The sequence below is a fragment of the Acinetobacter sp. C26M genome (genome assembly GCF_023702675.1).
GTDB lineage: Bacteria > Pseudomonadota > Gammaproteobacteria > Pseudomonadales > Moraxellaceae > Acinetobacter.
On sequence record NZ_CP098478.1, the window covers coordinates 516,893 to 632,235 of the forward strand.

The following is a 115,343-nucleotide window of genomic DNA, read 5'->3' on the forward strand; positions in this document are numbered from 1 at the left end:
AGCCAGATCAGACAAGGTCAAACTCAAATGGAGATGTTGGTCAATCCATTCCAGTAACTGCTTAAGCACATAAGGGGAGAGTCCCCCTTTGACTTCAGGTGCTTGCCATTGTGCATGACTGTAATTTTTGATCAGATGATTGAGTAATAATGTTGTTGCGGTACTCATCTGCAAATGGTTTTCACGATCTTGCCATGCACCATTGAGTAAAAAGTGCCGATAAATCATCGAAATTTGTGGGTCAGCCACAAAAATTTGTGGATTTAAGATGATTTGGCTGGGTTCGCGATCCCAGACTTGTTCTGCCACACGTTGTAAGTGCTGTTCAGTATAGTAAAGATGTACAAAGGTGAGTGGATCACGTAGGTCCCAAGTCGACTCGAAATCTTGTGGCATCAGACACATGCGGTCAGGTCCACCGCCATTGTGCCAACCTTGCTGGGTCTTTTGATAGCTTTCATAACCACCCTGAATATACATACTCAAGGTATGGTGATTGCTACAGACACTGACACGGTCTTGGTTATTTTGCCACATGGCCAACTGCATACCCGACCCCAGTTCTACCGAGTCGAGCAATTGCGCTTTATATTGCTGTAATTGATCTAGAATCTGATATTTCATCTTCTATACGCAGTGCCAAATATGATCCAGTTTAGTGTAGAACTTTCAGCCAGTTTTGTCATCTGGTCAAAAATTTCCTAGAAAAACGCAAGTCCATGATAATCACCGCAAGATGATGCAAGTAATGATTGCGATAAAACCAGCAAAATAGCTGTCGAGGTAATTGAGTTTGGTTTAAATGATATGAATGCGCTGTTATATGCTTTGGTTGTAGTGATCTGGGGCACAACATGGATTGCGATTAGTCTGCAGCAACAAAGTGGAATATCAGCCAGTGTCGCAGTGTTCTGGCGTTTTTTTATTTCTGCCATAGTGTTATTTGCTTTTGTCACTTTGAGTCGGAAGCTACAGAAATTGGCTGGCAAAGATCATCTGTTTTGTATGCTGCAAGCCTGTTGTATTTTTGGTTTTAACTTCGTCTGTTTTTATTATGCGGTGCAATATATTAGCAGCGGTTTAGAGGCTGTTATTTTCTCCATGGCCGTGATTTTCAATACTATCAACGCCAAATTATTCTTTGCACAGCAGGTATCGGCACGCTTTTATCCTGCGGCGTTATTAGGTGTACTCGGGATTATTGCCTTATTTTGGCATGACGTGGTGGGTACCACTTTAAATCGCAATACATTGATCGGTATTGGACTGTGTATTCTGGGGACGTATGGTTTCTCTTTGGGCAATATGATCAGTACGCGCCATCAAAAACATGGGTTGGATATTTTTACCACCAATGCCTACGGTATGTTGTATGGCTCATTGCTGATGGCGTTGATTTCATGGTTTAGACAGGATGAGTTTTTTCCAACTATGCAATTCAGCGCAGTCAGTGCTTTACTGTATTTAGCCATCTTTGGTTCAGTGATCGGTTTTACCGCCTATTTCTATTTGGTCGGACGGATTGGTGCGGGTAAGGCAGCCTATAGCACTTTGTTATTTCCTTTGGTCGCACTGGTGATTTCGACGGTATGGGAAGGCTATCACTGGCAAATGAATGCGGTGATTGGGGTGATTTTGATCCTATGTGGTAATGCGATTTTCTTTGTGAAAGGGCCGCAGTTGAAAAGTATAGGTATTTCAAAACGCGCTTAAGAAAAAGCATAAATACAAAAAAGCCATCTCCTTGATAAAAAACAGATGGCTTTCATTCAGTACAACGAGGTGAATTTAATCCTGTTGCTTAGCCTGAATCGCTGTCAGGGCAATGGTAAACACAATATCATCGACCAAAGCACCGCGAGACAAATCATTTACGGGCTTGTTTAAGCCTTGTAGCATTGGACCGACACTCACCACATTGGCCGCACGTTGTACTGCTTTATAGGTGGTATTACCTGTGTTTAGATCAGGGAAGATAAACACATTGGCTCGACCTGCAACTTGTGAGTCTGGCGCTTTTTGGCGACCTACGCTTTCAACAGAAGCAGCATCATATTGTAATGGTCCATCAATCAATAAGTCGGGGCGGCGCTGTTGTGCGATTTTGGTTGCCTCAGCAACTTTCTCAACATCTGCACCTGTACCTGAAGTGCCTGTTGAATAGCTGATCATGGCAATACGCGGATCAAGACCAAAGGCTTTGGCTGAATCCGCAGACTGAATCGCAATCTCGGCAAGTTGTTCTGCATTTGGATCTGGATTGATCGCACAGTCACCATAGACATAGACTTCATCAGGCAGCAACATAAAGAAGATTGATGATACCAGTGAGTAGTTTGGTGCAGTTTTAATGAGTTGGAATGCAGGACGTACGGTGTTGGCAGTGGTATGAATCGCACCTGACACCAAACCATCCACTTGATCGAGTGCCAACATCATGGTGCCAAGTACCACTGTATCTTGCAGCTGTGCTTTGGCTTGTAGCGCATCAAGTTTACCTTTACGCAGTTCCACCATAGGTTCGATGTATTGGTCACGAATCGTATCTGGATCAATGATTTGTAAATCTTCGGGTAACTGAATACCGCGTGCTTTAGCCACTTCTGCAACCGATTCAGGTTTTGCCAACAAAATACATTGCGCAATGCCACGGGTTTGACAGATGACAGCCGCTTGTACCGTACGTGGCTCATCACCCTCAGGCAGGACAATACGTTTTTTCGCAGCAATTGATTTTTGTACTAACTCGTAACGGAATGCTGAAGGTGATAGGCGAGGATGCAAGTTGTTCTGGGTATGTTGATCGAGCCAATTGTTATCTAAATGACTTGAGACAAAACGCGTGACTTGCTCGGCACGTTCAGTATCATCAATTGGAATTTCATTGCCAAAGCGATGCAGCAGTTGTGCCGTTTCTAAAGTATCAAGTGGGGTGTGTAAAATCGGTAAACCCTGTTTGATCGCACTTTGGCAAAATTCGAGTACATTGCTTGCAGGCGCAGCTTGCTCGGTTAAAACCAAACCTGCTAGTGGTGTACCATTGCTGCTGGCAAGACTTGCAGCCAAGATCGCATCCGTTCGTTGTGATGCGCTAATAATCAATTCACCCGCAACAAATTTATGTAACTCAGACTCAATGTTTGATGCAATTAAACTGGTATGCAGAATACGACGTTGTTTGGCTTCACCTTGATACAACCATGTCCCATTGATGATTGGGGCGATATCTAAACTACGTGGCACGCTGAGGGTATTACTGAATGGTACCAGTCCAATAATCGGGAGTTCATCGGTGCCCATAAAGCGGTTGTAGCGTTGTAATTCTAAGGCAAAAGCATCGATCTGTTGATCGAGACGCAAACTTGGATCAAGTGTTAGTGGAATTGCAGCAGTACCTTCTGGTAGTCCTTTGGTTCGCATAAACAACACGCCTGTAGTGCGTGCCGAGGCTGCTCCACCGAATTGACGTAAATGCGCATCGACTCTTTCTGCTGTTTTACGTGGATCAGCTAAATCTGCTGTGCTAACCAGTACTACTTGGGCATCGAGTGCTTGCGCGAGTGCGGCATTGATTTCACTGACAAAATGATCTTGTCCATTTGGAACCAAACCTTCAACAATAATCACATCATGATTAGCTGAAATTTGACGGTGTAGCGCAACGGCTTCCTCAAGCAATTCATCGGTTTCACCCAAGGCAATTAGTTGCGTCAGTCTTTCGTAAGTGATTGGCTCTGCAGATGAGTGCTGAAATAAATGACGATACAAGGTGGTGGTACGGTCAACAGTGGTATCTGCAATCTGTGAGTAGGGTTTTAAGAAACCGGCGTTAATCCCTTTACAATCTAGTGCGTAGATCATGCCTAAGCAGGCAGAGGTTAAACCAACACCTTCCCCTGTGGGAATGAGTAAAATCGTATTCATAGTGACCTTAAATTCTTTTAATAGGTTGATTAAGCTGTTGGTTCAAGCACTTGACGTGTTTCTTTGGCAATTCGACCTTCTTCATCGGTTGGAATGACCCAAATTTGTGGGCCAGTACCATTGTCGATACGCCCTTCGCTACCGCGAGCCAAGGCATCATTTTTCTCTTTACTAAATTGAAAACCGAAATGCGCTAAATAGCCTAAAGTCTTTTCACGGACATAAGCCGAGTTTTCACCAATGCCGCCTGTAAATACTAAACCATCAAGGTGGGGCAGACCGCAACTCATTGCCGATAAAGATTTAGCAAGACGGTAGCAGAACACTTCAATGGCAAGGGTAGCACCATCATGACCATTTTCAGAGGCTTCAACCAAGGTACGCATATCATTGGATAAACCAGACAAGCCCAATAAGCCACTTTCTTTATTCAGCATACTGTCAATTTTTTGGATATCCCAGCCGAGGTTACTGGCAAGGAACAAATGCAAACTCGGGTCGACATCACCACTACGCGTACCCATCACTACACCTTCAAGTGGTGTCATGCCCATAGAGGTATCGACGCTATGACCATTCCAGACGGCACAAGTCGAACTACCATTGCCCAAGTGTGCACTGAGCCAGCCACCTTCATTTTTATGACCTGCCAATTCGCTGGCACGTTCAGTTACATATGCATGGCTAGTACCATGGAAACCATAACGACGAACTTGGTGCGCTGTATATAAAAATTGTGGCAGGGCATAGCGATAGGCGCGTTCGGGCATAGTTTGATGGAAGGCTGTATCGAATACAGCAACTTGAGGCAATTGAGGGAACAAGCGCATAGTTGCTTCAATTCCAATTAAATGCGCTGGATTGTGCAGTGGTGCAAGAGGTGTCGCTGCTTCAATACGCTCAACCAGTTCTGGCGTAAGTAATTCTGCTTTGGTGATGTCACCGCCGTGAACGACGCGGTGTCCAATCGCCTGCGGGTTATAGTTGGCTAAACGAGCCAATAATGTTTCAAGTGCTTTGGCGTGATCTGCATAAGGAATTGAAAGTTCCAGTGGTTCTCCACCAAGAGTGACCCCTTTAATACGAGCATCTGCTGCGCCAAGGTTTTCTGCCAAACCATAAATACGGTCTTCACGTCGTTCCGAGATGAGCGCGTATTTGATTGATGATGAACCACAGTTAATTACTAATACAGATATAGCCACGTTTGAACACCTAACAGATTTTAAATTTTATGATGAACACTTTGATTTTGCTGCAACACATGAGGCAGAAGAATCAAGCGCAATGTTTTAACATGGGATGTCGTATTGGCGAAGATAGACTTTAGCCTATACAACCCGTTTATAAATCAACCTATTTAGTATAGTTTGGAAATCAGCAGTTCTTTTAATTGATCTGTTGGTTTTATCATTATTTTTGTATGCAAATATATAAAAACACGATAAAGATCAAATAAATGACCTTTATCGTGTTTCTGTGTTCAAATGCTCGATTTTGTTATTGGCGGATTTGACCGTCGCCAAAAACGATCCATTTTTGTGAAGTTAAGCCTTCTAGGCCAACGGGGCCACGGGCATGGATTTTATCGGTTGAAATTCCGATTTCTGCCCCTAAACCATATTCAAAACCATCGGCAAAGCGAGTGGAGGCATTGATCATCACCGAACTTGAGTCAACACGCGCTAAAAACTCACGGGCTAGACTAAAGTTTTCAGTAATGATGGCATCGGTATGATGCGAACCATATTTATTAATATGTTCAATCGCTTCATCCATACCTGTGACCACTTTGACTGCCAGAATTGGCCCAAGATATTCGGTATACCAATCTTCCTCTGTTGCCGTTTTCACGGATACACCTAAAATACGCTGCGTTTCAGCACAACCGCGTAATTCAACCTGTTTTTCAGCATAGAGTTCAGCAATGCGTGGCAAGAATTCCTCAGCAATCGCTTCATCGACCAATAAGGTTTCCATTGCATTACACACGCCATAACGATGTGTTTTTGAATTGAGTGCAATCGGTAGTGCTTTCTGCAAATCCGCTTGAGCTTCAATAAACACATGGCAGTTGCCATCTAGGTGTTTAATGACAGGAATACGTGCTTCATTGCTGATGCGTTCAATCAAGCTTTTACCACCACGCGGCACAATTACATCTACAAATTCAGTCATGGTAATCAAGTGACCCACTGCAGCACGATCAGGGGTATCAATCACTTGAACCGCATGTTCGGGTAAGCCGGAAACTTGTAGACCATGTTGAATCGCGGTTGCAATGGCTTTATTAGATTCAAGTGCTTCCGATCCACCACGTAAAATAATCGCGTTGCCAGATTTCAAAGCCAATGATGCCGCTTCAAGAGTAACGTTCGGTCTTGACTCGTAGATCATGCCAATCACACCCAAAGGAACACGCATTTTTCCAAGTTGAATGCCTGATGGGCGATAAGCAAGGTCGGTAATTTCCCCAATCGGGTCAACCAAGGCAATTACATCTTTCAGACCTTGTAGCATACCTTTAAAACGAGCAGGCGTAAGTTCTAAACGATCGAGTAAAGCGCTGTCGAGTTGACGTTGGCGACCATTGTCCATATCAATTTGATTGGCTGCTAAAATTTGTGCCTGATTATTTTCCAAAGCCGTATAAATTGCAGACAAGGCATGATTTTTCAAATGAGTTGATGCACTGGTGAGTACACGAGACGCTTGACGTGCTTGAGTACCGACATGTTGCATATAATTTTGAATAGAGTCTTGCATAGCAGTTTGATATTTGCATGTATTTATAAAGATAGTAACAGTCAACGGCTGAACAATGAATAGGCTGAACTGACAATTCAAAAAATTATGAAGCGTTAATTGGCGCAAAAGTTTTTATTTTAGTGCGATGAAGATATTGAATTTAAAGCTGAGATTACATATTTTGCAAAAGATTAATGTTCTAAACAAGATAAGTGGTTAAGGAAATGATTGCGTATAAAACGTGCATATGTATAGAATGAAAAAGTATAGGATAAATGTAATACAAATTTTATAAATTTGTTAACTTGCAAGTAGAAATCGCTGAAAATGAGATTCTTGCAACAAAAAAATAAACAAGGATGGAGGAAGGACATGAATTCCATTATCCAAATGGACTCGGATATAAATCATACCTACACAGGCTTTGGTTTTTTCGACATTTACAATAAAAACAGTTTTAAACAACCTGCGCGTACCACGTGGATTGATGGTTGGAAAATTGAATATATGGCAATTGCAGATCCGAAAACGATCTACAACACGCCGATTGTAATTGTCGGGGGCGCTTTTCAAAATTTTAACTCTTATAAGTATTGTGTTGAGCAACTCTTTGAGAGTGGTCCTGTTATTTTAATCGATTTACCATCAATGGGTGCGAATCAACAGATTCGTAATGTTGATACGGGTGAATCTGCTGGAATTCTGGAACTGCCTCATTTATCTAAAATGCTCGGTCAATGGCTGGATATTGTTGGAATCGATAAAGTTTCAATGATGGGTATGTCATTAGGTTCGGTGGTTGCATCTTCATTTGCGGATCAACGCCCTGAGCTAATTGATCGTATGGTGCTGATGGGCGTCATGCAAAAAACCCGTAAAAGTTGGCGGATGTTGCTGGAAGAATCGCTACATCTAATGCGTGAAGACCGTATGGAAGAGTTTGGTCAGGCGGTTATTCTGTATCTGGTCAACCATGCCAAACTTGATAAAACCCGTATGTCTCCAACAGCGAAACGTTTGTTTTTTAGACAGATGGCGGAGTTTAGTGCAACTGAACGTGAGCGTTATGAAATCAACTGCAACCGTTTACTGCGTTTAAGTGATGTTCCTGTACCACAATGCAAAACATTGGTCGCGGCAGGGCAGTATGACAGTTTTACTTTACCGCACGAAAATGCTGATTTTGCTTTGCAATGTAAAGATATGCAGTTTGCTTTAATTGCCAATGCAGATCATGTGCCGCAATTACAACGTCGTAAAGAAACGATGAATTTGTTTACCACCTTTTTAAAGGGAGAGCCGATCGACAATCTAGATGGCATTATTCCAATGACGCGTGAACAAATGCAGCAGATCGAGCGTCGTGGTGAAGAGCGTATTGCGGTATTAGAGCCTGAAAGCAAATTATCGCACCGTCATCTCGAAACTGAAGCTAATGTGAAGATCGTCGATATCACTTACTTTGGGGTGTATTTAAAACTTCACAATGTTGAACAGCTTAATTTTATCAATCAACATCCACGTGATTTAGCACTACATTTAGCAGATGAAGAAGGTGAGTTTAAAATTGAATGTTTAATCTTTGATGCAACTGAGCAAGGACTGCGCATCTTGTTTAAACATGGTAGTTTTGATATCGCAGAGCGTTTGACTCGTTTTATTCAACGTCAAAAGCCAACTGAATAACGAGTATTCCAAAATAAAAAAAAGTGGCAATTTGCCACTTTTCTTTTGGGGAGTTTTATTTATTGGTCGCTTGAATCATCCAAACCAAGTCGCCTAAGTGTTGTTGCGTATTTTCTAAAGTTGCCTGTTCAAAAAATTGCTTTGGCTGCAGAACTTCAACTTGATTAAAGCCCGCCTCATGGAAAAAATGTTCGACTTCGGCAGGTGTTTTAAAATGAAAGCTAAAGGCGCTGCGTGACATTAACTTTAATAAACGACTACTGTTCCAGATAATCGTTGCCAGTTTATTTTGAGTGGGTTCTGGGTAGATGTCTGTTAAATAATGCAGTTCTTTAAAGCCTTGTCCATAGTTGGCAATCGCTTGAATGAGTTGCTGCAATAAAGGTTTTTCAAAGTAATTGATCAGTCCTTCACTAATTATTACCAATGGGCGTTGAGGATCAAATACCTCAAATGCAGCAGCAAAGGCATCGGTAAATAAGTCAACTGACAGTACTTCATCAACATTGCTTTCAATTTGTTGTAGTGCAGCCTGTTTAGTGGCTGCCATATCGGGTAAATCCAGTTCACGGTAGCTGATGTTTGGATAATGTTGTCTAAACCACCAGCCACGTGGTGATAGACCACATGCAATTTCTAGCACTTGTAAATCAGGGTATTGTTCAATTAATTCTTTTAAGTGACTATCCAACATACTGTGGCGTTGTTTAAGGGTGGTGCGCATGCTACCACCGACATATTTTTCTGCCCAGCTTTCAATTGGATGGACTAAGGCTGCCAGCATTTTTCCTTTTGCTGTTGCCAGTGCTGGATGTGAAATCCCCATTTGATACCAGATGTAGCCAGTGTAGTGTGCGGTAAATGAAATGTGGCGATGTTTCGAAAGTTGTTGTGTCATCTGTCCTAGACTCTATTTTTCCTAATTGGGATATATAAAATTAATCTCTTTTTAAAAAATTGAGATTTTTCCACCAAATCCGATTTTAGGTTTGTTATTTACTATCGTGGGGTGGCATGGATGCTGCCGTTGGGCTGGGGTTACAAGGATGTACCTTCAGCCTAACAAAGGATTTTTGCTTACTTTTCATCCCTGAAAAGTAAGTCGAGCCGAAGGCAAAATCCTTCAATCAGATGAGCACTCGGCGAGATTCCATTATGTTAATAAAACGATGAAGAAATCTAAGTAAAGTTAGAATGAATTCTTAAACTCTTCAATGACTTTTCTGACGCTGTGCCAGTTTTCATCATCTAAAGTCAATGTCGTACCAACCTGAATATTTGGAATTTTACCGCGCATACGTTCTAAACGTTGCTGATTTGGTAAAGCCAACGTCTGGATACCATCTAATGCGGTACATGCAGCTGCGCGATCATTACAAACCAAGCCCATATCACAACCTGCATTTAAAGCAGCTTGAATACGTGCATCAGCACCGCCTGCAACACATGCAGCCTGCATGCTCAAGTCATCTGAGAATAATACGCCATCAAATTTAAGCTGTTTACGCAAGATTTCTTGTAACCAGAATGGTGAGAAGCCTGCTGGATTTGGATCGACTTGATCATAGATCACATGGGCTGGCATCAGTGCATCAAGCTGTGGCATTAATTTGATAAAGCTTTGCATATCTTTGTCATATATTTCTTGATATGAGCGGCTGTCAATTGCTGCAGCTACGTGCGAATCAGCCTTCACTGAACCATGACCAGGGAAATGTTTGCCCGTAGTTGCCATGCCCGCTTTTTTCATACCGCGCATAAAGGCATCTGCAAGTGGCACAATGTCTTGCATGTTCTTGGCAAAACCACGATCACCAATCACATCACTGACATCATTCAGGTCTAAAACAGGGGCAAAGCTAAAATCAATCCCGACAGCCAATACTTCAATTGCCATTAGCCAGCCACATTGCTCAGCCAGTTCAATCGCTTGTTGTGGATTGCTGAGATAGCGCTCGCCCAATCGCCCCATGGCTGGAAGCAGGGTAAAACCTTGTCTTAAACGTTGTACGCGACCACCTTCTTGGTCAACGGCAATTAAAATCTCTGGACGGATTTGACGCATATGGTCAGTTAAGGCACGAACTTGTTGAGGGGATTCAATATTTCGTGCAAATAAAATCATGCCACCGACTTGCGGAGCTTGTAATAGTTCAATATCTTCTTGAGTAAGTTCTGTGCCAGCAATATCCAGCATCAACGCGCCGATCATAAGGATTCCGTTTGAATTTTGATGAAAAATTTGGTGAAAAAAACGATAGCTAAATTGTGCAATGATTTGCTACATTTTGTCAGTACAGAATATGATAAAACTACATGATATTGATGATAAGTGCTTGTAGGTCATTTATTTATGATGACCGATGAGTTTTACATGTTGCTATTAGGTCAAGTGAAATGTGTTCATCGTGGCCATATCAGCATGTAATAATTGCCATATCCAAGGAAGTACCAAAATTTTATGAAACTTCAAATGATAGCGTGTGCAGTTGCAATCGCGACTGGTGGTTTATTTTTCACTCATACCATAAATGAGGCATTTGCGGCGACTGAGGCACCTGTCGTTTCAACGGTAATCAAGCCATCACAAGAGCAGGCATTGGTTGCACGTCAGTTAGCCACATTGGTAGATCGTCAACATTATTTAAATATGCGCCTAGACGCAGCAACGTCAAACCGCGTTTTGAATATGTATCTGGATAGTCTTGATCCAGATCATTCATTATTTCTAAACGGTGAAGTTGAAGAATATCAAAAGAAATATGGTTCGAATTTTGGTAGTTCGCTAAAAGCAGGTAACTTGACTGGACCTTTCGCGATTCATGCGCAATATCGTGACCGTTTGAAACAGTTTTATGAGTTTATGTTGGCAGAATTGAAAAAGCCGCAGAACTTAAATCAGAAAGATGTCTATCTCGATACCGATCGTGAAAAAGCTCCGTATTTCAAAACGGCTGCTGAGCAACAAGATCACTGGCAAAAAATGCTGGTCTCACAGTTGATCAATTTAACCATCAGCAAAGAAGAAGAACAAGCGAAGCAAAAAGCTTTAAAAGCAGATCCATCATTGGCCAATGGTCAAGATTTGACGGGACCAGAAGATCTAACACCAGTGCAAACGCTAACCAAGCGTTATACCCGTCAGTTAGAGCGTATTGGTCGTGTGAAGAGTGATGATGTGCTAGAGAAGACATTGAATGCAATGTTAGCAACTTACGATCCGCACAGTAACTACTATCCACCGATTGATGCGATGGAGTTGAATCGTCAAACTACTTTGCAATTAGAGGGGATTGGTGTTTCGATCCGTCCTGAACGTGGTAATGAAGACTACACCAAGATTGAGACCATCGTTGAAGGTGGTCCAGCCAGTAAATCGGGTCAGGTGAAATCAGGAGATCGTATCATTGGTGTCGCTCAAGATGGCGAGAAAATGGTGGATGTGATTGGTTGGCCGAGTTCGGAAATTGTAGGACTGATTCGTGGTAAACGTGGTACCAAAGTGGTGGTACGCTTATTGGGTGCTGGTGCATCGATGAGTCAAGCCCGTAATGTGACTTTAACCCGTGACATCATTCAAGAAGAAGATGCAGGAGTTCGTTCACGTACGGTTGAGATTACCCGTGACGGTAAAAAACATCTGTTTGGTGTGATTGAAATTCCATCTTTCTACTTTGACTATCGTTCGCGGCGTGCGGGGACTGAATACCGATCAGTTTCTGAAGATACTGCCAAAGCGCTAGATTCGCTCAAAGCGCAAAAGGTAGAAGGCATCTTGGTCGACTTGCGTAATGACCCAGGGGGTTCACTCGAAGAGGTTGCACGTATGCTCGGTCAGGTGATCAAGTCTGGTCCTGTGGTGCAAATCCGTGATGGTAACGGTAATGTGAATGTGTTTGAAGATACTGATGGCGGGGAACAAATCTATGCAGGCCCAATGGCGGTATTGGTTAATTTAGCATCGGCTTCTGCAAGTGAAATTTACTCTGCTGCGATTCAGGATTATGAGCGCGGTATTATCATTGGTAGTACCACGACAGGTAAAGGCACAGCACAGGTTCAATTAGACTCTTTGGCTTATGGTCAGGCAACATTGACGCAACGTAAGTTCTATCGTATTACAGGCGGCAGTACCCAAAACAAAGGTGTGATCCCGGATATCAAATTGGTTGATATTTACAATGAAGAGTTTGGTGAGCGTAAAGCAAAAAATGCATTGAAGTGGGATACTATTCCAACAGCACCATTCAAACGAGAAGGCTCAGTACAGCCTTACGTTGCCAAATTGACACAATCATCTGAACAACGTGTTGCTGCAGACTCTCAATTTAAATATTTAGAAGCACGTAAAGCGATTGCTAAGAAAACCTCTGACCAGAAGAAAGTGGTATTAGATATTAATCAACGTCGTGCCGAGTTGATTGATCTTGAGAAGCAAACTTTGAATGCAGAGAATCAGCGCCGTACTGCAACAGGTCTAGCACCATATGCGAATTGGGAGAGTTATCAAGCATCTATTGATGCATTGGTTGAATCTCGAGCTAAAATGAAAGCACACTTGCGTCCGCCATTACCTGAAGAAGAGACCTTCATCAATGAAGCAGCAAATGTCTTGTTAGATTATTCGAAGTTGCAAACTCGCTAAGATTGACGTGATTTGATTTGATGAGTAAAAAAGCCCTGTATAACAGGGCTTTTTTACTTATGATTCAGTCAACTTAATTGACACGGATCCAGATTTGGCTACGTCCTAAGACTGAGACGCCAACATAACCACGTAAGTGTAAACGTTGTCCATTGGAACTGAGTTTGGCAGTTAAGCTATAAACACGACCACTGTTTGGATCAAGGATTTTCCCCCCAGTGTAGCTGAGATCCTTTTTATGTTTTAGCTTGGTAATGGCATTTAAACCTAAAATTGGCTTATTGGTGTAAGGGGCAGGGCAGCCTGTACAAATTTCTTTCGGTGTATAACCTGTACGTGGAGTAATTTTGATAATTTTCCCAGTATAAGAACCATCAGCTTCTTGGGTAATTTCAACTTGTCCTTTGGGAGCGCCAGTCACATCATCAACGCTTTGCCAGATACCAGCAATGTCTTGAGCAAAAGCAAAATGACTGAGTGTAAATAAGAAGAGAGAAAAAATCAGTTTTGTGGACATGTTCATGCGAGAGCCTCCTTGCTGCCATGGTTGTCCTGCTATTATTTCGGATTTCTAATTTGAGATTCAATCATTATTTTACACTTGTAAATTTTTAATAATTGAAGTTTCAATTATTTTTTATATTGAAATTAAAAAAGCTTCCTCATGCTATGAAGAAGCTTTTAGCTAGAACCGAGATCAATTTGATCAGAGAGAAGTGCGTATTAAGGCTCTAAATTTTATTAATGTTACTCAGCACGAATCCAGATCTGATTACGACCCAATGCCGATACACCGAGATAACCACGTAAGTGCAAACGCTTACCATTGGCGCTGAGTTTGGCTTTCATACTATAAACTTTGCCTGAATTTGGATCTAAAATACGGCCATTGGTATAGTTCAAGCCTTCGCTGTATTTCAACCCAGTTACTACATCTAAACCAACGATTGGTTTATTGGTATAGGGTGCAGGACAATCGACACAGGTTTCTTTAGGTGTATAGCCTGTGCGTGGTGTAATTTTAACTACTTTGCCTGCATAAGTTCCATTTGCTTCTTTACGAATTTCAACCAATGCTTTAGGCGCCCCCGTCTTGTCATCAATACTTTGCCAGAGCCCCGTAATATCCTCTGCAAAAGTAAAACTGCTCACCGCAGATAAAAGTAACGCACTTAATAATTGTTTGCCCATCATTAAAAATCCTTTTAACGTTTAAGCTTACATTATGGCGGATATATGACAACTAGTTCAATCTTTATGTGATATCTGCGGCAAATTTTAAGATAAAGATAGAATAAAGGTCGGGAGCCAAATGGCTGTAAATACGCCATTTACCGCCATACCAAAGGCGGCATAACGGCCTGTGACAGGACCACGTTGCCATGCCTGAGCTGTACCAATTGCATGCGCAGCTAAACCTAGCGCCAGACCAGAAGCACGCTCATCATGGATATGTTTTAAAATCCAAGGGGAGAATGCAGCACCAATCACGCCTGATAAAATAACAATCAAGGTTACCATCATCAAAGGGGCATGTAGTAGGGTGGCGATGTTCAAGGCAATTGGGGTGGTTACAGCACGGGTTGCAAAGGCCATAATCGTTGGCTCAGACATGTGCAGTAAATACGCCAGTCCCATCGGTAGGGCAACAGCACTGATACTGGCAAAGCATAAAATCCCTATCATCGATTTTAGCGGAAGGTCATCGTAACGCATTGCAGCTAAAGGGATGGCTAAGGCAACAGTGACGTAGCCGAGTAGGTGATTGAATACACCGTTCACGTTATCCATATACTGTTGATACGGGATACCGAATAGTGCCAAGAATGCAATGACAATAAACATGCCGAATACAATTAGGGGAATTTGAGGCATTTTTTGATTGAGCGGTTTGGCTATAAGGTAACTGATAAACGTAATGATGAAGCCATAGATAACCATCGACATAGATCAGCTCCTTATAACCAACGCTTCGCCATTTTGGCATAAATCCATAATGGCAATAATGTGCTAAACGTTAAGATGAATAAAAATGCAGGGATTTCTTTGCCCATATGTACCAGCATAATTAATGAACCTGCACAGATAGGTAGAAAAGCAAATGCACTTTCTTTTAAGATTTTGTTGTTGGTATCAATCAGGCGATTGGAGATTTTTCTAAAGCGTCTCCAGATCAACAATGTTGCTAATAAGCTAATCAGTCCGACCAGATTCCCCAATTCAGGATGACCAAAAGCTTGTGTGATCGCGACAGCCCCTTCACGATAGACAATGATTAATAAAATCGTGCCAAACCAAGCTGTCCAATCAATATTTTTCATTTTCTTTTTACTCTCGTCTATTCGAACGATGGCTGATCGCAATTGCAATTAAGGTATTGGATGATTGATCTCAAATTCTTCCAAAGGCCGTTGAAAGAAGGAAGCTTTTTTTCCAAGAATTTCGTCTAATGGTAAATGAGCCTGTTTAATGATTTGTTCCAGTTTCTGTGGGGCAATGCATACTGATATATGTAGATCACCTTGCTCATCATAATGTTCAGATTGAATCACATTTAGGGTGTAAAGTTGTGTACGCAGTTTACCGTAAGCTGGTTTTAACACGAGGTCAAACTGTTGTAATTGTCCCATCAGACATTGTTGAACTGCTTGGCTGAGTAATTCAAGTCCTTGCCCCGAATGCGCAGAGACATAGACCCGATCAGGGGCGTCAGCAGTTTTATAAATGATTTTGGCGGCATCACCACTGAGATCAATTTTATTGTAGACATGCAAAATAGGGGCATCAGCACCGATTTCTTTGAGGACCGACTCTACCGCTTCAATCTGTTCAGGCATATTTGGACTGCTACTATCAATGACGTGTAGTAGCAAGGTTGCTTCTAATGTTTCTTCCAAGGTGGCTTTGAACGACTCGACCAGATCATGTTGTAGGTTACGAACGAAGCCTACAGTATCTGCCAGTACGACCGTGCCTACACCATCCCATTCTAAACGGCGCAGGGTTGGGTCGAGGGTCGCAAACAGTTGATCGGCAGCATAAACATCACTTTTGGCTAGGAGATTAAATAAAGTCGATTTGCCTGCATTGGTATAACCCACTAAAGAGATGGTCGGAATGGCAGCTTTTTGACGTGCAGCACGACCTTGCAATCGAGTCTGTTGTACTTTAACCAGTTTGTCTTTGAGTTGAGTAATTCTGACTCGGATTAAACGGCGATCAGTTTCCAGTTGTGATTCACCAGGACCACGTAGTCCTATACCGCCTTTTTGTTGTTCTAGATTACCTGTAAAACCACGAATTAAACGCGTAGATAAATGTTTGAGCTGAGCCAATTCAACCTGTAATTTACCCTCATGAGTTCTAGCACGTAAGGCGAAAATATCTAGGATTAAACCAGTGCGGTCAATCACGCGACATTTGAGAATTCGTTCTAGATTACGTTCTTGTGCAGGTGAGAGCGAATGGTCGAAAATCACCAATTCGGCTTCAAGACTTTGGACCAGTTCTGCAATCTCATCCACTTTACCCGAACCGATGAAAAACTTAGGATCAGGTTTGTTACGTTGTACTGATAGGTGTTCAAGGATTTCAGCACCTGCGGATTGGGCGAGTAATTGAAACTCTTCAGCGTCAAGATCATCGAGAAGTTGAACGGATACACTGACTAAAATTGCTCGTTCACCACTTTGACGCTGCTCAAAATTTTCCACGCTGCTCTGAAATCCTTATTTTTAAAATCTTATTCTAGAATAAACTTCAAGCAAAGGGCAAAGACTTAGTGGATTTATATGACATTACGACGTAAAAGTTCAATGAATCCAACTAATGTACCCATATACAAAATTGACCACCCTAGAAACATTCTTAAAGCATAACCATAAGGGATGGTGGTTTGTGGCTCAGATGTCGTGCTTTGCTGGTTCATCACATCACCTTTTAATCTGTAAAATCGATTTATTTATAATATTTGATCTAATAAAGCTTTTAAAATTGAAAAAATTTATGCTCTCATTCGTTTTTTGTTATTAAGGAAACTTCTACAAGCTGATATCGGCATGATATAACAAGACTAATCCAATGCACACGTGCATACATGCGTACGGTTTTAAGAATTTATGACTCAACAAGCAACAACAGTAAATAACACACCTTTAAGTTTGTTTTCGAAATTTAGTTTATACAGTAAAAAATTAGCCTCAGGTCTGGAGACGATAGGTGAGGGTTTCTATCTCATTTACCGTCATGGTTTATATAAAGATCCAAATAATCCAGTAAATACCCGTTATGTACAGTATTTCTGCCGTCGTTTGTGTGAAGTCTTTAATATTGAAGTCCAAGTTCATGGCACCATTCCACGTGAACCAGCCTTATGGGTAAGTAACCATATTTCTTGGTTAGATGTGGCTGTGTTGGGCTCAGGCGCGCGCATCTTTTTCTTGGCCAAAGCCGAAGTTGAAAAATGGCCTATTCTAGGCAATTTGGCAAAGGGTGGTGGCACTTTATTTATTAAGCGTGGCTCGGGGGATTCTATTCGGATTCGTGAGCAAATTACTGAATTTTTAAAACAAGATATTCCTGTATTGTTCTTTCCTGAAGCAACTACAACTGATGGTAGTAAAGTCAAAAAAGTACATGGTCGCTTATTAGGTGCTGCAATTGAAGCACAACGCCCTGTACAAATTTGTGTAATTTGCTATGTCAACCAACAAGGAGAGTTGGATTTGGTGGCGCCGTTTATTGGTGAGATGTCTTTTGCAGAACATGTGCAACGCGTTTTGGAAATGCCTCAAGTTACCGCCCATTTAATGACTTTGCCTGCAATTCCTGTGGAAGGTCATACGGTTGAGAGCCTGACTAAGGAAGTAGATCGTCAAATGCGAGCAGGTCTAGAGCGCTTACAAAGAAAAGTACTGTCTGTATTGCCAGAAGGCATAGCAACTACATAAATCCTTCAATTGGCAGCCATGAAATTACTTTCATGCCTGCTCTTTGCCACCATTTCATCTTGGGTTCTTTGGTGTAGATTAAAGGACCTTGTGGTGTTTCACGTTGCCAAGTAATTTTTTTATTGGCATCCAAAACCAAGCGATAGGCATAAGTCTTCAGGTTCTGATCCATCGTAGCATGTACTGCTTGCGCCAATGGTGGACTATTGAGTAATACACCAATCTCGGTGTTCAAATAAGCTGAACGTGGATCAAAATTAAAAGAACCAATAAAGACTTGTTTTTCATCGAGCGCCATGAGTTTGGCATGAAGACTCGAACGACTTAAACCCTTGATATTGACCTTGGCTTTTTTCGCGAGTTCTTCTGTATGCTTATCTAGATCACTTTTGTCTAAAGCAGGTAAAAACTCATATAGTTGTACGCCATTTTCCAGCAGTTCTTGGCGGTATTTACCATAAAATGCATGCACGACTGCAACGTCATTGGCTTTAAATGAATTGGTCAATACTCGGACTTCGATCCCATCTTGTGCTAAATCACTTAAAATTTTGGTGCCTTTCTTTTCTGGAACAAAATAAGCAGAAATTAAATCGATATTCTTTTCAGGCTGTTCTAAATGATTAATCAGCTGGAAGTTAAGATGTTCTTCTTTTTTAGCTTTAGATTTAATTTTATCTGGTGAGTCCTTGACCACTTCAGCTTTGACCCAGTCGAGTGAAATATCCCGATTCATGAGTGAATCGACAGCTTGGGAGTGACTAGTTAAATCTAAATAGTTTTGTACAGTGATCCTTTTATAGTGCGCATCCAGTTGCTCTTTAAGACTCTCATAGCTTAAACGGTGGGCACTTTGTTTCACCACTTCTCGTACATCGTAGGCATATTCATGATTCCAGTAATCATCAAATGATTTGGAAATATCATTTACAGCCGTGCCGAATAGCATCACATCCACATCAGAGAATTGATAAGTATCACTGACATTGTAATATTGATTGGTCATATTTCGACCACCAATTAAAGCCACCTGATGGTCGGCAATAAAGCTCTTATTGTGCATGCGACGATTGATGCGTTTTAAGTCCAGAACCATATCCAGCGCACGATATTTGCGGAAACGGTATGGATTAAATAATTTCACTTCAATATTGGGATGTTGTGCTAAAGCTAAAAAAATGCCTTCCGTATGCTTGGCATTATTATCATCAATTAATAATCGAACCCGGACTCCACGATCTGCAGCTCGGATGAGTGCGTGTAAGGCCAAGGCACCAACTTTGTCGTTATCCCAAATATAATATTGTAAATCTAATGTTTTTTCTGCTTTATCAATTAAACGAAGCCGAGCTGCAAGTGCTTCTAAAGGTTCATATAAAACGTGATAACCCGTGAGCTCGGGGTGCTGTTCTTGTAGGGGGCGAATAACTTGTGCTAAAGATGTCTGTGAGGTGTCAATTTGTGTTGTTGTTTGAATGACAGGTTCGATTTTATGTTTAGGCAGGGTACTACAACCAGTAACGGTCAATGCAATTGAGCAATAAATCGCAATCATACTTTTATTGTAAGCGGTTGTACTTATCTTTGTATGTTTGCTATTTAAATGAGAAAATTGCGTCATAATCGTTACTGATTAAAAGTTGGGCTCGAGTATACCATTTCATCGAAAAAGATAAATATAAGATGAAATGTATGTCCCTAAAGTGAAATTAATGAGGGCTGTAATGTCGAATTCAGATACTATTATTATTGGTTTTTACCTTATTTTTGCCATTCTGGCGTTTTGGGCATTAATTCAGGCTTGGATTCACCAAGCTCGTACAGAAACGATCCATCCTTTTAAAGCTTTCGTACATTTGCTGGCTTTTTATCTTTCTTATTTATTGCTTCCACTCTGTTTTTTTAGTCTATATGCCGGTTGGGTTGGATATTACAGCTTACATCAAGCGGGCTTTATTTTTTTACTGAGCAGCGTGTTGGTCTATGCTCGTTTTATTGAACCCCATCAAATTCATGTTAAACACCACCAGTATCGACTCAATTCAGAACGTGAATTTACACGACCGATTAAAGTCGCTTTAGTTGCAGATATGCATGTGGGGTTATTTTCAGGGCATGAGCGCCAATTGAAAAGTATTGTGAAAAAGCTGAATCAGGAGCAGCCTGATTTTGTGGTTGTAGCAGGTGATTGGACCTACGAACCTGAAAATCGCTTGGTACAAGAGCTCGAGGTTTTAAAGCAAATTCAGGCACCCGTTTATTCGGTTCCTGGCAACCATGATGAACAATATCCTGGTCCTCCGATTCAAGCGCTGTTAGGTCGGGCACTTGAACAGAATAATGTGGTTGATATTGAAGGTAAGATTGTCGATTTTGATGAATTTCGTTTGATTGGGATTGGTGATTTATGGGCGGGTAAGGCCAATATGCGCTTTATGCCCGATTTACCTCAAGATAAACCTTGGCTGATTCTGTCACATAATCCCGATACTGTAGATATGGTGCCAGAACTACCAACACGCCCATTAATGCTGTCGGGGCATACACATGGTGGGCAGATCGAACTACCGTGGATCACCAGTTATATTATGAAACGTGTTTCAATTTTGGGACACAAGAAAGGTTTCTATAGCCATGAATATGCCGATGTTTTTGTCACGGTTGGAACGGGAATGGTTGGTGTACCATTTAGATTTCGGGTTCCACCAACGATCGATATCATTGAACTGATTTAAATAAAAAAACCGACTCAATTAAAGTCGGTTTTTTATCGCGATGAGCATTTATGGGATAATGATGACATTCACTCGACGGTTGCTGGCGCGGTTTTCATCTGATGTATTGGCTACAAAAGGTTGGCTTGAACCACGACCCACTACAGTTAAGTTATTTGGCTTAAAGCCTTGAGCGACAAAAATTGTTGAAACGCTTTGAGCACGCTCTTCAGAAAGTTTTTGGTTGTATTCTGGATTACCAATATCATCGGTATGCCCCACAATTTTTAATTTCTGTAAATCATATTTATTTAGTTGAGTTGCCAGGCGAACAATTTCTTTTTGATGTTCAGGTTTGATTTCTGCCTTATTAAAATCAAATAATAAACGTTCAGGTAGACCCAATGACCAACCTTCATCTGTCAGAACGAAACCTTCTTTCTTCAGCATTTTGACCTGACGATATTTCAATGGGCCAAAACTCAAGCAGCCAGCCAATGTTAGGCAGAGCAACGCAATAAATGAAATTTTAATGGTGTGAGTGCGCATAACATGTCCTAAATTTCTGGTTTATAAAGAAACCAATGTGGGTTTAAATTTTTAGCTTTATACATGGCTTGATCGGCTTGCATGATTAAATCCTCTGGATTTTCTGCAAACTGAGAAAAAGCAACCCCTAAGCTAAAACCGAAATGAATCATTTGTCCGTTAAACGCTAAAGGCTGTTCACAACTTGCGAGAACACCTTCAGCGATTGTTGTTAAATGGTCAGTATGATGGATAGAGTGTAAAATGATGGCAAACTCGTCACCGCCTAAACGAGCAATGAAATCCTCATGGCGAACCGATAGTCTTAAACGAGATGCCATTTCTTTTAAAACCGCATCCCCAGCTAAATGCCCATACTCATCATTAATCACTTTAAACTTATTATTGTCGATAAATAATAAGGCAGAGTTGTGACGATATTGCGGGTTTTCAAAAATATTAAATAACTCTTGATAAAAATAATGACGATTTGGCAAGCTCGTCAGTTGATCATGATGGGCTTGGAATGAAAGTTGACGATTTTCTTTTTGCAAATGGGTGTGCCAAATTTGAATTTCTTCTAACAGTTCATTAAATACTGTATTTAAATTTTGAAATTCATGAATATGGTTATTTGGAAAACGAAGATTATAGGCCTTTTGATCACTGACCAATTGTGCAATATGGGTAAGTGGTTTGATTGCTTGCATAATTTGGCGATAGGTAATATTTACCGACCACAATAAAGCAATCACAATGAAGAACATTGAAATCGCAAGACCAATAATAATGGTCTTTAAAAAATGTAAGATATTCTCAGAGCTACCATACAATACGAGTTCGCCAACTTTTTTCTTATGATGTACGACCATCAATTTAATTGGATCATGTAAAAACCATCGATCCATTAAATCTTGCATGATAGAGGTATGTGCAACCTTTTTAGTACTTTCAGCTAATAATTGCTGTTGAGGATCATAAACATGAATACTGCGAATCGCATGCTCGCTGGTATAGTCATCCAGAATCTGATCAATCGCACCTTTATCTTTAAACACGACAGCAGGCTGAACACGCTCCAAAACAGTTTGACTTAAAAGTTGTAAATTCTGTTTCGCATAAGTTTCCATGGTGAACATAGAAATTGTGGCGAATGTAAAAGAACAAATTACGAAAGTAATGGCAAAGATTGCAAACTGAGATTTGCGGAATAATGCGTGCAAGGACGTTGATTGATATAAATTAGAAATCATCATGTTCACCCTGCATTCTTTGCTAAAAGTAAAACACGAGGATCAATATGTACTTTGGAATAACTTAACGCATCCAAATTTACCTTAAACGTAGAAAAGGTCCTCTTATTATATAAGCAGAAAATACTGCCAATCTCACAAGCAGGATTGTTGGTACTCAATGAAAGCAATGATTTAGACGGGTAAGCCTGAATCAAGTTTTGTTGTTGCTGAGGTGATGTTGTTGTGAAGTAGGCAACATGACATTCTGTTTTTGAAAAATCTTTGGCACTGACTGCCTGAACTTGATACTCATAAGATAATTGTCGAATGTTAGCTTGAAACTGACTAGCAGCATCCTGATTGTCGATCACGCAAATAGTTGGGCGACTTGTATTCGACCATTTGCTGTAACTTAATATAGATAAAGCCAACTCATAGAAGTTATGAGTTGAAATAGCATAGCAAAGCGGGCTCGCAGCAAATAATGCAGCAAGCAATATAGAACGCGCTTTTTTACTATCAAACCGTATTTTCAATCAAAAGTGCCAAAAAATGTGAAGCAAGAGACATATTCTACTGGACTTAATTGTTTAAAAAAAGTTCTTAACTACAAAGAAAAGGCATTAAAAGTAACTGTTGCGTTCAAAAAACACGCATTCGAATAAAAAAGATTGAAAAGGGGGTTGTGTCTGCCCTGAAATGCTGTAGAATGCACATCCATCGGCGGTGATGCAGATAAAAACTTGTTGAGAAACAAGGATTTGGCTAGAGAGGTTAGATTCTTGGTTTGATTAATAAGTTTGCTAAATATCTAAATTACCTGTTGACTTTGAAGAAATTTAGAGTAATATAGCCGACCTAGCTTGATGATGACGAATCATCGAGAAGATCATTAAGAGAATAGAAGAACAACTTGTGTGGATTTTTACTGATTGATCGATCGAAAATATTTCATTGATTGAATGGTAGAAATTTCTCGAAGTTTATTTGAGCGAATTTTTAGTCAGAAAATTGATGAGCCAAGATTTGTAGCCATAAGCTACTAATGATTTTAAACTGAAGAGTTTGATCATGGCTCAGATTGAACGCTGGCGGCAGGCTTAACACATGCAAGTCGAGCGGGGAAGGGTAGCTTGCTACCTAACCTAGCGGCGGACGGGTGAGTAATGCTTAGGAATCTGCCATTTAGTGGGGGACAACATTCCGAAAGGAATGCTAATACCGCATACGTCCTACGGGAGAAAGCAGGGGATCTTCGGACCTTGCGCTAAATGATGAGCCTAAGTCGGATTAGCTAGTTGGTGGGGTAAAGGCCTACCAAGGCGACGATCTGTAGCGGGTCTGAGAGGATGATCCGCCACACTGGGACTGAGACACGGCCCAGACTCCTACGGGAGGCAGCAGTGGGGAATATTGGACAATGGGCGGAAGCCTGATCCAGCCATGCCGCGTGTGTGAAGAAGGCCTTTTGGTTGTAAAGCACTTTAAGCGAGGAGGAGGCTCTTCTAGTTAATACCTAGGATGAGTGGACGTTACTCGCAGAATAAGCACCGGCTAACTCTGTGCCAGCAGCCGCGGTAATACAGAGGGTGCGAGCGTTAATCGGATTTACTGGGCGTAAAGCGTGCGTAGGCGGCTTTTTAAGTCGGATGTGAAATCCCCGAGCTTAACTTGGGAATTGCATTCGATACTGGGAAGCTAGAGTATGGGAGAGGATGGTAGAATTCCAGGTGTAGCGGTGAAATGCGTAGAGATCTGGAGGAATACCGATGGCGAAGGCAGCCATCTGGCCTAATACTGACGCTGAGGTACGAAAGCATGGGGAGCAAACAGGATTAGATACCCTGGTAGTCCATGCCGTAAACGATGTCTACTAGCCGTTGGGGCCTTTGAGGCTTTAGTGGCGCAGCTAACGCGATAAGTAGACCGCCTGGGGAGTACGGTCGCAAGACTAAAACTCAAATGAATTGACGGGGGCCCGCACAAGCGGTGGAGCATGTGGTTTAATTCGATGCAACGCGAAGAACCTTACCTGGTCTTGACATAGTAAGAACTTTCCAGAGATGGATTGGTGCCTTCGGGAACTTACATACAGGTGCTGCATGGCTGTCGTCAGCTCGTGTCGTGAGATGTTGGGTTAAGTCCCGCAACGAGCGCAACCCTTTTCCTTATTTGCCAGCGGGTTAAGCCGGGAACTTTAAGGATACTGCCAGTGACAAACTGGAGGAAGGCGGGGACGACGTCAAGTCATCATGGCCCTTACGACCAGGGCTACACACGTGCTACAATGGTCGGTACAAAGGGTTGCTACCTAGCGATAGGATGCTAATCTCAAAAAGCCGATCGTAGTCCGGATTGGAGTCTGCAACTCGACTCCATGAAGTCGGAATCGCTAGTAATCGCGGATCAGAATGCCGCGGTGAATACGTTCCCGGGCCTTGTACACACCGCCCGTCACACCATGGGAGTTTGTTGCACCAGAAGTAGGTAGTCTAACCGCAAGGAGGACGCTTACCACGGTGTGGCCGATGACTGGGGTGAAGTCGTAACAAGGTAGCCGTAGGGGAACCTGCGGCTGGATCACCTCCTTAACGAAAGATTGACGATCGGTAAGAATCCACAACAAGTTGTTCTTCGAAGATGTATCTGAGGGTCTGTAGCTCAGTTGGTTAGAGCACACGCTTGATAAGCGTGGGGTCACAAGTTCAAGTCTTGTCAGACCCACCAAATCTGATTGCAGTAGCTTAGATTGAAAGATATGTCGTTCATTAAATGATAAGCTGGGGACTTAGCTTAGTTGGTAGAGCGCCTGCTTTGCACGCAGGAGGTCAGGAGTTCGACTCTCCTAGTCTCCACCATACATTACGAAGTAATGTAGAAAACGAAAGTTAAATTCCAAGATAGCTTATAGAAATTAATAAATAAGAAGATCGAAAGATCTTAGTTTATTAACTTCTGTGATTTATCACAGTTTACTACTCACCGACGAGGTGGTAGTTAATCATTAACAGATTAGAAAATTGAGTCTGAAATAAATTGTTCACTCAATTCATTCGAAAGAATGAAATTGAGAACTAGCAAAAACACTGAATCAAGCGTTTTGGTATATGAATTTAGATTGAAGCTGTATGGTGATTAAGTTCACAGACAACAAACCAGTAGCAATTAAGTTTGCAACGATAACACTCACTTGTATGTGTTAACGACTGTTTGGGGTTGTATAGTCAAGTAATTAAGTGCATGTGGTGGATGCCTTGGCAGTCAGAGGCGATGAAAGACGTGATAGCCTGCGAAAAGCTCCGGGGAGGCGGCAAATATCCTTTGATCCGGAGATTTCTGAATGGGGGAACCCACCCGCTATAAGGCGGGTATCATAAGCTGAATACATAGGCTTATGAAGCGAACGAGGGGAAGTGAAACATCTCAGTACCCTTAGGAAAAGAAATCAATTGAGATTCCCTTAGTAGCGGCGAGCGAACGGGGAGCAGCCCATTAAGTTGTGTGTGTTCTAGTGGAACGCTCTGGGAAGTGCGAACGTAGAGGGTGATATTCCCGTACACGAAAGGGCACACACAATGATGACGAGTAGGGCGAGGCACGTGAAACCTTGTCTGAATATGGGGGGACCATCCTCCAAGGCTAAATACTCCTGACTGACCGATAGTGAACCAGTACCGTGAGGGAAAGGCGAAAAGAACCCCTGTGAGGGGAGTGAAATAGATCCTGAAACCGCATGCATACAAGCAGTGGGAGCCGACTTGTTCGGTGACTGCGTACCTTTTGTATAATGGGTCAGCGACTTATATTCAGTAGCAAGGTTAACCGCATAGGGGAGCCGTAGAGAAATCGAGTCTTAATAGGGCGTTTAGTTGCTGGGTATAGACCCGAAACCAGGCGATCTATCCATGAGCAGGTTGAAGGTTGGGTAACACTAACTGGAGGACCGAACCCACTGTCGTTGAAAAGCCAGGGGATGACTTGTGGATAGGGGTGAAAGGCTAATCAAGCCTGGTGATAGCTGGTTCTCCCCGAAAGCTATTTAGGTAGCGCCTCGGACGAATACCATTGGGGGTAGAGCACTGTTTCGGCTAGGGGGTCATCCCGACTTACCAAACCGATGCAAACTCCGAATACCAATGAGTACTATCCGGGAGACAGACTGCGGGTGCTAACGTCCGTAGTCAAGAGGAAAACAATCCAGACCGCCAGCTAAGGCCCCAAAATCATAGTTAAGTGGGAAACGATGTGGGAAGGCATAGACAGCTAGGAGGTTGGCTTAGAAGCAGCCACCCTTTAAAGAAAGCGTAATAGCTCACTAGTCGAGTCGGCCTGCGCGGAAGATGTAACGGGGCTAAAACTATGTGCCGAAGCTGCGGATTTGACATTAGTCAAGTGGTAGGGGAGCGTTCTGTAAGCCGATGAAGGTGTATTGAGAAGTATGCTGGAGGTATCAGAAGTGCGAATGCTGACGTGAGTAACGACAAAACGGGTGAAAAACCCGTTCGCTGAAAGACCAAGGGTTCCAGTCCAACGTTAATCGGGGCTGGGTGAGTCGACCCCTAAGGCGAGGCCGAGAGGCGTAGTCGATGGGAAATTGGTTAATATTCCAATACTTCTGTGTAATGCGATGAGAGGACGGAGAAGGTTAAGTCAGCCTGGCGTTGGTTGTCCAGGTGGAAGGTTGTAGGCATGTATCTTAGGCAAATCCGGGGTACTCTATGCTGAGAACTGATAGCAAGCTGTACTTGTACAGTGAAGTGGCTGATACCATGCTTCCAGGAAAAGTCTCTAAGCTTCAGTTACACAGGAATCGTACCCGAAACCGACACAGGTGGTCAGGTCGAGTAGACCAAAGCGCTTGAGAGAACTCTGCTGAAGGAACTAGGCAAAATGGTACCGTAACTTCGGGAGAAGGTACGCTGCTGACGGTGATGGGACTTGCTCCCTGAGCTATTGGCAGCCACAGAAACCAGGCCGCTGCAACTGTTTATTAAAAACATAGCACTCTGCAAACACGAAAGTGGACGTATAGGGTGTGATGCCTGCCCGGTGCTGGAAGGTTAATTGATGGGGTTAGCGTAAGCGAAGCTCTTGATCGAAGCCCCAGTAAACGGCGGCCGTAACTATAACGGTCCTAAGGTAGCGAAATTCCTTGTCGGGTAAGTTCCGACCTGCACGAATGGCATAATGATGGCGGCGCTGTCTCCAGCAGAGGCTCAGTGAAATCGAAATCGCTGTGAAGATGCAGTGTACCCGCGGCTAGACGGAAAGACCCCGTGAACCTTTACTGCAGCTTGACATTGAACTTTGACCTTACTTGTGTAGGATAGGTGGGAGGCTTTGAAGTTGGAACGCTAGTTCCAATGGAGCCGTCCTTGAAATACCACCCTGGTAATGTTGAGGTTCTAACTCTGCCCCGTAATCCGGGGCGAGGACCATGTCTGGTGGGTAGTTTGACTGGGGCGGTCTCCTCCTAAAGAGTAACGGAGGAGTACGAAGGTGCGCTCAGCGTGGTCGGAAATCACGCGTAGAGTATAAAGGCAAAAGCGCGCTTAACTGCGAGACCCACAAGTCGAGCAGGTACGAAAGTAGGTCTTAGTGATCCGGTGGTTCTGTATGGAAGGGCCATCGCTCAACGGATAAAAGGTACTCTGGGGATAACAGGCTGATACCGCCCAAGAGTTCATATCGACGGCGGTGTTTGGCACCTCGATGTCGGCTCATCTCATCCTGGGGCTGAAGCAGGTCCCAAGGGTATGGCTGTTCGCCATTTAAAGAGGTACGCGAGCTGGGTTTAGAACGTCGTGAGACAGTTCGGTCCCTATCTACCGTGGGCGCTGGAAATTTGAGAGGATCTGCTCCTAGTACGAGAGGACCAGAGTGGACGAACCTCTGGTGTACCGGTTGTGACGCCAGTCGCATCGCCGGGTAGCTATGTTCGGAAGGGATAACCGCTGAAAGCATCTAAGCGGGAAGCCTACCTCAAGATAAGATTTCCCTAGGAATTTATTCCTCTAAAGAGCCGTTCGAGACTAGGACGTTGATAGGTTGGGTGTGGAAGCACGGTGACGTGTGAAGCTGACCAATACTAATTGCTCGTGAGGCTTGACTATACAACACCCAAACAGTTGTTGTATTCAAGATAAATTCAATACATAACTTGATTTAGTGTGAAATCTAGTTACAATACCGACTCAATTAACTAATCCGTTAATAACTCTTTCGGTACTAAGTGGCAAAAAACGTAAGACCACCCAAAACCAAAACAGTTTGCTGGCGACAATAGCAAGAGTGAACCACCTGATCCCTTCCCGAACTCAGAAGTGAAACCTCTTAGCGCTGATGGTAGTGTGGCACTTGCCATGTGAGAGTAAGTCATCGCCAGCTTTTAAATCTAAACACCCCCAACCTAACGGTTGGGGGTGTTTTTTATTGTGTGAAAGAAAATGAGAAAAATAAAAACTGAATTAGGCATTAAATAAAATTTATAATTTAAAAATAGATTTTTTGCCAAATAGTTCTCTTTATAGGGTGATAAAGAGAAAGTTGCAGATTGATAAAATATGTTATTTCTAGTAAATTTTTGTGCTAAAGCCGTAAGAGTATTTAGGGCTGAATTATTACATAAAATGGACACTACCATGACATATTTAATTAATTTAAAAAAATTAGGGGTTAACTCTACACTTTTAGCTACCTCCGTTGCACTCGTTGCTTGTGGTGGTGGAGGTGGGGGTGGCTATTATGGAAATAGTGGAAGTAATAACACGAACGAAGGTGGTTCCAATTCTGGAAATAACTCTTCTACTGATAGTTCTAAAGTGGCTGAAAGCGTTAAGGTGTTAGATTTAAAAGATGCTTCCGATAAAACCATTGTTAATGCCAATGATAATTCAGTTGTAAAATTCTCAGTTCAGGTTTTGAATAAAGATCAAGGTGGTATAGCTGATAAAGATGTTCGTTTATCAATAGCTGATAATGAAAAACTAGGTGTCACGAGTAAAGTTTCATTAGTTAAAACAGCTGATGGTGGTGTAGCTGGATTTGAACTTAATATTCCTACTATTTCTGCTGCATCAGGAAAAGTATTATTAACAGCTACTGTTGATGGGACTTCAATTAAACAAGTTTATACACTGAATATTACTAAAACCAGTACTGTTCAAAGTAATTATAATTTAAATGTACAGCAAGGGGTTATTTTAAATCTACCGAAGGGTACAGCGACAATTAATGCGCAGGTTACTGATCAAAATGGTGGAATTAAAGCTGGACAAAATGTGAGTTTAGTTTTACCGACAGAGATGCAGGGTAAATTTTTCATTTCATCAGGTTCGTCGCTTACAACAGATAATAATGGTAATGCAGCATTTACGATTGCAGCAAATGCTGATTTAACTCCAGATGATATCCAGAAATTGGTTGCAACATCTCAAAGTTTGGAATTTAAATTGATAGATGAGTTTAAAGCTCAAAAAACGATTAAAGCTGCAATTACCTTTAAAGATATTTCTCAAATTGTACAAAAACTTGAAATTATTAAAGCGGATGCACCGATTACTGCACAAAATGGTATGACGACAGTTAAGGTTCGTGCGAAAAACAGTAGTGATGTTGCTTTAGCAAACAAGAAAGTAAAACTACTTTTTACTGATAAAAGCGATGCTTATGGTGTGAGCTTAGATCAAGCAGAAGCGATCACAGATTCAAATGGTTATGCAACATTTATTATCAAAGCCAACTCTAATTATCCAATCGCGTTATCTCAACAGGGAATTAATCTTAAAGCGATTTATTCTGACAGTTCAGATGTTTTCGCTCAGGATACGATTACGGTCATTACGACAGATTCAAATGCAGCGGATCAATTGGCTTTGCAGCGTTTAGAAATTGCATCTTCATATAAGATTAATGCAAAAAATGATCAAGTCACGATCACTGTTAAGGGAATTAATAATAAGGGTGAAGCTGCTACAAAAGGAAAAGTATCATTAACATTGAATAATGATGCTATTTCAAATGGCGTAACATTTGATGGAAGTGCTGAACGTGATTTTAGTGCGGCAGTAGGCGGGTACGTTACTTATACCTTGAAGACTAATGCAAAAACTGAAGCTGCTGTCGCTGCTTTAGTTAAAGCTGGCATTACTGCAACATTTAAAACAGATAATAATTTAACAAATAATATTCAAATTGCTGTAGCAGATGAGGAAAAATCGGAAGAAGCCATCGGGTATTTAGCAATTGATCCGATTAATAATGCTTTTGATTATACAAAAGATCAAACAATTACCGTCAAAGTAAAGGCAATTGGCGTAAAAGGAAGTGCTTTGAAAGGAGAGAATATTTCAGTCGCTCTTCCAGTATTAACGAGTACAGATTTACAAGCGTTGGGTTTAAGTTTAACAGGTCAAGCATCTAAAAATACGGATGAGACTGGTTATGCGACTTTTGTATATGAGTTTAAAGCGAATGGCTCTGATAGACAAAAGCAACTAGTTGCAAATGGGGTGCGAATCACAGCACAAGCTGCATCAAATGCATCTCAACAAGCTACGACAGTGAATTTTAAAGCTCCTACAGACCAGACAGAAATTGATCTAGATTATTTAGCTGTTGATATGCCCGGAAACGTTGTTTTAAATTCTGGAGTTGAACAAATAATCAATGTAGTTGTTAATGCGACAGGTACTGATGGAAAAGTGCTAACTGGTCAAAAAGTTGGAATTGGCTTAAATGAGGCGGCTTTAAGCAATGGGGTTAGTCTTGCTACAGCATCTGCTCTTTCAACAGTAAATGGTAAAGCCACTTTCAGTTTAAAGGTGAAAGCAAACAGTCAAACCGAATTAACGAACCTAATTGCGAATGGAATTACTGTAGCGGTAAACGGTGTTCGTAAAGATGGTTCTGCTTATACCTTGACACGTAAGATTGATGTGAGTCGTACCCCAGTAATTTTGCCTAGTTTAGCTGGACTGGCACTTTCTTATAATGTTCAAACTATATCTGTATTGGGTGGAGATGTTCGGGTTAAAGTGATTGCCCAAGATAGTGCTGGAAATGTGGTTGCAAATACCCCTCTTGCTATTGCCCTTGGTGGTTTAACTAGTTCTAGGGTATCTTTATCTGATTCTGCATTGACGACTAATAGTAAAGGTGAAGCGGAATTTACAGTTAAGGTATCAGAAGGTACGTATGATGCAAGTCTGATCAAAAATGGCATCACTTTTGCTGTTGTTGGAACTAATCTTAATAATGGTGATCGTATTCAGCAAACGGGGACTATTCAGATTGCTATACCTAAAGACTCTGTTAACTTACGTTTAACTTCAGATAAAAGTGATTTAGAAATAGGCCAAACATATCAAGTTCAGGTTGCTGTAAAAGATGAATTAGGTGCAAATACTACTTATCCCGTTAACCTCTCTCTAAACCAAGCAGCTGTGAATGCTGGCGTAAAATTAAGTGCAGATTCAGTATTAACAACAGCAAATGGCTCAGTACCGATTTCTATCACCATTCCTAAAAATATGTCAGATGCCGCTAAGCAAGCATTGTTGACATCAGGGATACAAGTTATAGGTACAATTAAAAACCCTAAAGGTGAAGAGTTAAAAACGACTTTAAGTTTTACGGTTGTAGCACCTATTAATACAAACCATTTAACTATTGATAGTAATAAAATTTCATTGAGTACCGCTGGAGATACAGCACTTGCTACGGTGAAACTTTTAGATGTGAATCAGGGTGGAGTTGCAAATCAGCAGGTTACATTAAGTATTGTTGATCCAAGAAATGCTACATCTATTAAAGGTGCATCACAGGTTGTAACGAATCAATATGGGGAAGCTGTCTTTACTTTGGATATGAAACAGGGCAATAGTACCAATACAGATCCTATTCTTTTGATTGCATCTCATATAAATGAACAGGGAGCTGTAGTACAACAAGTTTCACAAATATCTGTTAATTCACCAACCACATTAGCTCCACAACTAGACCTGAAACTAAAAGCATCAAAAGATAAATTACATGTACGTGGCGATGCTGTTGATGTATCCGTATTGGTTACTGATATCAATGGTTCGAGCCAATCTGGAAAAGCTGTGACATTAACAATTCCAGATTACCAAAAAAATGGTGCTTATATTCGTGGTGCTTCTACGGTAGAAAGTGATGAAAATGGATGGGTAAAATTTACCGTCGTGGTGGACGAAAATCTTCGTGCCCAAGGTTATAGTGCAGCCCAGTTTATTACAGATGACTTACGTGTAGAGGCGTTAGTTAAAGATGGCAATGGGACGGAACGACGCCAGAGCTATTTGGCTGATATCATTGCGGCTGATGTCCCTACAACACAAGGTTCTATTACTGTAATAATGAACCCAAATAAGGTAGGTATCGATGATAATTCAGGTGTGTATTACAATTGGAATGCTTCGGTACAAGTGACAGATTTAGATGGTCGACCTGTAGCAAATCAAAATGTCACCATGGATGTGAGAGCAGTTGAGTTTTCTCGCGGTGCTTGGACAGTTATACAAGATCCGACTACCAAAGAAAAATTCTGGACTCAACATTTGCCACCATTATTAACACCTCCTTTAGTCTGTGCAGTTCCGACGACAGATGATCTTTCAACTCCTTATGATGATCGTAATGTCACGATTACAGGAGAAAAAGATAGAAATGGTAGTGATGTTCTTGAAACCTTAAATGTTGTACGTTTTATCGGTGCTAGTGAGTCAAACCCTTATACAGCAACCTATACAACAGACAAAGAAGGTAAGTTTGATTTCCAAATACGCTATCCAAAAGCATATGCTTCATGGTTATCTGTTCAGGTAGGAGCGACTGCAACGTTGGCGAATACACCTATACATGGTTATCGAACGGTTTCGTTACCAACAGTGTCTACTGACTTTGATAAATCAGATTGGGCATTTACACCTTCTATTGATAATAAGAGTCCTTACGGAATTCTTAATTCATGTAAGTAATGAATGTTAAAAAAACAGCACCTCGGTGCTGTTTTTTTATAGAGAAGTCCCTACACTCACTGTCGCTGTTGGACGAACTTGAAAAGAACTACACGCTGAAAGTGAGATAAGGCATAAAACAATAATGGCTAGTTTGTGCATGGTTCTTTATCTTGTGAAAAGAACCATCATCTTATAAATGAAATGGTTTAACTATTTTGATCAGGTAATGAAATGTAATGAATTTAATCGTCCAGTAAATCCATTTGCTTGGCGATCTGATATAAATTATTCGAGCGGTTACCAGTACGGCAGAACATTAAAATTGGTTTTGGCAGTTCATTATAATGATTGGCAAATGTACGGACGTCTAATTCAGTGATTTGCCCTGCAACAACAGGTTGATATACATAGTCTAAACCTGAATTTCGAGCTGATTCTTCGATTTGGGCACTGGTTGGTTGTTCAGCACCACCTTCCAGATCTGGACGGTTATTAATAATCGATTTAAATCCCTTTTCAACCACTTGCTCAATATGCTCAGGGCCGATTTGACCTGCAAAACCAACATTCTCTGTCATCTTGTCACTCCAAAAACAAACAAAACATTTTATGCTCTATCATAGCATTAAGCTCGATCTTGAGTTTAAATGTCTATAGTAAATAAGTGATGATAATTAAAAGATAACGCAATGGAGCGCGCATGCATACCTATACAGTTGAGCCGTTGTATGTTGCTAGTGGCGATGAAACCATCGCTGCCGATTTCTATCTTCCTAAAGCCAATACCAAAGCTGCTGTGATTGTGATGGCTCATGGCTTTGCTGGTCTACGTCAATTTAAACTAGTTCAATATGCACAGCGTTTTGCTCAAGCTGGTTATGCAGTAATTTTATTTGATTATCGCTATTGGGGTGGCAGTACAGGGAAACCACGTGAACTGATTTCTCTAGGCCCTCAACTTGATGATTGGAGGACTATGATTCAATACGCTTCCAATTGTAAATTAATTGATAGTCGGCGCATTATTTTATGGGGAACTTCGCTCAGTGGTGGATATGCCTTAAGTCTGGCTTCTGACCTAAAAAATATTCAAGCTGTGATGGTACAAGTACCTTATGTGGATGGTGCTGAAACAGCTAAGCTTTATCCTTTACAACGCTATCCTGAAGCACTAAAACGTTCTAGTCAGGACTATATGGGCTCTAAGATGGGCTTAGTACCTAAAACGCTCCCTGTTGTAGATCAATATCGACTGTGTTTCCTACCGACTTCAGATAGCTATTATGGTTATCATTCCATTGTAAACCCTGATTATTATTGGAGTGGGGAAGTTCCTGCACGTGTATTTTTTAATTTAATGCGTTATCGTCCGATCCAGTTTGTTCGTAAAATTAATATCCCTGTTTTATTTATTGCAGCAAAGCATGACACTCTGATTCCAATCGAATCGAGTCGGGAAGCAGCGACCAATATTGCGCCATTTGTGAGCTATCATGAGTGGGAAATGAAACATTTTGATGTTTATCATGGTTCTTGGTTTGAAAAAGCAGTCACAACCCAATTAGAATTTTTACATCAACATATTGGAGTGATGTAGATGATTATTGTCTGTGCATCATGTGGTGCAAAAAATCGTGTACCCGAAGAAAAATTAGCCGTTCAGCCGAATTGTGGTCAATGTCATCAGGCCTTGTTGACTCAAAGCCCGATTGAGTTAAATGAACAGAACTTTAGTAATTTTATTAGCAATTCAGATCTGCCTGTACTGATTGATCTATGGGCAGAATGGTGTGGTCCCTGTAAAATGATGGCACCGCACTTTGCTCAGGTCGCCAAGCAAAATCCATATGTAATTTTTGCCAAAATTGATACAGAAGCCAATCCCCGTTTAAGTGCAGCCTTCAATGTGCGTAGTATTCCAACTTTGGTCTTGATGAATAAAACCACGGAATTGGCGAGAATCAGTGGAGCCTTACGCGCACCTGAATTACAGCAATGGTTAGATCAGCAATTACAGCAACATCAAGGACATTAACATGAGTGAACGCCCAAATCATCCTGAAGGGATTTTATCTTTACAAAACATTGCCATGCCTGCGGATACCAATTGGAGTGGTGATGTTTTTGGAGGTTGGATTGTTTCTCAGATGGATTTAGCTGGAGCGATTCATGTTGAACGTTTTAGTAAAGGTCGTTGTGCAACGATTGCGATTAATCAGATGACGTTCCTTGTGCCTGTCAAAGTGGGCAATGTAATTAGTTGCTATACCAAAATTCTGAAAGTTGGCGGTAGCTCGGTGCAAGTTCAAATCGAAGTGTGGAATAGCCATGATGATTCCCGTGAACCAGTGCGTATTACCGAAGGAGTATTTACCTTCGTAGCGGTGGATGTAAATGGTAAGAAGCGTTTAATCTCAGAAGAGATTAAACAGGCATTTGCAGCAACGCTGTAAGCTTCAACACATGAGTAGCTTGGCAATACGCTTCATTGGAATATAAGCATGGCAGAAGAATTAGTTTTACAGCAAGGTCATAAAGCTGAGCAATATCAAAGCATCCTTCCTCAGATTCAGTCAATTGTTGAGGATGAGTCTGATGTGATTGCCAATCTCGCCAATATCTGCGCAGCGTTAAAGCAGCAGTTTGGCTGGTTTTGGATTGGTTTTTATTTGGTAAAAGAGAGTGAATTGGTTTTAGGCCCATTTCAGGGACCTATTGCCTGTACTCGTATTGCTAAAGGTCGTGGCGTATGTGGAACTGCATGGCAACAGCGGCAAGTGATTGTTGTGCAAGATGTGGATCAGTTCCCAGGACATATTGCCTGTAGCTCTGCGTCAAAATCGGAAATTGTTTTGCCAATCATGAAAAATGGTCAGTGTGTTGGCGTGTTGGATGTCGATAGTGATGAACTGAATCAATTTGATGAGGTCGATGCGGAGTATTTGCAGCAGCTGATCACTCTGATTGAAACATTTATTTAAATAAAAGATTAAAAAAGCCCAACATAAAGTTGGGCTTTTTTTGATTCAAACACTATTTTTTACGTTTTGGCAGCCAAGCCCAAAGCATTTGGCATTGGATTGGTTGATTGCCTGAATCATCTGTTACTGTAATTGGCACCAATAACTCGCCTTTTTCATTATCTGCGATAAACTTTTGTTGATCAGCTGATAATGTTGCTGTTGCCGTTAAACCACCTTGTGCAACTTTTAAGTAATCGACATGCAATGATTTGATCAACAAGATGCGATCATCTGGTACATGTAGACCTGTTAAAAATCCTGTCGCAGTTTCACCGAGTAAAGCCATGGCTGCTGCATGAACGCCCTTAATATGATTTTGCATATTACGCTGGTTTTCAATACGAACAGTCACGTGGTCTTTGTCGACTTCTAAATAACGAATATTTGCTGTTCCCACCATCGGAACCACACGACCAAAAGCTTTGCTCCAGAGCGTGCTACGGATGCCTTTAGGAAATTTAGAAGTGGTTTTAACCAGCTTATAAAGACGGTTATCTTTTGCCATAGTGAACCTATTGCTTAATCTTTGAAATTATTAAATTGCAGTGGCAGACCAAATTGTTGTTCACGTAAAAAGTTCATGACTTGTTGCAAAGTATCGCGCTTTTTATCGGTGACACGGATTTTGTCTCCTTGGATAGAAGATTGCGCTTTGATGCCACTTTCTTTAATGGCTTTATTAATTTTTTTTGCGGTATCTGAGTCAAGTCCATCTTTAAGCTTAATCACTTGTACTACATTCTTACCAGAAGCTGTGGCTTTTTGTGGATCTAATGCTTGTACGTCAATTTTACGTTTATAGAAGTGATTTTCAAGCATGGTATAGACTTGCTCACATTGGAAATCGCTTTCAGTTGAGATTTTAATTTCTTTATTTTTCTCATTTAACTCAATTGAAACGTCTTGTCCACGGAAGTCAAAACGAGTCGCAATCTCTTTTTCTGTGTTTTGCACAGCATGATTGACTTCAAATAACTCTAATTCAGAAACAATATCAAAAGAAGGCATGGTTAGACCTTTACAAAGGGAAAGAATATTTGAGATGCTAAGGGGGTTTTCTTCATTTGCCAAGTGTTGTTTACATCAAAGGAGTGCACAATGATCCGTAAACAAGAAATTACAACATTTGAGTTCCCAGAAGGCGCTGTCATTTGGGATGTCCGAGATACCAAAGCGTATACAGAGGCTCATGTCAAAGGGGCGGTGAATCGTCCAATTACTGATATCACTGCGGATAGTTTGACTCAAGTTGCAGCGGATCAGCCGATTTATATTTTATGTGGTGGTGGTAGTAAAGCACCACGCGCAGCTGAGCTTTTAGACGGTCTCGATGGTTCTCGTGAATATGTTGTATTAATGGGTGGCACACGCGCAGCGCGTGATGCAGGCTTACCTTTAGAACAAGGCGCTTAAATCACTCAAAAATTTGCCAAAATACTTGGGTATTTTGGCAAATTCAAAATTTTAGATTCCAACTACATTCAAATTAAAAAATATTTAGCCTGAATAATACGGTTTCTTTGCTTTCATCTTCTTTTGAAAGCGCTGTGGATTGAGCTTATCCAATAATGATTGTGGAATTGGACAAAGTTCTCCGAGTACTAAAGCTGCTAATACTTCGCTACACAACGGTGCAAACAAGAATCCTTTTGAACCTAAACCTGCAAAAGTATAGATTTGTTGGTGATTTTGCATTTTCCCAACTAGAGGAAAGTAATCTAAACTCTGTGCACGTACCGAAGCACGACCTTGCCATATTTCAGTGGATGGCAGCTGTTGCGCATATTCAGGGAAGACACTGTGGATAAGTTCGTAGTTATGCACATGGTCTTCTGTCAAAACCTCAACATCATCTCGGTTTGGATAAAAGGATGCGCCTAGAATCAATTGAGCGGCATCCAATTGCATACAATACCCGCCATAACTATAAGCTTGATCTAGCGCTAAAGCTTGCTCGCGATTCTCAACCCAGCTGACTTGTCCACGAATTGGTTTTAACACAGGATAGTTATCGAACAGTGCAGCACTTTGCTTGGCACAACAGACGATGACATGATCAGCTATAGCGATGAGCTGTTGTTCTTGCCAAAGCTCAGTCTGATTTTCACTAGCATTTAAGTGAGAAATTTTTGCCTTTTCGATTTTGATATTCGGATGCTGCAAAATTTCATCACGCAGTTGCTGTGGAGAAACAGCACCAGCCTGATGTAGCGTCAAGCTTGAATGGTTTGTTTTAGGTGTTACATCTTGCTGATCTTGTACAGATAACACCGCTGCAGGATACTGATCCGCTAAGCTGAGCAATTCATCCGCATTTTTTAAAGCCATTTGCTGGACTTGAATGGGTCTAAATGCATTGAATTTAGGATAAAAATTTAATGCATGTTGCCAGCTCAAGGTCATCAAGTGTTCATGTGCTTGTTCAATTGGACACAACTTGGGATTGAGTAGAGCAAGGGGATTGCCTGATGCCCCTGAGAGAGGCTCATTTTGCTCGTAGATCGTGACTTGATGACCACGTTGAGCAAATGCCCATGCTGTGCTTAAACCCGCGATTCCAGCGCCAATGATGGCAATTTGACGAGGTCTTGAATTGGAAGCCGTTGGTGCTAGTTCAGATTGAACTTTAATTTCTGGTGCTGCATCAGTAGAGTCGGTTAGCGATTGTGATGGATCCGACCAAATAGCTTTCAACATTTCACGTTTATGACCAAAACCACGTGGACGACTAATTTGCACACCATGTTGCTTCAGTCCACGTTTGAGCACACCAGCAACACTAAAGGACGCAAATGTCGTTCCAAAGTCAGATAAACGCACCATGTGATTGAGCACGTTCTCTTGCCACATATCTGGATTGCATGAAGGAGCGAAACCATCGAGAAACCATGCATTCACGGCTTGGGTTTTAGGAATGCTTGGGAAAATATCCTGTGCATCGCCCAACCATAAATCAATACTAAAACGTTCTTCAGGAAAACTTAAGCGATGGCAGCCTGCGATGGGCAGGGGATATTGTTGAATCAGCTGTTCTGCAAGTGGCTTAAGTTCAGGCCAAACATTCAGTGCACGGATTAGATCCGCTTTATTCAGTGGGAATTTTTCAACACTGATGGCATGTAAGTGACTGTGATTATTTGGACGAACCTGCTGCCAAAGTTGCCATAGTGTTAGAATGTTTAAGCCCGTACCAAAACCTGTTTCGCCAACACAAAAGTATTGAAAATCTTTTAGTTCGGATAGGCGTTCAGTTAGGTCATTACCATTTAAAAACACATGGCGTGTTTCAAGCAAACCGTTATCTTTGGAAAAGTAGACATCGCCAAACTGTTTAGAAATGGGAACTTCGATACCATCGACCAGTTCCCAGTCTAATTCGGCTGTTTGTAATTTTGCAGATTGAGACATAAATAAAATGTTGGGATTTACCACTGACGGCGACGTTTAGTATGAATATAACTGGCAATCAAGAAACCCAGAATCACACCCACAGCAATGGTCATCGCACCGTATAAAAACATTTGTGCGCTGCGTTCACTTTGTAACACCTGAACCTGTACGGTGAGGTTGTCATTTTTTAGCTGCAATTCTTGATTTTGAGACAGTGCTTCTAAATTAGCATGTTCAAGTTGTTTTAAGCGGCTAGCTTGATCTTGGATCATGGCTTTGACTTTGGCATCTTGCTGCTGTTTAGCTTTGGCAATTTGTTCAGCAGTCAGCGGCTTGGCAACCACCGTAGTTGCATTGGCTGGCGCAGTGGCTGTGGCATTGGGTTGAGCTGGTACTGTGTTGGCTGCTGGAGCCGCAGGTGTTGCTGGCTCAACTGCCCATGCAGTAGAACTAAATAAACATAAAGCCAATACGCTTTTTACGACAACTTGCATGATTTACCCTTTTGGAAAAGCTTTGTTGAAAGGTTTTACATCAATGTTTGAGTAAATCCCTTCTTTTAAAAATGGCTCTTCCTGAATCCAAGCATCTAAGGATTCACGACTATCAAACTCGACTATCATGGTACTGCCAAAAAAACCAGCTTGTGGATCATTTGGATCTTTCGGATGTGCACCTGCCGCAATTAAACGTCCTTCATCATCTAACTTTTGTAGACGTTCAATATGTTGTGGGCGGGTGGCTAAACGTTTTTCCAAAGTACCTTCGCGATCAGTACAAGTCAGCACAAAATATGGCATGGCAGTAGCTCGATGATTTAAAATCTATTCAGTGGTTTTAAAATGCTTTCTTAAGAAAAACAGTATAGCAGCTAGGTAACTGATAGAAACGATAATATCGCCAAAAGCAGTGAATTCGCCCCAATATTTTCCTTGCATGTAGACAAAACCAAAGAAGAAATGCAAAGCCGCGAGTAAAAAGAATTGACCACACCACGCCCAGTTTAATTTGAGCCAACCTTTAGGGCTGAGTTCAAGTAATGAACCTAAAAGTTTTTTGATAATTGGTGTCCGTTCTTTATTAAATAGCGGCGTAACCAGAAAGCCTAATCCGATACCGATATTGATAATGATGGCCTTCATTTTAATATAGGTCACATCACTAAAGATCAGGGTAATTCCACCAAAAATCACCGACATTAAAACAATGAACCACTGCATTTTTTCCAATTTGAATTTTTGGAAAAAGAACAGGCAGCCATAAACCACCAAAGTCGAAATGAGTAGCGCACATGTTGCAACAAGAATATGATTTTGATCGAGATTTCCAGAGCTACCCACCAACTGTAGCAATGGATGATGACTATCTTTAGGATCAGTAGTTTTATAGAAATAAAAGAAGATAATAATTGGAAGATAGTCGAGCAACGCTTTCATGTTACAGTACGATGATGAAATAGGTCAGATAGCATAATACAAACCATGTTCGGTGTCGATTTACACACACATACGCTCATTTCCGATGGTACCTTCTCTCCTGAGCAACTGGTACAGGCGGCTGTTGATTTAAAAATACATACCCTTGCCGTTACAGATCATGACACTATGGATGGCTTGGGGCGTGCCCAGAACTATGCACAAGCACATGATATTGAAATCATTTCTGGCGTGGAAATTTCTAGTCAATGGTCTCGACCAAATACCAAGAAGAGTTATGGGGTACATATCGTTGCCTTGAATATGCAAGATGAAGCACCGATCAAAGCGATGCTGGAACAACAAAAAAAAGTCCGTGCTGAACGGGCAAAAGTGATTTGTCAGCTCTTAGAAAAATGTATCGATTTTGATATCTATCCTGATGTGATTGCCCAAGTGGATGGGGAGGCAGATCGTGTCACTCGAACCCATATTGCCAAAGCCTTAGTCGAAAAGAATATTGTCAGTCGCCCACAGCAGGCTTTTGATCGTTTTCTGAAAGAAGGTAAAAAAGCCTTTGTGAAATTTGAGGGGATGGGTTTAAAAGAAACCATTGATGTGATTCATGCCAGTCAGGGTTTCGCCGTGCTTGCACATCCGACCCGTTATGACCTGTCTGCCACCAATATCCGTTATTTGATTGAACTCTTTGCTGAATCAGGTGGTGATGCGGTGGAATTGCCACCGAGTATCGAACCTGCTTCGACACGCCAAATGGTGGATCGGATGATTCAACAGTTTGATTTAGCTGTTTCGATCGGCAGTGATTTTCATGGCGAGAATATGCCGTGGATTAAATTGGGACAGACTCCACGCCTTAAAGAGGGGCAGAAAGGGATTTGGGAATGCTTTAAATCCCCCGTGATATGAAAAAATTAGAACTTTGCCTCATCCTTGTTTTTTTCATTCTGCTTATATGGGGCGTGCAATGGATGTTTCATGCTTTTGCGGGACTTTGAATAAACTTAGTTTTCGAATCGCCAGTGATTGTGATGCTGGAAGTAATCGATTAAATAATCTAAAAAACGCTGCACTTTGGGCGCGATCAGCTGCCGATGTGGGAACACCGCATAAATTGCCGTTGTTTCTACAGGATAGTCGGGTAGGACGGGTACTAATTTTCCTGAAGCAAGATCCTCAGCCACATGCCAGATTGAATGATTGGAAATGCCAAGACCAGCTAAAGCTGCTTGTCGAACACCTTCACCTGAGTTGGTCGCAAAATATCCCTCGACATGAACCTGTTCAACTTGGCCTTCTGCATTGACCAAGTGCCAGTGATCGGTCAGACCCTGACCATGCTGTTGCAAAATACAACGATGCTGTTTGAGTTCGGCTACACACTGAGGCTGACCATATTTGTCCAGATAGTTGGGAGAGGCACAGAGTAAACGTGGATTACTGCTAAGTCGTTTGGCGACCAAGCTGGAACTTTTTAACTGACCAATGCGAATCGCCAAGTCCATACCTTGCTGAATAAGATCGATGTTCTGATCATTCAGATCTAAATGAATTTTCAGTTCAGGATGCAATAGCGCAAACTCGGCAATAACAGGCATCAAAACTTTTGTGCCAAAGGTTGCGGAGGTCGTAATCCGAAGTGTACCTGTAAGCGGCTGATCTTTAATCTTTAATGATTCTTGCAAGTGAATAAAATCAGCAATCCAATGTCGACCATGTTCAAGCAAAACACGACCTTCATCGGTTAATGTCAGTTTCCGTGTGGTGCGATGAAATAAGCGCAATTGTAGGTTTTGTTCTAAGCGCTGCAATTTCTGACTGGCCACCGACACCGAAATATTGGCATCCAGTGCTGCTTTGCTGATCGAGCCCAAGTCTGCAACACGAATAAAAAACTGGAAATCTTCTGTATTCATTATCAATAAAATCAGAAAAGTATTTCTTGATTATCATGGTTTTTCCAATAAATCCCTAGCGCTATTTTTGTATTTAAGCAATCACAGGTTGAAGAGACAGACCATGAAATATCATTTTTTAGGAAACTCGGGTTTAAAGGTTTCAGAGTTGGGATTTGGTGCAGGGACCTTAGGTGGGCAGGGACAAATCTTTGCTGCTTGGGGACAAGCAAGTCAGACTGAAGCCAATCAGATGATTCGCGCTGGTTTAGATGCGGGTATTAATTACTTTGATACGGCCGATGTGTATTCAGATGGCGAGTCTGAACGAATGCTCGGTAAGGCACTTGCATCAGAACGGCAGCATACTATTATTTCGACCAAAATCGGGATTCGTAGTTCAGAGCATCTAAATGATGCGGGATTTAGCCGACATTATTTATTGTCCGCAGTTGAACAGTCCTTAACTCGACTGGGAACGGATTATATTGATGTATTACAGCTGCATCAGTTTGATAGTTTTACTGCATTGCCTCAGTTAATGAAAACACTTGATGAACTAGTCCGTAGTGGCAAGGTACGTTACATCGGTGCTTCAAATTTTTCAGGTTGGCAACTGATGAAGGCGCAGGCGATTGCTGAGCAATATGGCTATGAAAAGTTTGTGGTCAATCAGGTCTATTACTCATTGATCGGTCGTGATTATGAATGGGAGCTGATGCCCTTAAATGATGACCAGCAAATTGGTGCGGTGGTATGGAGCCCTCTAGGTTGGGGCAGATTGACGGGTAAATTTGATCGGGAGAATCCGATTCCAGCACAAAGTCGCTTACATGATACAGCGCAATTTGCACCACCAGTCAACGAGGCACATCTCTATGCTGTGATTGAGGTGTTAAAACAGATTGCAGCAGAAACTGGCTACACGATTCCGCAAATTGCCTTAAATTGGTTATTACAGCGCCCAACGGTATCTAGTGTATTGATTGGTGCGCGTAATCAAACTCAACTGCAAGACAATCTTGTTGCTAAGGATATTCAACTGTCGACTGAACAGATCGAACGTTTAAATCAGGTTAGTGCGATCTATCCGCCCTATCCTTATTATCCCTATTGGAATGGACAGTTTACTGAACGCTTTAAGTCTATTGTTCAGTCACAATTTATTTAACTGATGTTAAGCTACATAAAAATGCCCTCATTGGAGGGCATTGTCATTAGAGTAAGTTATGGTCATGCGCCTGAATCGGCGGTGGGGTTGGGCGACCTAAAGTTCCAAGTAATTCAATTTCAATTGAACGGACCATCGCATCCAGCGGTAAATCATTGCTTTGTGTGCCAAAAGGTTCCTCAATTTCAGTACTTAAAGCATCCAAACCCAAGAAGGTATAAGCCAAAATACCGACCAATAATGGTGTCACCAAGCCCAATAAAGAGCCAAGACTGAATGGCAGCATAAAGCAGAAGAAATACACGGTACGATTCAGCAAAACTGAATAGGCAAATGGAATTGGGGTATTCGCGATCCGATCGCAGCCAGTTTGCATTTCACTTAACGCTGCAACGTGGCGGTTCATCTGGGTATAAATAATATCCGAGATTTCGCCTTCTTTCATGGCTTGTAAAAGTTCCCATTGAATCAGACTCAAAGTGTACTGTGGGGCATTATGTTGTTGATAAAGTTGGGTTAAGGCTTGTTGGCTCAGACCACTGGTTTCAGTCAGCTCGGTTGGATTGGCAGTTTGATGGCGTAGACGGTCACGCAGTACGTTGGCAAATACAATTACATTTTGAATGATACGTTCACGACGTGCCTGTGTTAGGACACGACAATCACGGTCAAAATGGCGCGCCGTGGCAATCAACACGCCCCAGAGTTTACGCGCTTCCCACCAGCGGTCATAACAAGCAGTATTCTTAAATCCCAAGAAAATGGACAGCACTACACCAATCAACGTGAAGCCGACTAATGGGATTTCCGGGAAACGATATAGATTGACATACTCGACTCCACCAATGATGGCAGAGATCAGCATCACGAAACCGAGAGAGGGCAAAATTTTAGGTAAAATCGTCCCCCGCCATGAGAATAGAACTTTAAAAATACTCGGCTGGTCACGGACAATCATGTTATTTGAATCATTAATTTTATGTCTTGATGTTCCTGTTTGATTTAAGCTTTGTCAAGACCAGATTGCTTGGTTTTAATAGGGTTGAGTAGTAGTTGTTCAGAAAATGAAAAATAGCCTTCTGGCGAAATAATAAAATGGTCGATCAAGTGAATTTCCAGCATCTTGCAGGCTTGTTTGAGCTGTTGAGTCAGATAAATATCTTCAGTCGATGGTTGGGCAGTGCCATAGGGATGATTATGTGCCACCACGATTTGACAGGCTTGTTGTTGCAGGGCATAGCGTAGGGTTTGATTTAGTGAAACTGTGCAGGAATGATGGGAACCGAAGAACAGCTTTTTAAAATGCAATTTTCTGAGTTCGGCATCTAAGCACAGCACCGCAAAAACTTCCTGTTTTTCACCTTGCAGTTCATAACGTAAATAGTCGAGCACCAGTGTCGAAGTATCCAGACAAAGCCGCTGTTGCTGGAAATGATTATTCAGATAACGTCGCCCAAGCTCCTTTACAGCCATCAGCTGTGCATATTTGGTTGAAGCAATACCATTAAATTGTGATAAATCTTCAAAATTGGCATCAAATATCAAATTAAGTCCGCCAAAATGTTTAATCAAAATACGCGCCAATTCCACTGCAGAGTGTTGTTTAGAGCCTGAACGCAGAAAAATCGCCAGCAGTTCTGCATCAGATAAGCTTTGTGCGCCTTGGGATAAAAGTCGTTCTCTTGGACGTTCTTGTTCAGGCCAGGTTTTGATAGATTGATTCAATGCTTAATTTCCCTTTGATTTTATTGTGATTATTGTTTTAGCTCGAAAAAACAATCGTGCGTCTTTTCCTTTTATACGAGGGCATTTCAACACTATTCTCGATCGCGATCCGCACTGAAATGTTGATGCTGCTACTTGGGTATCCATTTATTTAATGCTATTGTGAGCGCCACTGCAACAGTAAGGTATCCTGTTTGTGAGCTTCGATCTGAGTGTTATTCCCCATAAAAACATTATATTAGCGGTTACAGGTGGCATTGCTGCCTATAAAAGTGCCATCTTGGTGCGCCGTTTAAAAGATTTCGGTTTTGATGTTCGTGTGGTCATGACCCATGGCGCACAAGCATTTATTACCCCACTTACTTTTCAAGCACTTTCAGGCAATCCTGTGCATACCGAATTGCTTGATCCTGAAGCCGAAGCAGGCATGGGACATATCGAATTGGCACGTTGGGCCGACTTGGTTCTGGTTGCCCCTGCTAGCTGTGACAGCATTGCAAAATTTGCCAATGGCTTGGCGGATGATCTGCTCAGTACGTTATATCTAGCTACCAAAGCGCCTGTATGGGTTGCACCAGCCATGAATCAGCAAATGTGGGCAGCGAAAGCCACGCAACGTAATCTGCAAACGCTGGTCGAAGATGGTGTGCATGTGATCATGCCAGATGCGGGCGAGCAAGCCTGTGGTGATGTTGGTCTAGGTCGTATGCCTGAGCCTGAAGATTTAGCGCGTCAAGTTGCAGCCTATTTCCATAAAGCGCAACGTGCATTGGCTGAAAAATTTGGTCTGTTGGCGGGTAAGCGTGTCACTATTACGGCTGGGCCGACGCGTGAAGCAATTGATCCTGTACGTTATATTTCAAACCACAGTACTGGAAAAATGGGCTTTGCCTTGGCAGCAGCTTGTTATGCAGCAGGGGCAAAAGTGACTTTGGTGGCTGGGCCTGTCAGTTTGGATACACCGAACGGTGTGCAACGTGTCAATGTCAGTTCAGCGATGCAGATGCTTGATGTCAGTATGAACCAGCTTAAAGAAGGCTGTGACATCTTTATCGCAACCGCAGCAGTGGCTGATTATCGTGTCGCACAAGTAGCAGAACATAAAATTAAGAAAGCTGGTGATGAGCTTGCTGTCGCGTTGGTAAAAAATCCAGATATTGTAGCGACCATTGCGCAGCAAGAAGAGCGTCCATTTATGGTGGGCTTTGCAGCTGAAACTCAAAATGTCGAGGAATATGCAGCAGGCAAACTGGTGGCAAAAAAATTAGACATGATTGCCTGTAATGATGTGTCACGTCCAGATATCGGTTTTGCCTCAGATGAAAATGCCATGACCGTGTTTTTTGCCCAGTCTTACCACATGAAAAAGCGTGAGTTGGAAAAGGCATCAAAACAAGAGATTTCCCAGCAATTGGTTGAGTCGATTGCGGATGCGTTACGCCGTCGCTTATAAAACCTGAACGCGATTTTTTTATCAAAATGCAACGATTTCGTTGCATTTTTTTATGTATGCTAAATCAGCAATTATCATTGTTGCTTTGAAGCCAATGCACCATGTTTTGCCTACACAAATAAAGCATAGCCACAGTTTTTGATAGGATATCCTAATGATTAAAAAAACTTTAGCCACTGTTGTCTTGTTCTCTGCTTTTGCATTCAGCCATACAACCATGGCTGCTGGATTAGAAGATGATATGAAAACGCTGGGAAAGAATTATAAAGCGTTTAACCAAGCTGCAAATCCACAGGATGCTACAGCTGCGCTGGATAACATGCGCGCAGCCGCCGTGCATTCAAAGCAGTATAAACTGGCACCGAATACGACGGACAAAGTATCAAGCTCAACGTCTTTATTTGACCAGATTGTGGTGGAAATTGATAAAGCCAAACTCTTAGTGCAAGCAGGTAAGTTGGAGGACGCTAAGAAGCAAGGTAAGAAGATTGCTGAATTACGAGATCAAGGGCATAAGTATTACACTCATTAATATATAAAGATGGGTCATCGAAATAATAGAGCTGTACTGAAAGAGTGCGGCTTTTTTATTGAGAATTAGGCAGGTAGAACATAAAGCTGAGACTGAGCATGATTCAGATTTTCACTGAATGGCAAAGTTGCTACAGTGAAAACATGAATGATGAGAGGTGATGATATGTCCTCACAACAACGTAATTATGAGCGTATTGCTCAAGCGATTGACTATATTCAGCAGAACTTTCAGCAACAGCCACAACTGGATGAAGTCGCTGCACATATTCATTTAAGCCCAGCACATTTTCAGCGTCTATTTACCGAGTGGGTCGGTACCAGTCCGAAAAAATTTTTGCAATATATTAGTGTTGAACATGCCAAGAAGATTTTAAAACAAGAGCAGGGCAGTATTTTTGATGCAACCTTTGCCACAGGACTATCCAGTACCAGTCGATTGCATGATTTGTTTATTCAAATCGAAGGGATGACCCCAGCCGAATATAAAAATGGCGGACAAAGCCTGACGATTCACTATCAATTCGCAGAGACATTGTTTGGTGAAGTACTGATTGCATCCACACATAAAGGCATTTGTGCTCTAAGTTTTGTGGACAATCGGGCTGATGCTTTGCAGCAGTTAACAGCGCAATTTCCTCAGGCCGTGATTGTTGAACAGATTGATGCATTTCAACAAAGTGCTTTAGCCTTATTTCAAAAGGATCAACCTCAACTGGCAGAGATAAAACTGCATTTAAAAGGTACTGAGTTTCAGCTCAAAGTATGGCAAAGTCTGCTCAAAATTCCTATGGGGCAACTCTCTACCTATGGCGAGTTGGCCAAGGCAATTGAACATCCCAAAGCTGCACGAGCTGTTGGTACTGCTATAGGCAGTAACCCTGTGGCATTTTTGATTCCCTGTCATCGTGTAATTCAGTCCACTGGTGCTTTTGGTGGTTATGAATGGGGAACACTGCGTAAAACAGCATTGATTGGTTGGGAAGGTGTACAAACCCATGCAGCCATCTGAATTGACACAAATCCAAACCATGATTGATAAGATTCAAGCTGCGGATTGGGAGGTCATCACTGAGCAAATGCACCAACAGGGCTTTGCCCTGATTGAGCAGGTTTTATCGACAGAGCAGTGTGAAATGCTGCAACAGGCATATTCACAAACCGAGTTGTATCGTAAAACCGTAGAGATGCAACGTTATCGCTTTGGTCAAGGTGAATATAAATATTTTACTTACCCTTTACCGAATCTGATTGAGCGAATACGGCATGAGCTTTATCCCTATTTGGCCCCAATTGCCAATGCATGGTTTCGGGTGCTGAAGTTAGAGCACTCCTTTCCATCCTCCCATGCTGAATTTTTACTGCAATGCCAACAACATGGACAAACGCTGGCAACCCCCCTGATTCTGAAATATGGACAGGGTGGCTTTAATACGCTTCATCAGGACTTATATGGTGAGGTGTATTTCCCGATACAGCTAGTGATTGTATTGAGTCAGCCGAATGTGGATTTTAGTGGTGGAGAATTAGTTTTTACCCAACAAACTCCTAGAGCGCAATCTAAGGCCATGGTGATGCAACCACAGCAAGGTGATATGTTGATTTTCACCACCCAATTTAAGCCTGAAAAAGGCAGTCAAGGCTATTATCGGGTCAATATGAAGCATGGGGTCAGCCCAATTCATCATGGTGAACGTTATAGCTTAGGCATCATTTTCCATGATGCGGTAAGTTAATCAGATGTGGCGACATCTAGAATTAACACAGACAGAGTTACATCTGAAATTAAAACAGCAGGAAATTTCGTTTGCAGGAAACGCACAGCTTAAAATTTATGGCAGATTGACCTGTACCTCAGGAAAGCGCATGCTGAAAAACAATCGGGTATTTTTCTTGAATGAAGATGAAGCGATAGCACAAGGCTATCGACCTTGTGGACATTGTATGCGGCAAGCTTATAAGAAGTGGAAAGATGCAACTATTTGATATTGAAGCTGATCCAAAGCAGAATCATTTACCTTATGATGGCACAGTACAGTACTATGGTAAGGTCGTACCAACGGCTGAAGCTGATCATTATTTTGATCAGTTGATGCAGACCATTGCATGGGAAAATGATCGGGCACTGATCTTTGGAAAGTTATTGACGACTAAACGTAAAGTGGCGTGGTATGGAGATCGACGCTTTGAATATACCTATTCCAATATGAATAAATATGCCTTGCCTTGGACGCAGGAATTACTGGAGTTAAAACAACTGGCCGAAAATTTAACGGGGGAGACATTCAACTCTTGCTTGTTGAATCTTTATCATAATGGCGAAGAGGGGATGGCTTGGCATAGTGATGGTGAAACGGATTTAAAAAAAGATGGTGCGATTGCCTCATTTAGTTTTGGTGCAGAGCGAAAATTTGCATTCAAACATAAACAAAGTAAAGAAAAAGTCGAACTGTATTTAGAGCATGGTAGTTTATTGGTGATGAAAGACACCACGCAGACCTTTTGGCTGCATCGCTTACCACCAACCAAAAAAGTCAGTAGGGCACGGGTGAATTTGACCTTTAGAACCATTGTGGAATAAGGCTACTCAATATTAAACATAGTGATAGAGCTCAACATCGAAAAACGTTGTATTAAATGCTTCAATCAGCTGTTTAATCTGTTCTGGTTGATCAGGCACTAGCATCCAATAAGGATTTTCATTCGAGATCAATAACAAGGCCAGACCATGTTGTTCTGCAACCGCATAGATATTGTCAAATAAAATCGAATAGATGTGTTCAGCAAAATCAGTTTCATTCTGCTGTTCTGGTGTGCTATCTGCATATTCAGCAAACAGTTGTTCGACTTCTACTTCAATACGGTTATTCAGTTGCTCAATATCCACTTGGGTTTGCTGTAGTTGATAACACTTGTTGGTGTCATTGTCATAATATTCTTTTAACTCAACGTATTGAATGTTGGAGTGTAAAGTATTGACCCAATTGATAAATTGATAAAAATCTTGTGTATGAATGGGATAGGGAACTTGCACAAGCTCAGGAAAAACCTGTTGGCAAAGTGAATAAAGTGCTGTGGTCATGGTTTATTCTCGTTTTATTTAAATCTTTTTATTATCATAAAAAAGCCACAGCAATTGCTGTGGCTTTTTTGCTTCACGAGTAAAGCTTATGCTTGACCTTGCGCATCTGCATCCGCTTGTAGGCGTTGCATGTTTGCTTCAAACTCAGCATCAAAGTTGATTGGTGTAAGCAGCAATTGCGGGAAGCTACCTTTAGTCACTAAATCATTCACTGCTTCACGTAAGAACGGGAACAGGATATTTGGGCAGTAAGCGCCTAAGATGTATGGAAGGCGATCTTCTTCTACACCATCAACCAAGAAGATACCTGATTGAGTTACATCAACGATGAACGCAGTTTCATTTTCGTTGTTTGCTTGAACCACAACTTTTAAAGACACTTCATAGTGTGTAGCATCAATTTTTTCTGCAGCAGAAGATAAATTGATGTTCAACTCTGGTTGCCATTGCTTAGTAAATACTTGCGCACCAGGAACTTCAAAAGAGATGTCTTTTGTATAGATACGTTCTAACGCGAGTTGTGGTTGAACTTGTTCTTCGCTCATTGTTTTTCCTTAAATCTTGGATTTAGATGTTGTTAAGCTAATAATTGGTCGAGTTTGCCTTCACGCTCTAAAGCATAAAGTTGATCAAAACCGCCAATGAATTGGTCTTTGATAAAAATTTGCGGCACAGTACGGTGATTGGTACGTTGCATTAACTCAATACGAACTTCTGGTGCTTCATTGGAAAGATTAATTTCTTTATAAGCAACGCCTTTGCGCTCAAGTAATTGTTTTGCGCGTACGCAATATGGGCAAGAAAGCGTTGAATAAATAGTGACGTTTTGAGTAGTCATTTTATCTCTCCTTAAGCTTTGGTTTTGCTTTTCACTAAAGGTAAGCCTTGAGCTTTCCAATTGCTAATACCACCGTCTAAACGGTAGCTGTCGGCATGACCAACTTTTTGCAATGCAGAGCCTGCAACCTGACCTAAGTTACAAATGAAGACCAGTGGACGATCACTTGCTTTTAATTCATCGACATGACTTGTAATCTGGCTGTATGGAATGTTACGGCTACCGCTGATGTGACCATCACGGAAATCTTTTCCATCACGTAAGTCGATCAAAATGGCATTTTTAGCCTTGACCAAAATACCTAGAGATTGTGGTGAAATTTTACGACCATTGCGTTGTCCTTCTAAAACAAAGAACAACACGATTAACACGCCGAGCGCACCAAATAAGAAGGGGTGATTCCCCATAAACTCTAACCAGCGTTCCACAAGTCACCTAAAGTTAAAATCAAAATTGACCCTGAGTATAACTTATCTCAATGGTGATCAAAATCTTTAGTTCAAGGGCAAGCAGCGAAGAAAATTAACTTTTTTGCTGTGCTTCCTGAATTTCATCGAGTAAGCGTAAATAACTATCGAGACGGCGTGGTAAAATTTCACCTGCATCAACCGCTTGTTTCAGCGCACAATTTTTCTCATGGGTGTGGGTACAGTTGCGGAACTGACACAGTCCAAGATGAGCTTCGATCTCAGGAAAACCGATACGAACCTTTTCTAAACTAAGATGCCACAGCCCAAATTCACGGATTCCAGGAGAATCAATCAACGCACCGTTTGTTCCAAATTTAATCAAACGTGTTGATGTTGTGGTGTGTTGCCCCAGTGCCGAGTTCTCAGAAATGACATTGGTCTTCTGGGCAGCATCGGGAACGATGGTATTGATTAATGAACTTTTGCCGACACCTGATTGTCCAACGAAGGCCACTGTTTCATTATCAATGCGATTTGAAAGCACAGATAAGTCACCTTGCGAATGACAAATCAAGGTTTCATAACCTAATGATTCATATTCACTCAGTAAGGTAAGAATCGGGTCATTTTCAGTAAGTAAGTCGGATTTATTCAGCACCAGTAATGCTGGAATATTGGCATCGGCACAGGCCACTAGATAGCGGTCAATCAGTGTGGGTGCTGGTTCTGGTAAAGGTGCAAATACAATCACAATCAAACTGATATTGGCTGCGACGGGTTTCACTTTGTGATAACGATCGGGGCGAGTTAACAACGATTGTCTTGGATAAATCGCGGTGATAATGCCTAAACCTGTAATCGGATCGGCCTGCCATTTAACGCGATCGCCAGTCACCAACAGTTCTAGGTTAGTACGGGTATGACAACGCCAAACGCTGTCGAGTTCGATCGGTTTCCAGAACGGTTCTGGCTCACCTTCAGCGACTTGTGGTTTTTCAGGGTGCTGTTCAGGCACAGATAAAGCTTGTACTTCGAGTTGACGACCATAATGCTGAACAACCAGTCCATCCAGATCTTGCGATGTATCAATGTCGTCTTGACGTGATTTATGCTGTTTCTCAATACGACGCTGCTGTTGTTCGGTTAAACGACGCTTACGAATTAAAGCCATTCATATCCCAAAAAATCCACACTTTGAAGACCGCAAAAATAGCACGAAGCCACTATAGAATTACAGCCAAGATGTAATTAATTTGCTACTATTGATGTTTTTAAGCACTTTAGAATCGCCATCCATGAGTAGCACCCCTGATACACGATTAATTTGGATCGATCTGGAAATGACAGGTCTAGATACTGATAACGACAAGATTATTGAAATTGCAACAATTATTACAGATGACCATTTGAATATCTTGGCTGAGGGACCTGTTTTAGCGGTACATCAATCTGATTTGATTCTAAATGCGATGGATGAGTGGAATACCAAACAACATGGCCAGTCGGGTTTGATTGAGCGAGTACGCCGCAGTAAGTTAAAGGCTCAAGATGCAGAACAGCAAACGCTTGAGTTCTTAAAGAAATGGGTGAGTCCAAAATCATCACCAATGTGTGGTAATTCGATTTGCCAAGATCGTCGTTTCTTGCATCGTTTGATGCCTGAATTGGAACAATTCTTCCATTATCGTAATTTAGATGTCTCTTCAGTGAAAGAGTTAGCGAAACGCTGGAGACCTGAAATTATGAGCGGTTTAAAGAAAAATGCATCACACTTGGCGATGGATGATATCCGTGATTCGATTGCAGAATTGAAATACTACCGCGAATACTTTTTTATTATGAATAACGATAAGTAATCGATTATTGCGTAATACATAAAAGGAGCTTAGGCTCCTTTTTTAATACGTTAAAAAAGTTTGGGCTTGATCAAAAAATCGCTTAAACTCGGCTTTTAATTGCAAACTATAAAAAGAGAGCATACATGCAAAGTACCAACCCTATTTTAACGCGGGTGGAAACCTATCAAGATTTGGCTGAGCCAATGACCATTCAAGGTGCGATTCAAAAATCTGTACTTTTAACCGTGATTGCTGCCGTTTTAGGCATGGGCTTATTTTTCTACTGTGCGATGACAGCGAATCTTTCGATTGCCTATGCTGCTACGATTATTGGAGCAGTAGGTGGTCTAATCCTTGCGTTGATTACCACATTTAAAAGCAATACCGCACCTGCTTTAGCGATTCCTTATGCCCTATTTCAAGGGGCATTTTTAGGTGGCGTATCGTTTATTTTCCAGTTGAAGTATCCGGGTGTTCCTTTACAAGCATTGCTTGCGACTTTCGTGACCACATTGGTTTTATTTGCCTTATATAAATTCCAAGTGATTCGTGCCACTGAAAAGTTTAAAGCAGTTGTGATTTCAGCTTCGATTGCAATTGCCCTAGTATTTGTAGTACAGATCATTTTGCGTTTAGCATTTGGTTCAAGCATTCCTTACATCTTTGAAAGTAACTGGTTAGGTATTGGCTTTGCTGCCTTTGTTGCGGTGATTGCTTCATTAAATCTGATCTTGGACTTTGACTTGATTGAAAATGCAGCTGCACAACGTGCACCAAAAGCATTTGAATGGATCTGTGCCATCGCATTATTGGCAACATTGGTGTGGATGTATTATTCATTCTTGCGTTTACTCAGTCTGCTTCGCGGTGATGACTAAGTCCAAAGTAAGATAAAATATCAATCGTCTTCTCTTGAAGGCGATTTTTTTATGCAAGATTGTAAAAAAGATGGATTATGCAATTCCGCAATGCGCTGATTATTGGCATCATGTGGTGAAAATTTTTCGAGTGAGAATAAGATGTCACAAGGACTTTTAGCTGGTAAACGTTTTTTAATTGCCGGTATTGCAAGTAAATTATCGATTGCTTTCGGTATTGCTTCTGCATTACACCGTGAAGGTGCTGAGCTTGCGTTTACTTATCCAAATGAAAAGCTGAAAAAACGTGTCGATGATTTTGCAGCACAGTTTGGTTCAACACTGGTTTTTCCTTGTGATGTTGCTGTTGACGCAGAAATTGACAATGCTTTTGTTGAATTGGCAAAGCACTGGGACGGTTTAGACGGTGTTGTGCATTCAATCGGTTTTGCACCAGCGCATACGCTTGATGGTGACTTTACTGACGTGACCGACCGTGAAGGTTTTAAAATTGCACATGACATTAGTGCCTATAGCTTTATCGCAATGGCACGTGCGGCTAAACCATTATTGCAAGCGCGCCAAGGTTGTTTATTGACCTTAACTTATCAAGGTTCTGAGCGTGTGATGCCGAACTATAACGTGATGGGTATGGCCAAAGCATCGTTAGAAGCAGGCGTTCGTTATTTAGCATCAAGCTTGGGCGTAGACGGTATTCGTGTGAATGCAATTTCTGCGGGCCCAATCCGTACTTTGGCAGCATCAGGCATCAAGTCTTTCCGTAAAATGTTAGATGCCAATGAAAAGATTGCACCGCTAAAACGTAATGTGACCATTGAAGAAGTGGGCAATGCTGCATTGTTCCTTTGTTCGTCGTGGGCTTCAGGTATTACAGGCGAAATCATGTATGTTGATGGTGGCTTTAATACGGTTGGTATGAGCCAAAGCATGATGGATGATGAATAATTAGATAGATCTAAATTATTTAATAAAGCCGCTTTATAGCGGCTTTGTTTTTTAACAATGTAATGAAATTCTAAAAACTATAACTAACTTTTTAGCAACTACTTGTGCTACTTTTTATTTTATTCATTATTTTACTGAATATGTCTACTGTACTGAGAACTTTAAGTAAAACGGGTAGTTTATTAGTGTACAGTCATGGCATCTAACTCTGCTTGCGTGCTGTATAGTCCTTTATGAGTTCCATTAATGATCGCATTAAGCGATTCTCTTAACTCTTTATATCTGATATCTGTTTCAAAATCAGCTGATGTTAAGTGAGTAAATAGGCTGTAAGGCTTATCTTTAGTTGGTGATTCATTGAGGTAGAAGCCTTCAAAATCAGGGTTATGAACAACTGTTTTGACTCTTCCATTTGTTGCATTAGCTAACGTCCTAATATTTATATTAATTGTCCACATAGCATTAGCTCCCCCATCTTTTCTGAACTTAGTATCTAAATCATGAACTGCAATGGCATTTGCATTGAACTGATTAAATATCTTAATGAATGTTGGGATATTGGCCTTTCCTCTACAATTAATAACACAATAACTCCCCTCTAATCCACTTTTCTCTATGATGTACTGATAAGCTAAGTATTCAGTATCTCCTTCAACTAATATAGCATTTGGGTAAAAAAAGAACTCATTAACCGTCGGACAGCAACGGTTCAGCATCTTTAGATTATCTCTTTCGTCATTGTTAAAATTAGCTTTATCTGTCTGAAAGTAGAAAACCCCTTGCTGATTATTTGAAACTTTAATCAGTGTAGTGTGATCTTGTGTGAGATCAATGAATATTGGCGAATGAGTAGTACATATTACTTGCCATCCATTTAAATCCGCCAGTGCATAAATTGCTTTTCTGGCAGCTCTTATTATTGAAGGGTGAAGATTAATTTCTGGCTCATCAATCAACAGTACTTTGGGTGTTTCATTTTGAATTACTTTTGTACCCTTTTTATACATCCCTTCGCTACACAAAGCATTTACAGCAGACCATAAAAAAGCCCTTTTTATTCCTGTTCCTTGATGCTCCAAAGATGAGGGATGATTATTTGTTTTAACAAAAAACTTACTCCCATCTTTAATGGCATCTTCTGCTTTAAATTTACCCACACCAGTCTCAAAGCTTACAGTAGCGCCTTGAAAAAGTTTATTTAACTCTAACTCTATTTTACTGCTTAATTGGCCTATGCTCCCAGCCAGTTCTTTGTCTACCTCTTTCGCAAGCTTTTCAATTTCTGCGACAATATTGGCAACTTTACTTTTATCTTCTTTTAACTTCTGAGCGGCATTCTTTGATGCCAAATCCTTTACAACTTTCTCCAAGGCATCATAGCCATCATCTGGATTTAGTCTTATAGGGGTTGGCAGTCGGCTCTGCAATAAAGTATCCCATCCACCTGCTCCACCTTTCTTCCAGTCATTGGTCTTATTACTAAAGCTATATTTAACACCATTTACGTCTGGTGTTTCCCAACGAATTTGAAATTTTGCACACTCACCAAACTCAGGATCATTTTGCAAATGCCATTCCTGACCTAAAGTTGTGATGTCATCCTGTGTAACATCATTAAATATACCTGTAATAATCACAGGTGTATTAGTATTTCGACCATGAAAGTGATCCAAACTTAATGAGCTTCCCATTGAAACATAAGCTTCGTATGCATCTAAAATTGTCGACTTACAGCTATTATTAGGACCAACCAAGACGACGATATTATCAATGATTATTTTTATTTCGTCCTTAATACCTTTGAAATTTGAGATTAGTAGTGCAGATAATTTCATAGAAGCATCCTTATTTATTCGGTTTAATAATGGCTATACCGTGACACCTGTCACATAGTAAAAATATAGAACTAATTTGATTATTTATCTTATAGTGAAGCTATATTTTGATCAGAATATAAAATGCTAATATTTACGTCAACACATAAATGATGTGTAACATTATTTAATAAGTATTGTCTTGGTATTCAATTCAATAATGAGCAGTCTATCGAAAATATATTGATAAGAATAATTAAATATTTGTCATCCCATCCTTTATATGCTAATTAATGCGGGTTTTTGTTGAATCGAAAATTCTAAAGAAAATGCCGATAAACATATTATTTTTTAGCTTTCGGGGAAGTTAATCTAAACATGAAGAAAACATATGTAGCTTTAGGACTGGTGATTTTACTTTCACTACAGGGTTGTGCTGCGGTGATGGCGAGTAACCAGCCGCATAAAAAGAATCTGACGGTTTTAGAGGTGGGGAAACATCGAAATTATGTGATTTCTGAATTGGGTGCACCAGTCACCTCAGAAACCGTAAATGGAGAACGTAAAGAGATTTATACCTTCCAACAGGGCTATTCAAAAGGGGCAAGAATCAGTCGTACGCTATGGCATACCACTGCGGATATTGCCACGATTGGGCTATGGGAAGTGATTGGCTCTCCAACTGAGATGTATTTCAATGGCCAGCAGCTTTCATATGAGGTTGTTTTTGATGATCGCGACAACATCAAAACGGCCAAGCTTATTCAGAATTCTACAAAGCCAGTTATAGAGTAAAAGAAAAACAATAGCGCGGGGGCTATTGTCTTGGTAGTTCTTTAACAGGACTTCCACCCATAGCTTGCATTAAGGTCACGTAGGCATTGTATTGATTTTGCTTGGTTTCTACTAAGCTGAGTCGTGCATTACGTGTGGTTTCCTGCGCATCCAATAAGTTCTTTAAAGCAATCGCTCCATTGCGATAACGCACTTCGGTTAAACGTTCAGTCTTATCTGCCAGCTCGACATTACGTTGCTGTAACTGTACTTGCTGATTCAGCTGAGTGCGATTGGATAGCGCATTTTCAACATCGGCAAAAGCTTGGTATAGCGTTTGACGATACTGGGTAATCGCTTTTTCATACTCAAGATCGCTAATCGCAATATCTTTCTTCATATCATTATATTGAAGGAAAGGTAGGCTGAGACTTGCGCCCAGTGTCAAAGCAGGATTCTTTAACAGTTGAGTTAAAGACGTGCTTGAAGAACCAACATTCCCAGTCAAATTGATTGAAGGATAATAGCTGGCTTTGGTCGCATCCTTATTGGCTAAAGTCTTACGCAAGCGTAACTCAGATGCTTGTAGGTCTGGGCGACGCGATAAAATATCAGCAGGGAGCCCGACTGCGATATTCGGCAAGGCATTGCGAGGCAACTGCGCAGGCTCTTGAATATTCAGTTGTTGTACTGGTTCATGCAGCAGGACTGCAAGGGCAGTTCGTGCTTCCACACGCTGCTGCTCAATCTGACTGAGACTGGCTTTTTGGCTTTGTACCGATTGTTCAGCTTGGGTGAGGTCCAAACCAGATACTGCACCTGCTTTATATTGCGACTGTACCAAAGAATAGGTTTTTTGAGTTGAGGCTAAGTTTTGCTGAATGGTTTGATAGCGTTCATTCAAATAACCCAGCTGCCAATATAGTTTGGCTGTTGTGCCAACTAAGCTTTGTGCAGTGGCTTGCAAATCTTGTTCAGTGGCTAAAGCTTCCCATCGGCTTGCTTCGGTTTGGCTGGCAAGCTTGCCAAATAAATCGAGTTCATAGCTAACGCCAACGCTAGTCGATAAACCACGATCAGAGCCATCGCCAGAACGTAGATCATAATTATGACCAGCGGAAACACTAGAGCTGGTTCGAACCCCTTGTTTATTTTCAGCCAGACCTGCTTGTAGTCGGGCTTGTTGCAGGGTGATTCCTGCCACACTTAGGTCACTATTCTTAGCTAGCACTTGATCGACCAATTGATTCAGCTGAGCATCGTTAAATAGCGTCCACCATTGATCGGTTAGATTGATGCTTTTACTTTTTTGTGCATCGTACTGGAACTGTTGCGGCACTTGGACTGTTGGTGCGTTATAAGGTGTTTTGACCACAGCAGAACAGCCAGCTAAGGATGTGCTGAGACAAAGTGCAAGTGCGATTTTATGTTGTTTGAATAACATTGATCGTCATTCCCTTAATAATTTGAATGAGCATGATTATCGAGACAGTGTCTTATCGAGTTCTCATCCATTTTCAGTTTAAGCCTTCGGCTCGACCTACTTTTCTTTCGGGAAAAGTAGGCAAAACCATCGTCATCCGTAAAACCTGTTCTATTTTTTTCATTTATCTAACTTCTCGCAGAAACAATATCTTGTTGATACCACGCAGGTTGCGGATGACATTCCCGAGTATCTTATTTCTGAGATCAATTTTTGCTGATTATTCTCTCGCTAAAGCAGCAACTGGATCGAGTTGTGCCGCATTTCGTGCTGGCAAGAAGCCAAATACAATACCTATCATGCTTGAGCAGACAAAGGCCGCAACAATTGAAGTAGTTGAATAACTCATTTCAATCACGCCTTTGGCAAAGTGCCCGATGATTTGTCCAATGCCTAAAGATAGGAGTACACCCAAGATACCGCCCAATAAACAGACCAGAATCGCTTCAATCAGGAATTGCTGCAAAATATCACTTTGGCGAGCACCAACCGCCATACGTACCCCAATTTCTTGGGTTCGTTCGGTTACAGACACCAGCATAATGTTCATCACGCCAATACCGCCTACGACCAAAGAAATCACGGCAATTGCTGAAATCAGCAAAGTCATGGTTGCAGTGGTCTGCTGGATGGTTTCGCGAATACTGTCTGAGTTTTGGGTAAATACATCCTGCGCACCATGACGTTGTTCAAGTAGCGTCAAGATGGCATTTTCAGCTGCACTGCTTGGATATTCATCTTTGATACGGACAATAATGCTACGCACATTGGATTGTCCTAGCATACGACTCATGACCGTGGAGTAGGGTAGATATACATTTAGACTGTCTGAGCTCATAAAGCCTTGCTGAGCATCAATGACCCCAATAATCCGACTCGGTACGCTACCTAAAAGGATGACTTGACCTACGGGATTGGTGCCATCTGCAAAGAAGGTCTTTTCGGTATTGGTATCAATCACCACATCCTGAGCACGTTCAGTCACACTTTCTTTGTCAAAGGGCTGCCCCGATTTAAAGGTCAGTCCACGGACATAGAAGAAATCAGAACTGACCCCATTTACGGTTGCTGCCGCTTCAGTGTCCTTATAACGCAGGGTTAAACTGGTATTGGCAGAAGGGCTGACACCATCTACATAAGGTTGTTCGGCCAGTGCTTCAGCATCGGCAGGGACCAGTGTTTTGACTTGAGATGCCCGTGAATTATCACCAAAACCACGACCTTGATAGACGGTAATGGTATTGGTACCCAGACTACTGATATTTTCTAAAATTTGTTTCTGTGAACCATTCCCCAGTGCCACCACCGAGACCACGGAGGCAATCCCGATAATAATCCCCAGCATGGTTAAAAAAGTCCGCATGCGGTGTGCATTCATGGCAAGCAATGCCATACGGAACGCTTCGCCGAGACGGTCAAAGAAAGAACGCCAAGCGGAGGTTTTCTTTTGTGGGGTGCGCTGTAGTGTTTGATGTTCGAGTTCAGAATCATCATGTTCAGGCGTATTGGCACGGTCTGAAATAATATTCCCGTCACTGATCTCGATAATACGGGTCGCATTTTTAGCAACATTAAGATCGTGGGTGACCAGAATAATGGTATGACCTTTGGCATTCAGCTCACGCAAAATACGCATTACTTCGATGCCGCTATTTTTATCCAATGCACCTGTTGGCTCATCGGCAAGAATCACATCGCCACCATTCATTAGCGCACGTGCAATCGACACACGTTGTTGCTGACCACCAGATAACTGGCTTGGTCGATGATGTAAACGTTCTTCAAGTCCTAGCTCAGACAACAATTCAGCAGAACGTTCTTGACGAATATGGCTGTCTACGCCAGCATAAATTGCAGGAACTTCAACGTTACCAGAAGCACTGAGATCACCTAGTAAGTGATAACGCTGGAAAATAAAACCAAAATATTCACGGCGTAATTGTGCTAGTTCATCTGGTTCTAGTTGGCGTGTTTCTCGACCATTGACTTTGTAACTCCCTGCGCTGGGCTTATCCAGACAACCCAAGATGTTCATCAGGGTCGATTTGCCTGAACCTGATTGCCCGACAATCGCAACCAATTCACCTGCATAAATTTTTAAATCAATGCCTTTGAGAATCTGTACGGTACCTTCACCCGCAGGAAACTCACGGGTGAGGTCACTGACCTCAAGCAGTGGCTGTGATGAATGTGTTTGATTTTGAGTCATATTACATTCTCATTGCACGTTGATTACTACGTTTTGCCGCTTCATTCGAGCTGTCTGAGGCATCTGCAATCACGACTTGGTCACCTTGTTTCAAGCCTTTCAACACTTGTGCAGTGACACGGTTATTCAGACCAATCAACACTGGTTGTGGTTGAGCTGTACCATCAGCTTGTAGGACACGAACCATGCCTGTTGAGGCTTTACCTTGTGCAACCAGCGCTTTTTCTTCATCGCTTAGTTCAAGACGTTTTGGACGTTGTGCTTTATCAGCATCTGTTTTTTTCGCTTGATCAGCCGATGAATTGCCATTGGCTTGGCTGCCTTTACCACGGTTGCCACGTTGAGTTTGAATGGCAGCAGCAGGCACAGTCAGCGCATTCTTTGCTTCCGAAAGTACAATATAGACTTGCGCCGTCATATCAATACGGAGTTTGCCATCCTCATTCGGTACATCAAACAGTGCATTGTAGTACACCGCAGCATTCGAGGTAGATGAACTGCTGTTACTGGTGGTTTCAGTATTAATTGAATTTGGTGCAGGTTCAACTTGACGTAATTTAGCGTAATGTTTTTTATCGCTATTGCCTAAAGTGGTGAAATAGACGGTTTGTCCTTTTTCAACTTTCATAACATCGGCTTCAGAAATCTGTGCCTTGATGGTCATGGTGTCCAGTTTGGCTAATTTCACGATAGTTGGTGCGGTTTGGTTGGCGTTTACGGTTTGACCTTCTTCCGTCACAATCGCCACAATGGTGCCATCCATCGGTGCAATGATACGGGTATAACCCAAATCTTCTTTGGCAGTTGCAAGTGTTAAGCGAGATTGTTCAATTTGTGCATTGATTGAGGTGATTTGCGCTTGCGCTGTTTTAAAGTTAGCCAATGCTGTTTCAAGTTCAGCACGTGAGGTGGCATCTTGGCTATACATCGCCTGTTGGCGTTTGTATTCAGCTTCTACCTTAGCAAGATTGGCCTGTTGTACTGCCAGCTGAGCTTGTTGATTTTTAATACTGGCATCGGCTGTCTTGAGTTCGTTTTCTTGGCGAATTGAGTCAATTTGCGCAATCAACTGACCTTGTTTGACTTGGTCGCCTAATTGCACATACATTTTTTTCACCTGACCTGATACCTGCGCACCGACACTGACCATTTTGGTTGCTTCGAGTACGCCTGTTGCCAATACTGAATCTTCAATATCGCCACGTGAAACTTCAGCACTAATATACTGTGGGGCCTGAGCTTTAGGTTTAAAGAACATCCATCCAAGTGCTGCAATGATCAGCACCCCGATAGCGATCATGATAATTTTACGAGGCTGGATTTTTTTAGCGTTTGTTTTTGGCATGGCAGCAGGTCAAAAGTGAAAAACTGGACTTAGTATAAAAGTGAAATAAGGATAAAGCGTGAATATTTTTAATCTAGAATGAGAATTATTTGCCTTTTTGTCGATAAGTTATTCTATAAAAATCTGATAAATACTGCGGACTCCTTGTTCGGCAGTTGTTGCGAGCGCGATGCCACCCTGAATGGGAAGGGTGTATTCACGCAGATTGATTCGAATTAGATAAGGGGAAAATCGTTCACTAAAGTAGCGTACCGTTGGAATAGCTGTACCAGCACCCATTTCTATCACCACAGGATGCTGATGATTCTTTAGAAAAGCCTCTAGGCGCTTTGCTTGCTGGGTGTGACGTCTGCTAATCCATGACATATCATCAAACATTAAAATATTTGGTCGGGCTAAACCCTTACAAATTGGGCACTGAGGGAGTTCTCCTAACCATTGGCAGTCTTGATGATTAATCTCTGGTAGCAATTCATTTGCTGACCAAATGGTCTGTGTACAAGCGCCCAGACATTGCAGATGGTGGATTGAACCATGACATTCATAAATTTGATCAGGATTAAACCCCGCTTTTTGAAATTGCCCATCGACATTTGAGGTAAACACAAAAGAGGGTAGTTCTAATATTTCAGCCAATCTCTTCAGTTGTTGAAAACCTTGATGTGGGTTAGTTTGACGATACAATGCCAAGCGGTGCCCATAAAATCCCCAAGCCAAACGTGGATGCCGTTTAAACGCGGCTGGATTGGCAATTTCAGTAAAATCGATACGCTGTTTGCCAAGCTCGGGATAGGCTTGCCACATGCCTTGATTACCGCGGAAATCAGGCAACCCCGAGTCAACGCCCATACCTGCACCTGCACTGATGATCAATGCATCAGCCTGCTTGAATATTATTTTGATTTTTTCAGTTTGGCTCGGGCTTAAATGGAATGACATGCGTTGATCCATTATTTTTATGGTGAGATGGAACTGAGTGGTTTAAGCGGGTTGAGCAAACAGGGTGGTACCACATAGTTCAGCTAAGGCTTGTAGCATCAGATGTTCTGGATTTTCTTTGGACATGCCTTTAATGGCTGCATCAATGCGCAGCAATAACTCAGACCAAGTCAAAAATTGTCTCGGGTTTAAACGACGTAAGGCCTGCTGATATTGCGATACTTTGGTTTTCCAAATCCCAAGTTGAATCGCATTATGTGGTTGTTCAAACAGCTGCATCAATAAGCGCATTTCTTTGCTGAGGGTCCATAAAATCAAACTATCAGGCTCACCTGCAGCGATCAGATACTGATAAATCTTGACTGACTGCGCTAAGTTTCCTGCAAGTAAGGCATCACTTAAATCATAAGTGGTATAGCGCGATTGATCCTGTAAACAGGCATACAGTTGTTCAATCTGAATCTGTTGGATATCTGGGAAGGTGTCTGCAACACGCATTAAACTGTTTTTAGCAGCTAACAAGTTGTGTTCATGATGCTGCATTAACCATTGCCAAGCCTCATTATTCAGCTGGATACCAAGTTTTTCGGCTTCAATACTTAAGATGCGTTGTCGGTCTTGTGGGTAGGTCGCTGTTAGCGCAACCACCACGCCATTGGCTTCGACCACTTGGAAAAAAGCAGACTTTAAGCTACTGCTGTCTTGTTTAGGTAAAACAATCAGCAATAAGTTGTGTTCATTATGTTGAATATAACTTTTAAGCAGCTTTAAGCCATTGGCATCGGGCTTAATATTGCCATGTACTTCAATTGCCAGTTGCTGCGAGAACAGGGACAAGCTGTTGAGTGCATTAAAGACATTCTTCCAGTCATTGACGCTACTGATGTCGTAGCGCTGGCGTTCAACTTCTTGTTGTTGCCAGCTTTTACGAAAGCTATCAAGCAGATTTTGTTCAAGCAAAGGCTCTTGTCCGTGCATGATCCATGCACCACGAGCTTCATTGATACGTTTTAATGCTTGAACATAATCCAGTTTCATAATGACAAATTAAGGCTGAGCTTTAGGTAAACGATTGGCAGCAATTTGACGCGTAATTTGCTGTGCTACATCGTCAATCACAATACGGTTTAAATAAGCTTCTTGTTGGTTATCGGTGTTGACGGTTGCAACGTCATATTGATAAGTACGAGATGCGGTTAAGGTACGTGGTTCAGTAATTTTCTTACCTTGACGATCTTCGATCTGGAAAGTCACGGTTAGACGTAACAGGACTTCAGTCAACTTACCATTTAGTAATTGGCGACGCGGAGTGTAATCCAGAACACGAAGGACATAGGCATCATTGGCATTACTGAGTTGTACGCCAGTTGCACCAAGATAAATGCTGAGTTGATTTTCAAGCTGATCGGTATTGTCAGGCAGGACTAAAGTCAGTTTGTTGTAGACCAATGGTGCTGCTGTAGGATTGCTTCCCTTTAAATGAAAGCCACAGCCGACCAAGCCTGCACTTAGACCTAAAGTTAAAACGATAGCAGCTAAACGTTGAGCTAAATGCATGCTTTGTCCTTATGATCTTCCATCAAATATGGAAGATTTAATCTTGATAAATTGACCACATTTTAGAATCAAAGCCCGTTGAATGACAGCGGGCTTTGATGGGGTTTTGTTTCGATAAATTCCAGCTCCGGTCAGGAAATGGAATTTAAGCAGTAAATTAAACCACTAAATTAACAAGTTTATTTGGTACTACAATTTCTTTCTTGGTTGGACCTGTCAAGAATTGCTGTACTTCTGGTAATGCTTTTGCCAATGCCAATAAGTCATCTTTTGAGATATCGACTGCGACGTCTAACTTACCACGAAGTTTACCATTCACTTGTACAACAATCGTTTGTGTATTACGAGTTAACGCTGATTCATCCACTTGTGGGAATTCAATTGTCGTTAATTCCAAACCAAACTGTGTTAACAAAGTTTGACTCAAATGCGGTGCAAATGGTGCAAGTAAGGTTAACAATGTGGTGATTGCTTCACGTGCAACTGCCACATCGTTATCATCTTTTGCCTCGAACTTGTTGCTGGCATTGAGTAATTCCATCAATGCGGCAATTGCCGTGTTGAACGCATGACGACGTTCAATGTCATCACCCACTTTTTGGATAGTTTCATGCGTTTTACGACGTAAATCTTGCGCGTCTTTCGACAAGTTTGCTGTATCGATTGCAGTGGCTTGATTGCCTTTTTCTAGGAAACCAGCAGCCAAACGCCAAACACGTTTCAAGAAACGATTGGCACCTTCAACACCTGCATCTGACCATTCTAATGATTGATCTGGTGGTGCAGCAAACATCATGAAGACACGAGCAGTATCTGCGCCGTATTGGTCAATAATCGCTTGTGGGTCGATACCATTGTTTTTCGACTTCGACATTTTTTCTTGCCCGCCGATCACAACTTCCTGACCATCACCTGAATATTTCGCAGACAGGATACGACCTTTTTCATCACGCTCTAATTCGATGTCCGCAGGGTTGAACCAAGTTTTCTTACCATTCTCGGCTTCACGATAGAAGGTATCTGCCAACACCATGCCTTGGGTGAGCAAGTTAGTAAATGGTTCATTACCTTGTACCACACCTTCATCACGCATCAATTTATGGAAGAAACGTGCATAAAGTAAATGCAGAATTGCGTGTTCAACCCCACCGATGTATTGATTCACAGGAAGCCAGCTTTGCGCAGCTTCAGGTTTTACCATACCGCCAGTAAAGTCTGGAGATGCATAACGTGCATAGTACCAAGATGATTCTACAAAGGTATCCAAGGTATCTGTTTCACGACGTGCATCGCCACCACAACTTGGGCATTTGGTTTCGTAGAATTCAGGCATCTTGTTCAATGGGTTACCCGAACCATCTGGAACCACATCGGTCGGTAATACCACTGGCAATTGATCTTCTGGAACAGTGACTTGACCACAGCTGTTACAGTTGATCATTGGAATTGGGCAACCCCAGTAACGTTGACGAGAAACACCCCAGTCACGTAAACGGAATTGCACTTTAGAATTGGCTAATGCCTGAGGTTCTAATTTTGCAAGGAAGGCATCATAAGCAGCTTGGAATGCAAGACCATCAAACTCGCCAGAATTAACCAGTTTGCCATCTTTAGAACCATACCATTCTTGCCATTCAGCAATTGAGTATTCAGCATCATCAGCGCCTTTGGCATCGATCACTTGTTTGATTGGCAAGTCGAATTTATTGGCAAATTCAAAATCACGCTCGTCATGCGCAGGAACCGCCATCACAGCACCTGAACCATATGACATCAATACATAGTTAGCAATCCAGACAGGGAGGTCTTCGCCAGTCACTGGATGCTTAACAGATAAGCCTGTTGCCATGCCTTTCTTTTCAGCAGTCGCTAAATCTGCTTCTGCAACTGAACCCATACGGCATTCTTCAATAAATGCAGCAAGTTCAGGATTATTTTCCGCGGCTTTCAGTGCCATAGGGTGTTCTGCCGCAACTGCAACATAAGTCACACCCATTAAGGTATCAGCGCGCGTGGTATAAACAGTTAAACCATCAGCATAGATTGCTGGATTCGCAGAAGGGAAGGTAATTTCCATCCCCGTCGAACGACCAATCCAGTTACGTTGCATGGTCAAAACTTGTTGTGGCCAACCGTCTTTTAACGTATCTAGGTCGTCTAATAATTCTTGTGCATAGTCGGTGATGCGGAAGTAGTACATTGGAATATCGCGTTTTTCAACCAATGCACCTGAACGCCAGCCACGACCATTTTCAACTTGTTCATTGGCTAAAACAGTCTGGTCGACAGGGTCCCAGTTCACTGTTGAAAGCTTACGATAGATCAAGCCTTTTTTATAAAGTTGTACGAATAACCATTGTTCCCAGTGATAGTATTCTGGTGTACAAGTCGCAAACTCGCGATCCCAATCGACAGACAAGCCCAATTTTTTTAATTGGTCACGCATATAAGCGATGTTTTCAAACGTCCATTTCGCTGGTGCAACTTGGTGTGCAATCGCTGCATTTTCAGCAGGCAAACCAAAAGCATCCCAACCCATTGGTTGTAATACTGTTTCACCTTTTAAGCGATGGAAACGGCTGATCACGTCACCAATGGTGTAGTTACGCACATGCCCCATGTGCAGTTTGCCACTTGGGTAAGGGAACATCGACAGGATATAGCGATGTTTGCCCTCTACAGTGTCTGCAACTTTAAAAACTTTGCGATTGTCCCAGTCTTGTTGAACTTGAGGCTCAATGGCACTTGCTTGATATTCGGAGTCAATGTGAGAAGTCGTCATAGGGATATGCGATACAACAAAAAAGTAAAGTTAAGATTGCTGCACAGCATAGCGCAAAATTGTAGTAAATGTCAGTTTTTAGATCGGGATTTTATCTGCAAGGTCGTCGCGTTGAAGATGACCTCGCAGGAGCAACTGGCTGCTTAGCGCTCAGATGACACAGTGGGAGTTGTCGGGCTTTGTGGTTTAACCGTATTCGCTGGTGGTGTCGCAGGTATTGCCTGAGGAGCCTGTTGTGGTGTATTGGGTGCGGCTACAGGAGTTGCTGGTTGGCCTTGTTGAGTTGTTGGATTGGCAGTTTGATGGCTATTGCCATAGGTCGAAACTTTGTCCAAACGCTTTGCGCCTTTAGGTGGCGGGGTGGTGGTGTAATGGGTTGAACCCTTGGCATCGACCCATTTGTAATATTGCTGGGCGTAGTTCTGGCTGGAACATAGCAATAATGTTGTTGCTGTAATGAAATATGATATTGTTTTTAAATAAGATAACTTCATATTTGATCTCCCCAAATGAATGCTGAATATATTCGATCAAAGTGTCTAAATAAGCAGTTTACAATGCCTAGTTTTCATTAAAAAGAAAATAGTTTTTTGATAAATGGGCGTTTAACAAGACTAAATAATTTCGTGAAATGTGTTTAAAAAAACAGCAGCTAAAAAATATTCGTTAAAATCCTTTTCTTTGTTCTTGACATTGCTTATGAAAGAAACAAGAATGCTTTCTCAAGTTTTATATGTGTTTATTTGATCACCCTTCGAATAAATGTCATGGCTTGCAATGGACATTCTTTCTAGCCGAGAGAATGATTTTTTGAAATATGCTTATCCCAGCACATTTTGATTCGAGATGTCATCAAGTTTATACGGCTGATGAGTCTCAGAAAATTTTTCCTATTGCAGCAAAAACGAGTAGAATACGCACACTTATAAGAAGTGCAAAAGTTAATGAATGAACACAATTTATGTCTCCCATAAATTGTGCAAAATACTAGGGTGAATCACGTTGGAACTTTTATCTGGTGGTGAAATGCTCGTTCGTGCGCTTGCGGACGAAGGCGTAGAGCATGTTTTTGGGTATCCAGGCGGCGCTGTATTACATATTTATGATGCGCTATTTCAACAAGACAAAATCAACCATTACCTCGTTCGTCATGAGCAAGCTGCTGGTCATATGGCAGACGCATACTCACGCGTAACAGGTAAGACAGGTGTCGTACTGGTCACTTCTGGACCGGGCGCAACCAATACCGTCACTCCAATCGCAACAGCCTACATGGACTCAATTCCAATGGTGATTTTGTCTGGTCAGGTTGCAAGCCATCTTATTGGAGAAGATGCGTTCCAAGAAACAGATATGGTTGGTATTTCTCGTCCAATCGTAAAACATAGTTTCCAAGTGCGTCACGCTAGCGAAATTCCTGCAATTATTAAGAAAGCATTCTATATCGCTTCGTCTGGCCGTCCGGGTCCAGTGGTTGTTGATATTCCGAAAGATGCGACTAACCCTGCAGAAAAGTTTGCCTACGAATACCCAGAAAAAGTGAAGATGCGTTCATATCAACCACCTTCACGTGGTCACTCAGGTCAAATTCGCAAAGCGATTGATGAGTTGATTACTGCTAAACGTCCAATGATTTATACGGGTGGCGGTGTTGTTCAAGGTAATGCATCTGGCTTATTGACAGAACTTGCGCATTTATTGGGTTATCCAGTAACAAATACCTTGATGGGCTTAGGTGCTTTCCCTGGTAACGATCCACAATTCGTGGGGATGTTAGGGATGCATGGTACTTATGAAGCCAACATGGCAATGCACAATGCAGATGTGATTTTGGCAATTGGTGCGCGTTTCGATGACCGTGTAACCAATAACCCGGCAAAATTCTGTCTCAATGCCAAAGTAATTCATATTGATGTTGATCCAGCAACCATTTCGAAAACGATTATGGCGCACATCCCGATCGTGGGTGCGGTAGAGCCAGTACTTCAAGAAATGTTAGCGCAACTTAAACAAATGAATGTATCTAAGCCAAACCCTGAAGCAATTGGTGCATGGTGGTCTCAGATTAATGAGTGGCGCAAAGTACACGGCTTACGTTATGAAGCAGGTCAAAATGGTGTAATGAAACCTCAGCAAGTGGTTGAGGCATTAGATCGTGTGACCAATGGTGAAGCTATCATTACTTCAGACGTTGGTCAGCATCAGATGTTTGGTGCGAACTATTACAAATACAAACGTCCACGTCAGTGGATCAACTCTGGCGGCCTAGGTACCATGGGTGTTGGTTTACCGTATGCAATGGCTGCGAAACTTGCATTCCCAGATCAGCAAGTGGTTTGTATTACAGGTGAAGCATCGATTCAGATGTGTATCCAAGAATTATCAACATGTAAGCAATATGGCTTGAATGTGAAGATTCTTTGCTTAAATAACCAAGCCTTAGGCATGGTAAAGCAATGGCAAGATATGAACTACGAAGGGCGTCATTCAAGTTCTTATGTAGATTCATTACCAGACTTTGCCAAGTTAATGGAAGCATATGGTCACGTTGGTATTCAGATTGATCATGCTGACGAGCTAGACGCTAAATTAGCTGAAGCGATGGCAATTAATGATAAATGTGTATTCATTAATGTCATGGTAGATCGTACAGAACATGTATATCCAATGCTGATCGCTGGTCAGTCTATGAAGGATATGTGGTTAGGCAAAGGGGAGCGTACATAATGAGACATATTATTTCTGTACTCGTTGAAAACGAAGCTGGTGCGCTTTCTCGTTTGGTGGGATTGTTTTCTCAACGCAATTACAACATTGAGACACTCAATGTTGCGCCAACCGAAGACGAAACCTTATCTCGTTTAACCTTAACGACATATGGCGATGATCACAAAATTGAGCAGATCACCAAGCAACTGAATAAATTGGTTGAAGTTGTAAAAGTGGTTGATTTGTCAGAAGGTTCACACATCGAACGTGAATTGATGTTGATCAAAGTCAAAGCATTGGGTGCAGCACGTGCGGAAATCAAACGTACAGCTGATATCTTCCGTGCGCAAATCGTTGATGTAACACCGACGACTTATACCATTCAGATCGCGGGTACCACTGAAAAGATTGATGGTTTTATTGATGCACTCGCTGAAAATACCATTCTTGAAGTTGTACGCTCTGGTGTTTCAGGCATCGCGCGTGGCGAAAAAGTTTTAACAATTTAAAAAATCTCCCCCAACCCTTCTTTGAAAAAAGGGGGGATCACCCAGAGCGCGGTAATCATGGGGGAGCCAACAAAAGATCTGTCCTTGCAGAACAAGGGAAATGACAAAAATTTTAGCGGAGAAAACAGATGCAAATTTTTTACGATAAAGACTGTGACTTATCAATCATCCAAGGCAAGAAAGTTGCAATCATTGGTTATGGTTCACAAGGCCATGCTCATGCACTTAACTTGAAAGACTCTGGCGTAGACGTAACTGTTGGTTTACGTGCTGGTTCTACTTCTTGGAAAAAAGCTGAAAACTCAGGCCTTAAAGTTTCTGAAGTTCCAGCTGCTGTTGCTCAAGCTGACTTAGTCATGATTTTGACTCCAGATGAATTCCAATCTCAACTTTATCGTGACGTGATTGAACCAAACATCAAAGAAGGTGCAACTTTAGCATTTGCTCATGGTTTCTCTATTCTTTATAACCAAGTTGTTCCACGTAAAGACTTAGACGTAATCATGGTTGCACCTAAAGCACCTGGTCACACTGTACGTTCTGAATACCAACGTGGTTCAGGTGTTCCTGACTTAATCGCGATCCATCAAGATGCTTCTGGTAATGCACGTAACGTTGCACTTTCTTATGCTTCAGGCGTAGGCGGTGGTCGTACAGGTATCATCGAGACTTCTTTCCGTGAAGAAACTGAAACTGACTTATTCGGTGAGCAAGCAGTTCTTTGTGGTGGTGCTGTTGAATTGGTTAAAATGGGCTTCGAAACTTTGGTTGAAGCTGGTTATGCACCAGAAATGGCTTACTTCGAATGCTTACATGAACTTAAGTTAATCGTTGACTTGATGTTCGAAGGCGGTATCGCTGACATGAACTACTCAGTTTCTAACAATGCTGAGTACGGTGAGTATGTAACAGGTACTGAAGTGATCAACGAACAATCTCGCGAAGCAATGCGTAATGCATTGAAACGTATTCAGTCTGGTGAATATGCGAAGATGTTCATCCAAGAAGGTGCATTGAACTATCCATCAATGACTGCTCGTCGTCGTCAAAACGCAGCGCATGGTATCGAAGTAACAGGTAATAAATTACGTGCGATGATGCCTTGGATTCAAGCGAACAAGATTGTTGATAAAGAGAAAAACTAATTTCTCGAATCAATTGATTTGAACGCGAAGACCCACTCTATTTGAGTGGGTTTTTTATGTTTATCTTTACGTGCCTCAAAAAGATGAAAGCAGTGCTTTCATCTTTTTTCGTACCTTGGATTCAAGCGAACAAGATTGTAGATAAAGAGAAAAACTAAGTTTTAGTTTAATTTTGAAAAGCCCTTGTTTGTACAGGGGCTTTTTTATTGGGAATTCCTGGAGCTGCGTGTGTTAGCGAAGCATAGCTTCACTCTTAGGCAGGGGTCTTGCGAAGCGATGCTTCTCATACTTTTCTATTTCCCTGCTCATACTCAGGATTCAAGTGGACAAGATTGTAGATAAAGAGAAAAACTAAGTTTTAAGTCAAATAAAGACCCTTGCTTAAAATAAACAAGTTTTTATGCGGCGTGATAACACAGTTATAACAATAAAGGTGAAAAAATAAGCTTATATTGGTTGTGTTTTAATCATTTTGTTGAGGAGTAACAGTTAGAATTTAAACTAAAAATTGTTGCATGCTTTGGGGTATCTGCACGATTAAAAACAAACAAATTGAAATAACTTAAAAATTAAAATGATTTAGCAAAATAAAATCAGTCTTCTGGTAAAAAAAATGTAATAAAAAAACAAGACTTTTCATTGGTTTGAAATGAAAATGTGCTTTTATTCTATTGATTTATAAAGTGAAAAAGACTTGACCTTATGCTAGATGATGTTATTGTTAAGGAAAGTTTATGAATACAAAATTCATGGCTTCTTTGGGTGTGAAACGTCGTTCGGATTTCGGGCAATTTGCTCATCATATAAAAAAAAGTACTGAATAATCATGGAAGTCCTTTATGGTTCACGTTGATTACGATAGCACATTGGTCATCGTTTCCATTTTGGTTGCAGTCGCGACATGTTACGCTGCAGTTTCGATGGAAGAACTCGTTTTTAAAGGTGCTTATAAAAAGTTTGAAAAAAGCATTTTGATTGCGAGTGGGCTAATCTTGGGGTTAGCGATATGGTCAATGCACTTTGTGGGAATGCTGGCTAGCCATCTGCCAGAAGGCTATCACTTTGATGTTAATTTAACTGTACTTTCTTATCTGATTGGTGCAGCAGCTTCTATTTTTGCTGTTTGGCTGACCTCAAGACCGACTTTACCGATACCACGTTTAATCCTCGGTGCCGTATTTATGGGACTGGGTATATCAGGTATGCACTATACTGGTATGGCAGCATTGAGCATTGAAAATCATGCGATGCACTATGACCCTTTACTGGTGTTGTGTTCTGTATTGATTGCAATTAGTGGTTCTGGTCTAAGTTTCTTTTTCATTTTTAAATATAAAACTGCACTCAGATACCGTACCTTGCTTAAAGCCATCGTTGCTGTGTTAATGGCGCTAAGTATTGTTGGCATGCACTATACAGGTATGGCTGCGACTTATTTTGATGAAACCATAGCGCAGATTCTGACCTCCGAGCAGACAGAGCAAAGTGTCTTATTATTCACGATTATCTTTATTACCAGTCTGGTTTTAGTTGCTGGTTTTGCGGTTGCCGTGCTCGAAGCACGATTGGAAGAACGTAATGAGCAACTTACACTTATCAACAAAGAGCTTGCTACACAGTCGTTACATGATGCACTCACAAAGCTACCGAATCGTTTATACCTGACTGAACATGCTGAAGTGGTGTTTAATCATCATCGTTTGAATGGCCAGAAAGCGGCATTTTTATATATTGACTTAGACCGTTTTAAATCGGTGAATGATGCTTTTGGTCATCATATTGGCGATCAACTCCTGATCCAGATGGCAAACCGTTTATACAACAAGCTAGGTGATAATCATAAGCTGTTTCGTATTGGTGGTGATGAGTTTGTTTTAATCTCGGAAGATACAGATCTTAATGAAGCGATGCAGCTGTCAGAAGATATTCTGCACTACATTCAAGAAACCTATTTGATTGCTGCAAAAGATATCAATATTTCCGCCAGTGTCGGAATTGCCATGTATCCTGAACATGGCACCAATGTTCAAGATTTGCTGATTAATGCCGATGTTGCCATGCTGACTTCAAAAGATCAGGGGCGTAATACTTATACCATGTTCCATTCGATGTCCGATCAGCAAGATGTGCGTAGCCAGTCTAAACTGATCAATGACTTGTACAAAGCCGTCGATGAGCAACAGTTTGTACTGTTTTATCAGCCTAAATTTACATGCAACTATGAGGTCTGTGGTGTCGAAGCCTTAATTCGATGGAAGCATCCAACACTGGGATTGCTGACCCCGCAAATGTTTATTGAAGGGGCTGAAAAAACCGGTTTGATCATTCCAATGGGGTATTGGGCACTGGAACAAGCCTGTCAGCAAATCCAGAAATGGGAACGAAGTAATAGTCCGTTTTATCCAATTGCTGTTAACCTATCCGCACTCCAATTTGAAAATAAAAAACTCTTTAGTGTATTAGAACAATTATTAGAACAATACCAAATCCAACCGCATCATCTCATTCTTGAAATTACTGAATCCACGGCTATGCATCATATAGACTCCAGTATTCGTACCTTGGAGCGTTTGCGTAAGCTTGGTATTCGCATTGCTATTGATGACTTTGGTACAGGCTATTCAAGTTTCTTATATTTAAAAGATTTACCAGTTGATGAACTGAAAATTGATCGTGGATTCTTGATCGATCTAAAACCAAATTCTAAAGAAGAAGCCATTCTAGAAAGTATTATTCATTTGGCTGCAAAATTAGGTCTAGTGGTTACTGCTGAAGGGGTAGAGACCCAACAACAGGCGGATATCCTGACCAGCCTAGGCTGCAATCAGCTACAGGGCTATTTATTAGGAACACCTGTCAATGTAGAAGGTCTAGTACTGCATCGCTATCAACATTTTGCATAATTGATCAAAGGTCGGTTGATGTTGAAAAGGCTGCTTATCATGGCAGCCTTTTTTGTTTCTTTCAGCGTAGCAAAACTTAGTCAGAACGGGGTGCTAACCATTGTGTGACCACAGGCCAGACCAATTGCGGTGCTTGGCTGCCTGAGACGAGGCCCATATGTCCGCCCGGCACAATTTCAAACTGCTTATCGCTGCTGCTGATTAAATCCATTAAGGGGCGTACTGCTTCAGCAGTGACGATAATGTCGCTGCTGCCGCCAATTGCCAGTACTGAACAATCAATGTCTTTTAAATTGGCAGTTTGTTCACCGAATTGGACAGAGCCAGTCGATAACTCATTATCAATCCAGAAACGCAAAATAATATCGCGCATTACACCACCAGGGTAAGCCAGCATATTGTCTACAAAAGAGCTTGAGGTGGCATGGTTAATCACAAATTGACGGTCATCGAGGTTCTTTAATAACTCCCAATAGTTTTTAAAGTTCCCAATCGGATCGGTGAGTTTAAACCCCAAGGTATTTTGCCAGCCATGAATATGAAACACACGGCTTGGTACTTGGTGAATACGGAATTTGGTATTACTACGAATCCATTGGGCAGGAACCGTGAGACGCTGATAAAACTTGCCCATATAGCCTGATTTATGCGTGTTAATCGGTGAGGCTAAGATCATCAGGTTCTGAATATTCTTATCTTGTGATAAAGCGGTATAGCAAAGTGATAACGCTCCACCTAAACTCCAGCCAAATAGTGATAGTTGTTGTTGACCACTATGCTCACGAATCTTTTCGATAAAGTCAGGCATAAAGGTTTTAACATATGTCCCAAGATTATATTTGGCTTGGCGTAGACTCGGTGTACCCCAGTCAATCAGATAAACATCAAAACCTTGAGCTAGAAAATAACGGACTAAGCTGCGATTTGGGAATAAATCGTAAATCAGCATGTTCGCTGCCAACGGTGGCACGATAACCAACGGAATACGATGTTTTGTGGTGTTATCGGTCGCAGATGTGTAGTGACGCAGGCTAATGATTTCACGTTGATACACAATATCAAAAGATGTTTTGCCTGACAGCGCGAGTTGCTGCCCACGTAAAATACGATCTCGTGCATTTGAGAAGATTTTGCGTGCTTGATGGCTTGCAGGGCTATTCAGCATTTTTTGCGCGGTTTGAGTCTTGAGAAAACTGCGTTTAACTTTTGGCGATTGAGTCATGTGAACCTAAAGCTCGAAGGTTACTATTCAGTAGCCGCATATTAGAAGAAAAAATAAATTAGCTCAGTGACTCATTTGCTTAACTTGTCTTTCAAAATGATCAATTCTGCTAGCACAAGATAACCAGCTTCCTGTTTAAGAATGAAAGTTATGTAAAGTAAGCTTTACATTTTAGGGTTGAACTTATATATTGATGTAAAGTTTACTTTACATGGTGGGTTATGAAAAACTATCGGAATTTATTTGAGCTGATTGCAGCAATTGCACTGTATATCGGGGTTTTGGTGGGATCATTAAAGGCATTGAATTTTATTGAGATACAATGGCTTAAAATTGTTGTTTCATTACTGCCAATATTGCCTGCACTGATGATTGCATTGATCATTATTAAACAATTCAAACGTTTTGATGAGTTGCAGCAAAAGATACAATTGCAGGCTTTGGCGATTAGCTTTGTGGGAACTTCTTTGATTACTTTTAGTTATGGTTTTCTAGAAAACGTTGGATTTCCAAAACTGACAATGTTTCTGGTGTGGCCTATTATGGCAATGCTTTGGTCTATTGCCACAGCGGTTGGTACTTGGAAGTATAGATGAAGAATAAATTACCCGATTTAAGAAAAGACAAAGGCTGGTCACAGAGCGACTTGGGCGACTATGTGAGCGTGTCAAGGCAAACTATTAATGCGATAGAAAAGGGTCGTTATGATCCCAGTCTGTCATTAGCATTTAAAATCGCACATGCATTTGGTCTCAGCATTGAGCAAGTGTTTATTTTTGAGCAAGATTCAGCTTAATGGACTCTCGCTCAAACCGAGATTTGTAGATGCAAAATGGGATAGGGATTGCCTTGACCATCGAGTTCGGAACGACTCACGGTATGGAATCCCATTTTCTGATAGAAGTTAACCGCTTGCAGGTTTTGCTCATTCACATCGACTTTATAAATCTGAAGCTGTTTTACTGCAAAATCGAGCAATGCCTGACCAATCCCTGATCTTCTGCACTCAGGCAGAATAAACAACATTTCAATATTGTCGTCACTAGTACCCAGAAATCCTACAATCTGTTGATCAATCACATATTTATTTAGCTGAACATGATGAAAGTATTCATTCAAAATTAACGGTTTTAATTCAGCAATCATCGTTTCAGGTAAAAAATCATGAGTCGCTCTGACTGATTTTTCCCATATATTGAGTAAAGTAAGATGGTCATCCTGAGACGCTTTTATAATCATGTCGTGACTTCATTTAAGACATTTAGAGCCATCAATTCTCTACTATTTGATTCGGAATTTCTATGCTTTGATAGGGGGGCAGATACTGGACATGAGCTGTTTATATTATTCGAGTTCTAACTGATGATCATCCTTGGTCACTTTAATTTTTAGTTTTTTATATTTACGCTTATTGGGATCAAGGGCCGAGTTGAGCACCTCATCTGCAAAACGTTGATCTTGTATGAGTGCGCCATAGGTCTTATAACCTAAAATAATTCGAGTCGGTCGGTAGCCATTTCTCGTCACATAATAATTAATGATGAGATCTAATTCTGTTAAAAGACATGTATCGTTCATTGTTAGATATCGCTTTTAAGTGGCTTAAGCAGCATAGTCTATAAGGGAAAACTTATCTAGCTGATGTTCATTGGTTTTTGCTGAAAGTTAGAGCTGTCATAAAAGTGTCATCTAAAAACATTATCGTGATTTATATAATAAAAACAGCAACAACAAAAATCGATACATACTTATCCATAGAGCTTTATCTCATGTTCAATAAAGGGGGCGGGACTTAGAAAATCGAGGAGTTGTTTATATGCAGAATAAAGTGCTCACCATACGAGAGCAAAAACCACTGAATCATCGTTTGAATGTGTTACTTACGGCCTATCAGACATTCTTAGCCGCTAAAGGTCTGGTCAATAGTGAATTTAGTCGTCTCATCTTTGTTGACAATTATACCCAGACGCTAAAATTTAAACTTTATGATGATGAATTAAAGAAGCAATTGATGGATGAGTTAGAACGATTTAGCTCATTTTAGTCAGTACTTCGATCAGTTTGGAATACAAAAGTAGTCTCAGACTCACAATAATTAAGAATTCATAAAATCATATCTATCTAATTTTAATAATATATTTTAAAGGGTTGTTATTTAGGTTTAACATATGGATTTGCATATATATGGATAAGTGTATATATTGAGTTTATCCAATTTACCAGATCATAAGTTCATGGCTGACATCACGATTTACCATAATCCTGCTTGTGGCACTTCACGCAATACGCTGGCTCTAATTCGCAATATAGGTATTGAGCCAACCGTCATCGAATATCTTGTTACGCCACCAACGTATGATGTGTTAATCCAACTGATTCAGGATGCCAATTTAACGGTGAGAGAGGCAATTCGCAGCAATGTTGATCCTTATCGAGATTTAGGGCTTGGCCGTGAAGATTGGACAGATGAACAACTTATTCATTTCATGCTTAAACATCCAATCCTGATTAACCGACCTTTTGTCATGACGACCTTGGGAACACGTCTTTGTCGACCATCAGAACTTGTACTCGATATTCTGCCTTTTGCTCAGAAGGGAGCCTTTAGCAAAGAAGATGGGCAGCAAGTGATAGATCAAAATGGTCAGCGTATTCAATAAATACGGATTGTGACATTAAAGATTTAAAGGGGAATGAACAATGGAAGCAGTCACTTTTTTTAAGTGCCTATCTGATGAAACAAGACTAAATATCGTGCTATTAGTCAACGCACACCAAGAGTTGTGTGTCTGTGATTTGACTGAAAAATTACAACTGAGCCAACCTAAAATTTCTCGTCATTTGGCACTATTACGTGCTTCAGGATTGTTGCAAGATCGTCGTCAGGGGCAATGGGTGTATTACAGCATCGCGAAAAAATTACCCTCATGGTGTTATGAAATCCTAACTGTTTTAAATACGCAAACTGCACCGATATTTCCAAGCTTACAAAGCTTAGTGTCAAAAAGCTGCTGTGATTAAAACACCATGAAAACACTTTCCTTTTTAGATCGTAATCTAACACTATGGATTTTTATTGCCATGGCAGTGGGCATTGCGATTAGTTCCTTTTTTCCGCAGGCCTCTATTGCTTTAGATCAAATGAGTGTTGATTCAGTCAACATCCCAATTGCAATCGGTCTGATCTTGATGATGTATCCACCTTTGGCAAAAGTGGACTATGCAACGCTGCCGCAAGTGTTTAAAGACAAAAAAACCTTAACTTTGTCTTTGCTACAGAACTGGGTTATTGCTCCTGTTCTAATGTTTGGATTGGCCGTTATTTTTCTGCAGAGTTATCCTGAATATATGACAGGTTTAATTCTCATCGGCTTAGCCCGTTGTATCGCGATGGTACTGGTGTGGAATGATTTGGCGTGTGGCGATAACCAATATGTTGCAGCATTAGTGGCCTTTAATAGTATCTTCCAGATTTTATTCTTTAGTAGTTATGCATGGCTGTTCCTTACTTATTTGCCGCCGTATTTTGGTATTGCAGGGCAGGTGATTGATGTCGATTTCTGGACAATTACCCATGCAGTATTGGTTTATCTAGGCATTCCATTTTTACTTGGTTTTCTGACTCGTTTCATCTTGGTAAAAACTAGAGGTTTGGATTGGTATCAAAATGTCTTTTTACCAAAGATCAGCCCTTTAAGTTTGCTGGCTTTACTGTTTACCATCATTGCGATGTTTAGCCTCAAAGGTGGTGATGTGGTGAGTCTGCCGTTAGATGTGATTCGTATTGCCATCCCGCTCACAATTTATTTTGTGGTGATGTTCTTTATCAGCTTTTTTATGAGCAAATGGATAGGCAACGATTATGCTAAAACCACAGCAATTTCGTTTACTGCGGCAGGGAATAATTTTGAGTTAGCCATGGCCGTCGCGATTGCTACTTTTGGTTTGGCATCGCCAGTGGCATTTACCACGGTGATTGGACCATTGGTTGAAGTACCAGTGTTGATTGCTTTGGTGAGCGTGTCTTTAGCGCTTAGAAGAAAGTATTTTCCCTCTATTAATACATAATAGATATTGAGGGAAAGTTAAATGAATAAGATCTAAAATAAAAAGCCCCAGTTGCCGGAAATAGGATACTGGCAACTGAGGGGGAAACTATTTTTTATAATGTAGCTTGTTTTATTTAATAAAGGAATGGTTTTTGTTTGAATTGCATATACTGTTTATTTTTTAGGTTAAAGTTGTTGTTGATTAAGTTCTTAAAATAAAAAGCCTCAGTTGCCTGAAACAGGGTGTTGGCAACTGAGGGGAAAGTAACTGTGTGTAGTATAGTTGTATTTTTAAATAATAAAATAGGGTTGGTTTAAAATGAATATAATGTCTAGTTAAAACGTTTAAGTTGTTAAATGGCATGCATTTTATTAAGTGCTGTTTTATTTTAGGTTGTAGCTTTTAATCGGAATTTTACTCTCTCTTATGTACTCACTTGGTTTTTTCCCCGTCCAGCCAAAAAATGCTCTAGAAAATGCACTGATATGACTGTAGCCGAGTAAATCAGATATTTCCTGAATATTTCGATTGGAATTAATAAGTTTTTTTGCGAGTTCAAATTTTTTAGATTGGAGTAGCGCAGAAAAAGTCGTATTGGCAAGAGATAACTCTCGTTTTAATGTTCTTTCCGATATTTTAAGTTTATTGGCAACATGGGTTAAGCTTGGAAACCCTTCACCAGGTTTAAATATAAGTTGCTGTTTTACATTTAAAATTATTTTGTCGGTAGGGTCTTGGTATAACAAATATTCCTTGTTTACTAACTCCATTGCAAGCTCATAGGCATTCTGAGAGTTAAAGATAAGGGGTAAATCTAAACATTTAAGGTCAATACTAATTTGATTATAGTCTTGGTTGAATTCGATGACAGGTAAGCGCTTTTCATAAAGTGAATGATAGTCTTCTTTATTCCATGTCACATTAATAGTAACGCCTGTTAAATTGTAGTTAGTGATCATTTGTAAGTTGTTAATAATGTCAATTAGAGCACTTTCTAAAAAGAATTTGTTTATTTGTTCTTTCTTGCTTTCATTTAAATGTGCTGGAAGTTGATAAAGAGGATTTACTCGAATTATTATTTTGTTGTTTTTGTTTAAAATGGAGATATCCATTTTATGTATTCGCATGTGGTAGTACTTCTGTAAATCAACCAGTACTTTTCCAATATTGCTATTGGTAATGAGCATGAATCCAAGTGCACCATGAACAGTTGGCTTACAGTTTAAACCGAATTGATAGCCGATACCTTTGTTTGGTAATAGCTCTAAAAGTTGAATTACAATATTAGTCCACTGGTTAAAACTTATGCGCTCATTATTATTCTCAGTTATTAAAGATAAAGGGATTTGGCAATATCTAATGATTTCTGTTTTAGATACGCCAAAAGTAGAAGCAGTATCTATGAGTACTTTAAGATAATCATTATCAATATTAAGAATAAGCAACTTTTTCTTCATACATTCAAGAGTGAAACTAAGGTTGGAATTAAAAGCTTTTATACATTAGCTAAAGATTTTTTCATGACTTTTAAAATTAAAGTCCCAATTTGTTAAAAATACACAACTAACTTGTTTATCTCCAATGTGTTTTTTGAATATTAATTAATTTTTATTAGTAAAGTGATGTAATTGTTAATTTTTTGCGTTAATTGTTAATTGTGACACAGTTTTATTATTTATTTTGTGCTGGTCAATTTTCATTCATTTAAAGGCTTTTCTTCATGAATAGGATATACAGACTTGTCTGGAATAAAAATTTAAATATATGGACGGTTGTATCAGAAACCGCAAGAGGGGCAACGAAAAAGCGGAATGTTTCCTCATCAGGTTCTAGTAAAACTACAGGCCAGCAGTCACAAAACCACTTATTATTTTTTGCGATAAAATTTCTAACAGCTGCAATTAGCATCGTATTTATAAGTGGTAATACATTTGCCGGCTATGAAGCTGCTGGCGGAAGTACCAATACTAATTGTACAAGTTCAAGCACAGGGAGTGGCTCAAAATCAGCGGAGAGTATTGCGATTGGTACAAATGCTTGTGCTCCAAATACTAGCAGCATAGCAGTAGGTAGTTACGCAACGACTCAATCTGGAGATAAGCAAACAAATAATCAAAGCATTGCAATAGGTTATGATGCAAGGGCGACTGGTGATCAGGCAGTTGCATTAGGTGCCAATACGCGTGCTTTAGGTGCTTCCTCTGTTGCGATTGGTGGTGATGATGTTGATCGTCTTGCTAATACGAAGGCTCTAAGTGATAAATATACAGCCATTACTGGTGGAAAACTTGTATCTGGCCAATATCCAAATACTGAAGCAAGACAAGGTTCTACAGCAGTGGGTATACAGGCAACTGCGAAGGGGGACTTTTCAACAGCACTTGGTCTAACTTCTAAGGCTACAGGTGATGCTTCTGTTGCGCTTGGGGTTCAGGCAAATGCAGAAGGGAAAGGTGCTACAGCGATTGGGGCAGTATCCCAAGCAACAGGGACTGGCGCAGCTGCAATTGGGATTAATGCCTTGGCAAAAGGAAGTAATTCAGTTGCTATAGGTTCTGGTGATGATCCGAATGAAGGCGCTGTTGCAACAGGTGAACAATCTGTTGCTTTAAGTGCTTTTTCTAAGGCTTCTGGTTCTGGTGCTGTCGCAGTCGGTCGACAATCTGAAGCTTCAAAGGATAATGCAGCAGCTTATGGTAATGAAGCGAAAGCATCTGGACTTTCATCTGCGGCAGTGGGGGATAAGTCTAGTGCAACAGCAGAGAAATCGCTTGCCTTGGGTGCAAGTGCTGTGGCATCAGATACGAGAGCATTTGCGGCAGGTGCTGACGCTCAGGCCCTAGCTTTTAAATCGGTTGCTTTAGGTAATAATGCAGTTGCAACTTTTAATAATAGTGATACCTCAAATAATAAAGGCACTGGTGCTATTGCAATTGGAGACAGTTCAAAGGCGATGAATACTGGTGCAGTTTCAGTAGGACGAGGTTCTTTTGCTGGTAGATTATCCGTTGCGATTGGTTCTGATGCTGTAGCTGGAGATGATAATGAAGCTTATGAGGCTACAGCTGTTGGTTCTTCTGCTAAAGCAACAGCACGACAGACTTCAGCATTTGGTCATAGTGCTTCAGCAAGTAAGAGTCAAGCAAGTGCATTTGGTATTTATGCCAATGCTGAAGGTCAAGCAAGTAATGCATTTGGTTATCAAGCGAAAAGTTCAGGATTTGCTTCTACAGCAATGGGAACACAATCTGAAGCTTCAGGAGATTTGAGCACGGCCAATGGCTTTAGAGCAAAAGCTAATGGAAACAATGCTGTAGCAAATGGTTCAAATTCAAAGGCAACGGGTAACTCTTCTGTAGCGGTAGGAGATGGTGCACAAGCACAGGGTGATAACGATATCGCAATGGGTCGAAATGCAGCAACAGCCAGTGGTAATAGTAACAATATTGCTGTGGGGAATGGGGTAACCACTGGTGATACAGGCTGGAATGTTGCTATGGGGTCTGATGGCACCACAGCCAATTCTCGAACTGCCGATGGCGGTGCAGTGTCTATTGGTCGAGGTCAAAAAGCAGCAGGGGATGGTGCTGTCGCGATTGGTGATCCAAATAGTGCTAATGGTGATGGTGCTGTTGCACTGGGTCGTAACAATACCGCAGCAGGGGATACAGCCGCTAACAAGGCAGCAGATGGTGCGGTTGCAATAGGTAATGAAAATCAGGCGATTGGACAGGGTTCGGTTGCAATTGGTAACAAGTCAAAGACCACAGAAGCGGGTTCAATTGCTTTGGGTGATACAGCGGATGCCCAAGCAGTACGTGGTGTTGCACTTGGCTCAAGTGCAGTTGCAACCAATGCAGATGATGTCGCTTTAGGCGCTGGTAGTAAAACAACGACTGCGACAGGAGCAGCTTACCGTACTGGCACTGCAGCATCATCTTCAGTAGTTTCGGTCGGTTCTGCTGGATATGAGCGTCGTATCCAAAACGTATCCGCTGGTGCGGCTGATACCGATGCAGTGAATGTAAGTCAGTTAAGAAGTGTACAAGATGGTGTTGATGAACTTGGAAAAAGTACAGCAGAAGGCTTAGGTGGTGGTTCTACCTATGACCCTAGTACAGGTGCTGTGTCTAATCCAACTTATAACGTAAATGGCAAAGATGTTAATAACGTTGGTGATGCGATTACTGAATTAGACAAAGGTTGGAATCTACAAAGCAATGGCGCAAATACTGGTGCAATCAAAGCAGGTGATACGGTTGATATTGGTACTGCTACAGGTGAAGAAAATCTAACAGTCACTAAAAACGGCAATACCGTTCAATATGGTCTAAACAAAGACTTGAAAGTGAATAGCGTGACCGCTGGCGATACTGTGATTAATAATGACGGTCTAAGCATTGCCAATGGTCCAAGTGTTACCAAGTCAGGGATTGATGTCGCGGGTAATAAGATCAGCAATGTTGCTGCAGGTACAGAAGGCACCGATGCCGTTAATAAAGATCAGTTAGATAAAGCCAGCCAAGATCTAACTGATAAAGGCTTTGGATTAACCGCACAAGATGGCACAACCATACAGAAAAAACTTGGTGAAGCGATTGAAGTCGTTGGCGCAGACAGCAACATCACCACGAAGGTTGACAATGGCAAAGTCGCGATTGAACTTGCGAAAGACCTAGATGTAAATAGCGTAAAAGCAGGCGATACAGTTATCAACAATGACGGTTTAAGCATTGCCAATGGTCCAAGTGTTACCAAGTCAGGGATTGATGTCGCGGGTAATAAGATCAGCAATGTTGCTGCAGGTACAGAAGGTACTGATGCCGTTAATAAAGATCAGTTAGATAAAGCCACTGCCGCATTGAAGACCGAAGTCACCGAAGGTAAGAACATTACTGTGACTAAGACGACAGGTGATAATGGTCAAGACATCTACAATGTTGCAACCGCAGATGATGTTGAATTTGATTCGGTTAAAGTTGGCAACGTTAGCATAGATGGAACAACGGGCAAGATCAGTGGTGTTACTGCGGGTGATGTCAATCCAAACTCAACCGATGCGATCAATGGTAGTCAATTGGCGAACAATGCGCAAAGCGTTGCAGATGCCCTAGGCGGAGGTTCAACGGTTAATCCAGATGGCACGGTATCGAAACCAACGTATAACATCAATGGAACAGATACCAACAACGTTGGCGATGCCTTGGCGGAGTTAGACAAAGGCTGGACACTGCAAAGCAATGGTGCAAATGCCGCAGCAGTGAGAGCGGGCGACACGGTTGATATTGGTACAGCAGATGGAGAAGAAAACTTAAAAGTTACGAAAGAAGGCAATGACATCAAGTACAGCCTGAATCGTGATTTGAAAGTGAATAGCGTGACCGCTGGTGATACTGTAATTAATAATGACGGTCTAAGCATTGCCAATGGTCCAAGTGTTACCAAGTCAGGGATTGATGTCGCGGGTAATAAGATCAGCAATGTTGCAGCAGGTACAGAAGGCACCGATGCTGTTAATAAAGATCAGTTAGATAAAGCCTCAGCAGCATCGAAGACCGAAGTCACCGAAGGTAAGAACATTACTGTGACTAAGACAACAGGTGATAATGGTCAGGACATCTACAATGTTGCAACCGCAGATGATGTTGAATTTGATTCGGTTAAAGTTGGCAACGTTAGCATTGACGGTACAACGGGCAAGATCAGCGGTGTTACTGCGGGTGATGTCAATCCAAACTCAACTGATGCGATCAATGGCAGTCAATTGGCGAACAATGCGCAAAGTGTTGCAGATGCTCTAGGCGGAGGTTCAACGGTTAATCCAGATGGCACGGTATCGAAACCAACGTATAACATCAACGGAACAGATACCAACAATGTTGGCGATGCCTTGGCAGAGTTAGACAAAGGCTGGACACTGCAAAGCAATGGTGCAAATACAGCAGCAGTGAGAGCAGGCGACACAGTTGATATTGGTACAGCAGATGGAGAAGAAAACTTACAAGTTACGAAAGAAGGCAATGACATCAAGTACAGCCTGAATCGTGATTTGAAAGTGAATAGCGTGACTGCTGGTGATACTGTGATTAATAATGACGGTTTAAGCATTGCCAATGGTCCAAGTGTTACCAAGTCAGGGATTGATGTCGCGGGTAATAAGATCAGCAATGTTGCAGCAGGTACAGAAGGTACTGATGCCGTTAATAAAGATCAGTTAGATAAAGCCTCAGCAGCATCGAAGACCGAAGTCACCGAAGGTAAGAACATTACTGTGACTAAGACAACAGGTGATAATGGTCAAGACATCTACAATGTTGCAACTGCGGATGATGTTGAGTTTAACAATGTCAAAGTAGGTGACGTCAGCATTGATGGAACAACGGGCAAGATCAGTGGTGTTACTGCGGGTGATGTCAATCCAAACTCAACCGATGCGATCAATGGCAGTCAATTGGCGAACAATGCGCAAAGTGTTGCAGATGCCTTAGGTGGAGGTTCAACGGTTAATCCAGATGGCACGGTATCGAAACCAACGTATAACATCAATGGAACAGATACCAACAACGTTGGCGATGCCTTGGCGGAGTTAGACAAAGGCTGGACACTGCAAAGCAATGGTGCAAATGCAGCAGCAGTGAGAGCGGGCGACACGGTTGATATTGGTACGGCAGATGGAGAAGAAAACTTACAAGTTACGAAAGAAGGCAATGACATCAAGTACAGCCTGAATCGTGATTTGAAAGTGAACAGTGTAACCGCTGGCGATACTGTGATTAATAATGACGGTTTAAGCATTACCAATGGTCCAAGTGTTACCAAAGATGGTATCGATGCTGGTGCTAAGAAAATCACTAATTTAGCAGCGGGTACGGTGAGTTCAGATTCAGCCGATGCGGTTAATGGCAGTCAGTTACATGCCCAAGGTCAAGGTGTACAAAACATTATTGGTGGAAATACCGTTTATGATCCAGCCACAGGCAGTTATACCAATCCTGACATTGGCGGAACAGGCGAAAACAACATCAATGATGCGATTGGTGCAGTTGGTAAAGCGGCAGCAGCAGCAAAAACCGAAGTCACCGAAGGTAAGAATATTACTGTGACTAAGACGACTGGTGATGATGGTCAGGACATCTACAATGTTGCAACCGCAGATGATGTTGAATTTGATTCTGTTAAAGTTGGCAACGTTAGCATTGACGGTACAACGGGCAAGATCAGCGGTGTTACTGCGGGTGATGTCAATCCAAACTCAACCGATGCGATCAATGGCAGTCAATTGGCGAACAATGCGCAAAGCGTTGCAGATGCCCTAGGCGGAGGTTCAACGGTTAATCCAGATGGCACGGTATCGAAACCAACGTATAACATCAATGGAACAGATACCAACAACGTTGGTGATGCCTTGGCAGAGTTAGACAAAGGCTGGACACTGCAAAGCAATGGTGCAAATGCCGCAGCAGTGAGAGCAGGCGACACAGTTGATATTGGTACAGCAGATGGAGAAGAAAACTTACAAGTTACGAAAGAAGGCAATGACATCAAGTACAGCCTGAATCGTGATTTGAAAGTAAATAGCGTGGCTGCTGGCGATACTGTGATTAATAATGACGGTTTAAGCATTACCAATGGTCCAAGTGTTACCAAAGATGGTATCGATGCTGGTGCTAAGAAAATCACTAATTTAGCAGCGGGTACGGTGAGTGCAGATTCAGCCGAAGCGATTAATGGCAGTCAGTTACATGCCCAAGGCCAAGGTGTACAAAACATTATTGGTGGAAATACCGTTTATGATCCAGCCACAGGCAGTTATACCAATCCTGACATTGGCGGAACAGGCGAAAACAACATCAATGATGCGATTGGTGCAGTTGGTAAAGCGGCAGCAGCATCGAAGACCGAAGTCACCGAAGGTAAGAACATTACTGTGACTAAGACAGCAGGTGATAATGGTCAGGACATTTACAATGTTGCAACTGCGGATGATGTTGAATTTGATTCGGTTAAAGTTGGCAATGTTAGCATTGACGGTACAACGGGCAAGATCAGCGGTGTTACTGCGGGTGATGTCAATCCAAACTCAACTGATGCGATCAATGGCAGTCAATTGGCGAACAATGCGCAAAGTGTTGCAGATGCTCTAGGCGGAGGTTCAACGGTTAATCCAGATGGCACGGTATCGAAGCCAACGTATAACATCAATGGAACGGATACCAACAATGTTGGCGATGCCTTGGCAGAGTTAGACAAAGGCTGGACACTGCAAAGCAATGGTGCAAATGCAGCAGCAGTGAGAGCAGGCGACACGGTTGATATTGGTACAGCAGATGGAGAAGAAAACTTACAAGTTACGAAAGAAGGCAATGACATCAAGTACAGCCTGAATCGTGATTTGAAAGTGAACAGTGTAACTGCAGGAAATACACGTCTCGATAATACTGGTGTAGAGGTTAAAGATGCTGTTGGGAATAGTACAACGATAGTTGCAGGTGGCACAGTCGTCAAAGATGCACAAGGCAACAGTACCGCAACAACAGCAACTGGCACAACGATTAAAAATGCCCAAGGTGATCGTACGATTTTGAATGGTACTGGTTTGGTATTTACCAATGCATCCGATGTACCAGTAGGACCTAGCGTCAGCCGTACAGGTATTGATGCGGGCAAAGAGAAAATTAGTAATGTTGCTGATGGCGAAGTTGCAGCAGGTTCGAAAGACGCAGTCAATGGCGGTCAGTTAAATGACAGCGTGGGCTCAGTCGGGGACATTATCGGTGGTGGCGTAACCAACGAAGGTGGCAAGCTAAATGGTCCATTTACAGTCAATGACAAAGGTTATGACAACATTGCCGATGCTATTGCTGGTGAGTCAGCAGCAGCGAAGACTGAAGTCACCGAAGGTAAGAACATTAACGTGACTAAGACGACAGGTGATGATGGTCAAGACATCTACAGTGTTGCAACCGCAGATGATGTTGAATTTGATTCGGTTAAAGTTGGCAACGTTAGTATTGACGGTACAACGGGCAAGATCAGTGGTGTTACTGCGGGTGATGTCAATCCAAACTCAACCGATGCCATCAACGGTAGTCAGCTATATGGTGTTGCGGATAGTGTGAAAAATGCGATTGGTGGAAAAACAGTATTGAATCCAGACGGATCAGTGACCACTAGCAATGTCGGAAACACAGGCCAAAACAACATCCATGATGCCATTGATTCAGTTCGTGGTCAGGCCATTGCAGCAAAAACCACAGTCAAAGAAGGCGAAAACATTGTTGTGACTGAATCTAAAAATGCGGATGGTAGTACCAACTATGAGGTCGCCACAGCAAAAGATGTGAAGTTTGACAGCGTAACCGCAACTGATGATGAGGGCAATGAAACGGTACTGAATGCGACAGGGACTCAAGTCAAAGATGGAGAAGGCAACGAAGCTGAATATGGAGCCAAAGGAATCAGCTTGAAAGATCAAGAAGGCAAAGGAACGCTGATCAATCAAGAAGGCATGAGCTTTATTGATGCGGCTGGCAATAACATCGGACCAAGTATTACAGCAGGTGGTATCAATGCTGGTAATACTGTGATTCGTGGTGTAGCAGCAGGCCGAGTTGCAGCAGACTCACAAGAAGCGATCAATGGCAGTCAGTTACATGCTCAAGGTCAAGGTGTGCAGAACATTATTGGCGGTAACACGCAATATGATCCGAACACTGGAAAATACACCAACGCTGATATTGGGGGTACAGGCAAAGACAACATCAATGATGCAATTGGTGCAGTTGGTAAAGCAGCACAAGAAGCGAAAACGACTGTAACTGAAGGCAAAAACATTGTTGTAAAAGAAGGCAAGAATGCAGATGGTAGTACCAATTACGAAGTCTCAACTGCTGATGATCTTGATGTAAATAGCCTTACTGCTGGAGGCACCAAAATTGATGGTAATGGCTTAACCATTGAAGGCGGTCCAAGCGTCACCAAAGATGGAATCAATGCTGGTGATAAGAAAGTGACTGGTGTTGCTGATGGTGCGATTGCCGCTGGATCAAAAGATGCAGTGAATGGGGGGCAGTTACATGCCCAAGGCCAAGGTGTACAAAACATTATTGGTGGTAACACGCAATATGATCCGAACACAGGAAAATACACCAACGCTGATATTGGAGGTACAGGCAAAGACAACATCAATGATGCAATTGGTGCAGTTGGTAAGGCTGCGCAGGCTGCTAAATCTACAGTGAGCAATAAAGATCGCAACATCATAGTGAAAGAAACCTTCAAAGAGGATGGTAGCAGAGATTATGAAGTTGGTCTTGCCAAAGACATCTCTGTGGATAGTGTTACAGCGAAAGATGTTAATGCAAATCAAGTGAATGTTGCTGGTGACAAAGGTACAACCAACATTACAGGCGGTGGTATTAGTGTCACTGGACCAAAAGGAGAAGCAGGGCCAAGTATGACCACTGGTGGTATCAATGCTGGTGATAAGAAAGTGACTGGTGTTGCTGATGGCGCAGTTCACAGCAGTTCAAAAGATGCGATCAATGGTAGCCAGTTACATCAATCATATCAGAATGTAGGGGCGGCCTTAGGAGGAGGAGCTGGTTATGATCCAGAAAAAGGCTGGCAAGCACCTAGCTATAATGTTGCTGGTAGTAATTACAACAACGTTGGTGATGCATTAGGTGCTATTGATAATCGTGTCACCAATTTAGGCGACCAGTTACAACAAGCATTCTATGACACCAATAAACGTATGGACAAATTGGAAGACAAGATGTCTGCGGGTATTGCTGCGACAGCGGCACTTGAAAATGCACCATTTGTTCCAGGTAAGTTAACGATGGCTGCTGGAGCTGCCTATTACAATGATCAGAGTGCAATTGGTGTGACATTTAGACGTACTGCTGATAATGGTCGTTGGTCACTTACAACGGGTGCTGCAATGGGGAGTCAAGGCAATAGTCCACTGGTTCGTGTTGGTGTCAGTACTGTTATTGACTAAATCATTTATTAGGGGAGCCGAAAGGCCCCCTTTTTCTCTAACAATAATTACGTGAGAGCAGACATGAATAAGATTCAAACTCTAATGATGGTCGCACTGGCAGGTCTTGCATTTAATAGTCAGGCAGAAGACCTTCATCGTCAGGTGACAGAAGAAGTTGGTGACGTAGCGGCAGAAGGAAATGTGAGTGACGTGACCGATCAAGCAGTGGTACAAGAAGAAATAATTTTTCCTGAAGCGAGCAAAAGTTATCTTAAATTGACAAAACGTTATGAAATTAATGACATTGCCCGTTTAGATAAAGGAATGAATAAGGATCAGTTTCGTCGTATTCTGGGAAATCCTCATTTTCATGAGGGTATCTTTGCAGTTAGAACTTGGAATTATGTCTTGGATGTCCGGATACCAAAAACTCAAGATTATAAACGTTGCCAATTACGTATCGATTTTGACAAAAACTATATTGCTGAACGTTTATCTTGGAAAGGTGAGGAGTGCCAAGGCTTAATGGCATGGGGTGTGAATAATGTTGTTCCCGCAACCGTACCTGTAGCAGCCGCGCAAACAGCAACAATCTTTTTTGCTTTTGATCGCTCAGATACAAATGCGATAGAACAAAGTTCCACAAATATTGCTGATGTAGTTGGGGCAATTCAACAGTCGCGTAATCCCGTTGTTGTTTCAGGTTATGCGGATCGACTAGGTAAGTTTTCCTATAATCAAGATCTATCTTCACGTCGGGCGAATACGGTTGCTCAGCTATTGGTGCAGCAAGGGGTTGATCCTGCCAGAATTCAATTGCAGGTGAGTGGAGGAACGAGTATTTATCAAGAATGTACTGGTCAGTATCGAAATGTACAAGTTATACAATGCTTGGCCCCTAATCGTAGGGTAAATATTCAGTGGTAAGTTGAGATGGGGGGAAAGAATGAGTGAATTTTTTATGCTGATTCTTTTCCCATTGAAGTGCTCCTTTCTTATGTTTGTTTAATTTGCATTAAATGACTATTAAAGTGGTCTAAAATGTTAAGCAGGTTGGTATCTATATCTGATAAGCTAAAAGAAATGAAATATGAGATGGATAATATGTTTCATAATTTTTTACATTATGGGGATAATATAAAACTCCATGTTATTGAGGCGGGGAATAAAGATATAAAGAGTGTGGCCGTTTTTTTTCTTTTTGATGTTGATAGTTTTTTTTCTGTGTTTAATCGTGTTCCCTTTAATAATATTAGATGTTTCTTTATATATAAATGTGAAGTGTTTAAGAAAAATTGTTCTATTGATGATTTTTTGAGTGAGATTAGTAGTTTTTTTTATAAGCTTGATGTTACTAATATACATATTGTATTCAAAGGAGATCTCAGTGATTTTTTTAGAGAGTGTTTGTATTCATTGTTTTTGTTTGATACTGTAACTGTTTGTAATAATTCGAAAGGTTTTTGCTTTAATACTTTCTTTTCATTGTTTTTATGTGGGAGTAAAGATGAAGAGAGTTTTATTGATAAAGTTAATTTTCAAATAGCTAATGTTTTGGCTGAGGGAGAGCCATACCTATTTAAAGTTGCAAAAGAAATGAAAATAAAACCAAGGATTTTATCGATAAAAATAAAAAATGAGGGTGGAGATTTTAAGGCTTTAGTAAAACAAAAAAGATATGAGAAAGCATTAACTCTATTGAAAGATCAAGATGTTTGTTTGTCAGATATTGCATATAAATTAGGTTATACCGAGTACAGTGCATTTACACGTGCCTTTAGGGGATGGGCAGGATGTTCTCCTTCTAAACTTAGAAAATATCTTAATGAAAAATGAAAGGAGTTTGATTTTGGATATAAAAGATTTGCAGACCTTTATTTGTGTGGCAGATAATAAGTCAATAACAATTGCTTCACAAAAACTAAGAGTGAATCAGTCGACTGTGACTAAAAGAGTTTCAAACTTGGAAAGTTTGGTTAATGGTGTGTTATTTAATCGAAAGAGTAGACCTTTATTACTGACGGATTTTGGGGAAGAAGTTTATTTTCAGTGTTTTTTAATTTTAAAGCAATTGGACTTGCTCACAAAAACCAATAAGCGTGATGGTAATGTGAATAAAGATATTAAAGTCGCAGTTTCTAAAATGCTTGTTGATGACTTATTGGGTAGTATCATACATGAGTATGGTAAAATTAATCCTCACGGTGGAATAGATATTGTGAGTGGATGGGGGAGAAGTCTTATTCAGCAAATCAATGATGGTGAGGTAGACTTAGCAATAATAATGGTACCATCAAATATTAATTTGTTGGAAGAAAATATTTTGTTTCATGAAGCTGTAAATTTGCCGCTTGTGGTCGTTTCGAAAAAAGGTGAAGCTCATAAATATAATAGTCTTGAGATGTGTAGCAAAAGAGGTTGGGTATTGCATCCGGAAGGCTGTTGCATTCGAGAGGGTTTGATCAAGACCTTGTATGATAATAAATTGGAACTGCATCTTAATAGAGAAACCTTCGGGGTTGAGCTTCAATTAGAATGTATTCAGAATGGTGATGGGTTGGGAGTTTTTCCTAAAAAGTATTTTGATAATGTTTTATTAGAAGGAAAAGAGTTAGATGTGGTTAAACTGGAGAATTTCCCTCTTTCATTAAATGTAGGTATTGCAAATACTCAAAATTTAGATCGTCATATAATGAATTCATTTATTCAAATTTTAAAAAAACATTATAGCAATGCTCACTCTATATCGTAATTGATAGCATAAGCCCTTATATAGGGCTTATGCTGCAAGATCTTGTCACACTAAAAATATCGCTATAACAACTAAAATTTAGAGATCTAAGCTTCTTTTTGATATTCATTAATAACTTCAAGCGCAGCTCGGAAAGCTTCTTGTGTTGCTGGTGCACCACAATATGGGAGACTATGTAGTAATACTTCTTGAATTTCCTCAACTGTTGCACCATTGTTTAATGCCCCTCGAACATGACCTTTAAGTTCTGTTGGACTTTTTTGTGCAGTTAAGAATGCAATGGTTATCAGAGAGCGATATTTACGAGGTAATACGCCTTCACGTTGCCATGTCGAGCCCCAAGCATGTTCATTGATCCAGTCTTGTAAAGGTTGAGTAAAGGGTACGGTATTGTCTTGAGCTCGTTTTACAAAGGATTCACCCATCACTTCGGTGCGGACTTTTAAGCCATTTTCATAATCTTGTTGTGACATTTCTTACTCTTATAGCAGTGTGAAAAGATTGATATTTGTGCTTATCCTAACTCAATCCTTGTAGCAGCTAAAGGTACATATACTGACTCTATTGTTCGCTCAGAGAATATAAGTTCTATATGAAAGATCTGCTGGGGGAGTAAATCAGGCTATAACAAATTCGATCATATGTTTGGTGTTGCTTTTGTGGGTTGATCATCTAGAAGTCACGGTTTCTAAAGATATGTTCTGGAAGATAACGCTGAGCTTTTATTGAGCACTTTATTTTCTAAATAGATAAATTATACTAGCGCCTTAGGATTGTTACCCCCTCTTTTAAACTGCCTCTTTTTATGCCGTCGTCTTTATTTTCTCAAGGTTTAGGTCTGGATCATTTCTGTATCTTGGTTGAACATTTATGTTCTAAAAAAAGCATTCACCCTGTACCACAACAATATATTGCAGGTTTACCTACAATGTTGACTTTGGCCGACCGAGTGCAAAGTGATGAAGATCCAGAGCCGATAACGTTTGCGCAAAATTATCCTCAAGCGATTGATAAATTATTACATTTCTCAGGTAAAGGCAGAGACATTGCAGAGTTTGAAGTATTTTTAGATCAAGCAGAGCAAGCAGGTTATAAAAATCTGCTATTGCTCACAGGTGATAAGCTAAAAAAGCATGATTTTGGTCTAGATCATACCGCTGATCGGACACGTTATTTAGAATCTGTGAGTGCAGTCATGGCAGCTAAAAAACGACAAATTTTTAAGATTGGTGTTGCTTTCAATCCTTTTAAATATACTGAAGCAGAAAGTGACGCCCAGTATTTGAAATTGTATAAAAAGATTAAAGCAGGGGCCGACTTCTTAATCACCCAATTAGGTTTTGACTTAGATAAAATAAAGAAAACCCAAGAATCTTTAGCAGAGCATTATCCATCCTTTTCTTTAATTGCTTGTGTAATGCCACTGACGTTGCGTCGAGCTCAGTTCATGCTAAGTAATCAGGTTGCAGGTATTGTAATTTCCGAGCATGTTGTAAAAGTACTGGAGCAAGAGTATCAGGTTGATCCTGTTCAGGCTGAAAAAAATGTATATGCGCGTTGTGCTTTACAGATATTGATCTGCAAGCATCTTGGCTATAACGGGGTTCATTTATCCTCATGTCATAAAGTGAAAGAACAAGCTCAACTTGAACAAGCCTTACAGCAATATCAGAATTTATCGCTAACTGAATGTGAGCAGCTTTGGTATCAATTGTGGCAAACAACGACCAATGTTGTGTTTCAACCTCAGGTTAAGATGTTTCGTAAGAAAATAAGCTCTTCTCAAGTACTTAAATATAAGAATATGCAGTTCATGCATGGTGTTTTTTTTAATTCAAAAGTTGCTGTTCGGATTGGACAATTTGTTTTTAAAGCTGCTTTTTGGGATAAGCCCAGAGCGAACCGTCTGTTAATGAAGGTTGAACACTTTAGCAAACATCAGGCTGTCGGTTGCGACAGTTGTGGGCAATGTCGTTTAAGTGAAACCTTGTATATTTGCCCAGAAACTTGCCCTAAAGGTTTGGCAAATGGTCCTTGTGGCGGAACGATGTTAGATCGTTGTGAGTTTGGTGATCGAGAGTGTATTCATTCAGTCAAAGCTAGATTAGCAAAAGCAGTCGGTCAAACAGAGCTTTTAAAAACTGAGTTAATCCCAGCGGTGGCGATTGAGACGCGTGCAACGAGCTCTTGGAAAAATTGGTTTAATCAATAGGAGCAATATGACGATCAAGTTTTATTTTGATCCAGTCGTAGTGATTAGACATAAATTTCTTATGCTTAGCTAAAATGAGTATCCAAATCAAAAATCCAATAATGAGTATCTCAGCTTTCGCCTTCTAATCGGATAGAACCAGAAAGCAGGGGAATTGGTCTAAGCAATTTCCGTTTGCCCTACATGATGATAAGCACGATTAAAATAAACCAAGCTTTGATCATGTCCACTTTGTTGAACTGCCACAATACGACAAATAAAAATAGTATGCGTTCCAACTTCCTGAATCTGATCAATCTCGCAATCGAAATTCACTAAGGCATCATCCAAAACAGGCGCACCTGTTTCCAACTCTGACCAAGCACCGTGTTTAAAACGTTCTTCTGGGCTTAATTTAGATGAAAAGGCTTTAGAAATATGTTGATGATCTGCACTTAATACATTCACGCTTAAGATTTTATTGTCGACGAAATGCACATGCGAACTCGATGCCCTATTCATACACACCAATAAAGTCGGAGGTGTATCTGTGACGCTACATACAGCAGATGCAGTAAAGCCATAACGACCAGACATGCCAGTCGTGGTAATCACACTGACTGCACTGGTGAGTAAAGACATTGCATCTCTAAAATCTGTTGCTTCAACCATCACTTTATTCCTAAATTAAACTCAATCTGTTTAAATGTGCTCAGGGCTACTGTGTGCAGCCCTTAAGCCATCAAAAGATCGGTAAATTAAGCGAGTTCTTTACGAACAATTTCTGCACCCGCACTTAATGCATTCAGTTTGCCACGTGCAACATCACGCGCTAAAGGTGCCATACCACAGTTAGTTGATGGGTACAGCTTATCAGCGTCGACAAACTGAAGTGCTTTACGTAGTGTATTCGCAACTTCCTCTGGCGTTTCAACCGTGTTACTTGCCACATCAATCGCACCAACCATCACCTTCTTACCACGAATCAATTCAATCAGATCCATTGGCACACGCGAGTTGTGACATTCGAGTGAGATGATGTCGAGTTTTGACTGTTGTAGCTTTGGAAAAGCCTCTTCATATTGGCGCCATTCTGAACCGAGGGTCTTTTTCCAGTCAGTATTGGCTTTAATGCCATAACCATAGCAAATGTGCACCGCAGTTTCACACTTCAAACCTTCAAGCGCACGCTCTAAAGTCGCAACACCCCAGTCATTCACTTCATCAAAGAACACGTTAAATGCAGGCTCATCGAACTGGATAATATCCACGCCAGCCGCTTCTAACTCTTTGGCTTCTTCATTCAGGATTTTGGCAAATTCCCACGCCAATTTTTCACGACTTTTATAATGCGCATCATATAGCGTATCAATCATGGTCATTGGACCTGGCAAAGCCCATTTAATTGGTTGATTTGTTTGTTGACGCAAGAACTTAGCATCTTCAACAAAAACAGGCTTTTGTCGAGATACCGCACCAACCACAGTCGGAACACTGGCATCATAACGATTACGGATACGAACCGTCTCGCGTTTCTCAAAATCAACACCCGTAAGATGCTCAATAAATGTCGTCACAAAGTGCTGACGGGTTTGCTCGCCATCACTGACAATATCAATGCCTGCTACTTGCTGTTCATGCAAAGACAAACGTAAAGCATCCTGTTTACCTTCAATCAGACCCTGCTCTTGCAATTTCCATGGTGACCAAAGCTTTTCAGGCTCTGCCAGCCAAGACGGTTTCGGTAAGCTACCCGCAGTCGACGTTGGTAATAATCTTTTCATCATCAATAACCTTATATTTTCAATAAATTAGTGCGCGTAACTTTTTTGTGAGCTGCTTTGTGCTGCATAACTGGCAGACCACTGTTCCAGAATGGTTTGATAAGGTTTGATAAATTGTTCTTCAACAAATTTCCCTTGTTCAATCGCCAAACGACTGCGCTCTTCTCGGTCATATACAATACGAGTCAGTGAATAATCTTGGTTCTTCAAACTTGGTTGATAAGACTTTCCTGCTGAAGAGTTAGCATTGTAAATTTCAGGGCGGTAAATCTTTTGGAATGTTTCCATGGTGCTGATGGTGCTGATCAGTTCAAGATTGGTATAGTCCGCCAGCAAATCTCCAGAGAAATAGAATGCCAATGGCGCAACGCTATTTGGCGGCATGAAATAACGAACTTTTAAACCCATTTTTTGAAAATATTCATCTGTTAATGAATACTCATCTTGCAGGTACTCAACACCTAATACAGGATGCTGATTTTCAGTACGTTGGTACACCTTGCTGCTGGAAACACTGAGGCAAATCACAGGTGGCTTTTTAAAGTTTGCTTTGTAAGTCTCTGACTCAATAAAGCTCTTAAACAAGTTACCATGTAAATCACCGAAGTTCTCTGGTGTGCTAAATCCAGACTGATTTTTATTATGGTCAAGCAATAGCACACTGAAATCATAATCGCGCACATAAGAAGAGAAATTGTTGCCTACAATACCTTCAATACGCTCATTGGTTTTTTGATCAACAATATTGGTTTTCAAAATTTCAATTAAAGGAAGCGCATTGGCATTGCTTGCCGCATCAACCTTCATTTCAACTGAAATGATTTCCAGCTCGACTTTATAACGATCAGCAAAAGGATTATCCCAATGTGCCAAAGCATTAAAGCGATTGTCGATCATCTTTAAGGTGTTGTGCAGATTCTGTTGGCGGCTTTCGCCTCTTGCCAAATTCGCAAAGTTGGTTGTGATACGTGTATTTTCTGATGGCGTGTAGTTCTCATCAAAATCAATACGCTTAATCGTAAATGCAAACTCTTTACTCATTTTAATCTGCCACCCTAATTTCCGAGATAAATCTGAATTTCTGTATAGAGTGATTTATACCGTAATCATGAGATGAATAAAAATGATTTAATCTAACCTCAAAATGAATGAAATTCATGTTTGTGCGGTAGATCATTTTTATATCTTAAAAATAAATCTTAAAGGCCGTGTAAAGACCGTTATGTAGTGATCAATCGGAACATGAAACTAAGATCACTGCTCAGGCATATCAGATAAACGTTTGCTTATTTTTGATAGAATTTTGATTGTACCTTTGGTACTGGAGTGGCGAAGAAAGCCCTATTTTGTGGATAACTTAAGACATATCAACAATCGATAAACATCACCTATAAATCTGCTACAATTGCGCCAATTTTAAATTCTTTCGCACGCCATCTGTTCTTGCCATCGTTTGCAGATACACATGGGTGCACAAATTGTAGATTTTTAGCATGTTTAAAGATGAATTAGCGGCACAGGTTGCCCAACGACGCACGTTTGCGATCATTTCCCACCCCGATGCGGGTAAGACCACCATGACAGAAAAACTGTTGTTATGGGGTAAAGCGATTCAAGTTGCTGGTATGGTAAAAAGCCGTAAGTCTGACCGATCTGCAACGTCTGACTGGATGGAAATGGAAAAAGAACGTGGTATCTCGATTACCACGTCAGTGATGCAGTTCCCTTATAAAAAGCACACCATTAACTTACTTGATACTCCGGGACATGAAGACTTCTCGGAAGATACCTACCGTACATTAACCGCAGTTGACTCTGCATTGATGGTGATTGATGGTGCAAAGGGTGTCGAAGAACGTACCATTAAATTAATGGAAGTGTGTCGTATGCGCGATACACCAATCATTTCATTCGTGAACAAAATGGACCGTGAAATTCGCGAGCCTTTAGAACTGCTCGACGAAATTGAAAGTGTCCTGAATATTCGCTGCGTGCCAATTACATGGCCTTTAGGTATGGGACGTGACTTTGCTGGTGTTTATAACTTGCTGGAAAACAAACTGTATGTTTATAAAGCAGGTTTTGGTTCAACCATTACGGATATTGAAGTACGCGATGGTTATGATCATGCGGACATTCGTGAAAAAGTCGGTGAGTTGGCTTGGTCATCATTTGAAGAATCTCTTGAATTGGTACAAATGGCGAATGAGCCATTAGACCGTGAATTATTCTTACAAGGTAAACAAACGCCAGTTCTATTTGGTACAGCGTTAGGTAATTTTGCAGTTGACCATGTCTTGGATACTTTTATCAATTGGGCGCCAGAACCAAAGGCACATCCAACTCAAGAACGTATTGTCGATGCCAATGAAGAAGGTTTCACAGGCTTTGTGTTCAAAATCCAAGCCAATATGGATCCGAAACACCGTGACCGTATTGCCTTTATGCGTATTTGCTCAGGTAAATATGAGAAAGGCTTGAAAATGAATCATGTACGTATCGGTAAAGATGTGCGTATCAGTGATGCATTGACTTTCCTTGCGGGCGAGCGTGAGCACCTCGAAGAAGCTTGGCCGGGTGACATTATTGGTTTACATAACCACGGTACAATTCAAATTGGTGATACTTTTACCAGCGGTGAAGATCTGCATTTCACAGGTATTCCACACTTCGCACCTGAAATGTTCCGCCGTGTACGTTTGAAAGATCCTTTGAAATCGAAGCAATTGCAAAAAGGTTTGAAAGAGTTATCTGAAGAGGGTGCAACACAGGTGTTTATGCCACAAATCAGTAATGACCTGATTGTAGGTGCTGTCGGTGTGTTACAGTTTGATGTGGTCGCTTATCGCTTAAAAGAAGAATATAAAGTGGACTGTATTTATGAGCCTGTTAGTGTGCATACGGTTCGTTGGGTGCATTGTGATGACGAAAAGATCTTAAATGAGTTTAAGAAAAAAGCACACGATCAACTCTCTGTTGATGGTGGAGGTCACTTAACTTATCTTGCACCAAGCCGTGTAAACTTGCAGTTGATGCAAGAACGCTGGCCAGATATTCAGTTCCGGAACACACGAGAACACTAGAATCTCCCTTGCGGAGCTTTTCGCTCCTCACCCCTCTTTATAAAAGAGGGACTTTTTCACGAGTTCTATAACTATTTAGATTCGTGATGCTCCTCCCTTTTATAAAGGGAGGTTGGGAGGGATTAAAATAAAGGATGATGTGATGAACACTTTAAAACCACTTTTTGCTGTCAGTGTATTGATTGGAATGATGGCTTTAACGGCATGTGATCATCCTAAAAAAAATGATACAGCTTCGGAGAAAAGTACGGAGCAAGCCGCGGCAACTGTTGAAAAAGCAGAAGTTCTACCTTTCTTGAATATGAAAGAAGCCAAGGCAGATTACGCACTGCCATTTTGTGAAAAGAAAAACTGTATTGATGTTGATATTCAAACCATTAAAACCCAAGATGAATGGCTCAATACATGGATTGCTAAAAATCAGGCAAATGTGATTCAGCAACAGATTGAACAAAATAAGAATTTAACTTTACAGCAAGCCGTAAATGCCTATGTGAAAAAGTCGGATGAGTGGCAGGATAAATATTCTAAGAATAAGGCTTATGAACTGCATTTAAGTACGCGTATAGCGTCACAGCGCAATCAATATGTGTTGTTGCAAGTGGGTGTTGATACTCAACAAGAAGATCTCGCTGTGAAAGATCGTTTTTATTTCTTTGTGGCAGATCGTAAGCTACAAAAAAATGTCAGTATCTTGGATGTGATCCAGAAAAACCAGCAGAATGCATTAAACGATATTGTTCAGGCACATTATCAACAGTGGATTGCAAAACAATCAGCAGAAGTGAAAAAGCAAGTGCCGAAAAAATTGTATTGGGGGCAGGCAGATTGGTTCTTTGATGGCGAGGGCATTGGACTACATTATCGTGCCAATGAAATTAGTAAGGATGCACCACAGTTGGATATTTATCTCACCACTGAACAAAGTAAACAGATGCTACAAGCTGAAATTTATCAGCAAATGTTTTAATTGGATTGAATACAAGATTTTTGAGATTCGTATAGAAATTGCATGCACTGCTAGCGGTTTTGTATGAAGTTCGATAGCATTTAAAAATCTTGTGTAATAACAATGCTGATAGGTTTTAAATGAAAACAATTGCTAAATTTAGCGTGCTTGCTTGTGCAATTTTACTTGCTGCTTGCCAGCCGAAATCAGAACCTAAAGAATCACAGGATAAACCGACAGATCCACCAGCAGCACAGCAAACTGCTGAGCCGATTTTGCGTGGTGAAACGGTGAAGCTACAGGTGACTTTACCTGAATGTAAAGGTAATACCTGCCCAGATTTTACCGTTGAACGATTACAAAGTAATTTCCCATTTATTGATCAGTTACTCGATCAGCAGATCCTCGATCAACTCAGTAAAATGCTTGATGTGGTTGATGCCGATGCTTCAGCAGCATCCACAGTAAAAACGACTGAGCAAAAAACAGGTCTAGATACTCAGGCACAAGCCTATGCCAATGCCTTTGTGAAAATTGATGAAGAGTTAAAAGCTTTAAGTAGTAGTCATCAGATCAGCTTGATGATTAAGCCTAAGATTTTGCAACCGAAAGGCAAGCTGGCAACGGTAGTGTTGAATAGCAGCAGTTATTTGGGTGGAGCGCATGGCTCGACTTCACAACGCTATTACAATTTTGATTTAACCACTCAAAAACAGGTGCAGTTACACGACTTATTGTTGCCTAAGCAAAAAGCAACTTTAGACAAGCTGGCCCATGAAGCGTTTAAAACATGGATTGTCGATTCCAAACTTGCAACCGATCCGAAGGAATATGAACAGGCTTGGCCTTTCCAAATCACCGATAATTTCTTATTGGGTGAGCAGGGTTTAATTCTGCAATATGGCGAATACGACATTGGTCCTTATGTCGTAGGTTTACCGCGCTTAGTGATTCCATTTAGTGAATTGCAGGGTGTGTTAAAACCTGAATATTTACCAAAAATTGATCAGCCCGCAGCGTCTACGCCTGCTGCAAGTACACCAAGTCAAAGTTAATGCAACTGTTCGATACCCATACCCATTTTGATGTTGCCGATTTTGATCATGATCGGCAACACTTGGCTGAACAAGCAAAGCGGGTTGGGGTCGATGCTTTGGTGTTGATTGGTTTTGTTGCGTCTAGATTTGATGAATTGCTCCATACCCATCAACAATTACAATATTGGGAAAATGTGCCACGCTGTTATCTTGCGCCAGGCTTGCATCCATTTTATATCGAACAACATCAGCCAGAACATTTACAGCGGCTTGAGCAAGTCCTACAGCAGCATGACTGTGTGGCTGTAGGTGAAATTGGTTTAGATACTTTTTTAAAACAGCATAAACAGCCTGAACTGTTTGCCAAGCAACAACATTATTTTATTGAGCAACTTGCATTGGCAACACAGTATCAAAAGCCTGTGTTATTGCATATCCGTAAGGCACATGCTGAAACCATTGCTATTTTAAAAACACAAAAATTCAAATTAGGCGGCATTGCCCATGCGTTTAGTGGTGGCGTAGAAGAAGCCAAAGCCTTGGTTAAACTAGGTTTTAAAATCGGGGTGACAGGACAAATCACCAATCCAAATGCCAAAAAACTGTATCAAGTGGTACAAGCGATTGGCAGCGAAAACTTGGTGATCGAAACCGATTGTCCAGATATGACACCATTGTGTTGCCAAACTTCGACCGAGCATCGCACCCGTAATACCCCCGTCAACCTACCTTATGTGCTGGAGAGTTTGGCTCAGACCCTTGACCAGCCTGAGTTGCAGCTGGCAGCACAATTATGGCAAAACTCATTGGCTGCGTTGCAACTTAAATTTTAAGAGAATAAGCAAATAATCTTGTTAAAAATAAGATACTAAAAGGGAACACATGCTTTTCTAAACAGGGGTACATTAAAAGAACAATTTGATAATAAACAAACCAGCCAATACTGGGAGGGCAACCTTATGGCCAGATATAGCAAAATCAATAGTTTCAATGCATTACAAACACTCACCGTCAGTTCGACATCCTATCAAATATTTAGCTTAGCGCGAGCAGCTGAAACACTTGGCAATATTGATAAATTGCCAAAGTCTTTAAAGGTTTTGCTAGAAAATTTACTCCGTTTCGAAGATCAAAAAAGTGTAAAAGTGGAGCATATTCAGGCCTTGGTCGATTGGCAAAAAACCAAAAGTTCTGATCAGGAAATTCAGTATCGCCCTGCACGGGTATTAATGCAGGATTTCACTGGTGTTCCTGCAGTGGTCGATCTTGCCGCAATGCGTGCCGCAATGGCACAGGCTGGTGGTGATCCCAATCTGATTAACCCTTTATCTCCTGTAGATCTGGTGATTGACCACTCGGTGATGGTCGATCATTTTGCCGATGACAATGCTTTTGCTGAGAACGTTGAAATTGAAATGCAACGCAACGGAGAGCGTTATCAATTCTTACGTTGGGGGCAATCTGCATTTAATAATTTTAGTGTGGTGCCGCCCGGTACAGGGATTTGTCACCAAGTCAATTTAGAATATTTGGCGCAAGCGGTCTGGTTGGGAGAAGATGAAGGTCAGACCTTTGCTTTTCCAGATACCTTGGTGGGGACAGATTCACATACCACCATGATCAATGGGCTTGGCGTGCTCGGGTGGGGTGTGGGCGGGATTGAAGCAGAAGCAGCCATGCTCGGGCAACCTGTATCCATGTTGATTCCCGAAGTGATTGGTTTCAAACTCACAGGCAAATTGCAAGAAGGCATTACTGCAACCGATTTGGTCTTAACCATTACTCAAATGCTGCGTCAAAAAGGTGTAGTGGGTAAATTTGTTGAGTTCTATGGCGATGGCTTGGCGGATTTGCCTCTGGCGGATCGTGCCACGATTGCCAATATGGCACCTGAATATGGGGCAACTTGTGGTTTCTTCCCGATTGATGATGTGACATTGGGGTATTTGGCCCTAACTGGCCGCAAACAAGAACGTATAGATTTAGTAGAAGCTTATAGTAAGGAGCAAGGGCTATGGCGTCATACAGGGGATGAACCTGTATTTACCGATACCTTGAGTCTGGATATGAGTACCGTGCAGGCTAGTCTGGCAGGACCAAAGCGTCCACAAGATCGGGTTTTGTTGGGCGATGTTCCGAAAACGTTTAATGCGTTGATGGAGCTGAATTTAAAACCAGCCAAAGATGCCAAAGAACGTTTGGAGAATGAAGGCGGTGGTGGTACGGCTGTTGAAGCCAAGAAAGCAAATTTAGCGCATGAAGAACCCTCTTGCGCCATTGAAGGTAAATCGTATCCATTGAATCATGGTGATGTGGTGATTTCAGCAATTACTTCATGTACGAACACCTCGAATCCAAGTGTCATGCTGGCAGCAGGTTTACTGGCGAAAAAAGCCATTGAAAAAGGTTTGCAGCGTAAACCATGGGTGAAAAGTTCATTGGCACCGGGTTCTAAAGTGGTGACCGATTATCTGGCTGCGGCAGGTTTAACGCCGTACTTAGATGAGTTAGGCTATAACTTGGTTGGTTATGGTTGTACCACCTGTATTGGTAACTCTGGGCCTTTACCCGAACCGATTGAAGAAGCAATTCAATGTCATGATCTAAATGTGGCTTCGGTGCTTTCAGGTAACCGTAACTTTGAGGGACGTGTTCACCCCCTAGTGAAAACCAACTGGTTGGCTTCACCACCATTGGTAGTGGCTTATGGTTTAGCAGGGAATATCCGAACTGATCTAACCACACAACCGATTGGGCAAGACCAAAATGGACAAGATGTTTATTTGAAAGACATTTGGCCGAGTCAGTTTGAAATTGATCAAGTACTGCAAAAAGTGAATACCGACATGTTTCATAAAGAATATGCAGCAGTGTTTGATGGGGATGCAACTTGGCAGGCGATCCAGATTCCACAAAGCCAAACCTATGCGTGGAAAGATAATTCGACTTATATTCGCCATCCGCCATTTTTTGAGGAAATTAATCAGCCTCCGAAAGCCATTAGCAATATTGAACAGGCACGTATCTTGGCTGTGTTGGGCGACTCAGTCACCACCGATCATATCTCTCCAGCAGGGAATATCAAGAAAGACAGTCCAGCAGGACGCTATTTACAGCAGCAGGGGGTTGAGCCGAAAGATTTCAATTCTTATGGTTCTCGACGCGGTAACCATGAAGTGATGATGCGCGGGACGTTTGCCAATATCCGCATTAAAAATGAAATGCTGGGTGGTGAAGAAGGTGGCAATACCATCTTTATTCCAACGGGTGAAAAGCTGGCTATCTATGATGCATCCATGCTGTATCAGCAACAGAAAACACCGTTGCTGATTATTGCAGGTAAGGAATATGGTACAGGTTCATCGCGGGATTGGGCAGCAAAAGGGACCAACCTCTTAGGCGTTAAAGCAGTCATTGCGGAAAGTTTTGAACGGATTCATCGTTCGAATCTGGTCGGTATGGGCGTATTGCCTTTACAGTTTGTAGATGGTCAAACCCGTCAATCCTTGAACCTCACTGGTCGTGAAGTGCTTTCGATTTATGGATTATCTGATGATATCCAACCACATCAAACGCTGGATATTCAGGTACAGCGAGAAGATGGCAGTCAAGACCAGTTCAAAGTGTTGTGCCGCATCGATACGCTAAATGAGGTGGAATACTTTAAAGCAGGTGGGATTCTGCATTATGTATTACGCAATTTGATCGCTGCATAACGAAACACACACTTAAATCAAAGATGAAAGCTAGTCTTTCATCTTTTTTTGTTTGAATTTCAAGCATTCAGCGTTAAGGTAGTCAGGCCCGATTAAATTGGATAAAGGCTTTGAATCAGTTACCTCGCTATGTTTATTATCTCCTGGTTGCACAGGCCTTTAACCTCATTGCCGCAGTGTTGTCGGTGACGGTGGCTGCAATTGTTGGCTTGAAATTGGCACCTACTCAAGCTTTGGCTACGGTTCCATATGGCTTGCAGTTTTTAGCGATGTTACTGACTACCTTTATTTTTTCATTTTTGATGAAAAAGCTTGGACGGCATCTGGTTTTCCAGTTTGGTTGTATCTGTCTTTTCTTCGCTGGTGTTCTCGGTTATTTGGCCCTACAGCAGCAACAGTTTTATTTATTGTGCCTGAGCCATTTTTCTCTGGGTTTATTTATCTCAACTGCGAATTTTTATCGCTTTGCTGCTTCTGATCGTTTGGCTGCTGATTTAATTCCAAAAGCCACAGCCATGGTGATCTCGGGTGGGGTGATCGCTGCTGTGATTGCACCGATGCTGGCAATTCAATTTCAACAGGTACATGGCTTACCTGATTTTACCGCAATCTATTTCATTTTTAGTGTCTTGGCCTTGTTGCTCTCTCCGATCTTGTATTTATGGAACAAAAAATTCCAATGCCAGCAGATACAGCAGGTGCTGATTGAACCAGCTCAGCGTAGCAAACTGCCAAGCACTTTGATTATCGCTGCGGTGATCAGCGGTGCATTTGCTTACTATATTATGAATGTCATGATGATTATGTCCTCCTTACATCTCAAGGAACATCACTCATTTCATTATGCTTCGATCTCGATTCAGCTACATGTGTTGGCGATGTTTATCCCATCCTTCTTTGTGTCTAAACTGATTCAACGATGGGGAACGCAAACCACAATTTATGTCGGTTTTGCTTTGTTGATGTTATCGTCTTTAATTCCAATGTTTGGACAGGTCGGCATCTATATTAATGCTGCCTTGATCGTTCTGGGCGTGGGCTGGAATTTTGCTTACTCAGGTGCATCAACCTTGTTAGCAGGTCTCAATGAGCAGCAAAAACATCGTGTCCAAGGTATTAATGAAACAGGAATTGCTTTGTTTGCAACATTAGGGGCATTTTTACCTGCACCGATTTTGAGTAGCCTTGGATGGATCAATGCAAACCTGTTGGCTTTATGCATGAGCATGATTGTTTTTACCTTGTTGGTTATTTTAATTCGTCGAGATCAACCCCCAAGTAAAGTTTCAGTAGGCTAACCTAAAACCAGTTAAACACGGTAAAATACTACTTTGATTCAAAAGATAGACCACGACTGTGATGACCGATGTTCCTGTAAATGATGAATATGAGCGCCGTTTTGCTGGTGTTGCCAAAATTTATGGAGAAACTGCTTTTTCACATTATGAAAACAGTCATGTCATGGTGATTGGGATTGGCGGCGTCGGCAGTTGGGCAGTTGAAGCACTGGCACGTACAGGGATTGGTGAACTGACCCTAGTCGATATGGATGTGGTAGCCGCATCGAATATTAACCGTCAATTGCCTGCGATGAGTTCGACACTAGGACAAGAAAAAATCGAAGTGATGGCAGAACGTTGTCGCCAAATTAATCCACGTATGAAAGTAAACGTGATTGATGATTATCTCAGCCCTGAAAATGTCAAAGAAATTCTAAATCCAGTGCCAAGCATTGTTTTGGATTGTATTGATGATGTGAAAGCCAAACTTGCCTTGATGTTGCATTGTCGTTTTAACAAAATCCCGTTGATCGTTTCAGGCGGTGCGGGTGGCAAACTTGATCCGCTTAAGATTCGCGTGGCAGACTTATCCAAGACAGAGCAAGACCCAATGTTAGCAAAACTACGCACTCAACTGCGTTCCAAAGGGATTTGTAAAAAGCCCAAAGAGAAATTCGGCATTACTTGTGTGTATTCGATTGATAATCCATTTTCAAGTGCAGAAGTTTGCCCAAGTGCTGGCTTACGTTGTGGCGGTTATGGTTCGGCAGTGGTGGTGACTTCAAGCTTTGCCATGGTGGCGGTGGCTGAAGTCTTAAAGAAACTGGATCGTATGCAGATTTGCAAATAGTTGTTGAGGGTGATCAGCCCTTATTTAACAGGTATTTAACAACCACGACAATTGAGCTAAATTGATTCGTTATAGATAAAAAAGTAGAGAATAATCAATATGAGTTTCAAAAAAAATTTAGGCAATACCGAGTATCTTATGCAAAATAATAAAAATAGTTATGCCGAGTTTTGGCAATGGTTTCAGGAGCATCAACATGAGTTTTATCAAATATTAAATGCAAGGAATCAAGATAAAATTCAAGAAGATTTCTTTGATAAATTATGGGCTGAATTGGTGAACGTTCATGATGGAATTTTTTTCCTAGCAGGAATGGCAGATGAACACACCGCTGAACTTATATTGACACCTGATGGGGTGATTCAAAATATTATCTTTGTAGAAGAGCTTATTGCCACAGCACCTAAAATTTCAGGATGGAAATTTACAGCCCTTAAACCCGCTAGTGAAATCCATCAGACCTGTATTGGCATGCATGACCATGAATTTAGTCAAGAAACCTTATCTTTTTACCTAAAAGATCATCCTGAATATCCAGATGAAATTGATCTATTTGTGGTTCATGATGAATATAATGAGTCACAAAAAAGTGAATTTTTACAAGGCGTTTATATTTTCTTAGACAATTATTTGGGGGAATATGATTCGGTAACCAAACTCGATCAAGTTTCAGTGCAATCTAAACAAGATGCTGAAAAAGAGTTAATGCCCATTGCAAATTTAAAGAAAATTTTAACCTTAAAAAACAGTGAAATTTCTCGTCTTGATAAAGTGATTCGTTCAAATACTGATGAGGATGAATATATTAGTTTAGAAGGAGAGACGAATGACGGTTTACCTCTTATTGCCATTTTAAATAGCACATTATTAGAATGGGATAAAAAAGCATCACATCCTTGGATGATGATTATTGAGATACGTTATGGTGGGGAGAACTTTAATGGTATGCCACCATCGAATCAATATGAACTGCTTGAAAGTGTTGAACAGGCATTAGTTGCTGAATTAAAAGATGTTGATGGATATTTAAATATCGGTCGTGAAACTGGTAATCATTTAAGAACGATATATCTCGCTTGTAAGGATTTTAGAAAGCCATCCAAGGTAATTGACCAAATTATTCAAAATCATAAAGATAACTTCGAAATTGAGGTTAGTTTTTTCAAAGACAAATATTGGCGGTGTCTGAGTAAATTTGGAAGATAAAAAGCAAGATTGATAGAATGCTGGGTAACTAGACTAATGCGATTTGACTGCTACGACCCAATTTATGCAAAAGTATTTTTTATGATGAATAGCAAGCTTGTTTCATCGTGAAGAGGGGGCAGCATTTGGGTATTAACTACGCTGTTGCAGAAGCAGGGTGAGTTAAGAATGGCACAACCCAGAGATTAAGCTTGCGGATACTGTGGCGCTAAACGGTAGTAACTATAAGTCACATTCGGATCTTTATAAACATCATAGCTACGTTGCTTATAGTCAGATACCCACTGTGATCCTGTAAAACCTGCAATATGTCCGTAACGATGTTTTTTGGTGCGGTGGATAATATAAATATCGCCTGGCTGGGGATTATTAAATTCAGGTGTGATTTTTTGATACCCAATCTGTTGTAAGGTGCGTCCCCAGTCTGATGCAGCAACAGGATGTTGAACGATATTTGCACCAGCAGATTGTAAAGCGATTCTGACGAATTTAGCACATTGAGATGAGCTGCGATAAGATGCTCGTTTGGTCAACTTCTGAGAGAACTTACTCACATCAATTCCCGAAGACGATGGCAGCTTTGGCATCTCTCGATAAGGAATAACCACCTGTTGCGAGGGTGGGTGAATCATACTGTGATCAACTGAAGGTACATCATAAATCATTGTGAATCTCTACCGCATTTTCAAAACAACTGAACGTGTGCCAGAATTTATTACGGCGCCCATAGTAAGCGATAAATCTTAAAAAAACTGAAATGTAACGTAATAATATAACATTTGAGCTGTTGTACAGATCACTTAGCTGAATTTCTATTTAAGAATCTTTTTCATTATCAGTAAGTTGTTGGTTGATTAGTTTAGATAAAATGATTTGTAAGATTATATTTCATTTTTGCTTAAAAAATGGACGGATTGATATGGGGAATTAGATCTGCTTTGATACGTAGTGTTTATCTAAACTTATGTTTAATATAGTGATATGTGATAAATTGATTGAAGTGCTCCGTCCTGAGAAATTTTCAAATCTTCATCAACATAGTGCAATGAATTCTGCCATATATCAAAAAATTTGTTTTGAATACTAGCGTCTTTAAAATATTTAGCTAAATATTGCGATGCTTGATCGTGAATACTTATATATGAATCCCCTTATTCTTAATAAAAAACAAAACCATTTAGTACGTCTTTTTGCATAAAATCTAAAAATATTCCTGTGGTTAACATATATTGCAGCACTTGCTCTGGCACCATTGCTGAACGTATAGTGATGCGCTGCGACGTGTTGAATCTGCAATGAATGTTAAATATTGAGTTTGAGAGAAATCGTATATGAAGAAGGCATTGCTGACTTCCTTTGTTTTTACCAGTATCTGCTTTGGATGTTCACAATCTAATGAGGCAAAAAATCAAAGCAATACACAAGCACAAAAGTCAGATGTACATTCAAATGAGCAACATTTCGTCAATAATCCTGAGTTTAAGGCATGGGTAGGGCATTATTCTGGAGTGGTGCCATGTGCGACATGCGTGACGAGCTGTGATGGTTGTTTAGGTACAGGCGTTGATCTCATAATCAAGGCGGATCAAACCTTTGTATTGGAACAAACTAATAATAATGATAATAGTCCAGCTAAAATTTATGCAGGGAAATTTAAGTTTCTGGATAATGACCAGTTAAAGATTCAGCTACAAGGTGTCCCTGCTCGGAATATGATTATGTTAGGTGATGAACTGACGGAAATCATTGATACAAAAACACAGCTGCCTTTTGATTCTTATGAAGAGTTCCAGTTAGCTAAAAAAGTTTAACTTTGGTTATGTTCATATTGAAAGGGCATCGGTCATACTGAGCCGTGACACATTTTTAAAGATCGACAAATCCTGCCCTCAAGGGACATCAATTTTGGTTGCTTCTGGAAGATGTAATTGCGAAATTACGCTTGAGCATAACCATGAGTTTAAGTGGTTAAGCTCAAGTGATTGGTGAGACTTTTAGGTTATCGCAAGCTCAGTGGTGGTGGAACATAGCGTAATTCGCTATGTTCCCATTCAGATAAGTTATGTTTAGAACATTGAGTTAGTTTTGATGCTCTTTTAAATAATCTTCAGTCCGTTGCATAGCGGTTTGAATATTTTGAATTGCATTTTCGATATCAGCAATCGTTTTGGCATTGCCACCGCTCAGTGCTTGACGCCATTTTCTTGCGCCAGGCAAGTTTTGGAATAAGCCTAGAATATGACGTGTGATAATTGAAAGTGGTGCGCCTTCAGCTACACGCTGATGAATATAAGGCATCATCTGTTGCATAAGATCAAAACGATCAGGCGCTTCCAGATTCCAAAGTTGGCCCATCTCAGCCAATAGGTACGGATTGTGATAGGCTTCACGACCAATCATCACCCCATCAACATGCTGTAAATGTTGTTGTGTTTCTTCGAAGGTTTTGATGCCGCCGTTAATCTCAATGGTGAGGTGTGGACGTTCTTGCTTTAAGCGATAGACATCGTCATAACGTAATGGCGGAACATCACGGTTTTCTTTAGGTGATAAACCTTGCAAGATGGCAATACGTGCATGCACGATAAAATGTGTACAACCCGTTGCCGCCACCGTATCGACAAAATGCAGCATTTCTTCATAAGACTGCATATCATCAATCCCAATACGATGTTTCACCGTCACAGGAATCGACACTACTTTTTGCATGCTGTGAATACATTCAGCCACCAGATTGGGTTCTGCCATTAGGCATGCACCAATCTTATTATTCTGCACACGGTCACTTGGGCAACCTACGTTTAAATTGACTTCGTTATAGCCCCAGTCTTCAGCCATTTTGGTACATGTGGCTAAATCTTGCGGATTTGAGCCGCCAAGCTGTAAAACAATCGGATGTTCTTGTTGGTTGAAGTCGAGATGGCGATTGGCACCGCCATAAATAATCGCCCCCGTGGTCACCATTTCGGTATACAGCACCACATTAGGATTAAAAAGACGTGCAAAGAAACGATAGTCTTTTGTTGTCCAATCCATCATTGGCGCGACGGAAATACGTGGCTTTAATGATTCAAGTGGTTGCATAAACAGATCTCGGATGTGGACAAGCAAAGAAAGGACAGCATTATACGAGTTTTGTGATCAATTCACCAATTATGCTCGGTATGGTTTAAATCTTAAAGAGCTTGGCTCTTTTGGCTAAGTTTCAATATCTCAGTGCTTATGCATCTAACTGTAGCTGCTATATTTTTATAATCTAATCATGACTCAACGTTTATATATCCCACAATAATACTATTCCTGTATGTCATATCTCAAAAAATTAAACCTGAAAACTATAAAAATATTTGATTTATATTCATTTTAAATCCTATTTTTTATCCGAGAATAGCTGCCTGAAGATGAAGCAAAGAGTGCTGGTGTATGGCTTTTAGCTAATTCCGATGTAGTAAAAGAAATACAATTATGAACTGGACGATGTAGTAAAATTAGCATCGTAATTCATTGGTTTTTTTACATAAATTTATACTTTGACAAGATCTATCATATAAATATTAAAGGAAAGATATGCACAACGCAGTGATTGTAGACGATCATCCCGTTGCACGGTTGGCTGTTCGAATGCTCTTAGAAAAAGAAGGCATGACCGTGGTTGCAGAAACGGGTGATGGTTTGGATGCAGTTTCTTTAATAAAACAGCTTGGGCCTGATTTAGTTGTAATTGATATTGATATGCCGTCTTTAAATGGTATTGAGGTTGTTCAGCGCTTGCGTAAAACGGGTTACCAAGGCGGTATGTTGATGCTCAGTGGCAAGGATGATGATCATTATATTAAGCGTTGTGCTAGTGTTGGTGCCGATGGATTTATTAGTAAGAAAAATCAGCTTGTTGAATTTCATGATGCGATTCGTGCGTTAAGAGGAGGTTATGGCTATTTCCCTCGCGTGCTTGCTCGTCTTCACGCTGCTGATGCAACATTGAGTAATGATGATACTGAAAAGAATAAAATTGCGGAGCTTTCACCCAAAGAATTACAAGTG

98 protein-coding genes, 2 tRNA genes and 3 rRNA genes (2 of these 103 running past the window's edge) are annotated in these 115,343 nt (G+C 41.2%); 53 read left to right on the forward strand and 50 right to left on the reverse strand.

The annotated features are described in order from the left end of the window. Positions 1–624, reverse strand: partial view of an AraC family transcriptional regulator gene (locus NDN11_RS02445; protein WP_159886287.1) — the 5' portion only. Its footprint begins 237 nt before the window's first position; only the first 624 of its 861 coding nucleotides appear in the window; the start codon lies at positions 622–624; the stop codon falls past the left edge of the window. 183 nt (positions 625–807) lie between these two features. Between NDN11_RS02445 and NDN11_RS02450 the strand changes: the two genes are divergently transcribed. Beyond that, positions 808–1,713 (forward strand): DMT family transporter, encoded by a 906-nt coding sequence (locus NDN11_RS02450; RefSeq protein ID WP_251110671.1) that lies wholly within the window; start codon positions 808–810, stop codon positions 1,711–1,713. A gap of 75 nt (positions 1,714–1,788) precedes the next feature. Here NDN11_RS02450 and pta read toward each other — a convergent pair whose 3' ends face one another. The 3 genes from pta to NDN11_RS02465 all read right to left on the reverse strand — a co-directional run bounded on the left by pta (position 1,789) and on the right by NDN11_RS02465 (position 6,690). Beyond that, positions 1,789–3,924 carry a phosphate acetyltransferase gene (pta, locus tag NDN11_RS02455; RefSeq protein WP_251110672.1) on the reverse strand — a complete coding sequence of 712 codons (2,136 nt, stop codon included), beginning with the start codon at positions 3,922–3,924 and terminating at the stop codon, positions 1,789–1,791. 29 nt (positions 3,925–3,953) lie between these two features. Then, positions 3,954–5,129 (reverse strand): acetate/propionate family kinase, encoded by a 1,176-nt coding sequence (locus NDN11_RS02460; protein WP_251110673.1) that lies wholly within the window; start codon positions 5,127–5,129, stop codon positions 3,954–3,956. 295 nt (positions 5,130–5,424) lie between these two features. Beyond that, on the reverse strand, positions 5,425–6,690 hold the full coding sequence (locus NDN11_RS02465; RefSeq protein WP_167248755.1) for a glutamate-5-semialdehyde dehydrogenase: 1,266 nt from the start codon (positions 6,688–6,690) through the stop codon (positions 5,425–5,427). Positions 6,691–7,044: 354 nt separating this feature from the next. Between NDN11_RS02465 and NDN11_RS02470 the strand changes: the two genes are divergently transcribed. Further along, positions 7,045–8,358, forward strand: a complete 1,314-nt coding sequence (locus NDN11_RS02470) for an alpha/beta fold hydrolase (protein WP_251110674.1) — start codon at positions 7,045–7,047, stop codon at positions 8,356–8,358. Between the two features lie 55 nt (positions 8,359–8,413). Here the strand turns inward: NDN11_RS02470 and NDN11_RS02475 are convergent, their stop codons facing one another. After that, the gene (locus NDN11_RS02475; protein WP_251110675.1) at positions 8,414–9,256 is read right to left on the reverse strand and encodes a class I SAM-dependent methyltransferase; all 843 of its coding nucleotides are present in this window, start codon (positions 9,254–9,256) and stop codon (positions 8,414–8,416) included. A gap of 291 nt (positions 9,257–9,547) precedes the next feature. Next, positions 9,548–10,570 carry a beta-N-acetylhexosaminidase gene (gene nagZ / locus NDN11_RS02480; protein WP_251110676.1) on the reverse strand — a complete coding sequence of 341 codons (1,023 nt, stop codon included), beginning with the start codon at positions 10,568–10,570 and terminating at the stop codon, positions 9,548–9,550. Between the two features lie 249 nt (positions 10,571–10,819). On the opposite strand from nagZ, the gene NDN11_RS02485 reads away from it, so the two are divergent. After that, the gene (locus tag NDN11_RS02485) at positions 10,820–13,003 is read left to right on the forward strand and encodes a carboxy terminal-processing peptidase (protein WP_251110677.1); all 2,184 of its coding nucleotides are present in this window, start codon (positions 10,820–10,822) and stop codon (positions 13,001–13,003) included. A 73-nt stretch (positions 13,004–13,076) separates the two neighbouring features. Here NDN11_RS02485 and NDN11_RS02490 read toward each other — a convergent pair whose 3' ends face one another. The 6 genes from NDN11_RS02490 to NDN11_RS02515 all read right to left on the reverse strand — a co-directional run bounded on the left by NDN11_RS02490 (position 13,077) and on the right by NDN11_RS02515 (position 16,931). Beyond that, positions 13,077–13,526, reverse strand: coding sequence for a DUF2147 domain-containing protein (locus tag NDN11_RS02490; RefSeq protein WP_251110678.1), 450 nt, complete (start codon positions 13,524–13,526; stop codon positions 13,077–13,079). A 224-nt stretch (positions 13,527–13,750) separates the two neighbouring features. Beyond that, entirely contained in the window at positions 13,751–14,194 is a 444-nt protein-coding gene (locus NDN11_RS02495) for a DUF2147 domain-containing protein (RefSeq protein WP_167248850.1), read from the reverse strand. Positions 14,195–14,281: 87 nt separating this feature from the next. Further along, on the reverse strand, positions 14,282–14,950 hold the full coding sequence (locus NDN11_RS02500) for an LrgB family protein (RefSeq protein ID WP_167248765.1): 669 nt from the start codon (positions 14,948–14,950) through the stop codon (positions 14,282–14,284). 11 nt (positions 14,951–14,961) lie between these two features. Beyond that, positions 14,962–15,324, reverse strand: a complete 363-nt coding sequence (locus NDN11_RS02505; RefSeq protein ID WP_167248767.1) for a hypothetical protein — start codon at positions 15,322–15,324, stop codon at positions 14,962–14,964. Between the two features lie 48 nt (positions 15,325–15,372). Continuing rightward, complete coding sequence (hflX, locus tag NDN11_RS02510) at positions 15,373–16,716, reverse strand: ribosome rescue GTPase HflX (RefSeq protein ID WP_251110679.1); 1,344 nt, start codon at positions 16,714–16,716, stop codon at positions 15,373–15,375. A gap of 74 nt (positions 16,717–16,790) precedes the next feature. Continuing rightward, on the reverse strand, positions 16,791–16,931 hold the full coding sequence (locus NDN11_RS02515) for a hypothetical protein (protein ID WP_004804260.1): 141 nt from the start codon (positions 16,929–16,931) through the stop codon (positions 16,791–16,793). A gap of 190 nt (positions 16,932–17,121) precedes the next feature. Between NDN11_RS02515 and NDN11_RS02520 the strand changes: the two genes are divergently transcribed. Beyond that, positions 17,122–17,952 carry a lysophospholipid acyltransferase family protein gene (locus NDN11_RS02520; RefSeq protein WP_251110680.1) on the forward strand — a complete coding sequence of 277 codons (831 nt, stop codon included), beginning with the start codon at positions 17,122–17,124 and terminating at the stop codon, positions 17,950–17,952. Here the strand turns inward: NDN11_RS02520 and NDN11_RS02525 are convergent. Continuing rightward, entirely contained in the window at positions 17,945–19,507 is a 1,563-nt protein-coding gene (locus NDN11_RS02525; protein ID WP_416224645.1) for a phospholipase D family protein, read from the reverse strand. The genes NDN11_RS02520 and NDN11_RS02525 overlap by 8 nt on opposite strands. A gap of 169 nt (positions 19,508–19,676) precedes the next feature. Here NDN11_RS02525 and NDN11_RS02530 point away from each other — a divergent pair, with 169 nt between their 5' ends. Beyond that, the gene (locus NDN11_RS02530; RefSeq protein WP_251110681.1) at positions 19,677–20,687 is read left to right on the forward strand and encodes a metallophosphoesterase; all 1,011 of its coding nucleotides are present in this window, start codon (positions 19,677–19,679) and stop codon (positions 20,685–20,687) included. Positions 20,688–20,735: 48 nt separating this feature from the next. On the opposite strand, the gene yfiB is transcribed toward NDN11_RS02530, so the two are convergent. Genes yfiB through yfiR form a run of 3 tightly spaced genes read right to left on the reverse strand, consistent with a single transcriptional unit; the run spans position 20,736 to position 22,965 of the window. Continuing rightward, a complete protein-coding gene (gene yfiB, locus NDN11_RS02535) occupies positions 20,736–21,215 on the reverse strand; it encodes an outer membrane lipoprotein YfiB (protein WP_167248777.1) in 480 nt (159 codons plus the stop codon). A gap of 8 nt (positions 21,216–21,223) precedes the next feature. Then, positions 21,224–22,447, reverse strand: a complete 1,224-nt coding sequence (gene dgcN / locus NDN11_RS02540; RefSeq protein WP_251111474.1) for a diguanylate cyclase DgcN/YfiN — start codon at positions 22,445–22,447, stop codon at positions 21,224–21,226. Between the two features lie 5 nt (positions 22,448–22,452). Next, positions 22,453–22,965, reverse strand: coding sequence for a regulatory sequestration protein YfiR (gene yfiR / locus NDN11_RS02545; RefSeq protein WP_502801328.1), 513 nt, complete (start codon positions 22,963–22,965; stop codon positions 22,453–22,455). Positions 22,966–23,482: 517 nt separating this feature from the next. Between yfiR and NDN11_RS02550 the strand changes: the two genes are divergently transcribed. From NDN11_RS02550 to NDN11_RS02575, 6 genes are all read left to right on the forward strand, one after another. After that, positions 23,483–25,020: ribosomal RNA gene (locus NDN11_RS02550) — 16S ribosomal RNA — on the forward strand. A 59-nt stretch (positions 25,021–25,079) separates the two neighbouring features. Continuing rightward, a tRNA-Ile gene (locus tag NDN11_RS02555) sits at positions 25,080–25,156 on the forward strand. A 55-nt stretch (positions 25,157–25,211) separates the two neighbouring features. Next, positions 25,212–25,287, forward strand: a tRNA-Ala gene (locus NDN11_RS02560). Positions 25,288–25,651: 364 nt separating this feature from the next. Next, positions 25,652–28,542, forward strand: a 23S ribosomal RNA gene (locus NDN11_RS02565). Between the two features lie 159 nt (positions 28,543–28,701). After that, a 5S ribosomal RNA gene (gene rrf / locus NDN11_RS02570) occupies positions 28,702–28,816 on the forward strand. Together the 16S, 23S and 5S rRNA genes with 2 tRNA genes alongside form the textbook arrangement of a ribosomal RNA operon. 254 nt (positions 28,817–29,070) lie before the next feature. Next, positions 29,071–33,429 (forward strand): hypothetical protein, encoded by a 4,359-nt coding sequence (locus NDN11_RS02575; protein ID WP_251110682.1) that lies wholly within the window; start codon positions 29,071–29,073, stop codon positions 33,427–33,429. A 224-nt stretch (positions 33,430–33,653) separates the two neighbouring features. On the opposite strand, the gene NDN11_RS02580 is transcribed toward NDN11_RS02575, so the two are convergent. Continuing rightward, a complete protein-coding gene (locus tag NDN11_RS02580) occupies positions 33,654–33,989 on the reverse strand; it encodes a protein tyrosine phosphatase family protein (RefSeq protein WP_167251346.1) in 336 nt (111 codons plus the stop codon). A 122-nt stretch (positions 33,990–34,111) separates the two neighbouring features. Between NDN11_RS02580 and NDN11_RS02585 the strand changes: the two genes are divergently transcribed. From NDN11_RS02585 to msrC, 4 genes are read left to right on the forward strand one after another with little or no spacing between them, the layout of a single operon-like run. Further along, complete coding sequence (locus tag NDN11_RS02585) at positions 34,112–35,008, forward strand: alpha/beta hydrolase (protein WP_251110683.1); 897 nt, start codon at positions 34,112–34,114, stop codon at positions 35,006–35,008. After that, positions 35,009–35,446, forward strand: coding sequence for a thioredoxin TrxC (trxC, locus tag NDN11_RS02590; protein ID WP_251110684.1), 438 nt, complete (start codon positions 35,009–35,011; stop codon positions 35,444–35,446). Between the two features lies 1 nt (position 35,447). Continuing rightward, positions 35,448–35,864, forward strand: coding sequence for an acyl-CoA thioesterase (locus NDN11_RS02595; protein ID WP_004804279.1), 417 nt, complete (start codon positions 35,448–35,450; stop codon positions 35,862–35,864). Positions 35,865–35,912: 48 nt separating this feature from the next. Then, positions 35,913–36,392, forward strand: coding sequence for a free L-methionine (R)-S-oxide reductase MsrC (msrC, locus tag NDN11_RS02600; RefSeq protein WP_251110685.1), 480 nt, complete (start codon positions 35,913–35,915; stop codon positions 36,390–36,392). Between the two features lie 52 nt (positions 36,393–36,444). Here msrC and NDN11_RS02605 read toward each other — a convergent pair whose 3' ends face one another. Together NDN11_RS02605 and NDN11_RS02610 are read right to left on the reverse strand one after the other, a co-directional pair. After that, positions 36,445–36,939 carry a DUF4442 domain-containing protein gene (locus NDN11_RS02605; protein ID WP_251110686.1) on the reverse strand — a complete coding sequence of 165 codons (495 nt, stop codon included), beginning with the start codon at positions 36,937–36,939 and terminating at the stop codon, positions 36,445–36,447. A gap of 14 nt (positions 36,940–36,953) precedes the next feature. Then, positions 36,954–37,442 carry a YajQ family cyclic di-GMP-binding protein gene (locus tag NDN11_RS02610; protein ID WP_004655922.1) on the reverse strand — a complete coding sequence of 163 codons (489 nt, stop codon included), beginning with the start codon at positions 37,440–37,442 and terminating at the stop codon, positions 36,954–36,956. A gap of 90 nt (positions 37,443–37,532) precedes the next feature. On the opposite strand from NDN11_RS02610, the gene NDN11_RS02615 reads away from it, so the two are divergent. Continuing rightward, on the forward strand, positions 37,533–37,847 hold the full coding sequence (locus tag NDN11_RS02615; protein ID WP_167251336.1) for a rhodanese-like domain-containing protein: 315 nt from the start codon (positions 37,533–37,535) through the stop codon (positions 37,845–37,847). A gap of 84 nt (positions 37,848–37,931) precedes the next feature. On the opposite strand, the gene mnmC is transcribed toward NDN11_RS02615, so the two are convergent. Genes mnmC through NDN11_RS02635 form a run of 4 tightly spaced genes read right to left on the reverse strand, consistent with a single transcriptional unit; the run spans position 37,932 to position 41,260 of the window. Beyond that, entirely contained in the window at positions 37,932–39,842 is a 1,911-nt protein-coding gene (gene mnmC / locus NDN11_RS02620) for a bifunctional tRNA (5-methylaminomethyl-2-thiouridine)(34)-methyltransferase MnmC2/FAD-dependent 5-carboxymethylaminomethyl-2-thiouridine(34) oxidoreductase MnmC1 (protein WP_251110687.1), read from the reverse strand. Between the two features lie 17 nt (positions 39,843–39,859). After that, the gene (locus NDN11_RS02625; protein WP_251110688.1) at positions 39,860–40,318 is read right to left on the reverse strand and encodes an SH3 domain-containing protein; all 459 of its coding nucleotides are present in this window, start codon (positions 40,316–40,318) and stop codon (positions 39,860–39,862) included. Positions 40,319–40,321: 3 nt separating this feature from the next. Beyond that, the gene (locus NDN11_RS02630) at positions 40,322–40,624 is read right to left on the reverse strand and encodes a YciI family protein (protein WP_004804290.1); all 303 of its coding nucleotides are present in this window, start codon (positions 40,622–40,624) and stop codon (positions 40,322–40,324) included. Between the two features lie 24 nt (positions 40,625–40,648). Beyond that, on the reverse strand, positions 40,649–41,260 hold the full coding sequence (locus NDN11_RS02635) for a septation protein IspZ (RefSeq protein ID WP_167251328.1): 612 nt from the start codon (positions 41,258–41,260) through the stop codon (positions 40,649–40,651). A gap of 45 nt (positions 41,261–41,305) precedes the next feature. On the opposite strand from NDN11_RS02635, the gene NDN11_RS02640 reads away from it, so the two are divergent. After that, a complete protein-coding gene (locus tag NDN11_RS02640) occupies positions 41,306–42,169 on the forward strand; it encodes a PHP domain-containing protein (RefSeq protein ID WP_167251326.1) in 864 nt (287 codons plus the stop codon). A gap of 95 nt (positions 42,170–42,264) precedes the next feature. Here NDN11_RS02640 and NDN11_RS02645 read toward each other — a convergent pair whose 3' ends face one another. Next, complete coding sequence (locus NDN11_RS02645; protein ID WP_251110689.1) at positions 42,265–43,176, reverse strand: LysR family transcriptional regulator; 912 nt, start codon at positions 43,174–43,176, stop codon at positions 42,265–42,267. 103 nt (positions 43,177–43,279) lie between these two features. Between NDN11_RS02645 and NDN11_RS02650 the strand changes: the two genes are divergently transcribed. Then, positions 43,280–44,326, forward strand: a complete 1,047-nt coding sequence (locus NDN11_RS02650) for an aldo/keto reductase (RefSeq protein ID WP_251110690.1) — start codon at positions 43,280–43,282, stop codon at positions 44,324–44,326. A gap of 46 nt (positions 44,327–44,372) precedes the next feature. On the opposite strand, the gene NDN11_RS02655 is transcribed toward NDN11_RS02650, so the two are convergent. Both NDN11_RS02655 and radC read right to left on the reverse strand, forming a co-directional pair. Continuing rightward, positions 44,373–45,284, reverse strand: a complete 912-nt coding sequence (locus NDN11_RS02655) for a bestrophin family protein (protein ID WP_004655906.1) — start codon at positions 45,282–45,284, stop codon at positions 44,373–44,375. A gap of 44 nt (positions 45,285–45,328) precedes the next feature. Then, on the reverse strand, positions 45,329–46,051 hold the full coding sequence (radC, locus tag NDN11_RS02660; protein ID WP_251110691.1) for a RadC family protein: 723 nt from the start codon (positions 46,049–46,051) through the stop codon (positions 45,329–45,331). A 196-nt stretch (positions 46,052–46,247) separates the two neighbouring features. Between radC and coaBC the strand changes: the two genes are divergently transcribed. The 6 genes from coaBC (at position 46,248) to NDN11_RS02690 (ending at position 50,616) form a co-directional block, all read left to right on the forward strand. Then, the gene (gene coaBC / locus NDN11_RS02665) at positions 46,248–47,504 is read left to right on the forward strand and encodes a bifunctional phosphopantothenoylcysteine decarboxylase/phosphopantothenate--cysteine ligase CoaBC (RefSeq protein ID WP_167251318.1); all 1,257 of its coding nucleotides are present in this window, start codon (positions 46,248–46,250) and stop codon (positions 47,502–47,504) included. A 154-nt stretch (positions 47,505–47,658) separates the two neighbouring features. Then, complete coding sequence (locus NDN11_RS02670; protein WP_251110692.1) at positions 47,659–48,036, forward strand: cytochrome b562; 378 nt, start codon at positions 47,659–47,661, stop codon at positions 48,034–48,036. Between the two features lie 165 nt (positions 48,037–48,201). Further along, positions 48,202–49,047 carry a methylated-DNA--[protein]-cysteine S-methyltransferase gene (locus NDN11_RS02675; protein WP_251110693.1) on the forward strand — a complete coding sequence of 282 codons (846 nt, stop codon included), beginning with the start codon at positions 48,202–48,204 and terminating at the stop codon, positions 49,045–49,047. After that, a complete protein-coding gene (locus tag NDN11_RS02680; protein WP_251110694.1) occupies positions 49,034–49,771 on the forward strand; it encodes a 2OG-Fe(II) oxygenase in 738 nt (245 codons plus the stop codon). The genes NDN11_RS02675 and NDN11_RS02680 overlap by 14 nt, the downstream gene beginning before the upstream one ends. 4 nt (positions 49,772–49,775) lie before the next feature. Next, positions 49,776–50,021: an Ada metal-binding domain-containing protein gene (locus NDN11_RS02685; RefSeq protein WP_251110695.1), complete on the forward strand. Its 246-nt coding sequence runs from the start codon at positions 49,776–49,778 to the stop codon at positions 50,019–50,021. Further along, a complete protein-coding gene (locus NDN11_RS02690) occupies positions 50,008–50,616 on the forward strand; it encodes an alpha-ketoglutarate-dependent dioxygenase AlkB family protein (RefSeq protein WP_251110696.1) in 609 nt (202 codons plus the stop codon). The genes NDN11_RS02685 and NDN11_RS02690 overlap by 14 nt, the downstream gene beginning before the upstream one ends. A gap of 12 nt (positions 50,617–50,628) precedes the next feature. On the opposite strand, the gene NDN11_RS02695 is transcribed toward NDN11_RS02690, so the two are convergent. The 5 genes from NDN11_RS02695 to rsgA form a co-directional block, all read right to left on the reverse strand. After that, the gene (locus tag NDN11_RS02695; RefSeq protein ID WP_251110697.1) at positions 50,629–51,117 is read right to left on the reverse strand and encodes a hypothetical protein; all 489 of its coding nucleotides are present in this window, start codon (positions 51,115–51,117) and stop codon (positions 50,629–50,631) included. A gap of 86 nt (positions 51,118–51,203) precedes the next feature. Then, entirely contained in the window at positions 51,204–51,662 is a 459-nt protein-coding gene (gene secB / locus NDN11_RS02700) for a protein-export chaperone SecB (RefSeq protein ID WP_004804306.1), read from the reverse strand. Positions 51,663–51,694: 32 nt separating this feature from the next. After that, complete coding sequence (gene grxC, locus NDN11_RS02705) at positions 51,695–51,955, reverse strand: glutaredoxin 3 (protein ID WP_005184953.1); 261 nt, start codon at positions 51,953–51,955, stop codon at positions 51,695–51,697. 11 nt (positions 51,956–51,966) lie between these two features. After that, positions 51,967–52,383: a rhodanese-like domain-containing protein gene (locus NDN11_RS02710; protein ID WP_016543083.1), complete on the reverse strand. Its 417-nt coding sequence runs from the start codon at positions 52,381–52,383 to the stop codon at positions 51,967–51,969. 94 nt (positions 52,384–52,477) lie between these two features. Then, positions 52,478–53,536 carry a ribosome small subunit-dependent GTPase A gene (rsgA, locus tag NDN11_RS02715; RefSeq protein WP_251110698.1) on the reverse strand — a complete coding sequence of 353 codons (1,059 nt, stop codon included), beginning with the start codon at positions 53,534–53,536 and terminating at the stop codon, positions 52,478–52,480. A 124-nt stretch (positions 53,537–53,660) separates the two neighbouring features. Here rsgA and orn point away from each other — a divergent pair, with 124 nt between their 5' ends. From orn to NDN11_RS02730, 3 genes are all read left to right on the forward strand, one after another. Further along, positions 53,661–54,221 (forward strand): oligoribonuclease, encoded by a 561-nt coding sequence (gene orn / locus NDN11_RS02720; RefSeq protein WP_005184949.1) that lies wholly within the window; start codon positions 53,661–53,663, stop codon positions 54,219–54,221. Positions 54,222–54,346: 125 nt separating this feature from the next. Continuing rightward, positions 54,347–55,081: a Bax inhibitor-1/YccA family protein gene (locus NDN11_RS02725; protein WP_251110699.1), complete on the forward strand. Its 735-nt coding sequence runs from the start codon at positions 54,347–54,349 to the stop codon at positions 55,079–55,081. A 141-nt stretch (positions 55,082–55,222) separates the two neighbouring features. Further along, complete coding sequence (locus NDN11_RS02730) at positions 55,223–56,026, forward strand: enoyl-ACP reductase FabI (protein WP_251110700.1); 804 nt, start codon at positions 55,223–55,225, stop codon at positions 56,024–56,026. 182 nt (positions 56,027–56,208) lie between these two features. On the opposite strand, the gene NDN11_RS02735 is transcribed toward NDN11_RS02730, so the two are convergent. Beyond that, on the reverse strand, positions 56,209–57,861 hold the full coding sequence (locus NDN11_RS02735) for an ATP-dependent nuclease (protein ID WP_251110701.1): 1,653 nt from the start codon (positions 57,859–57,861) through the stop codon (positions 56,209–56,211). Positions 57,862–58,218: 357 nt separating this feature from the next. Between NDN11_RS02735 and NDN11_RS02740 the strand changes: the two genes are divergently transcribed. Next, positions 58,219–58,635 carry a hypothetical protein gene (locus tag NDN11_RS02740; RefSeq protein WP_251110702.1) on the forward strand — a complete coding sequence of 139 codons (417 nt, stop codon included), beginning with the start codon at positions 58,219–58,221 and terminating at the stop codon, positions 58,633–58,635. Positions 58,636–58,657: 22 nt separating this feature from the next. Here NDN11_RS02740 and NDN11_RS02745 read toward each other — a convergent pair whose 3' ends face one another. The 8 genes from NDN11_RS02745 to NDN11_RS02780 all read right to left on the reverse strand — a co-directional run bounded on the left by NDN11_RS02745 (position 58,658) and on the right by NDN11_RS02780 (position 69,423). Next, positions 58,658–60,058: an efflux transporter outer membrane subunit gene (locus NDN11_RS02745; RefSeq protein WP_251110703.1), complete on the reverse strand. Its 1,401-nt coding sequence runs from the start codon at positions 60,056–60,058 to the stop codon at positions 58,658–58,660. A gap of 259 nt (positions 60,059–60,317) precedes the next feature. Further along, positions 60,318–62,306, reverse strand: coding sequence for a MacB family efflux pump subunit (locus tag NDN11_RS02750; protein ID WP_167251297.1), 1,989 nt, complete (start codon positions 62,304–62,306; stop codon positions 60,318–60,320). Position 62,307: 1 nt separating this feature from the next. Continuing rightward, positions 62,308–63,651: a MacA family efflux pump subunit gene (locus tag NDN11_RS02755; protein WP_167251295.1), complete on the reverse strand. Its 1,344-nt coding sequence runs from the start codon at positions 63,649–63,651 to the stop codon at positions 62,308–62,310. A gap of 108 nt (positions 63,652–63,759) precedes the next feature. Further along, a complete protein-coding gene (locus NDN11_RS02760) occupies positions 63,760–64,590 on the reverse strand; it encodes an SIR2 family NAD-dependent protein deacylase (RefSeq protein WP_251110704.1) in 831 nt (276 codons plus the stop codon). 42 nt (positions 64,591–64,632) lie between these two features. Beyond that, positions 64,633–65,628, reverse strand: a complete 996-nt coding sequence (gene holA, locus NDN11_RS02765) for a DNA polymerase III subunit delta (RefSeq protein WP_251110705.1) — start codon at positions 65,626–65,628, stop codon at positions 64,633–64,635. 9 nt (positions 65,629–65,637) lie between these two features. Then, positions 65,638–66,147, reverse strand: a complete 510-nt coding sequence (locus tag NDN11_RS02770) for an LPS-assembly lipoprotein LptE (RefSeq protein WP_167251289.1) — start codon at positions 66,145–66,147, stop codon at positions 65,638–65,640. Positions 66,148–66,304: 157 nt separating this feature from the next. Further along, positions 66,305–68,929: a leucine--tRNA ligase gene (gene leuS, locus NDN11_RS02775; protein ID WP_251110706.1), complete on the reverse strand. Its 2,625-nt coding sequence runs from the start codon at positions 68,927–68,929 to the stop codon at positions 66,305–66,307. Positions 68,930–69,072: 143 nt separating this feature from the next. Further along, positions 69,073–69,423: a DUF4124 domain-containing protein gene (locus tag NDN11_RS02780; protein ID WP_251110707.1), complete on the reverse strand. Its 351-nt coding sequence runs from the start codon at positions 69,421–69,423 to the stop codon at positions 69,073–69,075. A 508-nt stretch (positions 69,424–69,931) separates the two neighbouring features. Between NDN11_RS02780 and NDN11_RS02785 the strand changes: the two genes are divergently transcribed. From NDN11_RS02785 to NDN11_RS02800, 4 genes are all read left to right on the forward strand, one after another. Next, positions 69,932–71,656, forward strand: a complete 1,725-nt coding sequence (locus NDN11_RS02785; RefSeq protein WP_251110708.1) for an acetolactate synthase 3 large subunit — start codon at positions 69,932–69,934, stop codon at positions 71,654–71,656. Further along, a complete protein-coding gene (gene ilvN / locus NDN11_RS02790; protein WP_167251283.1) occupies positions 71,656–72,147 on the forward strand; it encodes an acetolactate synthase small subunit in 492 nt (163 codons plus the stop codon). The genes NDN11_RS02785 and ilvN overlap by 1 nt, the downstream gene beginning before the upstream one ends. A gap of 128 nt (positions 72,148–72,275) precedes the next feature. Continuing rightward, positions 72,276–73,292, forward strand: a complete 1,017-nt coding sequence (gene ilvC / locus NDN11_RS02795; protein WP_004655853.1) for a ketol-acid reductoisomerase — start codon at positions 72,276–72,278, stop codon at positions 73,290–73,292. A gap of 839 nt (positions 73,293–74,131) precedes the next feature. After that, complete coding sequence (locus NDN11_RS02800; RefSeq protein ID WP_251110709.1) at positions 74,132–76,195, forward strand: putative bifunctional diguanylate cyclase/phosphodiesterase; 2,064 nt, start codon at positions 74,132–74,134, stop codon at positions 76,193–76,195. Between the two features lie 76 nt (positions 76,196–76,271). On the opposite strand, the gene NDN11_RS02805 is transcribed toward NDN11_RS02800, so the two are convergent. Next, positions 76,272–77,417 carry an alpha/beta fold hydrolase gene (locus NDN11_RS02805; RefSeq protein ID WP_251110710.1) on the reverse strand — a complete coding sequence of 382 codons (1,146 nt, stop codon included), beginning with the start codon at positions 77,415–77,417 and terminating at the stop codon, positions 76,272–76,274. 221 nt (positions 77,418–77,638) lie between these two features. Here NDN11_RS02805 and NDN11_RS02810 point away from each other — a divergent pair, with 221 nt between their 5' ends. Together NDN11_RS02810 and NDN11_RS02815 are read left to right on the forward strand one after the other, a co-directional pair. After that, on the forward strand, positions 77,639–78,013 hold the full coding sequence (locus NDN11_RS02810) for a hypothetical protein (RefSeq protein ID WP_251110711.1): 375 nt from the start codon (positions 77,639–77,641) through the stop codon (positions 78,011–78,013). Beyond that, complete coding sequence (locus tag NDN11_RS02815; protein WP_167251273.1) at positions 78,010–78,213, forward strand: helix-turn-helix transcriptional regulator; 204 nt, start codon at positions 78,010–78,012, stop codon at positions 78,211–78,213. The genes NDN11_RS02810 and NDN11_RS02815 overlap by 4 nt, the downstream gene beginning before the upstream one ends. An 11-nt stretch (positions 78,214–78,224) precedes the next feature. On the opposite strand, the gene NDN11_RS02820 is transcribed toward NDN11_RS02815, so the two are convergent. Together NDN11_RS02820 and NDN11_RS02825 are read right to left on the reverse strand one after the other, a co-directional pair. Then, positions 78,225–78,656, reverse strand: coding sequence for a GNAT family N-acetyltransferase (locus NDN11_RS02820; protein WP_167251271.1), 432 nt, complete (start codon positions 78,654–78,656; stop codon positions 78,225–78,227). A 105-nt stretch (positions 78,657–78,761) separates the two neighbouring features. Continuing rightward, the gene (locus tag NDN11_RS02825) at positions 78,762–78,995 is read right to left on the reverse strand and encodes a hypothetical protein (protein WP_171526169.1); all 234 of its coding nucleotides are present in this window, start codon (positions 78,993–78,995) and stop codon (positions 78,762–78,764) included. Positions 78,996–79,233: 238 nt separating this feature from the next. On the opposite strand from NDN11_RS02825, the gene NDN11_RS02830 reads away from it, so the two are divergent. The 4 genes from NDN11_RS02830 (at position 79,234) to arsB (ending at position 81,485) form a co-directional block, all read left to right on the forward strand. Next, positions 79,234–79,461 (forward strand): hypothetical protein, encoded by a 228-nt coding sequence (locus NDN11_RS02830; RefSeq protein ID WP_251110712.1) that lies wholly within the window; start codon positions 79,234–79,236, stop codon positions 79,459–79,461. Between the two features lie 190 nt (positions 79,462–79,651). Continuing rightward, positions 79,652–80,077 (forward strand): arsenate reductase (glutaredoxin), encoded by a 426-nt coding sequence (gene arsC / locus NDN11_RS02835; protein WP_251111476.1) that lies wholly within the window; start codon positions 79,652–79,654, stop codon positions 80,075–80,077. A gap of 40 nt (positions 80,078–80,117) precedes the next feature. Continuing rightward, positions 80,118–80,438, forward strand: a complete 321-nt coding sequence (locus NDN11_RS02840; protein ID WP_251110713.1) for a metalloregulator ArsR/SmtB family transcription factor — start codon at positions 80,118–80,120, stop codon at positions 80,436–80,438. 6 nt (positions 80,439–80,444) lie between these two features. Then, the gene (arsB, locus tag NDN11_RS02845) at positions 80,445–81,485 is read left to right on the forward strand and encodes an ACR3 family arsenite efflux transporter (protein WP_251110714.1); all 1,041 of its coding nucleotides are present in this window, start codon (positions 80,445–80,447) and stop codon (positions 81,483–81,485) included. A 365-nt stretch (positions 81,486–81,850) separates the two neighbouring features. Here arsB and NDN11_RS02850 read toward each other — a convergent pair whose 3' ends face one another. Beyond that, on the reverse strand, positions 81,851–82,924 hold the full coding sequence (locus tag NDN11_RS02850) for an AraC family transcriptional regulator (RefSeq protein ID WP_251110715.1): 1,074 nt from the start codon (positions 82,922–82,924) through the stop codon (positions 81,851–81,853). Positions 82,925–83,187: 263 nt separating this feature from the next. Between NDN11_RS02850 and NDN11_RS02855 the strand changes: the two genes are divergently transcribed. The 4 genes from NDN11_RS02855 (at position 83,188) to NDN11_RS02870 (ending at position 95,206) form a co-directional block, all read left to right on the forward strand. After that, on the forward strand, positions 83,188–92,472 hold the full coding sequence (locus NDN11_RS02855; RefSeq protein WP_251110716.1) for an ESPR-type extended signal peptide-containing protein: 9,285 nt from the start codon (positions 83,188–83,190) through the stop codon (positions 92,470–92,472). A 63-nt stretch (positions 92,473–92,535) separates the two neighbouring features. After that, positions 92,536–93,381 carry a trimeric autotransporter adhesin/peptidogylcan-associated protein TpgA gene (tpgA, locus tag NDN11_RS02860; protein WP_251110717.1) on the forward strand — a complete coding sequence of 282 codons (846 nt, stop codon included), beginning with the start codon at positions 92,536–92,538 and terminating at the stop codon, positions 93,379–93,381. A 177-nt stretch (positions 93,382–93,558) separates the two neighbouring features. Beyond that, positions 93,559–94,290 carry a helix-turn-helix domain-containing protein gene (locus NDN11_RS02865; RefSeq protein ID WP_251111477.1) on the forward strand — a complete coding sequence of 244 codons (732 nt, stop codon included), beginning with the start codon at positions 93,559–93,561 and terminating at the stop codon, positions 94,288–94,290. A gap of 13 nt (positions 94,291–94,303) precedes the next feature. Further along, a complete protein-coding gene (locus tag NDN11_RS02870) occupies positions 94,304–95,206 on the forward strand; it encodes a LysR family transcriptional regulator (RefSeq protein ID WP_251110718.1) in 903 nt (300 codons plus the stop codon). Positions 95,207–95,292: 86 nt separating this feature from the next. On the opposite strand, the gene NDN11_RS02875 is transcribed toward NDN11_RS02870, so the two are convergent. Then, positions 95,293–95,679 carry a carboxymuconolactone decarboxylase family protein gene (locus NDN11_RS02875; RefSeq protein ID WP_167251255.1) on the reverse strand — a complete coding sequence of 129 codons (387 nt, stop codon included), beginning with the start codon at positions 95,677–95,679 and terminating at the stop codon, positions 95,293–95,295. A gap of 332 nt (positions 95,680–96,011) precedes the next feature. Here NDN11_RS02875 and NDN11_RS02880 point away from each other — a divergent pair, with 332 nt between their 5' ends. Continuing rightward, a complete protein-coding gene (locus NDN11_RS02880) occupies positions 96,012–97,418 on the forward strand; it encodes a methylenetetrahydrofolate reductase C-terminal domain-containing protein (RefSeq protein ID WP_251110719.1) in 1,407 nt (468 codons plus the stop codon). Between the two features lie 159 nt (positions 97,419–97,577). Here NDN11_RS02880 and NDN11_RS02885 read toward each other — a convergent pair whose 3' ends face one another. The 3 genes from NDN11_RS02885 to NDN11_RS02895 form a co-directional block, all read right to left on the reverse strand. After that, a complete protein-coding gene (locus tag NDN11_RS02885; protein ID WP_167251251.1) occupies positions 97,578–98,069 on the reverse strand; it encodes a flavin reductase in 492 nt (163 codons plus the stop codon). An 86-nt stretch (positions 98,070–98,155) separates the two neighbouring features. Continuing rightward, positions 98,156–99,181, reverse strand: coding sequence for a methionine synthase (locus NDN11_RS02890; RefSeq protein ID WP_167251249.1), 1,026 nt, complete (start codon positions 99,179–99,181; stop codon positions 98,156–98,158). A gap of 27 nt (positions 99,182–99,208) precedes the next feature. Further along, the gene (locus NDN11_RS02895; RefSeq protein ID WP_167251247.1) at positions 99,209–100,222 is read right to left on the reverse strand and encodes a DUF1852 domain-containing protein; all 1,014 of its coding nucleotides are present in this window, start codon (positions 100,220–100,222) and stop codon (positions 99,209–99,211) included. A 452-nt stretch (positions 100,223–100,674) separates the two neighbouring features. Here NDN11_RS02895 and NDN11_RS02900 point away from each other — a divergent pair, with 452 nt between their 5' ends. The 8 genes from NDN11_RS02900 (at position 100,675) to NDN11_RS02935 (ending at position 111,302) form a co-directional block, all read left to right on the forward strand. After that, a complete protein-coding gene (locus NDN11_RS02900) occupies positions 100,675–102,264 on the forward strand; it encodes a peptide chain release factor 3 (RefSeq protein WP_167251245.1) in 1,590 nt (529 codons plus the stop codon). Between the two features lie 142 nt (positions 102,265–102,406). Further along, the gene (locus NDN11_RS02905; RefSeq protein WP_251110720.1) at positions 102,407–103,234 is read left to right on the forward strand and encodes a hypothetical protein; all 828 of its coding nucleotides are present in this window, start codon (positions 102,407–102,409) and stop codon (positions 103,232–103,234) included. Positions 103,235–103,353: 119 nt separating this feature from the next. Next, positions 103,354–104,268 carry an RsiV family protein gene (locus tag NDN11_RS02910; RefSeq protein ID WP_167251239.1) on the forward strand — a complete coding sequence of 305 codons (915 nt, stop codon included), beginning with the start codon at positions 103,354–103,356 and terminating at the stop codon, positions 104,266–104,268. Beyond that, positions 104,268–105,083 carry a TatD family hydrolase gene (locus NDN11_RS02915; protein WP_251110721.1) on the forward strand — a complete coding sequence of 272 codons (816 nt, stop codon included), beginning with the start codon at positions 104,268–104,270 and terminating at the stop codon, positions 105,081–105,083. Before NDN11_RS02910 ends, NDN11_RS02915 begins: the two co-directional genes overlap by 1 nt. A gap of 126 nt (positions 105,084–105,209) precedes the next feature. After that, positions 105,210–107,966, forward strand: a complete 2,757-nt coding sequence (gene acnA, locus NDN11_RS02920) for an aconitate hydratase AcnA (RefSeq protein WP_251110722.1) — start codon at positions 105,210–105,212, stop codon at positions 107,964–107,966. Between the two features lie 110 nt (positions 107,967–108,076). After that, on the forward strand, positions 108,077–109,264 hold the full coding sequence (locus tag NDN11_RS02925; protein ID WP_251110723.1) for an MFS transporter: 1,188 nt from the start codon (positions 108,077–108,079) through the stop codon (positions 109,262–109,264). A 61-nt stretch (positions 109,265–109,325) separates the two neighbouring features. Then, a complete protein-coding gene (locus NDN11_RS02930) occupies positions 109,326–110,096 on the forward strand; it encodes a tRNA threonylcarbamoyladenosine dehydratase (RefSeq protein WP_251111478.1) in 771 nt (256 codons plus the stop codon). A gap of 99 nt (positions 110,097–110,195) precedes the next feature. Further along, positions 110,196–111,302 (forward strand): DUF695 domain-containing protein, encoded by a 1,107-nt coding sequence (locus NDN11_RS02935; protein WP_251110724.1) that lies wholly within the window; start codon positions 110,196–110,198, stop codon positions 111,300–111,302. A 185-nt stretch (positions 111,303–111,487) separates the two neighbouring features. Here the strand turns inward: NDN11_RS02935 and NDN11_RS02940 are convergent, their stop codons facing one another. Then, positions 111,488–111,967 (reverse strand): CHAP domain-containing protein, encoded by a 480-nt coding sequence (locus NDN11_RS02940; protein ID WP_167251229.1) that lies wholly within the window; start codon positions 111,965–111,967, stop codon positions 111,488–111,490. Positions 111,968–112,633: 666 nt separating this feature from the next. Here NDN11_RS02940 and NDN11_RS02945 point away from each other — a divergent pair. Next, entirely contained in the window at positions 112,634–113,113 is a 480-nt protein-coding gene (locus NDN11_RS02945; protein WP_251110725.1) for a copper resistance protein NlpE N-terminal domain-containing protein, read from the forward strand. 268 nt (positions 113,114–113,381) lie between these two features. Here NDN11_RS02945 and dusA read toward each other — a convergent pair whose 3' ends face one another. Next, a complete protein-coding gene (dusA, locus tag NDN11_RS02950; protein ID WP_251110726.1) occupies positions 113,382–114,386 on the reverse strand; it encodes a tRNA dihydrouridine(20/20a) synthase DusA in 1,005 nt (334 codons plus the stop codon). 483 nt (positions 114,387–114,869) lie between these two features. On the opposite strand from dusA, the gene NDN11_RS02955 reads away from it, so the two are divergent. Beyond that, positions 114,870–115,343: the 5' portion of a response regulator gene (locus NDN11_RS02955; RefSeq protein WP_251110727.1), read on the forward strand. The gene runs 162 nt beyond the window's last position; only the first 474 of its 636 coding nucleotides appear in the window; it begins with the start codon at positions 114,870–114,872; its stop codon lies off the right edge, out of view.

What these genes read in the sequence shown, in the direction of transcription:
- NDN11_RS02770 (WP_167251289.1), bottom strand. Translation starts at nt 66,147, where the DNA reads ATGCATTTAGCTCAACGTTTAGCTGCTATCGTTTTAACTTTAGGTCTA.
- NDN11_RS02475 (WP_251110675.1), bottom strand. Translation starts at nt 9,256, where the DNA reads ATGACACAACAACTTTCGAAACATCGCCACATTTCATTTACCGCACAC.
- NDN11_RS02530 (WP_251110681.1), top strand. Translation starts at nt 19,677, where the DNA reads ATGTCGAATTCAGATACTATTATTATTGGTTTTTACCTTATTTTTGCC.
- NDN11_RS02915 (WP_251110721.1), top strand. Translation starts at nt 104,268, where the DNA reads ATGCAACTGTTCGATACCCATACCCATTTTGATGTTGCCGATTTTGAT.
- NDN11_RS02505 (WP_167248767.1), bottom strand. Translation starts at nt 15,324, where the DNA reads ATGAAAAATATTGATTGGACAGCTTGGTTTGGCACGATTTTATTAATC.
- NDN11_RS02945 (WP_251110725.1), top strand. Translation starts at nt 112,634, where the DNA reads ATGAAGAAGGCATTGCTGACTTCCTTTGTTTTTACCAGTATCTGCTTT.
- yfiB (WP_167248777.1), bottom strand. Translation starts at nt 21,215, where the DNA reads ATGCGCACTCACACCATTAAAATTTCATTTATTGCGTTGCTCTGCCTA.
- NDN11_RS02810 (WP_251110711.1), top strand. Translation starts at nt 77,639, where the DNA reads ATGAAAAACTATCGGAATTTATTTGAGCTGATTGCAGCAATTGCACTG.
- NDN11_RS02690 (WP_251110696.1), top strand. Translation starts at nt 50,008, where the DNA reads ATGCAACTATTTGATATTGAAGCTGATCCAAAGCAGAATCATTTACCT.
- leuS (WP_251110706.1), bottom strand. Translation starts at nt 68,929, where the DNA reads ATGACGACTTCTCACATTGACTCCGAATATCAAGCAAGTGCCATTGAG.
- NDN11_RS02580 (WP_167251346.1), bottom strand. Translation starts at nt 33,989, where the DNA reads ATGACAGAGAATGTTGGTTTTGCAGGTCAAATCGGCCCTGAGCATATT.
- NDN11_RS02875 (WP_167251255.1), bottom strand. Translation starts at nt 95,679, where the DNA reads ATGTCACAACAAGATTATGAAAATGGCTTAAAAGTCCGCACCGAAGTG.
- dgcN (WP_251111474.1), bottom strand. Translation starts at nt 22,447, where the DNA reads ATGATTTCTAATTTATATCAATCAACGTCCTTGCACGCATTATTCCGC.
- NDN11_RS02840 (WP_251110713.1), top strand. Translation starts at nt 80,118, where the DNA reads ATGGAAGCAGTCACTTTTTTTAAGTGCCTATCTGATGAAACAAGACTA.
- acnA (WP_251110722.1), top strand. Translation starts at nt 105,210, where the DNA reads ATGGCCAGATATAGCAAAATCAATAGTTTCAATGCATTACAAACACTC.
- NDN11_RS02910 (WP_167251239.1), top strand. Translation starts at nt 103,354, where the DNA reads ATGAAAACAATTGCTAAATTTAGCGTGCTTGCTTGTGCAATTTTACTT.
- NDN11_RS02780 (WP_251110707.1), bottom strand. Translation starts at nt 69,423, where the DNA reads ATGAAGTTATCTTATTTAAAAACAATATCATATTTCATTACAGCAACA.
- NDN11_RS02490 (WP_251110678.1), bottom strand. Translation starts at nt 13,526, where the DNA reads ATGAACATGTCCACAAAACTGATTTTTTCTCTCTTCTTATTTACACTC.
- NDN11_RS02880 (WP_251110719.1), top strand. Translation starts at nt 96,012, where the DNA reads ATGCCGTCGTCTTTATTTTCTCAAGGTTTAGGTCTGGATCATTTCTGT.
- NDN11_RS02820 (WP_167251271.1), bottom strand. Translation starts at nt 78,656, where the DNA reads ATGATTATAAAAGCGTCTCAGGATGACCATCTTACTTTACTCAATATA.
- NDN11_RS02850 (WP_251110715.1), bottom strand. Translation starts at nt 82,924, where the DNA reads ATGAAGAAAAAGTTGCTTATTCTTAATATTGATAATGATTATCTTAAA.
- NDN11_RS02675 (WP_251110693.1), top strand. Translation starts at nt 48,202, where the DNA reads ATGTCCTCACAACAACGTAATTATGAGCGTATTGCTCAAGCGATTGAC.
- NDN11_RS02905 (WP_251110720.1), top strand. Translation starts at nt 102,407, where the DNA reads ATGAACACTTTAAAACCACTTTTTGCTGTCAGTGTATTGATTGGAATG.
- nagZ (WP_251110676.1), bottom strand. Translation starts at nt 10,570, where the DNA reads ATGATCGGCGCGTTGATGCTGGATATTGCTGGCACAGAACTTACTCAA.
- NDN11_RS02900 (WP_167251245.1), top strand. Translation starts at nt 100,675, where the DNA reads ATGTTTAAAGATGAATTAGCGGCACAGGTTGCCCAACGACGCACGTTT.
- NDN11_RS02650 (WP_251110690.1), top strand. Translation starts at nt 43,280, where the DNA reads ATGAAATATCATTTTTTAGGAAACTCGGGTTTAAAGGTTTCAGAGTTG.
- NDN11_RS02595 (WP_004804279.1), top strand. Translation starts at nt 35,448, where the DNA reads ATGAGTGAACGCCCAAATCATCCTGAAGGGATTTTATCTTTACAAAAC.
- ilvN (WP_167251283.1), top strand. Translation starts at nt 71,656, where the DNA reads ATGAGACATATTATTTCTGTACTCGTTGAAAACGAAGCTGGTGCGCTT.
- NDN11_RS02730 (WP_251110700.1), top strand. Translation starts at nt 55,223, where the DNA reads ATGTCACAAGGACTTTTAGCTGGTAAACGTTTTTTAATTGCCGGTATT.
- NDN11_RS02585 (WP_251110683.1), top strand. Translation starts at nt 34,112, where the DNA reads ATGCATACCTATACAGTTGAGCCGTTGTATGTTGCTAGTGGCGATGAA.
- NDN11_RS02680 (WP_251110694.1), top strand. Translation starts at nt 49,034, where the DNA reads ATGCAGCCATCTGAATTGACACAAATCCAAACCATGATTGATAAGATT.
- NDN11_RS02805 (WP_251110710.1), bottom strand. Translation starts at nt 77,417, where the DNA reads ATGACTCAATCGCCAAAAGTTAAACGCAGTTTTCTCAAGACTCAAACC.
- NDN11_RS02635 (WP_167251328.1), bottom strand. Translation starts at nt 41,260, where the DNA reads ATGAAAGCGTTGCTCGACTATCTTCCAATTATTATCTTCTTTTATTTC.
- NDN11_RS02800 (WP_251110709.1), top strand. Translation starts at nt 74,132, where the DNA reads ATGGTTCACGTTGATTACGATAGCACATTGGTCATCGTTTCCATTTTG.
- NDN11_RS02485 (WP_251110677.1), top strand. Translation starts at nt 10,820, where the DNA reads ATGAAACTTCAAATGATAGCGTGTGCAGTTGCAATCGCGACTGGTGGT.
- arsC (WP_251111476.1), top strand. Translation starts at nt 79,652, where the DNA reads ATGGCTGACATCACGATTTACCATAATCCTGCTTGTGGCACTTCACGC.
- arsB (WP_251110714.1), top strand. Translation starts at nt 80,445, where the DNA reads ATGAAAACACTTTCCTTTTTAGATCGTAATCTAACACTATGGATTTTT.
- tpgA (WP_251110717.1), top strand. Translation starts at nt 92,536, where the DNA reads ATGAATAAGATTCAAACTCTAATGATGGTCGCACTGGCAGGTCTTGCA.
- NDN11_RS02645 (WP_251110689.1), bottom strand. Translation starts at nt 43,176, where the DNA reads ATGAATACAGAAGATTTCCAGTTTTTTATTCGTGTTGCAGACTTGGGC.
- NDN11_RS02625 (WP_251110688.1), bottom strand. Translation starts at nt 40,318, where the DNA reads ATGCAAGTTGTCGTAAAAAGCGTATTGGCTTTATGTTTATTTAGTTCT.
- NDN11_RS02640 (WP_167251326.1), top strand. Translation starts at nt 41,306, where the DNA reads ATGTTCGGTGTCGATTTACACACACATACGCTCATTTCCGATGGTACC.
- NDN11_RS02495 (WP_167248850.1), bottom strand. Translation starts at nt 14,194, where the DNA reads ATGGGCAAACAATTATTAAGTGCGTTACTTTTATCTGCGGTGAGCAGT.
- NDN11_RS02735 (WP_251110701.1), bottom strand. Translation starts at nt 57,861, where the DNA reads ATGAAATTATCTGCACTACTAATCTCAAATTTCAAAGGTATTAAGGAC.
- NDN11_RS02685 (WP_251110695.1), top strand. Translation starts at nt 49,776, where the DNA reads ATGTGGCGACATCTAGAATTAACACAGACAGAGTTACATCTGAAATTA.
- NDN11_RS02890 (WP_167251249.1), bottom strand. Translation starts at nt 99,181, where the DNA reads ATGAAAAGATTATTACCAACGTCGACTGCGGGTAGCTTACCGAAACCG.
- NDN11_RS02830 (WP_251110712.1), top strand. Translation starts at nt 79,234, where the DNA reads ATGCAGAATAAAGTGCTCACCATACGAGAGCAAAAACCACTGAATCAT.
- trxC (WP_251110684.1), top strand. Translation starts at nt 35,009, where the DNA reads ATGATTATTGTCTGTGCATCATGTGGTGCAAAAAATCGTGTACCCGAA.
- NDN11_RS02575 (WP_251110682.1), top strand. Translation starts at nt 29,071, where the DNA reads ATGACATATTTAATTAATTTAAAAAAATTAGGGGTTAACTCTACACTT.
- NDN11_RS02525 (WP_416224645.1), bottom strand. Translation starts at nt 19,507, where the DNA reads ATGATTGCGATTTATTGCTCAATTGCATTGACCGTTACTGGTTGTAGT.
- NDN11_RS02760 (WP_251110704.1), bottom strand. Translation starts at nt 64,590, where the DNA reads ATGTCATTCCATTTAAGCCCGAGCCAAACTGAAAAAATCAAAATAATA.
- NDN11_RS02750 (WP_167251297.1), bottom strand. Translation starts at nt 62,306, where the DNA reads ATGACTCAAAATCAAACACATTCATCACAGCCACTGCTTGAGGTCAGT.
- NDN11_RS02670 (WP_251110692.1), top strand. Translation starts at nt 47,659, where the DNA reads ATGATTAAAAAAACTTTAGCCACTGTTGTCTTGTTCTCTGCTTTTGCA.
- msrC (WP_251110685.1), top strand. Translation starts at nt 35,913, where the DNA reads ATGGCAGAAGAATTAGTTTTACAGCAAGGTCATAAAGCTGAGCAATAT.
- NDN11_RS02865 (WP_251111477.1), top strand. Translation starts at nt 93,559, where the DNA reads ATGTTTCATAATTTTTTACATTATGGGGATAATATAAAACTCCATGTT.
- NDN11_RS02725 (WP_251110699.1), top strand. Translation starts at nt 54,347, where the DNA reads ATGCAAAGTACCAACCCTATTTTAACGCGGGTGGAAACCTATCAAGAT.
- NDN11_RS02755 (WP_167251295.1), bottom strand. Translation starts at nt 63,651, where the DNA reads ATGCCAAAAACAAACGCTAAAAAAATCCAGCCTCGTAAAATTATCATG.
- NDN11_RS02610 (WP_004655922.1), bottom strand. Translation starts at nt 37,442, where the DNA reads ATGCCTTCTTTTGATATTGTTTCTGAATTAGAGTTATTTGAAGTCAAT.
- NDN11_RS02500 (WP_167248765.1), bottom strand. Translation starts at nt 14,950, where the DNA reads ATGTCGATGGTTATCTATGGCTTCATCATTACGTTTATCAGTTACCTT.
- NDN11_RS02655 (WP_004655906.1), bottom strand. Translation starts at nt 45,284, where the DNA reads ATGATTGTCCGTGACCAGCCGAGTATTTTTAAAGTTCTATTCTCATGG.
- NDN11_RS02615 (WP_167251336.1), top strand. Translation starts at nt 37,533, where the DNA reads ATGATCCGTAAACAAGAAATTACAACATTTGAGTTCCCAGAAGGCGCT.
- NDN11_RS02885 (WP_167251251.1), bottom strand. Translation starts at nt 98,069, where the DNA reads ATGGTTGAAGCAACAGATTTTAGAGATGCAATGTCTTTACTCACCAGT.
- NDN11_RS02745 (WP_251110703.1), bottom strand. Translation starts at nt 60,058, where the DNA reads ATGTTATTCAAACAACATAAAATCGCACTTGCACTTTGTCTCAGCACA.
- NDN11_RS02520 (WP_251110680.1), top strand. Translation starts at nt 17,122, where the DNA reads ATGACTCAACAAGCAACAACAGTAAATAACACACCTTTAAGTTTGTTT.
- grxC (WP_005184953.1), bottom strand. Translation starts at nt 51,955, where the DNA reads ATGACTACTCAAAACGTCACTATTTATTCAACGCTTTCTTGCCCATAT.
- NDN11_RS02695 (WP_251110697.1), bottom strand. Translation starts at nt 51,117, where the DNA reads ATGACCACAGCACTTTATTCACTTTGCCAACAGGTTTTTCCTGAGCTT.
- NDN11_RS02605 (WP_251110686.1), bottom strand. Translation starts at nt 36,939, where the DNA reads ATGGCAAAAGATAACCGTCTTTATAAGCTGGTTAAAACCACTTCTAAA.
- NDN11_RS02465 (WP_167248755.1), bottom strand. Translation starts at nt 6,690, where the DNA reads ATGCAAGACTCTATTCAAAATTATATGCAACATGTCGGTACTCAAGCA.
- NDN11_RS02450 (WP_251110671.1), top strand. Translation starts at nt 808, where the DNA reads ATGAATGCGCTGTTATATGCTTTGGTTGTAGTGATCTGGGGCACAACA.
- pta (WP_251110672.1), bottom strand. Translation starts at nt 3,924, where the DNA reads ATGAATACGATTTTACTCATTCCCACAGGGGAAGGTGTTGGTTTAACC.
- NDN11_RS02935 (WP_251110724.1), top strand. Translation starts at nt 110,196, where the DNA reads ATGAGTTTCAAAAAAAATTTAGGCAATACCGAGTATCTTATGCAAAAT.
- NDN11_RS02515 (WP_004804260.1), bottom strand. Translation starts at nt 16,931, where the DNA reads ATGAACCAGCAAAGCACGACATCTGAGCCACAAACCACCATCCCTTAT.
- NDN11_RS02895 (WP_167251247.1), bottom strand. Translation starts at nt 100,222, where the DNA reads ATGAGTAAAGAGTTTGCATTTACGATTAAGCGTATTGATTTTGATGAG.
- NDN11_RS02630 (WP_004804290.1), bottom strand. Translation starts at nt 40,624, where the DNA reads ATGCCATATTTTGTGCTGACTTGTACTGATCGCGAAGGTACTTTGGAA.
- ilvC (WP_004655853.1), top strand. Translation starts at nt 72,276, where the DNA reads ATGCAAATTTTTTACGATAAAGACTGTGACTTATCAATCATCCAAGGC.
- NDN11_RS02940 (WP_167251229.1), bottom strand. Translation starts at nt 111,967, where the DNA reads ATGATTTATGATGTACCTTCAGTTGATCACAGTATGATTCACCCACCC.
- mnmC (WP_251110687.1), bottom strand. Translation starts at nt 39,842, where the DNA reads ATGTCTCAATCTGCAAAATTACAAACAGCCGAATTAGACTGGGAACTG.
- NDN11_RS02855 (WP_251110716.1), top strand. Translation starts at nt 83,188, where the DNA reads ATGAATAGGATATACAGACTTGTCTGGAATAAAAATTTAAATATATGG.
- NDN11_RS02815 (WP_167251273.1), top strand. Translation starts at nt 78,010, where the DNA reads ATGAAGAATAAATTACCCGATTTAAGAAAAGACAAAGGCTGGTCACAG.
- rsgA (WP_251110698.1), bottom strand. Translation starts at nt 53,536, where the DNA reads ATGGCTTTAATTCGTAAGCGTCGTTTAACCGAACAACAGCAGCGTCGT.
- NDN11_RS02930 (WP_251111478.1), top strand. Translation starts at nt 109,326, where the DNA reads ATGACCGATGTTCCTGTAAATGATGAATATGAGCGCCGTTTTGCTGGT.
- secB (WP_004804306.1), bottom strand. Translation starts at nt 51,662, where the DNA reads ATGAGCGAAGAACAAGTTCAACCACAACTCGCGTTAGAACGTATCTAT.
- NDN11_RS02470 (WP_251110674.1), top strand. Translation starts at nt 7,045, where the DNA reads ATGAATTCCATTATCCAAATGGACTCGGATATAAATCATACCTACACA.
- holA (WP_251110705.1), bottom strand. Translation starts at nt 65,628, where the DNA reads ATGAAACTGGATTATGTTCAAGCATTAAAACGTATCAATGAAGCTCGT.
- NDN11_RS02825 (WP_171526169.1), bottom strand. Translation starts at nt 78,995, where the DNA reads ATGAACGATACATGTCTTTTAACAGAATTAGATCTCATCATTAATTAT.
- NDN11_RS02740 (WP_251110702.1), top strand. Translation starts at nt 58,219, where the DNA reads ATGAAGAAAACATATGTAGCTTTAGGACTGGTGATTTTACTTTCACTA.
- orn (WP_005184949.1), top strand. Translation starts at nt 53,661, where the DNA reads ATGAGTAGCACCCCTGATACACGATTAATTTGGATCGATCTGGAAATG.
- dusA (WP_251110726.1), bottom strand. Translation starts at nt 114,386, where the DNA reads ATGCAACCACTTGAATCATTAAAGCCACGTATTTCCGTCGCGCCAATG.